The sequence below is a fragment of the Paenibacillus sp. MSJ-34 genome (assembly GCF_018918005.1).
GTDB lineage: Bacteria > Bacillota > Bacilli > Paenibacillales > Paenibacillaceae > MSJ-34.
The window spans coordinates 1-83,529 of the sequence record NZ_JAHLPR010000032.1; the positions used below are offsets into that span (position 1 = coordinate 1).

Consider the following 83,529-nt stretch of genomic DNA (forward strand, 5'->3'; position numbering starts at 1 on the left):
AAAGTAGCAGGCATCCGCCTCGCCGCTTTCTTACAGAAACAAAGGCGAAAAAAAGTTGGACGGAAAACGTACCTGTTTTCCGCCCAACTTTTTATTTTAGGGACTTATTGGACAGCCCCTTCTTATGAACAGTTGTCGCGCTTGACTGGAATACGGCCATATGTTAGTTTTGTTAATGATAATGATTATCAATATCAACGCCAACACCAAAGCCAACACCAAAGCCAACACCAAAGCCAACACCAAAGCCAACACCAACCGCAACACCAACCGCAACACCAACATGTTCATTTACATCCAAAATAAACTTCTTATCGCTCGAGAATCGAAAGGAGGTTTCCCGTGTTCACGGAAGAAGAGACGCTGACGGACAATAACTTATATGCGCCGGACCGGAATAGAAAGACGAACCTGAATGACGTCAAGGAATTTATGGACAAACATTATAACGAACCGCTTTCCATCGGATCACTGGCGCAGATGGCGAATATCAGCCCCAAATATTTTGTCGACCTTTTTAAGGAAACATATGGACAAAGCGCCATGGAGTACCTGACGGATCTACGGATGAATCGCGCCAAGCGTTATTTGGCGGAAACCGACGAGCGATTGCGGGAGATCGCTATAAAGGTGGGGTACCGGGACGAATTTTATTTCAGCCGCAAATTCAAGAAGGAAATCGGCCTGGCTCCGTCCGATTATGCAAAAAATTTCAGACGGCGCATCGCGGCCAACTCCCCTTCAATGATAGGACATTTGCTTGCGCTTCATGTGATTCCGGCGGCCGCGCCGCTTCATCCGAAGTGGACGCCTTATTACTATCATGTTTATCATACCAAAATTAAATCCCATCTGAAGCTTACATTCCCCTATACCGATCGGACATTTGAAGCGAATCTGGATCAACTGTCTCAGGATCGTCCTGACGCCATTATCGGAACCGACGGATTAAGCCCTATGGAGAGGGCCAAATTGGAGGATATTGCCTCTTGCCTCCTTGTACCGACAGATGTCGATTGGCGAGAGCAATTGCGGATGACGGCTCGTTTTTTACATAAAGAAGATCGGGCCGAACAGTGGATTGGGCAATACGACCGGAAGGTTCTTGCGGCGAGAACGCAAATCGGCGAGGCGATGGGCTACGATAACATCCTGCTCTTACGCATCTATCGACAAGACATTCATCTCTATGAGAACCGCGGGTTAGAGGAAGTATTGTATCGAGACTTGAAGCTTAAGCCGGCATGCCGTACGGATGGCGGGCCTTGCAACGCGCCGCTCGCGCCGGAGCGATTGGCGGAGCTTAATCCGGAAAGAATCTTGGTCGTCGTGTGTCCCGAGGCATCGTCCCGCAGATTCTGGCTGGCGCTGCAGCATTCCCCCGAATGGCGGCAACTCCAAGCGGTGAATAACGGACATGTCTATCCGATCTCCGCCGATCCGTGGTTCGAGTATTCGGCGACGGCGATTGCGCGAATGTTGGATGAAGCGCTGCTTCTGTTTACCGGAAAATGTCCAAATGCTTTCCCGGAAAATGTCCATGGCAAATCCTGCGACGCATAATTTATACTCAATGCAATTGAGAATTATGATCACAGGAGGAAAGTCGCTATGCTGCAAATGATTCATCCTAAGAAAACATTCCTTAAAATCAGGGTTTCGGCATGGTTATGCTGCTTCATGGCCGGAAGCCTGTTGACGGCCTGCGGTTCGAATGCGCAGAATCACACCGTTTCGCCCGAGCAACCGGTTTCGGTTGCGGCCGTGTCCGATTCTTCGGCAAACACGAAATCCAAGGAGAGCGGCGCGGTACCGTCCGGCGAACGAACGGTGATTGACGAGCTCGGCCATGAAGTGATCGTTCCTGCGGCGCCCAAGAACATTTTCGCCCCCAATATGGAGGATTCTTTGCTCAAGCTGGGCGTCAAACCGGTAGCGCAATGGTCCAACGGCAATCGAGGTCATGAGTATTTGCAAGAGGAATTGAAAGATGTTCCGAAGCTTGACCTCTCGGCCGGACTGCCGTCGCCGGAAGTGTTGATGTCTTACAATCCCGACCTGATCATTCTGCATACGGCGACTTATGATAAAGACGGCGCTTACGAAAACTATTCCAAAATCGCCCCGACTTATGTGTTTAAGAATGCTTCCGGGGATATTGAAAAATCGCTCGTTACCTTGGGGGAACTGCTCGGCAAATCGGCCGAAGCCGAACAAGCGTTGCAAGCCTATCGAGAGAAGGTGAAAGAAGCCAAGGAGAAGCTGGAGCAAGCGGCAGGAGACAAGAAGGTGGCGATTTTTCGCTTTGCCCCGAGAGGCGTAAGCCTGATGGGCGGCAATTATTTATGCGGATATGTTGTTCATAAGGATCTGGGGCTCGGAATTTCAAAATTAGTAGAAAACGAGAACAGTGCCAATGTTTCGCTGGAGATTTTGCCCGAATTGGACGCGGATTATATTTTCATGCTGAATGCTTACGACATGGGGAACGAACGGATGAAAGAGATGACGGAAAGTCCGATCTGGAAGAGCATTCCGGCGGTTAAAAAAGGGCGCGTAGTTGAGGTTGATAATACGTATTGGCTTGGCAGCGGTTTGATTGCGTACGAGAAAATTATCGACGACACAGTCCGTTTTCTGACCCGGTAAGGGTGACTAGCCGGAAGAGGAGTGGGTGAAATGGTTTTTCATAACGACAGGCAGGACGGAACCGCTGCTAATGTGGCAGCGACGGCAAGCGCGGTCAAGGAAACGCAGCGTCTCAAAGTCGAGATGCCGCGGGCGGAACAATGGGTAATGCGTTCGAACGCGGAAAACCGCGCGTACCAAATTAAGGTGGCCCAGCCACCGGGCGATCCTCCGCCCGGAGGTTACCCGGTCGTTTATTTGCTGGATGCGAATTCTGTGTTCGGAACGATGGTGGAGGCGCTCCGCTTGCAAAGCCGTCGGCCGGATAAGACCGGGGTCGTTCCGGCCATTGTTGTCGGAATCGGATATGAGACCGAAGAGCCGTTTGCTCCGGAACGATTCTACGATTTGACGCCGAAGCCGACGACCGAATATCTCCGCAGACCCGACGGAACGGCCTTGCCCGAACAAGGGGGAGCGGGGCATTTCCTGCAATTTATCGAGGAGGAATTGAAACCGCATCTCGAGCGCGAATTCAAGATCGATCGCAAACGGCAAGCGATTTTCGGCCATTCGCTCGGCGGCCTGTTCGTATTGTATGCGTTCTTGACGAAACCGGGCGCGTTTCAATATTACATAGCGGGCAGCCCCTCTATCCATTGGAACAAACAATATCTGCTCGCGCAGGAGCGGGAATTTGCTGCCCGCTTGGCCAAGGATCCGGTCGGCGTTCGTCTGCTGCTCGCATTCGGCGAACTGGAAAAGAGCCATATATCCCGCAATTGCGACAGCGCACAGGAGCTGGCGGAACGCTTGTCCGGCCTCTCCGGTCATGGCGTGAACGCCGAGTTTAAATTGTTTGAAGACGAGAACCATGTATCGGTCCTGCCCGTCTTGATTAGCCGCGCGTTGCGTTTTGCCCTGAGTCCGTAGCGTGGAGTTTCGGGAAATAGGGAGACGAAAGCAGCGAGGTTCTGAATAAAACGAGAGCATTTTGCAAAACCTTTGTTCGATAACGTAAGACGGATCGAGGAGGTTTTGTTATAAAACACATTATCGTAACAGCTATGCTTCTTGTTGCCGTTACAGGTTGTTCGAGCAATCGGGTTGAAACTCATTCCGGCCATGCCGCACCAACGTCAACCTTAACGCAAACGTCGTCCATCTCCACAGTGGATGCAGGGAAAACGCCGATGACCGCGAAACAAATACCCAACGTCCCTTCGCAACCGGCCGCGAATCCAACCGGATTTGCGCAGCAAGTGTTGGACCTGGTGAATCGGGAAAGAACGAACGCCGGGTTGAAGTCCCTGAGTATGAACGCGAGTCTCTCGAGGGTGGCCTTGGCAAAAGCGCAGGATATGTACAACAACAATTATTTCGATCATCAGTCGCCGACTTACGGATCCCCGTTTGATATGATGAAGAAATTCGGGATCTCCTATAACTCCGCAGGAGAAAATATCGCCAAAGGACAGACGAGTCCGACGGAAGTGATGAATCAATGGATGAGCAGCCCCGATCATCGAGCCAACATTTTGAACGGTAATTACACCCAAATTGGAATCGCATACTACAATGGCCAGTGGGTTCAGGAATTTACCGGTTAAAGTCAAAAGCAAAAGCCTGCGTCGATACAGCAATTTCCGTTCCCAACCCATCTTTCGCCGGAACGGAAAAAGCCGCATCCTCGCAGGCTTGCAATCAACCGCCGCTCAACATGTCCTGAAGGGTGAAGGCTTCTTTATCCCAACTTGTTCAACATAGTTGCAACAGAGAAGAGATCCTGTTTCAGGAGCTCTCTTTTATTTTCGTCGCGAAATACGGCGGACGGATGATAGGTCGGCATGATACGGATTCCGTCCTTCTCCAGCCACGTTCCGCGAATTTCCGTAATTTTGGCTTTCGGATCGACAATCGCATGTACGGCTATACTCCCCAGACAAACGATAATCGCCGGATGAATCAGCTCGATTTGCCGGAGCAGAATCGGCGCCGCTTCTTTCACCTCCGCCATTTTCGGTTTCCGATTGCCGGGCGGCCTTACTTTGATGACGTTCGTCAGATACGCTTCCTCCCTTGCGATATCCGCATTCTCCAAATATTTGTTCAGCAGTCTTCCTGAATTGCCGACAAAAGGCCTTCCCGTTTCGGCTTCTTTTTCCCCTGGGGCCTCGCCGAGCAGGAGCAGACGGGCGTGCTCGGGCCCTTCGCCGAATACAAGCCGCTCTCCCGGTTCCGGTTGAAAGACGCGTTGACTAAAGGCATGCAGGCTTTGCAGATTGCCGATAGACTGCAATTCTTGCGGAGAGATCGTTTCGGCAATCATGTTCCGGCGACCTCCAATTGCAACATCTCTTTCAGCATTCGTCCGTTGATCACGGCCTGCGCCCGATAATGGTTGTTCATGCTGACGAACGTTTTCTCCGTTTTCTCGGCTAGTTTGCGAATATTCGGGACCCAATCCGTCAGTTCCTTTTCCGTATACAAGTAGTCGTAACGTTCGTGCGTTTCTTTATGATGCCACCATTTCTTGTAATTCCGGCCGTGAAACCGGATATAACCAATCGGGCCGGTCGCTCTGACGATCGGGGGAACAAGCGTTTTAAACTGCGGCTCGTCCACGCAGACATAGCCCAATTGTTCTTCTTCCAGCAGGTCGAAGATACGATCGTCAATCCATTCTTCGTGGCGAAATTCGATAACGACAGGAATGTCGCCCATGAACTCTTTGAATTCCTTCAAATAATCCCGGTTTTCATCCCGATTCCGGAAGCTGGTTGGAAATTGGGCCAGCACGCATCCCAGTTTGTCCGCCTCTATTAACGGTTTCAGCGCTTCTTTAAAATCGTGGAAATGTTGTTCGTTATCTTCCCGTTTATGCGTCATTCCCCGATATGCTTTGATGACGAATTGGAAGTGAGCGGGCGTTTTTTCCCGCATATGGTAAAGCATAAATCGGTTAGGCATCGCGTAAAAAGACGAGTTGACCTCTGTAAACGCGAATTCCTTGGCGTAAAAAGAGAGCATTTCTTTTTTGTCCAGATCTTCCGGGTAATACACCCCGCGCCAATCCTCATAACTGTAACCGGCCGTTCCGATCAGTAGCATATTCATCCTCCAAGCGCTTTGATTTTGTCCGCTATGACGTGCACCTGCCCGTTCCGCATGCGGACGTCGCCTTCAAGTAATATGCCCTGTGGATTCAATTCGTATAAAAATGACTTGTATGTCTTGGGATAGAGCATGACTTCAATCATATCCGTATGATCCTGTAAGATAAGCATTAGAACGTATTCTCCGCTGTTTGTCGGGTAACGCCTGCTGTGGATAACTGTTCCGCATATGCGGACACGCGTATCATCGCTGAAATCCGATAACGCTTGGATAGGAACGATATTGAAGCGCTCCGCGAAATCTTTCCATTTCCCGGGTACGGATTGTTGCAGCGAGAAGCCAAGCAGCGCCTTTTCCATTTTTCTTTTTTCCGGTTCGGTAAAATCGGGAACCGTTACGTTCGCCGAATGTATGCCTGTTGCCTTGGGAAAATCGTTCAAGTACGCGATCATCTCCTTCCGATGAAGGCCGAATCGATCGCAGGCGCCCGCGGCGATCCAGGCTTCGAGCACCGTTTTTTTGATCCCGCTCGCTTTCATCCGGCGAACCCATTCGGGAAACGTCTGAAATACGCCGTCACGTTGGCGGGAACGCATCATAGCGATCACCGATTCCGGCCCCGAGCCTCGGATGGCATCGAGCCCCACGCGGATGCCTTCCTCTTCGGCACGAAACCCGAACCCGCTTCGGTTCATATCGGGACCAAGCAAAGAAAGGCCCATTTTGACGCTCTCCCTAATGTATACTTTTTTGTCGTAATAACCTCCCTCCAAGCTTAATAAAGAGGCCATGTAGTCTTTCGGGCAATGCGTTTTTAAATAAGCCGTCCAGTAGGCCAGATAGGCATAGGACACGCTATGGGCTTTATTGAAGCTATAACCGGCAAAACGGGCCAAAAAATCGAATACGGCCAGCGCTTTCCCGTTCGCCACGCCTCGTTCCGCCGCTCCACGAACAAAACGCAACCGGTGCTTGGCCAGCGCTTCGACTGATTTGGCGGAAAGCGCCCGCCGGAGAGAATCGGCTTCTCCCACGGAACATCCCGCAACCGCTTGAGCAATGGCCATCACTTGTTCCTGATACAGGATCAAGCCGTACGTCGGCAATAGAATCGGCTCCATTTCAGGCAGTATTACCTTGAATGTTTCTTCGCCTCGCTGCCGGCGCAAATAAGTCTCCACGATTCCCTCATTCCATGCTCCGGGCCGATATAGAGCGAGCAGATCGGCTAAATGGCAAATATTGCGCGGCTCCATTCTGCGCATTAACCGGCGGATCCCCATGCTTTCCAATTGGAAACATCCGAGCGTATTTCCGCTGCGGATCGTGCGGAACGTATCGGGATCGTTTAGAGGAATTTCGCCGCAATCGAGTTGTTTGCCTGTTCGTTCGCGAAGCGATGCGAGAGTATCGTGAATGATCGTCAGGTTGCGCAAACCGAGGAGATCGATCTTCAATAAGCCCATCGTTTTAATATCCTCCTTATTAAAAGGAGTCATCGGTTCCCCGTTCGGCCGCCGCAGCAGGGGGACAATACGGGTCAAATGTTCGTCTCCGAGAATAATGCCCGATGGGTGGGCGGAATGCTGGCGAGGCAGCCCTTCAAGCCGTTCGGCAAGGCGAAAGAGCGATTTGAACGGTTCTCGGTCGACCGGCAGCTTGCGCAGTTCCGGCAACGTCTCGAGACTGTGGCGGATACCGCCTTTCCCGGAAAGAGAGGGGAGCAGTTTGGCCAGCGTGTCGACTTGTTTTTTCGGCAAACGCATATAAGCACCGGCTTCCCGGACCGCCCCCCGCGTTCCAAACGTGTTCAATACGCCGACATGAGCGATCCGGTCCGCTCCGTATTTGTCTTTGACGTATTGCAGCAATTCGTGTCGCCTTCTTTGGCAGACGTCCACATCGATATCCGGCAAATCGGCGCGATCCGGACTGAGAAAACGTTCAAACGAAAGGCCGTGCAGAAGCGGATTCACCCCCGTGATGCCAAGCAAATATGCCACCAGGCTCCCGGCGGCCGAACCTCTTCCGGGTCCTACGGGAATGTTCCTGTTCCGCGCAAACCGTATCATATCCCATACAATCAGGAAATAGTCGGAGAGCCCTCTTTGCCTAATGATCTCAAGCTCCCGGTTCATTCGCTCTTTCCATGTGGGCCACTCCGAACCGTCGGGAGCCGGAACGGCCGAAGCGAGTCGACGCCGCATTCCTTCCCGGCATAACCGGGACAATGTTTCATCCGCGCTTTGCGGCGGACTCGCATAGCTCGTTTCTTCCGAATCTCTCCCGGTATCTGCGTTCCAAATTGCCGGAACGGAGAAGCTTGGAAGCCTATGCTCGCCTCGTTCCGGTTGGAATCGGCATCGCTGCGCGATCCGCACCGTATTGGCCAAAGCGTCCGGCAGATGGCCGAATTTCTCCGTCATTTCAAAGGGCGAAGGAAGATAGAACGGCCCTGTCGCCGAAGGGGCAGCCGCACCGGATTGTTTCTCGTGCCGGATCATATGAAGCAAGGGAGCGTCCTCCGGAGCGAGGTAATGCACGTCGTGAGTAGCCGCAAGCGGAATTTTCATTTCCCGGGAAAGGCGAACGGTCCGCTCCAACAATGCATCGTCGTCTTCCAATCCGTGATGCTGAACCTCCAGAAAGAAGTTTTCCTCCCCGAACCATTTTATATATTGGAGCGCTTGTTTCTCTGCCAGATCCATCCGCCCGCTCTTAATCAGACGATGAATGCTGCCGGTTCTGCCCCCGCTTAGCGCAATAATGTCCCCATGACAGGCCGGGGGACAGAAACGATCGCTGTTCAACCGCTCGACGATCTGCTCGTAGCCCCGATGGGCAACCGCCAATAAAATGAGCGTTTCTCCCGCGTCCCCGACCGGCATTTCGCATCCGACAATCGGATGAATGCCGAATTTCTCCGCAAGTTTGCAAAACGGAATCATCCCGTTGATTGCACCTTTATCCGTTATTGCCAGCGCATCCATGTTCCATGATGCGGCAGTTTGCAAGAGATCTTCCAGGCTGCACGTCGCTTCCGTCAAACTGTATTTCGTATGAACATGAAGATGTACGAAGCTTGTCCCGGGTTTTTCCATGACGGCACTCCTTTGAATAAGAACATTTGTTTCTATCATACCGGCAGGTTTGATCGTTGTCCATTGGAGGTTGTTTCCGGTTTATCCGTTATGAACCAGCCGCATTCGGAAAAACTTGCACTAATCAGTTAGTTGAAGTATGATTAGTATAACAAGTGGGAAAAGTTATACAAATTACACAAACGGTAAGGAGAAGAATCGTATGGTAAACGAAAAGAAACAATCGCCCGAAGGCAAATTTATGAGTACGGTAAAGGTCGGTGAAAAGGGGCAAATCGTGATCCCAAAAGGCGCGCGGGATTTGTTCGATATTAAACCGGGCGATACCCTGTTGTTGCTCGCCGATAAAGAACAAGGAATCGCCATCGTGAGAAACGATTTATTCAAAAATTTTGCGAACGAAATTTTGCGCGTACAGGATAAACCGGAGGAGGCAGGCGAATGACGGCAATTCAAACGATCGATCTAACCAAAGAGTTTCGTCACCGAACGGCTGTAAACTCTCTCAACCTCTCGATCGAAAAGGGAGAATTTTTCGCATTGCTCGGACAAAACGGCGCCGGAAAAACAACGACAATTAAAATGCTTACATGTCTGCTGCCGCCTACAAGCGGCGACGCTCTCTTACTGGGCGACAGCATCAATAAACATCCGGAAGCCGTAAAACGAAAAATCAACGTGTCACCGCAGGAAACGGCGGTAGCCCCAAACTTGACGGTTAAAGAAAACCTTGAACTGATGGCGCGAATATACGGAAAAACGAAGCGGGAAGCGAAGGCGACGGCGATTGACATGATGAGCGCATTCGGTCTTTCCGAACGGGCCGTCGACAAAGCCAAAACGTTGTCCGGAGGCATGCAGCGACGATTAAGCATAGCCATGGCGCTGATTTCCGATCCGGATATCGTCTTTTTGGACGAACCTACGCTGGGGCTTGACGTCCGTGCAAGACGGGAGCTTTGGAAACACATATTCGAATTGAAAGGGAAGGTTACGATCATTCTTACCACTCACTACCTCGAAGAGGCCGAAGCCCTGTCGGACAAAATCGGGATTATGCACGAAGGGAAGCTGCAAGCTCTGGGAACGGCGGAAGAGTTGCAAAGGGCTACCGGCCAGGCAACGCTTGAGGATTCCTTTCTTGCGCTGACGGAAGAGGAGGTAATGTCATGAGTTTTCTCCCTTTTGCTTCGCGTAATCGAAAGGAATTGATGCGCGATCCGCTCAGCATCATATTCGGAATCGGACTGCCTGTATTGCTGCTTTTGTTAATTGCAACCATTCAAAAAAACATGGCCGGTATGCCGGTTGAAATATTCAAAATCGAAAATTTCACACCGGGAATCGCAATGTTCAGCCTGTCCTTTATCTCTATATTTATAGGAACGCTGCTTGCCAACGACCGCAGCAGTTCGTTTTTGGCTCGGCTGTTTGCTTCGCCCTTATCCGCAAGCGATTATATTGTCGGATATTCGCTTCCGGTCATCCCTATCGCTTTATTGCAAAGTGCAATCTGCTTTGTAACTGCCATTTTTCTGGGATTGCCTATTCATGCCAATGTGCTGATCGCAATTCTTTCCCTCATCCCTGTCGCCGTATTGTTTATCGGTTTCGGGCTATTGCTTGGCAGCATCCTCTCCCATAAACAGGTCGGGCCCATTGCGTCCATCGTGGTTCAGGTGGCGGCCCTTTCGAGCGGCATGTGGTTTGATTTGGACATGATGGGCGGCGCGTTGAAAACGGTATGCTATGCTCTTCCCTTTGCCCATGCCGTGGAGTTGGCGAAGGCTGGTCTCGCCGGAGAATATGCGGCAATGCTGCCGCATCTCTGCTGGGTACTGGGGTATGCCGCGGTCATATTTTTGTTTGCCGTCATGCTGTTCAGACGAAAAATGAGAAGCTAATTTTCTCTTCTCGAAAAGTTGACATTGATATATTATTTCTCTATACTATCTTTAATCTTATATGCGATATACGTTGAAAGAGCCTAGTAGCAGCTTATTCCCTGTTCTAGAAAGTCGGAGGCGATGGAACCCGATACATAGTAAGCTGGCGAATTACACTCTGGAGTATCCCGGGTAATGCCGGGCGGCAGCGGCGAACGATAACTCGCCGAGAGCGGCACGAATGGCGCGCGTTACGTCGCGATGCTTCGTTGGTGCAAACTGGGTGGTAACGCGGTTAACAATCGTCCCTATGTCTACAATAGACTAGGGGCGTTTTTTTATTTTTCAACGGCGCAATGATGTATTGAATCGAAGGAGTGTATGGCAATGAATATTATCGACGAACTCGAATGGCGCGACGCCATCAATCAACAGACGGATGCGGAAGGTCTCCGCGAATTAACCGGTCAGAAATCGATCTCGCTCTATTGCGGCGTGGATCCGACCGGCGACAGCATGCATATCGGTCACTTGATTCCGTTTATCATGTTGAAACGTTTCCAGCTTGCAGGCCACCGGCCGGTCATTCTGATCGGCGGCGCAACCGGTACGATCGGCGATCCGAGCGGACGCCAAACCGAGCGCTCGCTGCAAACGATGGAACAAGTCCAAGCAAACGTAGAGGCGCTGACTGCGCAGATGAAAAAGCTGTTCGTGACGGAAGGCGACAATCAGATTCGCCTGGTCAACAACTACGATTGGACGCATAATATGAATATTATCGAATTTTTGCGCGATTACGGCAAAAACTTCAGCATCAATTCGATGCTTGCCAAGGACGTTGTAGCCAGCAGGCTGGACAGCGGGATTTCGTTCACGGAATTCTCCTATCAAATTTTGCAATCGATCGACTACCTGCATCTGTACAAGAATGAAGACGTGCAACTGCAAATCGGCGGGTCCGACCAATGGGGCAACATTACGAGCGGCCTCGATCTGATTCGCAAAAAAGAAGGCCCCGAGGCGAAAGCGTTCGGACTTACCATCCCGCTTATGCTGAAAGCCGACGGCACGAAATTCGGCAAAACGGCGGGAGGAGCGATCTGGCTCGATCCGAACAAAACGACGCCGTTCGAATTCTACCAATTCTGGGCGAACACCGATGACCGCGATGTCGTGAAATACTTGAAGTACTTCACGTTCCTGACCAAAGAAGAGATCGAAGATTTGGAGGAGAAGGTACGGACCGAGCCGCATAAACGCGAAGCGCAAAAAGCGCTGGCCGAGGAAATGACGAGATTCGTGCACGGCGAGGAATTGCTGGAGCAGGCGAAACGCATTACCGCTGCGTTGTTTAGCGGCGATATCAAATCGCTCACCGCCGACGAGATCGAACAAGGCTTCAAGGAAATGCCGACATACGAAGCGGCGCGGGAATCGAAAAATATCGTCGAGTGGCTGGTCGAGCTTGGCATTGAGCCGTCCAAGCGGCAAGCGCGCGAGGATATTGCGAAAGGCGCGATCTCGATCAACGGCGAGCGCATCGGCGATTTGGAGCTTGAGATTACGCCGGATCAAGCGATCGGCGGCCGCTTCATCATCGTCCGCAAAGGCAAGAAAAACTACAGCCTGGTGCGGTTGTCATAACAGAAATAAGAAGCTTCCCTTGGATCGAAGGGGAGCTTTTTCTTGTTTCCCGAATGGCGGTTGACAGGATCGGTTTACTAATGTAGACTGATCGTATGTTACATTTGTAGACCGTTGGAGGGATGAACGATGCACCTGGCCGATAAAATATCCAATTCGGAGCTTGAGGTCATGAAACTACTATGGCAGGCGGATTCGCCCGTATCGTCCACGGAGATCCGGAGCATGCTGCAAGACGAAAAAGGATGGGAAAAATCGACGATCCTGACGTTAATCCGCAGATTGCACGATAAGGGAGTTATAAACGCGGAGAAGCGGGACGTTTTTTACTACTCTCCCAATATTTCCGAAGCGGAATTTGCGGAATTTCAAATGCAGGAGATGGCGAACAAGCTGTACAAGGGCAATGTTAAAAGTTTGGTGGCGGCGCTCTGTCACGGAGGCAAGCTAAGCGAGGCGGACATTGACGATTTGAAGGCGTACTTTAAGGTGGAGGGGCAAGATGAGTGAATTTTTGCTAACCTTATTGTCGCTCTCCGTTTCAGGCGCGTTGATCGCTCTGTTGTTATTGGCGATCAAACCGATCGTCCGTTACCGGCTGTCGCAATCGTGGCAATATTATATATACCTGATCGTCATTCTGCGGCTGCTTGTTCCGATTTCTCCCGGGCCCAATTTCATCGGCGGTTGGTTCGAACGCGTCGTGCCTCCCGCGGAGCGCGTCATCAACCGCGGCGCCGATATCATCGTCTCCGGGATTGCCGGTACGCATGCTCCGACGGCTTTGCCGATGCTTGCAAAGCAAATGCAAGCGCAGACGTCCGTATGGGAGATGCTGTGGATCGTTTGGTTTATTGGGGCGGCCGCCATGTTCATTTGGAAAGGGTACGGCTACATGAGGTTCCGCGGGCAATTCAGCGCGGGGCATCGTACGGTTACCCAACCGAACGTACTGGCTATGCTGGACGATTGCCGGCGCGAATTGCAAATCGGGGCACGGGTGCCGCTATACCGCAATGCGCTGGCGCCTACGCCGATGTTGTTCGGGCTGCTGCGGCCCGCGATCGTGCTGCCGGATAACCGCAATTACGACGAGAACGAATTGCGTTATATTTTCCTGCACGAGCTTACCCATTTCAAGCGCCGCGATTTATGGTATAAATGGCTTGCGCAGCTCACGCAATGTCTGCATTGGTTCAATCCCGTCGTCTATTTGGCCGTAAGGGAAATCGACCGGGCCTGCGAACTTTCTTGCGACGAGGCGGTAATCAAGAGATTGAGCCCGAAAGAGAAGCAAGGTTACGGCAACACTTTAATCGCGATGGCGGCGTCCGGCTCTTACCGCCCTGCGGCCGGCGCGAGAGCGATGAGCGAGGAGAAGCGGCATTTAAAGGAGAGATTGACGGCGATCATGAAATCGGGAAAAAGAAGCGCGGCGATTGCGATCGTTTCGTTTGCATTGGCCACCTTGATCGGCTGCGGAGCGTTGTTTACCGGATCGTTCGTCCAAGATCGCGCCCGGCCAAGCGGCGAACCCGAATCGGGGAAAGTGTACGCCGGTTACAATCTTGAGGAAATTGCGAAGGACCGAACCAAGTATGTCGGCGACAATTCCAAAGTATTGCATCTTGTAGAACAACTGCCGGCGCCGGATCCATATTACGTGCAACGCTATATCGCCCTGCAAACGAGTCAACAGCCCTACGGCCTAACAGCCTTCTATGAGCCGGACTCCGGAGCGAATGATGTTCCGCCCCGGCCCGATCACGGGCCGAATTCCAAGTTAGCGGATATTTGCCGGCAAAATGCGCTTGTCTTGTTCGCGATGATCGATAATGTGGACGAGATTACATTCGCTTTCCGAAGCGGTCCTTCAACGGGACAGTTGGATCAGTCGGCATACGACGCTCATCTAACGTTTCTACGGTCCGATTTCGCACGGCATGTCGATTTTAACGAAATCGCCGTTAATATTGAAAAGCTTGGCCAGCTGTTGGAGAATTGGGATTCGTCCTTTCCTGATTGAGGGTACATCATTTAAGTTCATGCGGATGCAAGGCGCGGCCGAGAATGGCTGCACCGTCTTTTATCTGTTGATTCGCGCGCGTTACGGTTCGCAAAACTTGTAGGAGGGTGACTATGAATATTACAAAGGTGGAAGCAGGCGGGAAACATATTGCCGTCGCGAGCGGCAGCGAAATCGCAATCGAGGATGTTCAATCGGCAATGGATCTTATGGCAAGCGTACAATATGAAACAGGGTGCGATCGTATCGTTATCAACAAATCCTTGTTTAGCGAGAGCTTTTTCGATTTGAAAACGCGGCTTGCGGGCGAGATTCTTCAGAAGTTCGTCACTTATCGCGTGAAGGTTGCTATTGTTGGAGATTTTTCCGTGTATTCAAGCCAAAGCTTGAGAGACTTCATCTATGAATGCAACAAAGGAAGCCATATCTTTTTCTTGCCGACCGAACAACAAGCGATTGAAAAATTAAGCACGCTGCAATAGAAAAAACGGAACGTCTGCGTCGGTTCTCCATGCGGCATAGAGGGGGACCGACGGCTTCGTTTACATCACAATTTCTTTTTCCATGACATGATCGTCCATCACAAAACCGTTGCCTATATCCGCTACTTGAGTTCGTACCGTCCGAAATCCTTTTTTCTCATAAACAGCAATCGTTTTCATAACGGCCTGAACGGATTGAAATTTGCCGAGCATATAGTCGATCTGTTCTTTTGATATAATGCTAATAAAATATTCATTCCAAATTTCCGATGCCAACCGGGCTAAAAGCTCGACGTCTTCCTCTGTCGCCACTCTTGTAAAGGCAAGTTCCATTCGTGCAACTCTCCCTTCTCCATGGATTTAATTATAACTTAATGTAGGAAATGGTTTCAAAAAAACCGCCTTAATACAACGACCAATCTAAAAAAGATGTGTGTATCAAGGCGGATTTTTTTAATGCCCGGATCCTGCTCGGTCGACATGCTTCACGTGCTTCCGATTGAGGAAGATGAACAACACCGATACCATGACAAACCCTGCGCCGACGATGAACGGAACATGCGGATTGAACCATTCCGCCAATTTTCCCGCAAAAAACGGAGCGACAGCGCCGCCGAGAAAACGCAGGAAGCTGTACGCCGCAGAGGCTGTCGAGCGCTCTACAGGAGCGGCGTTCATAACGGCTGTCGTGATGAGCGTATTGTTATTCCCCAGCAAAGCTCCGGCAACAATGACTGCGGCGATGACGACCCACTGCGTCGAAGTCCAGATTCCCATCGCCAGCAGAACGAGAGCGAACAAGAACAGCATGGCGCACATGGATGCGACCGTCCCGAATCTTTGCTGCAGTTTCGGCGCCATAAACACGGACGTGAGAGCCAGCAATATGCCCCATCCCAAAAAGACATAGCCCAGCCCATGTTCATCCAGGTTCATGACGAAAGGGGCGTAAGCGAGCAAGGTGAAGAAGCCAAAATTGTACAAACAAGCGGTTATTCCGAAAACAACCAAGGAACGATGCCGCATGGCCCGGAAAGGGTCGAGCAAGGAGGTTTTTGCTTTGGCAACTTGCGGGGTCTTGGATGTCGGCATCATCAAAACCAGACCGGCAAAGGCAATCACCATCAACGTCGCGACACCCAGGAACGGACCTCGCCATGAAATAGCCCCCAGTTCGCCTCCGAGCAGCGGCCCGATGGAGATGCCAAGACCGATCGCAGCTTCGTACAGAATAATCGCTTTCGCCGTACCGGAATTGGACAGGGTTACGATTGCGGTTAAAGCCGTGGCGACAAACAGCGCGTTTCCCAACCCCCAGCCGCCTCTTAGTCCGACCAGTTCCCAAATGCCGTTGGAAAACCCTCCGAGCGCCGAAAAGACGGCAATAATGACAATGCCGGCAAGCAGAGTCCGCTTGATCCCGAGTCTCGACGAGATGGCGCCGGTGATCAGCATCGCTGCCGCCATCACGGCATTGTAGCTGGTGAACAGCAAGGTGACTTGACTTTGGGAAGCATTCAACTGTTGAGCGATCGCAGGCAATATCGGGTCGACGAGCCCAAGCCCCATAAAAGCGATAATACAGGCAAAGAAGACAGCCCACACGCTTCGCGGCTGCTTGGCCAAGCCTTCTTTTTCCCGTGCGGATGAATTTGTTTTTAATGCGGGCGATGCATGGTTTGGCGTTATTGAAGACATATTTATTAACTCCTCTTCTTATTGCTGATTTTCAAACTACTTGTATGATGAAACTACATAAATGTATTATACAACGATATCGGATGTTGTCAATTTGAATTGCCGATGGAGGGCGTGATTTGAAAAGCGCTGGCGATGTGTTACGATGATTCCATAGCAAATAAAAGATTGTAGTGTGGTGGTAAAATAATGGATGAACAGTCACTGAAAGATATCGAGCTTGAGTTGGCGATTTTGATTCGTCGGATCACGTCCATCTCATCCGAGAAAAGAGTGGGAACTCTCGATCGATCCGCATATTTGTTGCTGCAGCAATTATCTGCCCATGGTTCTGCCGGAGTTAAGGCATTGGCGGATGAATTCCGCCTGGATATATCCACGGTCAGCAGACAAGCCGCAGCTTTGGAGCAAAAAGGATATGTGTACAAAATTCCCGATCCGGTGGACGGCAGGGCTTTCTCCTTTCAAATCACCGATCTGGGCGCTAAGGAATTAGCGGAGCACAGGAAGGCGAGGTTGGCCCGAATGAAGCATTTATTAAAAGACTGGACTGATGAAGAATGCCAAAGATTCGGACAACTCTTAAGCAAGTTTAATCAATCGTACAATTGAAATATATCAGCGATGGAGGGGACAATGTTGAGTATAGATAATCGGTCTCATATCAAATTGGGTATTCTTGACCAGGTATACGTCAGCGAAGGCCGCAGCGCGGCAGAAGCGCTGCAGGAAGCGACGCGTCTCGCTCAAGAGACGGAGAAGCTCGGTTACTCCCGTTACTGGGTGTCCGAGCACCATTCCATGCCGGCCCTCGCTTTCTCAAGCCCGGAGGTGCTGGTCGCCCACTTGGCGGCTGCAACTTCCCGCATTCGCGTCGGTTCGGGCGGCATCATGCTCCCGCATTACAGCGCGTATAAGGTTGCCGAGAATTTTCGCCTGCTTGAAGCGCTTCATCCCGGCCGCATCGATCTTGGCCTCGGGCGCGCGCCCGGCGGCATGCCGCTTGCGACAAGAGCGCTGCAGCAGGACAAATACGTGGACGTCAACAAATACCCCAATCAGGTGCTTGATCTAATCGGATACCTGCATGAAGCGATGCCCGCAGGTCACCGGTTTGAGAAGCTGTTGGCTGTTCCGTCCATTCCGACCGCGCCTGAGATTTGGCTGCTGGGCTCGAGCGGCGAGAGCGCAAGAATCGCGGCGCAGCTTGGCACCTCGTACGCATTCGCAGAGTTCTTCGGCACGCCGGGAGGACAGGAGGCGACGAAGTACTATAACGAGCATTTTGAGCGAAACGGCCTTTTGGAAGAACGGCCGCGTTCGATGATTGCCGTACTCGCCATCTGTGCGGAGACGGAAGAAGAGGCGAATCGCTTGTCCAAGAGCAGCGATTTGTTGTTTCTCGGCATCCGGACCGGCATGGAAATGCCTTACCTGCCTTCCGTCCAGACGGCAATCGAGTACCCGTATACGGACATAGACTTGCTGGCGATTGAACAAATTCGCCAACGGCGCTTAATCGGCACGCCGGCTCAGGTGAAGGAGCAACTGCTTCAAATGGGGCAAGACTACAACGTCGGCGAGATATTGATCAACAGTCCGATTCACGACCCGCAAGCGCGCATTCGCTCGTATGAGCTGATCGCGGATGCGTTCGGGATGCATACGACAATCTAGGAGCTTGCGGATACCACGCCGGTCCACTTGCTACGATATGAAACGCAATCTTGAATGGTTGCTTTTTTTCGCGAATAAGGCGAGGCAAATGCCCGCCGCCGGACAACGTTGAAGAATGAGCGCTGCGAAAACACTGGCGATGCATCGAAAAAGGCTGCGGATTCGATTTCATGGAAGTTGTCATGCGTGATTGGCTGGGCCGGCAACTCACCGCGGCCAATACCAATTCCTGCGAAAAGAGTCAATTGCATAATAGCTGCGCGGCTGACGGTCCGTCGAGCGAGCTAACGAAACTTCCAAACGCTAATGCCTGCTAAATCATCTGATTGCTGGCGCAACGAAACGGAAACACGCTAATGAAGGGAAAAAGGCGTTAAGACAGCCGATTTCCGAGGAATAACGATACCTGCTTTCGTTAGGATTGGAACGTCGTCATTTTGAGCCTAATAAGGATTGTTAGTTTCGTTAGCGCCGAACAAGAAGCGTAGGGCCGCGCGGATCGCCTTCGAAATAGGGAGCTCCCCCTCCGATACGCGTAATAAAGCCAGTTGCATCAACGGTGGCGAATGATGAAATGGACTCAAAGAAAATTAGCAATATAAAAGAATTTCATTGCATTGTTCTATGATAAAGTTATGAAAATAAGGATAAGGGGGATTTTGTATGGCAAAAGCGGCGAAACGGTCCGATTCAGAGCTGGTAGCGGAGTTTATGAAGCATCTCGAACACCCGCTTAAACGGGAAATCGAGGAAGTCCGGCAAATCATTGCGAACGCCCACCCGGAGCTGAAGGAGCATATAAAATGGAATGCGCCGAGCTTCCATTATCAAGGGGAGGACCGGGTGACGTTCAATTTGCGAAGCAAAGACTACCTTCTCCTTGTCTTTCATTGCGGAGCAAAAGTGAAGAAACGGGCGGGCAAGGAACCGCTGTTCGAAGATACGACAGGGTTGCTGGAATGGGCCGCCGCCGATCGGGCGACGGCGAAGCTGTACGATATGAATGATGTAATTGCCAAAAGAGACAAACTTGTACAGGTCATCGGCAAGTGGCTGGAAGTAAACTGACCCATGCGAACTGCCCATCTACCAATGATTGACTGCATGCTCGGCGAAGGCGAATAGCCTTTCTGCGCGAGGGAACCGTCGTCGTTGAGCAAATTGCCTGACGTAACGATATGATTTTGCATACGTCTACCCCTCCATCTAATGAGTTGTTGGGTCAGTTACCCCAATTTCCCTCTTTTCCCCGCAATAGTAGAGAGCATCCCTCTTGGATCGGGATGCTCTTCATTCATATAGACTTCGTCGTTACAGATCGCCAATGTAGTATTGGAACTCGGATCGAACCTCAAACCCGACGTTGCGGTATAGATGCAAAGCACGGTCATTAACGGTAACGACGCTTAAACGGATCTGCGCGAACCCTTCCTCCAACAGAAGACTCACCGTCTGTGCCAGAACGTCACGTCCAAGCCCTTTCCCTTGGCGGGACGGCAGGATGCAAAAGTCATGTATGATCGCGGCAGTCGGCTGCAAGGCATTAACGCGAATCAGGCCGACCCCGTATGGTTCGCCAAAGCGATATAGTTCATACGGCCGGGCTTATTCGTGCGGGCCCAATATTCGCGCGTCCATGACTCCGAATCGCCGAAAGCTTGGGATAAGCATGATACGATAAACTCCAAGTCTGCAGGTTGCGCGGGGCGCAAGCCTATATCCGAATGATGGGGTTGCGCGGTTCGCAAATGGGCAATCGTCATCGAGTATTCCGATCTGTTGAAGCCTGCTCCCAGAGACTGTACGCAGCCGAAACCAGAGTCGGAACCGGAAGGGATCCGATAGCAGATCGTTTGCAGCCTTTGCAGCTTCATATCTTCCCGGGCGCGCTGCAGCATGCTGCGAAACACGCCTTGACGGCGGTAGTCCGGATGAACCGTCGCATTGACATTTGCGATGATGCCGTCGGAAGTGTACCAAACGAACACCGATGACCTCATCCTGACGGTAACATAGAATTGCGCGGTCTCCGCCTTCTTTTCCGAGATGTTCGATGCCGACGCTAACGTTTATTGGTTCAAATTGTTTACATCGTTGCTCGAGCCGAGCGATAGCGTCGATTTGTTCGTTTGAATGATCTGTCAGTTCAGTTATAGTATAATGTAACATGGATGCTTGCTCCTTCTTTGGCGAAGGAAAATACGCGGTTTATGGACCAGCAGGCGCTATCCTTCGAGAATAGGTCCGGCGATATTCGTTATCATATTATCCCCTCCAATAACTTAGCCCGATCATATCATATTTGCAATAGGAAGTGGTACAAATGTCCAAAATGACAAACAGCGCGAAGCTCGTGAGCAGATTTGAATCGGCATTGAGATGCCCGCATTGCGAAAATCCAATGAAGGTCGCCGGGCTGAAGAGTCTCGTATGTCCTAACAACCATACGTTCGATTTTACAAAACAGGGATATGTCAATTTGTTGCCCCGTCCTTCTGCCGGCAATTATAAGAAGGAACTGTTCGAAGCAAGGCATAAAATTGTTGTGGAAACCGGGTTATACGCTTCGATGCATAAGACGGTCGGGAAAGCGATCAAGGAATATGCGGATGCCGCGAATCCTTGCCTGGTTGCGGATTTGGGCTGCGGGGAAGGTTCTCATTTATACAAAATATTGGACGAATGCGACAATCCGGAAGTAACAGGCGTCGGTCTCGACATTTCAAAGGAAGGCATCATAATGGCTTCCAAAAGATACGATCGTTCGATTTGGTTTGTCGGCGATTTGGCGAAATCGCCGTTCGCGGACCAATCGTTTCCCATCGTTCTTAATATTTTGGCTCCGTCCAATTATAAGGAATTCAAGCGGATGTTGGTTCGGGACGGACTCGCCATCAAGGTTGTGCCCGGCCCCGATTATTTAAGGGAACTTCGCGAAGCGCTTTACGATGACGATGAGAAAAGGGCGTACACGAATGAAGATACGGTGTCGCTTTTTAAAACGCATTTTCATATGCAGCATCTTTTCCATCTCAACGATACGAAAAAATTGAATCAAGCCGAACGCCAACAGTTAGTTCAAATGACCCCTCTTGCCTGGTCGAGGGATCAAGCGCGCATTGATGCGTATTTAGACCGGGATGTAAGCGAGATTACGATCGACCTGCATATATTGGTTGGAAAATACACTGAATGAGCCCGGAACTCGAAACTGCAAGCTGCGAATCGCGGCTGTAGGTCCGATTTCCGCGAACAGGCGCCAAAAGCGGATAAGGTACGGCATTAAAGGCATCGCTCATTGTAAAATATACAACATTTCTCCCCTTCAATCTTGGGTTTCGGTGCTGCTGTTGTACAATATACAACATTTTTGGGTCAAAACCGGTCATTTTGCCATGGAATTGACGATTATGTTGTACATTGTACAACATGGATCACCAATTGTGGCCTTTGCCCCTCACCATGTTGTATTCCATACAACTTGTGTTACGAAAACAGATGGAGAAGGGCGCATCCGACTTGCCGGGCCGAGTCGTCTTTACTCGGAATCATGACCACCCGCCCAACGGGTGGTCATGATTTTACTGTGATCGGGGGAAGGGGCGTCGCAATCCGACCGGTAGCGTCTTTCGATTAACGGTAAATTGTGGAGTATTTTTGTCGATATCCCCCTCGTTCAGTAGCAATTTCGTTCAGGGACCGATCTTGTTCCGGATCCTGCTTGCTTCTTTCCGCAGTTGTTGTCCTCAGTAATTGCATCCGCTGCAAAAAGCAATTTTCAAACGGTAGACGAATATATCGCCACCTTCCCGGACGAGGTGCAAGACACTTTGGAACAAATGAGGAAACAATCAAAGAAGCGGTTCCCGAAGCGGAGGAGGTCATCAGCTATCAGCTTCCGGCGTTCAGGTACTTATGGCTTTTCGGCGCGAACGACGTTCATCACGGAGCAAGGAGGAGATCCGCAATTTGCTCCGGGCCGTACGTATATTTTTTCCGCACATATGGCATACGATCTCGATCGAACCGTCGTTTTCATGAGCGTTCGCCAGTTCTTCCTTACCCAACGAGTACAGCATACGGAACAAAATCTCTTTGGTGTGCATCCGCAGAAGAGCCGCAGAGGCTCTACTCCTTTCACCGAAATCGCGGGGAACTCCGCGGCTTCGCGGACCGTCGTTCCGCTGTTTGTGACAAAAAGGGGGGATTTGGGAATTTCGCGGACACAGGATACGTTATTTGACCCAAAAGAGTGCAATTTCCTACCTAAAACCTCAATTAGAGGATCCTGTGTCCGGATAGATGCCGAGAATGGAGGAATGTTCACAATTAACGTACCCAGTGTCCGGATTGCTAAAGTCCGACCGTTACGGCAAGCTCATTTCAAACCTTCAACTTATAGGTACGAATTCTCTCTCGCCCGCTTGCGACGTACAGCAATTGCATATCAACCAAGGCATGCAGGATGCGCCGGGCGTGCCGGTCGCTTATTCTTAGATGACGCGCAAGTTCCAGCGGCGCGAACGGACGCAGCAACCGACGCACCAGGCGCATCGTCTCCGCCTCCAACCAAGTTAGCTGCGAAGGCACGTCTGTGGATACGAATTTGCCGATAAAAGTGAGAATAAGCTGCTGACAAAGCTTGGGTTCATCTTGAATTGAAGGAAACGCCAACGGCAAGAAAACCCTTCCGTCGAGCGCCAACAGGCAATGTCTGTTGCATAAATCTTTAAACCGTCTTACGTCAAGATCTCTCGCATGCGGTCCGTAGCCTTGAATTTCGATTCCGCCTTTCGCTCCTCCGGGCATATAAGCAAAATCGAGGTAGCGGTATCCGTTATTAAAGTCACGCACCTCCCACTCGGGATACAGGTGTTTGAAGTTGCCTACAGCCGGGTACCAGACGGAACGGAGAAACTCAACCGACCCGTGTCCCAGTCCTTTCTCAAGCCGTTCGCGCCTTCTGGATTTTTCTTCCTTCGAAATATTTGCCTGTATCCAGTCCTCATATGTTTGTTCAAAACGCCGCATGATCGACACCACATCGCTCCTTCCTTTCTTCAACGCTCGGAAACACAAAAAAGCCGCCTTGATACGAACGACCCTAGATTCATTAAGGTCGCCAGTATTCATGCGGCATGTGCTTCATGACCGTTTATTTGAATTCAGTATATCGCGAAACCGGACCTCCGGCAATCTTTATTTCATAAGAAGTCGGGCCAGACCGCGAGTTGCGCGGTCACCCTCCGTTGCCGACGGCGGGCTGCCGCGAGGAGCCTGTCGGCTGCCGGTAGCGGTATCCCTGCGGTTGATTGCAGTAAGCCTGTTGCGGGTAAGCCTGCTGTGAGTAAGCTTGCTGCATATATGACTGTTGCGAATAAGCCTGCTGCGGGTACGCCTGCTGCACAGGAACTCCTTGGGCTTGTTGAACGCTGCACTCGCTCGGCGGGCCGATGAACACCGTCTTCGTAATGGGTGCCAACGTATCCCTTACTTTTCGCTCGTCGAGGCAATACGTATGGGCAAGCACGTTTGCCGGAGTTAAGCGCAGCAAGTCGGAACCGCCGATAAATTCCGGAATCGGCGCATCGAAGATGGCCAATAAGTGGGTATTGTCGGCGGTAGCCACTTCGTAATGCCACCAGCCTTGAGGTACATTCGCCACCTGGCTAGGCCCGATCGGATAATTGCGCAACTCTTTCGTGAACGGATTGAGTATGGAGACGACGGCCGCGCCGGAAATACAGTATACCAGTTCCGACGCGTTCTGGTGGTAATGAGGTTCGATCACGTTCCCGGCGCTCAAATAAATGTCCAACAGGGATGTATTTCCAAGCGTGTTAAGCTGCCTGATCGAAAGAGCGTTGATATAATTCCGGTCATCCTTGCGGAAAAAAGGGTTATTGCGTAAATCATACGTAAACTGCGCGTTCGGCGAAGCATAGTCCATGTAAGAAATCGCCACGGTATTCCCTGCCTTTCCAATTCGATATGGGCTTTCGTCTATGGGATACCATATGCTTTCTTTCAAATGCGTGTGCGCCCAAGTTGCGTCGGTCCTTCGCCCTTTGGCTTTGCTTCGGCACCTCAGCGCAGAGACGAAGTAGTAGCTTGTAATCGCTTGTTTCCGACCGCAAAACCGATCAAGCCCGCCCCTAATCCAAGCGCTACGATGAAGCCTGCCGCCAACGGATGATACAGGAGCGTAGATGCGGTGTCGGCCATCAAACCGCCCGTGCCGGCTCCGATGGCCAATCCTAAATGGGTTGTCGATGTGTTTAAACTTAGAACCAAATCGGATGAGCGGGGGGCTTGTTGAATGAAATAGCTTTGAATAGCCGGACCGACCGTAAACATGGAAAGCATGACGAAGCCGACCAACATCAGACCGATAAGAGGGACTTCGGTTAGCAGCGGCAGAAGCGCCAAAGCGGCAATTTGCACGATCATTCCCAGAACGATGACTTTTGCCGCTCCCCATCGATCGATGCCGTACCCCCCCGCGCGCGAGCCGATTGCGCCGACAATGCCCAACACAAGCATAACGATACTTACGTTGGCGGCATGGATGCGAAGATGGTCTTGAAGAAACGGTGTCAAATAGGTGACGAAGACGGAGCCGCCCGATTCTCTGAATAAAGTGAGCAATAAGCCGAATACGATCACGGAACTGCCCAGCACCTGGAATTGCTGCCGGAACGAAACCGGAACGCTTCCTTCGATCGTGGGGAGGAGCCGGAAAATGATCAGCGCAATGATCAAACTTAGCAAGCATAATATGATGAATATGGCTTGCCAACTCAACCAATTGGTGATCGCGATCCCCATCGGCACGCCCAAGATGAGCGCGCTGCTGAACCCGAATACGATCGTACCGATTGCGCTTCCCAATTTGTGAGGCGGCACGATTTTGGCGGCTATGCCGAACGTGACGACAAGATAAACGCCCGAAGCGATTCCCGTGATGACACGGGAAACCATAAAGAGCGCAATATTCGAACTTAGGGAAGAAATGACGCAGCCTATCATGAATAAGAGAAGTGAGGCGACGAGCACTTTTTTGCGTTCCAAACGGGAAGTGAGCGCTACCAGTATCGGCGTACCGATCGCAAACGCAAGCGAATAAGCCGTAATCAGTTGGCCGGCAAGGGCGAGAGAAATATGCAGGTCTTCGGCGATGACGTATAAGATGCCGGAGACGACCAACTCGGAAGTTGCGGTTAGAAACGCTCCAAGCGCAAGTATATAAATTGACAGTCGATTCATTGGACAAATTCCTTTCTGCTCTATGTTGCCGCGGCCAGCACATGGCTGTTTTTCGGAAAATGGATATTGCGAGATCTCTTTGTTGTATTATAATTAGGTCACGATAATTATGTAAGAAGGCAAAGGATTTGTTCATTGTCCAAATGAATTGACTAACTAACTATTGGTAATTGAGTGGTGTATACAATGGAATTAAGGAAGGAAGAAGAACAAAAACAAGGGTATTCCAACATCTGTTCCGTGCTGCAAATACTTGGCGCGAAATGGGCCTTTCTAGTGATTGCCGAGCTTTCGAAAGGGAAAAGGCGGTTCAAACAGCTTCATCGGGATTTGGCGATCGTCAGAACGCAATCTTTAACGGATGTGTTGAGGCAATTGGAACAGAACGGGGTCGTTCGCCGCGAAGTGTTTCCCACGGTGCCGGTAACGGTGGAATATTCCTTGACCGAGAAAGGAATGGATTTCAAGGCGGCTTTGAAAGAACTGGACAATTGGGCGTTGAAGTGGAGGATAAGAGAGGGTGAGGGGGAAGAACATTCATAATGCAAGCGTCAGCCGCAACTGGGGTTGCGGCCTATTCGCGCTTATCCTTGCGTTCCGTTTCGCCTGTCGTCCCGTTAGCTAAGCTTCGATTTCTTGGGCCATATAAAATTGGAGACCGCGATAATGAAATCGATGCCCAGCGCAAGCGTCCATATTCTTAACACGCCGGACAGCGCTTCGGTACGGGAAGGATCGTTAATAAAATAGATGAGACCGGCCAACAGTCCCGCACCGATGAGATAGGAGATCACATGCCTGCCCCAACTCTTCAAATAATGTTTGGCATAGTCCATGCCGAATCGTTTCGTCGGCGGGGGTCCTTGTTTTACGATATAATATCGAAAACGTTCGTCCGCCCATGCGATCATGCTCTTGCCGAATCCGATCGATACGCCGATATAAACCGCGGCAATCGCATGAGGCGTAGTCGCAACGGCCCCGCGGTATAAATCGACGCTTGTCGCAACCAACAAGATCAAATCGATAACGGGAGTCAAGGCTAACAGGAAAAGTCCCAGTTTAGGCTTCTTGAACAAGTACCGTACCATCAAGCCTAATAAAATAACGACCCAAAACCCGATTTCACTGGCAACGATCGCCCACGCGACAAAATTCATATCATCACTTCCCTTTTTCGCACATGTGTATTATATAAAATAAAAATTATTATAACATCCGATTTTAAATAGCACAACTGTATTATTTCATTCGTTTTTGTTAAAATAGGACTATGCCAAAAATAGTCGATCATGAAGAAAGAAGAAATGAAATTGCCGAAGCTACGTGGCGGGTCATCGTCAATCTGGGCATGAAAGGGGCGACAGTGCGGAATATCGCGAAGGAAGCGGGATTGTCTTTAGGCGCTTTGCGCCACTATTTTGCTACACAGGACGAACTGCTTACTTTTGCGATGAAGCTCGTAAAAGAAAAGGCGACGGCTCGAATTAACGAGATCGCCATAGGAGACCTGCCTCCGAAGGACAAAATATTGCGGATCCTGCTCGAACTTGTGCCGACGGACGAACAGAAGACGGCTGAAATGGAAGTTTGGTTCGCTTTCACCTTTCATAAAAGATACGAGGGAGAACTTTTCGACGCGAATCATGACGAGATATACAACGGTATGCGCAAGCTAATCGAAGGGTTGGATTATTACGGCTTGCTGCGCAAAGAGTTGGATAAGGCGGTGGAGACCGAAAGATTGTACGCCTTAATCGACGGAATAGCGCTGCACGCGCTATTGGAGCCGCATCGTTTGGATCGCGAGCGGATCGTCGAAGTGCTTACTTATCATCTGAATTCGATATGCGCAGATGCAACGTCCGAATAATTTTTATGTTCATTTAATATTGAAATAAGTTGTCTTTAAGGTTTCGCTACTATACTGACATTACTCACCCTTTTATATAGATTGCTTGACGGTTGGCCGGGACCGCAACGCCGGCGACAGCCTCGGGAAGACGAACCCGGGGCTTTTTTTTACCGGATCTATTTCGGCAACTAGCTTTCCACGAGCTTATTTTTAATGTAAACACTTTCAACTATATGGTATAATAAGAGTAATTTTGCGCGGATACAGTTAGGGGTGAAGGTGTTGCGGCAGCATCCAACGATAGCCAAAGATCATATTATGCTCCCTTCTTACTTGCCGATCCAGATTTCGCAGAATCACGGCGTATCTCCGCTCTTTCAACGATTGCACCGGCATCACGAACTGGAAATCAATTATATTGTCGAAGGGACGGGATACTATCTTATCAACGGGATCAAGTATTCGTTCCGCAAAGGCGATATATTGCTGATTAACTCGAACGACCTTCATCGCGCGTTTGAAACGGAAAATTTGGAGATCGAGGTGATTATGTTCGATCCGTCGTGGCTTGCTACGGAACAGCGGTACGATCCGGAATTGCTGCTGCCGTTTCATGAGATGGGCATCAGATTTACCCATTTATTGGATCGGACTCATCCGAAGCAGATCGAACTTGCCGAAATTTTGCAAGATATGCGCACTGAATTTCTCAACCAGGCTCCCTCCTTCGTCTCCGTCATTCGCTCGCATCTCATTCGGTTTTTAGCGTTAGTCAACCGGTATTTCGCTTTGAAAGAAGCGAACAAAACGCGTTTTAAACTGCAAGGATCGGATTTAATTCAAGATGTCGTTCAAATTATGGAACAGCAAATCGCGATACCATGGACGGTTCGGAGACTCGCCAATCTGGTGCATCTAAGCCCGTCGCGCTTCTGTGCGTTGTTCAGCCAGATCGTAGGCACCTCGCCGATCGACTATTTGATTCAATTGCGGCTTGCGCATGCCGTTCACTTGCTGAAAACGACGGATCGTAAAATAATCGAAATATCGATGCTTTGCGGTTTTCGCAATTTGTCCAATTTTAACCGGCTGTTTCGGCTGCATATCGGCCAATCGCCGACCGATATTCGCCAGGCGGTCCAGCACCATGAATGAAGATTACAGTAAGATTGTATCAGTTTGTAATACATTTGTAGTAGCTTAATCCGATAGGTTCTTGGTAATTTAATTATAGAATAACAACATTGAATCCCTCAGATTAGGCGGATTGTATACTTTGACAAGTTAGGGGAGTTTCTATTGAACATTTTTTTGGGCGTTGACGCCGGTGGTACGAAAACACATGCCTTAATTGTCGACGAGACCGGTCGGGTGCTGGGACAGGGGTACAGCGGCAATGGGAATCACCAAATCAATCGCGCCGAAGCCGAACGTAACGTTCATTCCGCCTGCGACCAAGCGCTCAGAGAGGCGAATATTACGAAGGACGATGTCACATTCGCGTTTTTCGGTATGGCGGGTGCGGACCGTGCAAGAGATTTGGCCATTTTAAGGCCTATTATTTCCGGCCTTGAGTTTAAGCGCTTTAATATTGTTTGCGATACGATGATCGGCATGCGCGCCGGAACGGTGCATCCATACGGTCTCGTTATCATTAGCGGAACCGGCTTTAATTGCGCCGGCCGCAACGCGCAAGGAGTACAAGCCGACTACGGCGGTTTCGGCTATATGTTCGGCGACGGGAAAGGATCGGGATCGGATTTCGCGGTTCATGCTTTCCGCTCGGCGGTTCGGGCATGGGACGGACGCGGCGAGCCGACGATGCTGCTCGACATGGTTTTGAAAAAAACGGGATACGATTCATTCGATGCCTTATATGAAGATGTGCTGTACGGGCACGAAACGTTGCCGCCCGACTTGGGCAAATTGGTATTCGAGGCGGCGGAACAAGGCGATTCGGTCGCGATTTCCATATTGGAAGAAGAAGGAGAGGAACTGGGGAATGCGGCTCGGGCGATCATACGCAAGCTTCATATGGAGAACGAGAGCTTCGATGTCGTATTGGCAGGCAGCGTCCTGCAGAAGAGCAAAGGATTGCATTTAGTCGAAGCGATTCGCAGAGTCGTCAATTCGGTTGCGCCGCAGGCCAATATCGTCAAGCTCGAAATGGAACCGGTCGTAGGGGCGGTCATGAGCGCGATGGATGAAAGCGGCCATGTCATTGATGAAGCCGCTTATGCCGCTCTCAAAAGCATAACGTTTAAAGTTTCCAATAAATAGCTAGAAATTGGAACAAAACATTGAGGAGGATGACAGATGAGTAATCAATCCGGTTTGAAAATTGCGGTGATCGGCGGTGGATCTTCTTATACGCCGGAAATTGTCGAGGGATTTATTCAGAAATATAGCGAGATGCCGATTCGCGAGCTTTGGCTTGTCGATATCGAGGAAGGACAGCATAAGCTCGAAATCGTCGGCAATTTGGCTAAACGGATGGTCAAAAAGGCGGGCCTGCCGATGGAAGTCCATTTGTCGCTAAACCGCCGCGAAGCGATCCGAGATGCGGATTTCGTCACGACCCAAATTCGCGTCGGATTGCTGGAAGCGCGCAAACGCGACGAGCATATCCCGATCAAATACGGGATGATCGGTCAAGAAACGACCGGCCCGGGCGGAATGATGAAGGCGCTGCGCACCGTTCCGGTTATTCTGGACATATGCCGGGATATTGAAGAGTTGGCGCCGAACGCATGGATGTTGAACTTTACCAATCCGGCCGGAATCGTGACGGAAGCGGTCGCCAAGCATTCCAAAGTTCGATCGATCGGATTGTGCAATTCCCCTATCAATTTCCAGAAGTATTTGGCGAAAACGTATGGGGTTAGCCAAAAGGAAGTCCTTCCGGAATTCGTCGGCATTAACCATATGCATTGGGTTACGGCCGCGTATGTGAACGGGGAGGACAAACTGGACGAATTGCTCGATCCGAATAAGCAGTATTCGGCCAAAAACGTGTCCGCGCTCGACTGGGATCCGGAATTTCTCCAATCTTTGCGCGCTATTCCTACCTATTATTTGAAATATTATTATATGACTAACGAAATGTATAAAGACATGAGCGAATCGCTGGAGAAAAGCGGCACCCGCGCCGAAGTCGTCAGCCGCGTCGAGAAAGAGCTGTTCGAATTGTACAAGGACGAAAATTTGCAGGAGAAGCCGAAGCAGTTGGAACAGCGGGGCGGGGCGTATTATTCCGAAGCGGCGGTCAACTTGATGTATTCGTTGTATAACGATGCCCGCGATATCCAAACGTTGAACGTAGCGAACGGCGGCATTTACGACTTCCTTCCCGCCGATGCCAGCATTGAAGTCAATTGCGTCGTGACGGGGCACGGGCCGCTGCCGATTCCGCCGGTAACCGTGCCGGAACATGTGAAAGGGCTGCTGCATGCCGTCAAAACATACGAACAGTTGACGATCGAAGCGGCCGTGACGGGCGATCGGGGAATCGCGCTTCAAGCGTTGGCCCATCATCCGCTCGTTCCATCCGTGAATGCAGCCAAGGAAATGTTATTCGAAATGTTGGAAGCTAACCGCAACTATTTGCCGAATTTTTTTAAGTCCTAATCGATTTGTTGGTCCGCAAACTGCCGTATCGCACGATACGGCAGTTTCTTTTGTTTGCCCTCACCCAATCTATCATTTCTTCATAGAATATGATAAACGCGGCAAAGGAGGAGGGAAATGAATCAGACCATTTTCAACACGATATGCGGATTCATCGGGGCTGCCGCGACGTTCGCTTTCGGCGAGTGGAACCAGTTGCTCACCATTTTTCTCATCACGATTGCGATCGATTATTTCAGCGGCATTGCGGCATCGGTGAAAGAAGGAAGCGGACTGAACAGCCAGGTCGGATTTTGGGGGCTTGCCAAAAAAGCGTTAATGCTATTGATCATCATGTTGGCGCATCATATGGATTTGCTGTTTCACACCGATGTCATTATGTCCGGCGCCATTTATTTTTATTTGGCGAACGAGCTCATATCGATTACCGAAAATTACGGCAGAATCGGGCTTCCGTTGCCGGATAAAGTGAAACAACTTATCTCCGCGCTGAAACAAAAAGATCGTTAATTAATTGACGAATCAGACCAAATTGCAAGCGTTTCTCGTTCTATCGAATGCCGATTCCGGTATGAGCTTGAGTCGGCTCCAATTGTTCATCGATTTGTCAAATTGCCGATAAAATCAGTGCGGATTTACATATTCCGGTTGAGATGATTCGCTACTATGAGTACAATTAAAATAATGCGTCAATATGAGGGGGATAATGAGATGATAACCCATATCGTATTTTTTAAGTTAAAGGATCGCAGCCCCGAGAGCGTGCGGAAGACAGCGGACGTTCTGAATGCCATGCGCGGACAAATCCCGGAATTGCTGGAATTGGAAGTAGGCATCGACGTGCTGCACAGCGAGCGCTCTTACGATATTGCCTTAATTACGAAATTCGAATCGCTTGCGGCGTTGGAAGCGTACCAGGTTCACCCGGAACATGTCAAAGTCATCGAGCATATGGCGACCGTTCGCGAAAGCTCGGTAAGCGTGGATTTCGAAAGCTAGGAAAGAAGGGACCAAGTTGAGCGAAGATTTAGGACAAGCGTTTTTGGTTTTATTTGTGGTTGTTATTACGTTTGCAGTAACGATCGTATGGTTAAAGCGCAAGGCGAAAAAAAATAAATGACAGTTGCGGAGGGAACTCCTTGTATTACGTAAATCAGGAACAAATTGAACTTCGGCTGCGCTGCATCCCGGGCATTGTGGAAGCGATGCAAACGATTATGGCGGAATGGGACGGCGGCAAACTGATCGGACTCGCTCAAGAACGAGCGTTGCATTTGGCAATCGAAATCGTGACGGACGTAGGCAGCTATTTGATTGACGGATTTATTATGCGGGACGCCAGCAGTTATGAAGATATTGTGGAAATTATCGGGGAGGAAGGCGTATTTCCTTCAGATTTGTTGCAACCGCTAACAGAGCTGGTGCGCTTGCGCAGGCCGCTGGTGCAGGACTATTATGCTTGGAACGGCGAAGAGCGCCATCCGCTGCTTGAGGAACTGCCGGACGTCCTGCGCAGCTTCGAAGCCTCGGTTCGCCAATATTTGGACAAAGAACTTGGAACGGTGAATAAGTAACGTTGGCGGCATGCCATATAGAGATTGCAAAACTTTGCGATCTCTATTTTTTATACTAAATAAGATATAAAAATGGCGGAGGGATGATGATACGATAGTGGTAAGATCCAGCCTTGCGGCCGGGTCTTACTTTGTTCGTACCTATACTTATGGAGATGATCAATATGGGGGCGCTTGGAAAGAGCATGCGGCATCTGAAGTCCAGCATTACCTATAAATGGATGCTGCTGCTTATTGCGATAACGTTAATCCCCTTGTTTATTTTGGGCGTGGTCTCCTATTCGATTACGAAGGACGCCATCGACAAGAAGGTCAAAGATTCTTCCAAGCAATTGATTAGGCAGACGGGGGAAAATATCGACATTCGGTTCTCGGGGTACAAAGATATGCTGATGCAGATGATTACGAACCCGGAAATTATGTCGTTGCTCCATAAAATCCAGCAGCGGGACGAGAGCGTTGTCGAGAATTTGTCGCTAACCTCCAAACTTGCTTATTTTACGTCCGTCTCCCCGGAGTTTAAGTCCGTATCGTTTATGACGGAATCCATGTACATCAAAGGGATCTTCCGTTGGGACGACCAGGCGGAGCGCAAGGTTGATTTCTTTAACCGGACGATGTCTGCGGGGAATGACTTTGTATGGTTTCCGACACGGCTCGGGCTGTATTCCGACACGGCGGATAACCATGAAGAGTTGGTCTTCTCCGTTTCCAAGCAGGTATTCAATATTCACGACGGGCGGCAGCTTGGGATGGCGGTCGTTCTGGATATTCGGGAAGAGATGTTGAGCGATATTTTGAAAAAAAACGCGGAGAGCGAACTTCATACGGAAAGCTTCATTATCGATCGGAACGGCATTATTTTATCCCATGCGGATAAATCGATGCTAATGACTTCCGTGGAGCAGTGGTTCGACGGAAACGATAGTTCGTTTCTACATAACGACGCCATGGAGGACGGATTCGTCGCCCATTATAAAGGGAAAGAAGTCATGGTCAATTACTTGCAGCTCAAGAGCAACGATTGGAGAGTCGTGCATATCATCGAAAGGTCCAGCTTGTATAAGGATTCGGACCGGGTGATCCAGGTGATCGCCGTCATTATTTTGGCATGCGTGTTGTTCGCAATCGTTGCGGCCTATGCGATGGCGAGTTCCGTCTCCAGACCGCTCAAGCGGATGGTGAGAGCGATGAAGCAGGTCCATATCGGGAACTTGTCCGCCAGAATCGACAGGGACGCGAATCGAATCGACGAGATCGCAAGCCTTCAATACCATTTCAACGATATGGTCGAGAGGATCGAGGAATTGGTGGATGCGGTCTATCGGGAACAAAACAATAAAAGAATTGCGGAAGTAAAAGCGCTGGAAGCGCAGATCAATCCGCACTTTTTATATAACACGCTCGATGCGATCAAATGGACGGCCTTGTTTCAAAAAGCGAACAATGCTGCGGAGATGGCCCGTCTACTGTCCCGCTTGCTGCATATCAGCATTGGAAAAGGAGACGATACGGTGTTCGTGCAAGAGGAAATCGAGCATGTCGAGTGTTACATGGGCATTCAAAATTTGCGGGCGGCGGGCCGGATTGAGGTAAAATACGAGATCGCCGACGAGGTCAAGCTGTTTAGAACGCCGAAAGTGATTTTGCAACCGATTGTGGAGAATGCGGTGCTGCACGGCTTCGCCGACCATACGGAAGGCGGAGTTATTACAATCCGTTGCAGGCAGGATCGGGACCGTCTCATTTTCGAGGTAACGGATAACGGACGAGGATTCGAACAAGAGATGTACGCCTCCGCAAGCCAAGCTTGGGACGAGATGCCTAAAGGCGCTTCATTCCTTGGCGTCGGTCTATCCAATGTGGAGGAGCGCATCAAGCTGATTTGCGGCGCGGATTACGGGCTCGGCATCACAAGCAGGCCGGGCGAAGGAACCGCCGTCGTCATTACGCTTCCGATTATGAAGGGGGAAAGCAACCATGTATAAAGTACTGATCGTAGATGACGAACATTTGGTTCGATACGGCATCAAAGCGATGATCGATTGGGAGGATATCGGATTTAAGGTAGCGGGGGAAGCCGGCAACGGCAAGGACGGTTTGCTTGCCTTCGAGGAATTGTCTCCCGATGTCGTCATATCCGACATTAAGATGCCGGTCATGGACGGAATGGAGTTCATCGGCCAGGTCAGGGCCCTCGACAAGCAAGTGAAGTTGATTCTGCTCACTTGCCTGGAAGATTTCGATTACGCGCAGAAGGCGCTGCGGCTAGGTACGACGGATTATTTGATCAAATCGGATATGATGCCGATAGATTTGGAACGGGTCATGCTGAACTTGAGAACATTGCTTGACGAGGAACGGAAGGGTAGCGGTCAACTTGCCGAGCAGCAAGCAAGCGAGCCGTCCGCGCCAGAAACGATCGCAGCGGATGCGCTGCTTATGGGGCTCGCGCACGGCACCTTGTCGGAGAGTCGCGTGACCGAAGCCAAGCTGTACGCTTCCGGCCTATCCGATTGGGAGGGTCGGCTTACGCTGCTCCATATCGGGATCGATTATATGCAGGAGTTGAGCCGGCGCTTAGCGGAGGGAGATCTAAGCCGGCTGCATACGGAAGCCGCGGAGGCCATTCGGGAGATTTGTGCCTCCAAGGGCTGCCGCAGCGAGCAATTTTCCGGCAGCGCGGGAGAATGGAATGTACTGCTCAAGGGCGCGGACAGCGACGCCGTAATGGAACTGGGAGCAAGCATCATCTCCCGCTTATCCGGCGATTGGGGCGTGTCGGCAACGGTAGGGGCAAGCGGCATGTTCCACTCGCTCGCTGCGCTTCGCGACGCCTATACGCAGGCGGAACGCCGTTACAAGCTAAAGTTGTTTCTCGGTTGCGGCATCGTGATCGGAACGGAGCCAAGGCATCAATCCGACCCGGGCAGCAGCCCGGCTCCGATGATGAACAAGAAGCTCAACGAATATTTGTATTCGTTGGATAAGGAAGCGATGCGGCAATATGTGATCCGAATATTCGAAGACGCGGAAGCAAGGCTCGATTACGAGAGGACCCATTTGATTTCCATTGAGCTTTTATTGAATTTGACCAATATGTATTCGGAATTAACGAACGACCATGAATGGCTGTATGAACGGAAAAAGGAGCTGTACGACCAAATCAAAGGGCTTGAAACGCTGGAGGACCTGAAACGGTGGTTCGTCGAGGTGTACGAGGAGTTGATCCGGAAGCTGCGAAGCGTTTATTCGAGCGACAAAGGCGCCATTCCGAAAGTGATTGCGTATATCGAGCAGAACTACGACCAAGCGTTGTCGCTGCAGGTGCTCAGCCAGTACGTCCATCTGAGCAAAAATTATTTGGCTCACCTGTTCAAGAAGGAGACGGGCGAGGGGATCATTGATTATATTACAAGAATCAGGTTGGAACGGGCGAAAGTGCTGCTTCGCGGTACGGATTTGAAGAGCGGGGAAATTAGCCTTATGGTGGGCATACCGGATTCCAAATATTTCTCCAAGCTGTTCAAGAAGATGGTGGGTGCGACGCCAAGCGAATATAGAGAGGGAAGCGACGGTTAAGCATCCGTACAATTGACGCCGGCATCGTGAAATATTCCACTGGCACGGATTCGTTGGATGAATTCGTGCTTTTTGATAGAGCGGTATTTTACGACAGAATGCGCGGTTCATTCCGTTTCAGTATCGCATTGCAATGATTATGATTAAAGTCAGGAACGGGGTGTAGACGCTTACATCAAATATGCCGCGTTGCGCGCCAATCCGAATTTAATAAGAAAAGGGGAAACCTCTCATGAAGAGAAACAAAAGATGGGCATCGATGTTGTTGACAGCGCTCGCAGGCGTCATGATTCTGGCAGGCTGCTCCGGGAACGGGAATACGCCGTCGAATACGGAAAAACCGGCAGATACGAACAACAGCGCAGCAGGAAACGGGACTGGCGCGCCGGTCGAAATTACGTTCTGGAATCTGTTCGGCGGCGGCGAAGGCGATTTCGTAGACCAAATCGTAAACGGATTCAATGAGTCGCAGCAGGAAGTTACGGTGAAGACGCTCAGACTCGAATCCAACGAATATTACGCGAAGCTCGGTACGGCGCTGGCGTCGGGCAAAGGACCGGACGTAGCCGTCGCCCATGCGGACCGGCTGGCTCCGTTCGTTAAGGCGGACCAATTAAGCGCGCTCGATGATCTCTCCGCCAAAGCGGATTTTCATTTCAGCGAGATTACGGATACGAACGTAGAGAGCGTGAGTTATGACGGCAAACCTTACGCCGTTCCGCTCGATACGCATTTCCATATGTTCTATTACAACAAAGATTTGCTCAGCCAGGCGGATTTGTTGAACGAAGACGGCACGCCGAAATTCGGCGACATTTCTCCGGAAGGCTTCAAGCAATTTCTGACGGAAATCAAGAACAAAGTGCCGGGCGTGACGCCGTTCGGCGTGAACACGCCATATTTCCACGAACCTTTTTACAATCTGTACTATCAAGCGGGCGGCAATATTTTGACGGAAGACCTTGGCAAGGCCGACCTGAACAACGAGAAAGCTGTAAACGTACTGAACTTTTACCTGGATTTGTACGATCAAGGACTTAGCGATATCAACGACAAAACGCCTTGGGATACGTTCCATAGCGGCAAATCCGCGACCTGGTTCGGCGGCGTATGGGAAGCGGGTTGGCATCTTGGCGAAGACGGGCTGAATGTCGGCATCGTATCCATCCCTCCGTTCTTCGGCAGCGAATCCCATTGGTCCGGCTCCCATACGCTCGTCATTCCGAAATACGTGACGGAAGAGAAGCAGGTTGCGGCCATGAAATTTATGAAGTACTTCACGTTGGAAGGCGGAAAAATATGGGCGCAAGCGGGCCATGTTCCCGCGGGCAAAGCCGTTACGGCAAGCGATGAATATTTGAACCTGCCGTACCGCGCCGAATTCATCGAGTCGCAGAAAACGGTGAAATACGCGCCTAAGACCGATCAATACAATGCGATTGATACGATCGTCAAGGAATGGCTTCAGAGCATCATTTTCAAAACCGTGACGGTCGAAGACGGATTGAAAGGCATGGAGAAGGAGATCAACGAGATCGTTCAGAACTAGTCGATCGTTGGGGAAGGGACTGCATCGAACGATGCGGTTCCGTTCCACCTTATAGAGAAAGGTTCGGTTCGCCGACCATTGGAGGAGGATGAATGTGAAAGCTCAGCATGGAGCCGGCATCGGGTGGAAGAGACGTCTTAAGCTTGAATTTTCGGCGTTCGCTTTTTTATCCCCATTTGTCATACCGCTTCTAGTCTTCTATATATGGCCGCTGCTTCGCGGAGTTTGGATCAGCTTTCATTCATGGGGAATTCTTGGTGTACAAAAGTTCGTAGGTCTCGACAACTATACGAAACTGCTGGGGAACTCCGATTTTTTCAAATATTTATGGAACAGCTTCTATTTCGTCCTGTTGGTTGTTCCGGCCATTATTGTGCTCGGTTTATTGTTGGCCTTATTAATTCAGCGGAAAATTCCGTTCCGGACGACGTTTCGGTCGATCTTCTTTCTCCCCTATGTTCTCTCCGTCTCCGTCATCAGCTTTATATGGCTGCGAATGTTCGACTCGAGGGACGGGCTTGTGAATGTGGTCCTCAATTCGTTGGGGCTGCCATCCGTCAACTGGCTGACAAACCCGGATGCGGCATGGTGGTCGATCGTTATCGCCACCGTTTGGTGGACTGTCGGTTTCGTCATGGTGTTGTTCCTGGCAGGATTGCAGGAAATCTCGCCGGATCTATACGAAGCGGCTGACATCGACGGGGCGTCCGCGGCCCAAAAGTTCCGTTATATTACGCTACCGGGATTGTCTTCCGTGATGAAGGTGCAAGTCTTCTTCCAGATCATCGCAGGATTGAAATTGTTCGGCCAAGTGCAAATCATGACGAACGGAGGCCCGGGGGACGCGACGAACACGATCATCCGCTATATCTATGTGACGGGATTCAAGAAGGATATGTTCGGCCTCGCGGCCGCGCAGTCTACGATGTTCTGCATCTTTATGCTGCTGATCGCCGCCGTTCAATACATGCTCATGAATAGAAAAGAATCGTAAATAGAGGGGGAATACAGGTGGCTCGAGCTGCAATCTATAGTCTGACCGTCTTATTGGCCGTCTTATTTGTCATTCCTCTAGTTTGGATGTTCGTCGTTTCCTTTAAACCCGAAGGCGTATCCGCCATCACGATCAAAGAATGGGTGGACTTCTCGGATTTGACGATACGAAACTACGAGAAGGTGCTTACGGAATCCCAAATTTTGAAATGGACATCGAATAGTTTGGTCATCGGCGCCATTACTACGGTGATTACGGTAGCGATTAGCTCGCTTGCCGCATTTGCGTTCTCGCGCAAATCGTTTAAGACGAAAGGTTTTTGGTTTATTCTGTGCGCTTCCGGCCTGCTCATACCGACGGAAGCGATGCTGATCCCGTTATACGAAACCGTGTTGAAACTCGAATTGCTCGATACGAAATGGGGCATTATTTTGCCTAGCTTAACGAATCCGCTCGGATTAATCTTAATCAAACAATTTATGGACGGATTGCCGAAGGACTACATGGAGGCGGCGCAAATCGACGGCTGCAAAGATTTTCGCATGTGGCGGTCGATCTATATGCCCTTGACGCGTTCGGCCATGGTTTCGATCGGCATCTTCTATTTCATCATGTCATGGAATAATTTCATCTGGCCGTACATCGCCATTAATTCGGAGGACAACATGGTACTCGCGACCGGGCTTCCGACATTCCTTGCCAATAATGTGCTGCATGTGAATACGATTATGACGGCCAGCGCGATTGCGGCCATTCCGACCATGGTTGTCTATATTTTTCTCCAGAAGCATATCGTTCAAGGCGTTTCCATGACTGGGGTGAAAGGATAATAAGAAGAAAGAGCATCCGGATGTCTGCGCCAGAGCATCGCGGGATGCTTTTTTTTGCGCGAAAACGGGTTGTCCGCTGTGTCAAGACGAGCCGCGCCTACTTATAATGTCAGTAAGAAATGGGCATTCGCCCGTAAATGTCTGGATAACGAGGTGAGACCGCCATGATCGAATGGAGCGTTGTTTGCGTCGCCGTCGCGTTCATCGCTGTGGCCGCGGCTGCCATATGGGTGCTGCGCACGGTGAATCAAACGTTTCTCAAAGCGCAAGCCGCGATCGAACAGTTGCAGGACGATTCCGAACAACTGCGGATCGAGGTCGAAGAACTGCTCGAACGTGCGAATCGGACGTTCCGCAAGCTCGATGAGCATGTCCACGCCGTCGATCCTTTGTTCGCGTCCGCACGCGGGATCGGCGAGACGATTGAGCAGGTGACTGCCGAAGTTTCCGCGGTTTCGGCGACGCTGGCCGAGTCGGCCGTCGAGCATATCCGGCTTGCCCATGCCAGAAACGAGCAGCGAATCGGCGATTTGTTCGAATGGGTCGATTGCGGGTTCGGTCTATGGAAAAGATGGCAGCAGCACCGCTCGTCTTCGTCCCGGACGGATTCGCCGAATGCCTAATAACGAGGAGAGTGTGAGCATGAACGACAAAGGGAAAACATTTATGGTAGGCGCATTGATCGGCGGCATTGTCGGTTCGGTTACGGCTTTGCTGTTTGCGCCGAAGTCCGGACGCGAACTGCGCAAAGATATTAAAGAAGGAGCGCAGCAAGTCGGGGAGAAGACGCAGCAAGTCGTGAAACAAGTCAGCGAGCAAACGACCGCCTGGATCGGCAAAGCCCGAAGCAAAGCGGAAGATCTGGCCTCGCGGCGCCGGGGCAATCAAGAGGATCGTTCCGAACTCGAGGTTGCGGAAGTTTCCGGAGTCAAGGAGGAGGCGCAAGAAAGGGAGCTTGTATTGGAGGAAGTTTTGAAATAAAGCAATCAAGTACACATAGAAGACGTGGGAGCGCGCGGCGTTTCCCCGTCTTTATTTATGTGCAGGCATGAGAAGAGGACCGGATCCCCCAGCCCTTCGAATCGATTTGATGCGAACCTATACTTTGACGAGATCGATCCCGCTTTTTTCTATTAATTGCGACCATTCCTGATCGACATTGCAATCTGAAACGATCACATCGGCGCTTTCCAATGGAGCGAACAAATGCAAGGAATGATGGCCGAATTTGGACGAATCCGCCACGATATATGTTTTTTCACACGCCTGGGTCATACTGTTCTTAATTTCCGCCTCCGCAAAGCTTGCTGTCGTATATCCTTTTAGAGTAATGCCGCCAGTAGCGATGAAGGCTTTATTGACATAGATTTGGCTGAAAAAATCGCGGGACGACTTCCCGACGAACGATTGTGAATTTTTGCGCAGTTCGCCTCCGCACATCATGAGATGAATATGCTCGACATGACTGAGTTCATGAGCGGCGTTTAAAGAATTGGTCACAACGGTGACGTTATGGATGTCCGATTTTGCCAGCGACACGGCGATTTGATAGGTTGTCGTTCCGGAATCCAGAATAATCGTGTCATTGGGTTGAATGAGCGACAAACAATAATCGGCAATTCGTTGCTTTTCCGCCCCCCGGTACGTTTCGCGCATTGGTATGGGAGGCTCATCCAAGTAGCGGATTCCGCCGTGAAAGCGGCGAAATTCGCCGGTCTTCTCCAATTTCTGCAAATCTCTGCGAACTGTCATATCGGAAACTTGAAAATAATCCATTAATTCCTGCACAGACAGGCTTCCTTTTTGCTTGATCATCTCGGAAGCCAGTTGCAAACGATGTTCCGACGACATAGTTACCCTCCGTTTAAAGCATAGCCCAAAGGCGATACATTATATTTGTTTATATAAACATATTAGATTACTGAACAATCATTGTCAATGCGAATCTGTTTGAAATAAAGCAATAAAATATAGAAATCCATCCTTTTGAGTGTAAGAAACCAAAAAATATTTTGTTCGAAATGTTTATTTTGTGTTGACTAACAAACATTTTGTTGTTAATATGAACTCGTAACTCGTGGTGGAAGCGAATACAATACGGAATATTTGTTTATATGTTTGTTTGGTTGTCGGGGTTGAATTCGTTTCCGGGAAGGGTTGCATACGTGAGCGAGGGGGGGAGCGGTATGTAGGCTGGCGTTCTTTTAAGATTCTGGTTCCGAGAAAAAAGAATGAGGAGGGTTCGTTTTGCGTAATTTTCATGTGATATCAAGTTTGATTTGTGTCGTCATGCTCGTTCTTTCCGGATGCGGCGGGCAAACGCCAAATGCCGGCCCGAGCGAAAAATCGCAAGCCGTCCAACAAAATCAGCAAGCGGAAAGTTCCGATGAGAAACTAACGATTCATTTTGCGGGAATCAAAACATTCGGCGAAGATTCCTGGACCGAATTGGTTCAGCGATTCGAACAGGAAAATCCCAATATCAAAGTAAATGTGACGCAGCTTCCCGCTCCTTCCAAGAGCACGGAGATACACCAATTTTTAGTGACCGCGCTGTCCTCAGGCCAGAACGATATTGATGTTTTCACCGGCGATGTGATCTGGGTGCCTGAATTTGCGGCGGCAGGATGGACCGAGCCGATGGACGATCATTTGACAGACAAGGACCAGTATTATCCGGGTGTGATTGAGGCGCTTACATACAATGGCGAATTGTCCGCCATTCCCTGGTACGTCGACGGAGGCATGCTCTATTACCGGAAAGACCTGTTGGACAAATATAACCTGCCCGTTCCGGCAACATGGGATGAGCTTATCGAAACGAGCCGATGGATTATGGAACGGGAAAACGATCCGAAGCTCCAAGGTTACGTATGGCAGGCCAAACAGGCGGAAGTGCTTGTATGCGATTTCATCGAATTTTTGACAAGCGCGGGCGGAGCCGTATTGGATCATAACGAACAAGCGGTCATCAATAGCCCCGAAACGGCAAAAACGCTAGAGCTGATGAAAAGGCTGCTCGCAGACGGCATAAGCCCAGCCTCCGTACTCTCGTTCGACGAAGAGCCGAGCCGGACCGTATTTACGGACGGGAATGCGATCTTCTTGCGCAACTGGTCGTATGTCTGGAACGTGACGCAGGATGAAAAAAGCTCGAAAGTGGCGGGCAAAGTAGGCGTTGCTCCGCTGCCGTCTTTCGACGGCACGAAGAGCGCATCTACGATGGGCGGTTATCAATTTATGGTGGCCAAAAATGCCAAACACAAGGAAGCGGCTATCCAATTTGCAAAATTTCTGTCGAGCGAATCTTCGCAGTTGTATTTCGCGCAAAAAGTGGCGTTTAGCCCGACCAGACCTGCCGTCTTGCAAAATGAGGAGCTTAAGAAGAACGATCCTTTTCTGGTGGAAATCGACAACGTATTTCGCGGGACGGTAGCAAGGCCGATCAGTCCGAAATATCCGCAAATCTCCTTGCAGTTGCAGGCGAATTTATCGGCTGTGCTGTCGGATAAAATGTCCGTCGACCAGGCGTTGTCGGAAATGGATAAACAAATCAAGGATATTGTGAAATGAAGAGGGAACGGAAATCAGCCGCTGTCGGATATCTGTTTGTCGCTCCGGCATTGATCGTTTTGGCGGTGGTTGGGTTTTATCCGTTGCTGCGGACATTGATTTTAAGTTTATACGACGCATCCTTTATCAATCCGGTTTCCGAGTTCGTCGGTTTCGGCAATTATATGCGATTGGGAAGCGATATTTGGTTCAAAAAGGCGTACGGAAATACATGGCTCTTTACGTTCGTTTCGGTTATGGGAGAAGCGCTGATCGGGCTCGGTATCGCCTTGTTGTTGGATCAGAAATTGCCGGGAAGAAAATGGGTTAGAGTCAGTATTTTGATTCCTTGGGCCATTCCGACGGTCATATCGGCGAGCATGTGGCAGTGGCTGTATAACGCCGATTTCGGACTAATCAATTATCTATTAACGCAAATCGGAATCGTCGACTCGTATCAGAATTGGTTAGGCGAAAGTTCAAGCGCATTATGGGCTGCGATTGCCGCCGACGTTTGGAAAACGACCCCGTTTATGGCGCTTATATTGCTTGCCGGATTGCAGACGGTGCCGGAAGAGATTTACGAGGCGGCCGATATGGACGGAATTCGTTCCTGGCAGCGTTTCTGGCATATTACTCTCCCGTTGCTTATGCCGATTCTATTAACCGCGCTGCTGCTAAGGGCGCTGGACGCCTTTCGGGTATTCGACCTGATCTATGTACTGACAGGAGGCGGTCCGGCCAATTCGACGGAAGTGCTGTCCAGTTACGCCTATAAAATTACCTTTTCGTCCACGCAGGTTGGGTACGGGGCGTCCATGGCGGCGGTAATGGCCGCTTCGGTGCTTGTCTTCGCGATCCTTATGCAGCTTTTACTTAAACGAACTTATGCCCGAATTGAAGGTGATAGCTAACATGGCATTGCGCAATAAGCCTGTCAAATTCATATTATTGCTGCTGTTTTCCATTGTCGTTATTTTGAATATCGGACCGTTCGTATGGCAAATCGTTACATCTTTCAAGCTTGATCGGGATTTGAACTCTTTGCCGCCGCTGCTGCCGCCCGAAATTACATTCGATCACTATATGAACGTATTTTCGTCCACTTTTATTCGTTTTATCGTCAACAGCGGCGTCGTTGCGATTAGCGTGACGATTGTCTGCCTTCTGCTTGGCAGCATGGCAGCGTATGCGATTGCGAGATTGCCGATCAAAGGGAAGGGATTCGTATTGGGATTGTTTCTCGCCACCTCGATGTTTCCGCAGATCGCCGTCGTCAGTCCGCTGTACGTTTTAATCAGGCAAATGGGTTTATACAACACTTATCTTGGCCTTATTTTATCGTACATGCTCTTCTGTTTGCCGCTTTGCGTGTGGCTGTTGCACGGTTTTTTCCGCGATTTGCCGCGCGGGCTGGAAGAAGCCGCAGCAGTCGACGGGTGCGGAATCATCCGCACATATTGGCAAATCGCGCTCCCGTTGGTTATGCCGGGGCTGGTTACGGCGGGCTTGCTCGTTTTCATCGCTTCTTGGAACGAATTTCTGTTTGCGCTGACACTGACCAACAACGTTCAAGTACAGACGATTCCGGTGGGAATCGCTCTGTTTCCGCAAATGTTTTACGTACCGTGGGGGGATTTGTCGGCGGCTTCGGTGGTCGTAACGTTGCCGTTAATTTTGCTCGTCGTCCTGTTTGAAGGGAAATTAACGAAAGGCTTGGTCGGAGGTGCGATTAAAGGATGAAGCGTATCGCATGCGGACTAACGGCAAATGTGGATGCCGCCGGACATTGGAACGAGGGGTTGTCCGAGCAGATCGCCGGACTGTGCAAACGAAATTCGGAGGCGGCCGTTCCGCCGAAGCCTTTTTTGCATCATTGGGACGAGGTGGCGGGCGCTATTCGTTGGCATGAGCGGGAAGGGAGCGGCGGGGAGTATATCGTTGCCGACGAACGGATCATGACGGCATTGGCCGAAATGTCGGATTGGAAATGGGCCGTCGGCGGAACGGGGCTGCAAGCTGCGGCAGCGGCTTGCCGGGCCGGATTCGGCGCGCTCGTGAATATTCCTTCGTGGTCGAACGATTATAACTTTTTGTTGGATCATAACGAAATGGAATTGGCCGTGAAACGGCGGGGCGCCGTTCCAATCCACTATATCGTGGAATACGATAACGGTTCGGCCTCCAATCGCGTTATTTTGCGCGGAATGAAAGAATTTGAAGGGGGAGTCTTCGCCCCCGGCTTTATCGAGGCGTTGGAAAATGCGAACGGTCCGTACCGTTGGTTGCTTCTGTCGGGCTATAATGCCGCCGATTCTTCGTCCGAGACGATGGAGTTGCTCGAGGAAACGAAACGGGCTTTGACGCATCTCGGCGCAAATCGCCCGCCAACGCATCTGGAACTGGCGGCTATATCTTCCAACAGCGATCAACTGCGCATTATCCGCGAGCTTGGGCCGCTCGTGCAAAGCCTCGGATTAAACGAGGACGAAATCCGCGAGCTGTACGGTTTGGAGCGCCCCCTGTTGGAACGGGACGACGATGAGCTGATCGACCTGTTGATCAAGGCGCGGCATCGTTTCGGCGTCGAGCATCTCATCGTCCACACGCATCAATTTGCGGCCTGCATCTCCGCCCAAGGGCTTGCGGGATGGGAAGAAGCGCTGCGGAACGGAGCGAGATTCGCTGCGGCGAGAGCCGCGAGCGGACGGTTTTGCAGCATGGATGAAATCGAACGTTGGGAAAAGGAGTTGCCTATGCATCCCCGCGGCATTCGATTAGCATCTTATGCCGAACGTTTAGAGACGGCGGCCGTCGTCCCGGCATTGAAAGCGGAGGCTGTAAGTACGGTTGGGTTAGGCGATACGTTCACGTCCGGACTGCTGCTTGCCGCGCCGCGGCTAACATAGAACATAAAAACAAGGGAGAGAAGTCACAATGTTAATCACAATGAAAGAAATGCTGTCCGTAGCTTATGAACGAAAATTTGCGGTGGGAGCGTTTAATATCGGGAACGGAGAGTTTTTGCGCGCGATTTTGGAAACGGCCGAGGCGAACGAGTCTCCCGTTATTCTGGCGATCCATCCGTCGGAGCTTGCCTTTTTGACGGACAGCTTTGTCGCCTATTGCCGGGAAGCGGCGCAGAAGGCGGCCGTACCCGTTGTCATTCATCTGGATCACGGCGGCGACAATGCCGATATGATCCGGGCGCTCCGTTGCGGATTTACCTCGGTCATGATCGATGCTTCCAAATACAGTTTTGACGAAAATGTTCGCATGACGCGCGAAGCGACGGCCATTGCCCACGCCGCAGGGGTATCCGTGGAGGCGGAACTTGGGACGGTAGGGCAAGCGGAAGGAAGCATTGAAGAAGGGCATGACGAGATTTTGTATACGGATCCCCGGGAAGCTGCGGAATTCGTTTCATTGACCGGAATCGACTCGCTTGCCGTAGCGATCGGAACCGCGCACGGGATGTATCCGAAATCGAAAAAACCGAAGCTGCAGTTAGACCGATTGCGGCAAATCGCCGCTGTCGTTCCGGTACCGCTCGTTTTGCACGGCGGTTCGGATAACAGCTCGGAGGAGGTGGCGCAGTCGATTCAATTGGGGATCAGCAAAGTCAATATTTCCAGCGAAATGAAAAAGGCGTTTTTCACGCAATTGCGAGCCAATCTCGAAGCGCGCCCGAACGAATACGAACCGACCGTATTGTTCCCGGCGCCGATCGACGCGGCGAAAGCGCTGATTGCGCAAAAAATGAATTTATTCGGTTCGGTAGGGAAAAGCAGCCTTTACCGGTAAGGAGTGAGATCGGATGGTGGAAGCGGATCGTAAGCAAGACGCCGTTAGGCGAGCGATCGACATGTTGGCTGAGGCAGGTTTTGTATTGACATCGGAGGAGCGCTCCCGCATCGAAGTAACCGATTTCGGATTGGGAGATTTGCAGCGGACCGGCCTGCAATTGTTCACTTACGTCAATTGCTCGAAGTATTGCGCCAAGGAACTTGTTCTTTTCCCGCGGCAAACATGCGCGGAACATTTACATCCTCCTATCGGAGAATCGTACGAGGGAAAACAGGAGACGTTTCGCTGCCGGGCCGGAACGGTGCATCTGTTCGTCGAAGGGGAGCCGTCGACGAATCCTCAGGCCGTGCCCCCGGCAGGAGACGAAGCGTATTATACGGCCAAGCATGAGATTGTGCTGCACCCGGGCGATCAATATACGATCATGCCGAATGTGAAGCATTGGTTTCAAGCCGGGGAGCAGGGAGCGATCGTAAGCGAATTTTCAACGGTAAGCATGGACGAATTCGATATCTTTACCGACCCGCGGATCGTACGGATTGAGTAGTAGAATAGAGAACCACCTGGATGTTTCCGGGTGGTTTCTTTCTATACGTGGGAATGGGACTGTCCGATTTCGGCCTTTTGTGGAAATCCCTTTCGCTCAGAAAAGCAGTTTCTTTCTGTTTTCGCAGCGGCCCATATGTTGTTTCCTCCGTCTACTGAACGAGAGGGATACCGACAAAAGGCGGGATAAGAAGAAACGAGATCAACATAGAATCAGGAAAAGGGAGCGAGTGGCTAACCGTTCTGAGGAATGATGACGGTGGGAGCAGGAGGGACGCCCAAGATGGAAGGGCACAGATGTCCATGCATCTGTGCCCTTCGTGCGTTCGCCTATTGGCTTCCTTCCCTTTGAATGACCGGCTTCGATTCGTTATCCAAATATAACCGATTGGCGGGATCGTTCTTAAGCTTGACGTTGCATAGCTTCATCACGCTCTCGTCCATTTCCTTCACCGTCCAACCTTCCGGATTCGAAACGCCGTGGGTCGTCAGTATATGCCCCAATTGCTGCAACGCGCTTTCCCGATCGTCCCAGAACGCCACGCCGTAATATTCCAGGTCGTAATGATTGACAAGCTTGCAGGTGAAAACCCGCGACGACGGCGCATGCTGTAATATAAACGGCAAGGAGAACTCCTCCCATCTTCGAGCCAATATTATAGATAAGGACTTTCGTGCTTCGCTTTCAACATGTTCCAGCGGCGCTCCACCTCGAGCTCGAACGATTGCAGCGCTTCGGCGTTTTCCGGCTTCGTTAAATGTCTCGTTTTGCCCATCGTTTTGAGCCATTCCGCCAGCGGAATCTTTTTGTTCTTTTCTTCCGGATTATAGGTAATTGTCGTTACGCCGCGTTCGACTTCGTAAAGCGGGAAGAAGCACGAATCGACGGCCGCGTCGACGATTTCCGTTCCCAATTTATCGTCGGACAGCCAGTTGAGCGGGCAAGTAATTAATATTTTGCCGTATACCAATCCTTCGTTTTGCGCATACCATTGCGCTTTGGCCGCTTTCTTGACCAAATCTTGCGGGAATGCCTCCGATCCCGTGAAGACGTATGGAATATGCGTAGCCGCCATAATTTGCGCCGTATCTTTATGATGGAACACTTTCCCCGCTTGGTCCGAACCGACGTTGGAAGTGGACGTGCGATGGCCGAGCGGCGTCGAGTACGACAGTTGCGCGCCCGTGTTCATATAACCTTCGTTATCGTATTCCAGAATAATCATTTTATGATTGCGCAGCGCCGCGCCGATGGCCGGCCCCATGCCGATGTCCATGCCGCCGTCGCCTGTAATCATGACGAACGTGAAATCGTCCGGCAAATTAAGGTGGGCCAGTTCGCCTCTACGTTTGCGCTCCCAGAACATTTCGACTACGCCGGACAACGTCGCCGCCCCGTTCTGAAACAGGTTGTGAATATAAGTCGCTTTATGCGAGGAATAAGGATATCCGGTTGTGACGACCATTGCGCATCCGGTATGGAAGAGAGCGACGATATCTCCTTCGATGCCTTTGAAGAACAGCTCCAAGCCGGAGAAAATGCCGCATCCCGGACAAGCGCCGTGCCCCGGCGCGATCCGTTTCGGTTTTTTCGTCAGCGCGCGCAGCGGCGGCATTTTGACATTGACTTTGCCCGTCGATTCGTCCGGCGTCACCGTAATGAGCCCGGTGTTCAAATCTTCGTATTTCATCGGGTTCAGGACGCGTTTCGGCGCCTTGGCCGGATCGCCCGGCGTATGGCCGTAATAATCGAACGGCACTTCGACCTTGCCTTTGTTCATGGCGTCGATGGCGAACCCGAACAGGTTATGGCCGTCTTCGGCGTAGAAATCTTTGCCTCCCAAACCGTAGATGCGGCTGATCACCATCGTCGAATGATTGCCGTGCGTGAACAGCGCGGCTTTAATCTCGTTGACCATATTGCCGCCATGCCCGCCGTACGAGTCGGCGCGGTCGCCGACCGTCACCGCTTTGACGTTCTTCAACGCTTCGGCGATTTGCTTCTGCGGGAACGGACGAATCATATTCGGCGCGATCGAGCCGGCTTTAATGCCTTTGGCCCGCAATTGGTCGACGACGTCTTTAATGATTTCCGAAGCGGAGTTCATCAGGAATACGGCCACCTCCGCGTCTTCCATCCGGTACAGGTCGAGAATCGGATAATCGCGTCCCGTCAGTTCCGCGTACTCTTGCCGGATCCGTTCATAGACGCCTTCCGCCTTATACATCGCTACCGATTGCTGATAGCAGTTGTTGATATAGTCCGGTTCGTTCATATAAGGTCCGACCGTAATCGGGTTGTTGCGGTCAAGGGTGTCCGGGAAGCCAGCCGGCGGTTGTTCTCCGACGAACTTCAAGACATCCTCGCGATGCGCGAACGTCTGGACGCGGCGTTTCTGGTGGGAAGTGAAATAGCCGTCCGATGCGACGAGCACGGGCAGCCGCACCTCTGGATCTTCGGCAAGTTTGAGGGCGATAATGTTCATGTCGTAGACCGCTTGCGGATCGCGGCACATTAATATCGGCCAGCCTGTATTGAGCGCGTAATACAGATCGGAATGGTCGCCGTGAATATCGAGCGGACCGGATACCGACCGGCATACGAGATTCATGACCATAGGGAACCGCGTCCCCGATTGGACGGGCATTTGCTCCAGCATATATAAGTATCCGTTGGCGCTCGTCGCGTTAAAGACGCGCCCACCGGCGGTCGACGCTCCGTAGCAGACGCCGGCCGAGCCGTGTTCGCCGTCGGCGGGAATGAGCTTAATGTCATGTTGTCCGTTCGCTTTCATTAAATCCAGAAATTGCGCGACTTCCGTAGAAGGGGAAATGGGAAAGTATCCCATAATATGGTAGTTGATCTGATGCGCCGCGTATGCGGCCATCTCGTTGCCGGATTCGTATACGATCCGCTGCTCCACTTTCGCTTTCCCTAATTCTTTTTTGACGTCAATGGCCAATTTGGATTCCACCTTTCAAACGACTATTTTCAATTCACGGCTAAATCGAAACGGTGAGGCACGCGATGCGCTTCCGCGTAACCGTCTTCCTCCCTTTCGTCGGTCAAAGCTTCCGTCGGGCAAGCTTTGACGCATTTCAGGCAGCCTTTGCAATATTGATAGTCTATGCCCTGCAGAAACATTTGCGGGCGGCCCCTCTTGTCCAATTGCTCTTCCCATACGAAGCAAAAATCGGGACAAACGTTGTCGCAGGCGGCGCAATGGATGCATTTGTCCTCGGCGAAATGCGGCATCATCCCGGCGCGGGAGATGCTCAGATCCTTCAAGATGCTGTTGCCCGGATTCGTAATCGTTCCGCCGATCGGCTGCGTCTCGTAACCGAGAACCGGAGTATCTTGCCGTACGAACGCCGGCATTTGCATGCCTTCGGGAAGATCGAACGTTTGAAAACGCACTTCGTTATAACCTCTTTCAAATGTGCGAAGCGCAGGTTGAACCGCCTGCGGATATTTCTTCTCGAGCGATTTGCGGATAACCGCTTTCATCGTTTCGGGATCGAGAAAATCGCAGAGACGGAACAGAGCCCCCAGCATCGCCATGTTCGTTCTGTTCTTTTCTTCAAGCGCGATGCCGATCGCGTCGACTACCGCAATCGTACCGCCTAGCAATTTCATCTTCTCTTTCAATTGTTCCGGTGTTTTCGTGGAGTTGACGAGGACAATGCTATCTTCGTATATACCACTGATCACATTGACGGTTTTCGATAACGATTCGTGGAAAATGCCGACGACATGCGGTCTTTCGACCGGCGATGCGTCGCGAATGTTGGTGTTCGTATCGCAAAACCGGATGTGAGCTTTGACGGGAGACCCTTTTTTCTCCGAACCGTAAGAGGAAAAGCTGACACCGTTGAGTCCGACACCAACTACGCCTGCTTCGGCGAGCATTTTTCCAGCTAAATTTGCACCCAGTCCGCCGATGGATTCGAGCCTGATTTCAAAAAAGCCTAGTTCGTTCAATTTGGGCAAAGTAACCATCCTATTACTCCCTTCAAAAGAATGATGAAATAGATGTATAATTCTAATTTTAGCAGTATTTCTCAGGCGAGCCAACTATTTTATTGCCTAAAAGCTGGAATTGCCCTAAAATAAATACCCTCGCACGCAAGCACTGAGGGTATTCGTACCAATATAGTATATTTCATTAACATCCGGTTTGTGTGTGAGAAAGATCACGACACTTTTCGCCGTCTTCCGGCTGCGAACGTTTATCTCTTTATTTTTTTGCCGGGATCGATTTTGCTCGGATCAAGCCCTTCCCAAATGTTAGGGACGTCGACCGCATCCGGATCGTCAAAGACGAGGAACGCCGTCGGCAAATACCGTTCGCCGTATTTGCTCGCCGGGCTGTTCACGATTTCATTGTCTTTCACCAGCACGGTCGACGATCCGCCGTCGAGGTTCGCGGCGATCACGGCGCCGTTGTCCAGCATCACTTGCTGGCAATCGTACAGGTCGGCTCCCAAACTATGGGCCTGGCGTCCGTCGATGATCAGGAACAGCATCGCGCCGTCTTCACGCTGGCCCATTACCGTTCGCGGGGCGATGCCCCAGCCGTCGCCTTTTTTCACCAGGCCTTTGCCGTTGACGATAATGCGCGGGGAGAAGCTTACCGCCTCCTTGACGCCCATTTCCTCCATCTCATCCAGCGTATAATTGCCCGCTACCATTTTCCCGTTGCGGTCGATGCCGACGATTTGTACTTTCTTCTTCGAGCCGAGGCCGTTGTAATAGATTTTCCCGTTTGCGATGACCAAACCGATCGGCTTAAATCCGTTTCCTTTCCACTCCGGATCGGCGAATCCGCCCGCATTGACTCCGGCGATCGCTCCGGTGCGGCTCACCATGCTCGATACTTTCTCGCCCGTACCGACGCGATTGGGGACGACGATCCGAATTTTGGTCGGATCGTTCACGATCATTAAATATCCTTTGAAACCTTCGCCGCTAACCGGCTTGATTTCCACCAGTTCCTTATGTTCGACTTCGGGAACCGGCGCTATTTCGTGCAGATCCTCTTCCTGTCCCATTTCTTCAAAACGATGATTGTATGCTTCCACCCGTTTTTTCAATTCTTCTTCGCCAATCACATATTTCGCCCAATGGCGATGCTGCGTCGTGATGAGCGTATCGGCAACCAAATAGCGAAACTGCGTGCCGGACGGAGTGAAGAACGCCCAGACGGCGGCGGCCGTCCCGATCAGACAAAGAGCGATGAAGAGCCGCCGGACAAAGCGAAAGAAGGCATTGCGCTTGCGCCGTTTCCTCATTCGATCTTTGCGGCTGCCCGTAACCGTCGCCGTTGCCGGCGTTGCGTTTGATTCCAGCTTCATAGTATAGTTCCTCTCGAAAATTGTAATATGGATTGATTATATGACGAAAAAATGGGGAAAAAGTTGCAATTCGGTTTCAATCCTCTCAAGCAAATCGGACAGGAGATGAAAAATCCCCCTGCCGCTGGCAAAGAAAGCGGCAGGGGGAAGAACTCAAGGGCGGCGGAACTCATTCAAACGGAACTTGTTAAGGCTGCAGCCCCCATAGCGCCGGTACATTGGGCGGTTCCCAGCCCGGCAAGGAGGTGTGCGCTTGGATGCATTTATAGGTGCTGCCGTTATAGGTTACGAGATCGTTGACGCTGTACGCTTTGTACGGCTGCCAGGGGGCGGTGCCGGGTACGCCCGAGCTGTCGGTTGTGACGCTCAGCGCGCTGCTGGCCGCCGAGACGTTGCCCGCCGCATCCCGGGCTTTGACCGTGAAGCTGTAAGTCGTACCGGGACTTAGGCCGGTCACGGTATACGAAGTGCTTGCCGCAGTTCCTGCGAGCGTTCCGCCCCGGTACACTTCATATCCGGTTACGCCGACGTTATCCGTAGACGCGTTCCAGGACAAGCTGACGCTTGTGCTCGTTTTGCCCGTTGCCGTCAAGCCTGTCGGCGCCGTCGGCGGAGTCGTATCGCCGGGATTCGGACCGCCGCCGCCGCTAATTGCCGTGTGGATGGCATTCAGCAGTTCGCCGTTCATGTTTTGTCCGTATTCCCAGAAGAAGATGCCGCCAAGGTTGTTTTGCAGCACATAATTTGCTTTTTCCGTCAAGGATTGCGTATCGTCATAGCTGATAAATCTGCCGCCATTCGTCAAGTACGGCGCTTTTGCCGTGTTGTCCCATTGGCGGGTCCAGCCGTTTTTGTTGATATAGCTTTGGACCAGCGTGTCGTATGTGCCGTCGTCCAAAGCGCCGCGGGAATAGAAGGCGCCGCCGAGCATCAACTTCGCGCTCGGAACGCCGGCGTTTTTGTACAGCTGAATCGACTTGTGGCCGCTATAATTCGGGCTCAAAGATGAAGTGTAAAGGCTGGTATGATGCGTGTTGCTGTTCTCATGCATATCGTAGGTCATGTCGTTGATAAAATCAAAGTAAGGATGAACGGCGCCCAAGTCGATTCCTTCCAAACCGTAAGGCCCCGACGGCATAGCCGCCGTGATCAAATATTTGTTCGAACCGGTACGCCCGTCCGCCGCGCTGGCCGCATCGAACACTTCCCGCAGCTTTTGAATCAGTTTCGTGTAATTTTGCCTATCGTTTGCGGTCGGGTACTCCCAATCGAGATCGAGGCCGTCCAAACGATAGGTGCGCATGAATGATACGGCGTTATTCGCGAACGCGGTCCGGTTCGCATCCGTTGAAGCGACGGTAGGGAAGCCGCCCGTATTGCCCCAACCTCCGACCGATACGAGCACTTTCAGATGAGGATAGCTTGTCTTAAGCGAGGTGAGTTGATTCATGTTGTTTACGTTGCCGGGAATAATCTGCCCGCTGTTGTTGACGCTCGAAAAAGCATGGAAAATATGCGTTAATTTGTTCGCCTGAATCGTATTGACGGCCGGAAAATGCCAGTCGGCCACATACGTGCCGATGATTTTGCCGTTGATCGCGGAAATGCCGATCCGGCCGTCCGCGCCGGCCGACGGCTCGGCGGAGGCCGGAATCATCGCTAACGTTTGCAGCATTAACGCGATGATCGCAAAAATGGATAACAATCTTTTTTTCCTGGTCATACTCTTTGAAACCCCTTTCATTTTTTGATGAAGATGGTTTCAAAACCGCTCCCGTCCGAACGCTCGGAACTTTATTTATAGGGCGATGAGCATGCTGCGCAACACGGTTTGGCGAAGGATCACATACGATTCATCTCCTTTCATTTATTCGTTGCAAGTAGAGACGACGGAGTTGTCCGTTTCACCTCCTTTCATAGAATTGAAACGCTTTAATTTTGCGGGAAAACGCGATATAAGCCAGTGTTTACTACTAATGTAAATTAAAGGATGAAATCTGTCAATCATAAAAAATAGCTAGTCTATTATTCCTGCGCTGAATGTCTCTTGAACCTTCGTATAAATTCGGTTAAGATTTAGGTACGTTTTCGAATAACAATTCATATTGTAACATGGAACGACTAACCTATTTAGAAGGAAGCGGTGTGGACGTGCAGCAGGCAATCGCAATACTAGATTCGGGAGTGGGCGGTCTCACGGTAGTGAAAGAAGTGATGAGACAGCTTCCGCGGGAAAAGATTCTGTATTTCGGAGATACGGCACGCACCCCATACGGACCGCGTTCGCCCCAAGAAGTCACTTTATTTACGCAACAAATTGTAGATTATTTGCTTCAATTTCAGCCTAAGATGGTCGTGATTGCTTGCAATACGGCAACGGCTGTTGCCTTGGAAACGATTCGCTCCCGCGTGAACGTTCCCGTCGTCGGAGTCATTCACCCCGGAGCGCGTGCGGCGATTAATGCGACGGAAACGGGATATGTCGGCGTCATCGGGACGGAAGGAACGATTCGCAGCAACGCCTACGTTCATGCTCTGAGAGAAATTTCGCCGCATATCGAAGTTGTCAGCGAGGCTTGTCCGCAGTTCGTTCCTCTCGTGGAGAAGGGGATGTTTCGCGATATGGAAACATGGAGAACAGTGCGGGAATCGTTGCAAAACCTTCGCTCGAAGCCGATCGATTGTTTAATTCTCGGCTGTACGCATTATCCCTTTCTGATGGAGCCGATCTCCGAAGTGATGGGGCCGCGCGTGAAGCTGATTAGTTCGGCGGACGAAACGGCCCGCGAGATTAGCGCCATCCTGTATCAATACGGCCAGCTTGCGAAAGCGGACGAAATTCCGGTGCACCAGTTTTTTTGCAGCGGAGATCCGAGAATGTTTCAAAAAATCGCTCAACAATGGTTAGGGGAACAGATTCAATTGACCCCTGTTGTATGGCAAGTGCCCAAAATCGTATAGCATAACGAAAAAGGAGTTGTCCCGAGTCGGCATCAGGCGGGGGCGGCTCCTTTTTCGCGGCGGAGGGACACGGCATTGTCCGACGCGCCTCGCGGGGCAGCCGCGGAAATTGACACTCATGTTCGGACAAGTCGCAGCATATGCTCCAGTAAAGCGTAGTTCTAGAAGGAGGCTTAACCGATGTCATTTCCGTATGTCGCACAGAAGGGGGATACGTGGCTGCGCATCGCATCACGATATGCCATTCACCCGCACGCATTGCTCGCGGCCAATCCGCAGGCGAGCGAAGCAAGCTACGTCATTCCCGGCCAAGTCATCTACATTCCCGTCAGGCCGTTAAACGTATATATCATTCAAGCAGGCGATACGTTCTACGATATCGCCCGGCGATTCGCGGTCCCGATCCAGGCGCTTGCGGCCGCCAATGCGACGGTTCATCCGCAGCGTCTAAAGATCGGACAAAGCATCGTCATTCCGGTTCGCAAAAACGGGGAAATCGTGAAGGTCGAAGCGGAGTACGGGTATGCCCAATTAATGGAGGACATCGACTCGCTCTGCGGCAAATACGATTTTATACAATACGAAACGATCGGGAAAAGCGTAATGGGAAAACCGATTCCTGCGCTGCGCATCGGCAACGGCGAGTATAAGGTTCATTTTAACGGCGCCGTTCACGCCAATGAGTGGATCACGACGCCGCTGCTGATGAAATTTATCGAACGTTATGCCAGGGCATACCGGTCGGGCGGACCATGGCGCGGCCTCGATCCGCAGGAACGGATGAACAAGACGACATTATGGATCGTGCCGATGGTCAATCCCGACGGCGTGGAGTTGGTGCAGGAAGGAATTACGCCGCAGCATCCGTATTACAAGCAGCTGTTGCAATGGAATAACGGTTCGTTCCAATTCGCCCGTTGGAAAGCGAATATTCGCGGAGTCGATCTGAACGACCAGTTCCCCGCACATTGGGAGGAAGAGCGCAAGCGGCGCGGCAAATCCGGGCCCGGCCCGCGCGATTATACGTCCGAGCAGCCGCTTACCGAACCGGAAGCGGTCGCGCTTGCGGAATTCACGCGGAACAAGCGGTTTGACCTCGCCGTGTCGCTGCATACGCAAGGCCAGGAAATCTATTGGAACTACCGGGATTACGAACCGGAGGAATCGGAACGGATCGCGGAGAAATTCGCGCAAGCGAGCGGTTACCGGGCCGTCAAGCTGTCCGGTAGCGACGCGGGATTCAAAGACTGGTTCATCCAACAATTCCGCAAACCGGGCTTTACCGTTGAAGCGGGCATCGGGCTGAATCCGCTGCCGCACTATCATTTCAAAGATATATACAACGAGATGGAAGGTTTGTTCATCGAAGCGCTTAAAATCCGTTAAAGGCGGCTCGCGGGTTAGACTGTCCGTTCTTGAGAATACTAACTAGAACATTTGCCATAAGGGGCGGATACGATGAAAAGAAGCTGGTGGTCGCTGCGCCGCTGGATGCATGTGCTGAAACGGGTGCCGAAACTGATTTTCTCGAAACAAGTGTCGGTTTACGATAAATTGTTATTTTCCATCCCCGTTCTGCTCTATTGGGTGCTTCCCGATGTCTTGCCGCTGCTTCCGATTGACGATATAGGCGTCACCTTGTTTGCCATGCACTGGTTCGTCGATTACGTGGAACGCAAATATGCCGGTCTCCTGTAATCCTGTTGCTTTAGCGGAAGCGTTCTTTTACAATAAGAAGAGGATAACAAGCAATCTTAACGAACTTCGATAAAATAGGAGATGGCATTCATGAAATGCAAAATAACGCGCAACGCCGCGAAAGTGATCAAGCGGGAACTGGAAAAAGAGGAGAACGCAGAGCTGAAGCTGCGCGTCGTTGTCACGCACGCTCACGGCGACCATGCGCATTACGGCCTCGATTTGGACAAACCTACGGACAACGATGTTGTCGTTTCTACCGATAAGGAAATCGACGTCATATTGGCGAAGGACGAACCGATGCTTGACGGCGTAAAAATCGATTATTTATATTTTCCGCAAGAAGGGTTTGTCATTACCAATCCGTCCAAAGGGAATCACGGCGACCATTAAGGAAGCCGAGCCGACCGCGAACCCCGCGTTCGCTTGGGAAGCGAACGCATGCAACGACAAACAAGGGAAGGATCCGTTATGGCTAACGATATTCGCATATGCGATAAATGCAAACATATTAAAATGAAATCTATCCTGCCTAAATTAAAGCAATTGGCGCCCGACGCCGAAATTAAGATCGGATGCAAGTCGTATTGCGGCCCGTGCAACAAACGGGTATTTATATTCATCAACGGCCGGTACGTTACCGCGCCGACGGAAGACGAAGCGATCGAGAAGGCGAGCCAGTACGTGAAGCAATAAAGCGATGCTGACGCCGGTCGAACTTTACGGCTGCAGCGGGATAATTGTACCTTCGTTTGCTTATCCTAATCTTGAACCATTCGAATTAGGAGATGCAAGGAGGTAGTTCAATGGCAAGAAACGAAGATTCGTCGCTGCAATCGCAAAATCCGGTCTCGCAAGCGCAAAATTCCGTCGACAGGGCGCGCAACGCGATATCCCAGGCGCTGTCCCACCCGAACGAGCAAACGGTAGCGCAAGCGCAGAACGCGCTGGAACATGCGGAGAACGCCGTTGCCCAGATCGATGCGGGCGACAACCTGCAGCCTGTCCAACTCGTTCAACAAATGCTTCAAACCGAACAAGAGAGACTCCGGTCCGTGACCGACGAGCAACAGTAACACCGATGAAGACCAGTGCAAACGAAGTTTGCATGCGGTCTTTTTTTGACAGCAACCTTTAGCGGCTACACGGCGCGTTTCTTGGGATTGCCGTGAATGATATGGTATGATATTCATAGATTTATAACAATCTACCAAACTATGGGAGGACTGATCGAAATGCCGCAACATATTTCAGATTGCACCCGCTTGAACAACGGAGTGCTGATGCCTTGGTTCGGATTGGGCGTCTGGAAGGCGAAAGATGGGGACGAAGTTCGGCAGGCTGTTAGAACCGCAATTGAACTGGGATACCGCAGCATTGATACGGCAGCGGTATACGGGAATGAAACGGGCGTCGGGGAAGCGGTCGCCGAATGCGGAATTCCGCGCGATCAATTGTTCATTACGACAAAAGTTTGGAACGAGCATCAAGGTTATGAATCCACTTTGCGGGCGTTTGAAGAAAGCAGGCAAAAACTGCGGCTCGACTACGTTGATTTGTACTTGATTCATTGGCCGGTCAAAGGCAAGTACATAGATACGTGGAAGGCATTGCAAAAGCTATATAAAGAAGGCTATGTCCGTGCGATCGGCGTAAGCAATTTTCACGAACATCATCTGCAGGCGATTATGGCGGACGGCGAAATCGTGCCTGCGGTCGATCAGGTTGAATACCATCCGCGTCTCGCTCAAACCGAACTGCTGCGCTTTTGCAACGATCACGGCATCCAGATGGAAGCTTGGAGTCCGCTGATGCAAGGCAAACTGCTCGATCATCCGCTGCTTGCAGACATTGCCGCGAAATACGGCAAATCGGTCTCGCAAGTGATATTGCGTTGGGACTTGCAGAACGGAGTCGTAACGATTCCGAAATCGGTCAATCCCGGACGGATCGCGCAAAATGCCGACATATTCGATTTTGAGCTTGCGGCGGAAGATATGGAAGCGATCAACGGGATGAATACCGGGGAACGCGTTGGCACGAATCCGAACCAATTCGACGAACAATAGGTTGGGCCAAGTCTAATATCGAGGTGTATTATGGGAAGGATTAAAATTTTTTCCGACAGCACATGCGATTTGCCGCCGCAGCTTATCGAACGGCATCAAATCGGCATCGTGCCGCTGTATGTTTCGTTCGGCGAGAAGGCTTATCGCGACGGGGTCGATCTCCATACGGATCAGCTGTACGCCGAAGTTCGCGCCAAGGGCGAGCTGCCGAAAACGTCCGCGCCTTCGCCGGGCGATTTTATCGAGGCGTTCGCCCCGTTTATCGAACAGGGCGACGATATTCTCTATATCGGCATTTCGTCGCATTTATCCTCCACCTGCCAGAATGCGCTGATCGCCGCCGGGGAATTTCCGGAAGGGCGGGTTACCGTGTTCGATTCGCTCAATTTGTCTACAGGCATCGGGCTGCAGGTCATGAAAGCCGTACACGCCGCGGAGGCCGGCCGGAGCGTGGCGGAGATCGAGCGGATGCTGCAGGATGTGCGCGGCAAGGTAGAGACCGAATTTGTGATCGATACGCTGGAATTTTTATATAAGGGAGGGCGCTGCTCGGGCTTGCAGAACTTGATTGGAAGCCTGCTGAAAATCCGCCCTGTCATTAAAGTCAGCGACGGTAAAATGACGCCGGCGAGCAAAATTCGCGGGAAACGCGACAAAGCGCTGCAGCAACTGCTGGACAATGCGCTCGCCCGGAAGGAAGAGATGGACGGCGATATTATCTTCGTCACGCATTCGATGGCGGGGGAAGACGCGGAAGCGCTGCGCCAAACGCTTATAGAAAAGACGGGCGCGCGCGAAGTGCTCGTATCCGATGCGGGCTGCGTCATTTCGAGCCATTGCGGGCCGCAGACGATCGGCATTTTGTTTACCAAAAAATAAGGCATCCGGTTTCGCTAGTAAGCGGACCTCTTCGTCGCTTGGAACTGACGGAATGAATTAGCGGGGGCATGACGCGCGATTCCGTTCGAAGCGACTCTCAATTAGCGGTAAAACATGGAGGTATTTTGCTCTCATGGGGCGAAAATCGAGATTTAGCGGTATTTCGCGGAGCTAATTTTGAACATCTTCTAGGAATCGGTTTATACCGGGAAATTAGCGGCAGGTTTTACCGCTAATGAGTCCATACAGTCGGCAACCCTTTAAATTAGCTCCAGATTTTGGAGCTATTGGCGAAAGGGAAGACTTCGAAAACCAAACCGCCGGAGCGATGCGCTCCGGCGGTTTCCTCATGCTTTGCTGCGTTCATTTCCGGCGAAATTGCGCAATAAGATTGTGCATTATCACTTGATCGGAAATGTTCAGCTCTTCTTTCGCCTTGTCGGCGATCGACCGGCAAGCGGCGACGTCCGTTTGCGTGCGGGTCGTCAGATCGTAGCAAGCTCCATGCTCGAAATTGCCGTCCGCCGCCGGTTTATAGTACCGCTCACCGTCCGTTGCGGCGCCCGAGCGCAAAATGACCGTTTTCGGATCCGAGGCAAACAGATTGTTTCCCATCATGTAATAGGACTCTCGGGGAATGCCAAGTAAGTATAAGAGCGACGGCGCCATATCCAACTGGCCGCCGACTTGCTCGTACGTTCCCGCGTGCGAGCCGTCCGGCAAATGGACGATCATCGGCACCTGATTGATGATTTGTTCGAGATCGAGCTCCGACAACGACCGGTCGAGCAACCGTTCGAGCGGTTCCGTTTCCGCAATGGAATTGTCGTGATCCCCGTAAAAGACGAAAATCGTTTGATCCCATAAGCCTCGTTCTTTCATTTGCGCGATCAGCTGTCCGACCGCGCCGTCCACATAATGCACGGCCTGCAAATAATCGCCGAACATCGTACCCTTCAGCTCCCCGACGTCCAGCAGCTGCCGTTCCGGCGGCAGGGAATACGGATGATGGCTCGATAATGTAATCAGAAACGAGTAGAAGGGCTGCCGCGATTGATCCATGAAATCCAGCGATTGGCGCATAAACGACGCGTCTGCCAGCGACCAGCCGAGCGGTTCGTCGATCTTGAAATCTTTTTTGCTGTAAAAGCGGTCGTAACCGATGTTTGCGTACATATTGTACCGATTCCAGAAGCTGGCCTCATAGGCATGATAGGCTCCGGTTTCATATCCTTGTTCCTTGAGGATGCGCGGCAGCGAATCGAACGTACCGCCGGGATACCGGGTAAATACCGATCCGGTCGGCAGCGGATGAAGCGAGGCGGCGGATGCAAATTCGGCGTCGGACGTGCGCCCTTGCCCGGTCTGATGATAATAGTTGCTGAAATACATGCTTTCCCGGATCAATGCGTTCAAATGCGGCGTAATTTCTTTCCCGCCGATTTGCCGGCCGATGACGAAATTTTGGAACGCCTCCGCCTGAATGACGATAACGTTCTTGTTGCGATAAGCGCCGAACAGCTCGTTTATCGGCTGCGGCTGTAGCTTGTTTGCCGCGAACCACCCGCGTATTTCCTCCGTCCGCTCCTCCGATATGCCTGGCTTGGACAGCCAATGTTCGTCGGCATACCGGTACAGGTCGTAACCGTGAAAGCCGATCAAGCCGGTCACATTGTACAGAGAAACGTTCCACCAATTGCCCTCGAACAGCCCTTTTGCCCATGTGGAAGTCGCTTTTGTAATCGGATAGTAGATGAACGAAACACCTAGAAGAAAAATAACGATGCTTACGCCGAATCGAAGCGCGAATTTGCCCCGCCCCGCCTTTTGGAAGAAACGGAACGTGCCGGCTTGTCTGCGGCGGCGGCCAATCGAGACGCAAGCGGCAATGAGAAGCGGCAGCAGAACCGCCAGATCGGCGAAGAAATAAAGATCTTTCCATGCCAGCAGCGATGCGATGCTGTCTCCGAGCGACCCGACCTGGCCGGCTTGCAGCAATACCGGCACGGAAATGAAATCTTTGAAATACCGGTAATAAATCAGATCGGCATATATAAGCGTCGACATAAAAACATTAAGCAGAAACAAGCTGACGAGCCTGCCGCGCTGCGGCAAAAAAACGACCCAAAATGAACAAACGAGTATGGAGCCGATCGCAACGTAATAATCGGACGATTCCATCCTCATGTAAGGAATGTTCGTATATCGGTCGAATAAAGTCAGCTTATAGCAAATGATCGCGATAAACAAAAAATATTCCATATACCGGATTCGTGCGATCCATTGCAAAGACAGGCGAATGCCCCGGTATGCGGTTTGAAGCGATGAGTACATCATGAAAAGCCCTTTCCCTTAAAAAATGTTCGCTTGCACCATATTCCCCATTATATCCAAAGTTTTCATAAAACTTAATTGGCATTACATGGGTAAGCGGAATGGCGATGAAAGGGGAGGGGGGGCTCCGGCGATGCGCTTCGGAACCCCCCGGCATATTAGGAACGGCGCGGGGGAAGCGGGCCTAAATATTGATAGTACTGGCATTCGATTCTGCCATTGTACAATTTGCGTCTCTTGTCGGCTTTGCGGCCGAAGTAGTGCTCGAACTGCTTGCCCGGGCTAAGCGCAAACACCGACCATGTCGGCAGCTGCGCGGCGGTGAAGCCAAGCTGGCGAATCACTTTCTCGGCTTGGTCGCTGTCGCCGAGCCGTTCGCCGTAAGGGGGATTCGTGATGATGCATCCGTAATCCCCCTCGGGCCGCGCTTTCGCGACCGGCAGGACGCGAAAGTCGATTTCCTTGGCGAGGCCGGCGGCCTTCGCCGCGGCGAGCGCGACATCGACGGCTGCGCTGTCGATGTCGGAAGCTGCGATTTGCAGCGGCACGTCGTCCCGCAGCAAATCGTAAGCTTCCTCCCTGGCCTGCTGCCACAGGGAGGCCGGCACCGCCGGCCACGCTTCGGCGTTGAACGCGCGCCGCAAGCCAGGCGCGATGTTCCAGCCGATCATCGCGGCCTCGATTGCGATCGTCCCCGACCCGCAGAACGGGTCGTATAGCGGACGATGCGCGTTCCAGCGGCTGAGCAGCACCATCGCCGCCGCCATCGTTTCCTTCAGCGGCGCTTCGGTGACGAGCTTCCGGTAGCCGCGTTTATGCAGCCCCGGACCGGTCGTATCCAGCGTTATCAGCGCCATATCGTTCAGCAGCGACACTTCGATCACATAACGCGGCCCGTTCTCGGGAAACCATTCCGTTTTATAGCGCTGCTTCATTTTCTCAACGACCGCTTTTTTGACGATGCCCTGACAGGCCGGCACGCTGCTGAGCTGAGATTTATGAGACTTGCCTTCCACCGGGAATTCGCCGTGCTCGGGAATCCAATCCGGCCACGGCAGCGCCTTGACCCCTTCGAACAATTCGTCGAACGTTCGCGCCGGGAACATGCCCATTTTGATTAATACGCGATCGGATGATCTGAGCCATAAGTTGGCCCGGCAAATATCGATCAGATCCCCTCGAAACATAACGCGCCCGTTTTCCGTTTGCGCATCTTCATATCCCAGTTCGCGCAACTCGCGCGCAACGACCGCTTCGAGTCCCATCGGCGCGGTTGCGATCAATTCCAATTTGCTCATGCTATCGGTTCACTCCACTTTGCGATTTCTGTTACAATGATTTCTGGTACAATCAAGTATAGGTGAATTTCAGCCAGGTTACAAACATGTAGGAGATGAGTTATATATGACGGTCGAAGAACAATATATGGATGCGCTCTATCCGGAGGATCCGGTGTTGGAACGGGTGAAGGCGAATATTCGCGAGCTTGGAATGCCGGAAATTTCGGTCGCGCCGAATTACGGCAGGCTGTTAACGCTGCTCGTTAATCTGTCGGGCGCGCGGCAAGTGCTGGAGATCGGCGCGCTTGGCGGGTATAGCGGCATATGCTTGGCCCGCGGATTAGCGGAAGGCGGATCGCTTGTTTCATTGGAGCTGGAGGAGGGGTACGCCGCCGTGGCGAAACGGCATTTGACCGAAGCGGGCTTCGGCGACCGCGTCTCTTATCGAATCGGCGAAGCCCTCGACTCGCTGGCGCAGTTGGAGCGGGAAGGGGCGAAGTTCGACTTTTTCTTTATCGACGCGGATAAGGAGAACTATCCGAATTATTTGGAATGGGCGATTCGCTTGGCCAATCCGGGCGCGGTTATTGCGGCCGACAACACATTGCTGCGCGGCCGCACTGTCAATCCGGACAAGAACGGCCCGTCCGTCTTGGCCGTGCGCCGCTTTAACGAACAAATCGCGCAGGACGAGCGGCTGCAAAGCGCCATGCTTCCGGCTTACGACGGTTTGGCCCTCGCTATGGTCAAGTAGAAGGGAGCATGGAAACGGCATCCCGCCCCGCTGGCATGCGGCGGCGGGATGCAAACATGGCGCCGGTTGCTTGAACCGAAGATGGACGCGGTTACTGTAGTTGATCCAAGGCCGAACTGCCGAACGAATGGAATGCGGACCGTACATTATTGGCAAAGGCGTAACCGCTTGTCGCGTCCCAATTGATCGACCACGTCATGACTCCGCGGAAGTTCGGATAACCGGAAGGTTTTTGCAATTGATACGTTCCTCCGTAAGACGTTCCCTGAACGATATATTTCAACGCTTTTTGAACGTCCGCCGCAGCGGTATAACCGCCGCCGGCCGCACTCGGTACCGCGGGCAAGCCGATGGCTACCTGATCCTCGCGCAGCGGCGGGAACACGTTATTCGGATTGCGGCCGATCGGGAAGCCGTGCAGCAGCATTTCCGCCATCGCGACTTGGAAGTCGGCGGTTCCTTGATTGTACACGCGTCCGTCAAGCCCTTCATTGCCTCCCGCATTGTAATGCTGGACATGAATGAAGTTCAGCTTGTCCCGCAAGGCGTGAATGACCGGCAGGTAGGCTCCCCACGGTCCGCCGTACGCGACAAGGCCGCCTTGCACGTAAGCCGTTTCCGGCGCCATTGTGAGCATAAAGTCCGGGCCGATATTGGCGCTGAGCTGGTTGACGGCGTTGATGAGGTTGACGATCTTCGGGGTGGTCGGATTGCGGAAATCGGTATCTCCGCCGGCCAAGGAAACGGAACCGCCCTCCAAATCGATATCCAGGCCGTCAAAGCCGTACGTTTGGATAATATTCGTCAGCGAAGCGACGAAATTGTGCACGTCCGCGGCACTCGCCAGTTCGACCGAACCGTTCTGGCCTCCGATCGAGATGAGCACCTTTTTGCCTTGGCTGTGCAAATAATCGATGTCGGCTTTGAATTCGTTCACCGTCGCGTTATACGGCGTAAACGTTAAGGTGGAACGGTCGGTGACCGTCTCGGCGAAGGCAACGTGAATCATATCGTAGAGCGGCGAAACGTCCCTTAGCTTCAGTGTCGTGGAACCGTTATTGAAATTATGCCAGTAGCCGATCACTAGCTTGCCCGGCAGCGGCGAAGGCCCCGGTCCGCCGCCCGGGTCGGCCGTCGTCACCGTAAGCGGAGCGCTGGGAACGGACACATTGCCCGCGGCGTCCTTCGCCCGAACGGTAAACGTATAGGACGTATTCGGCGTCAGTCCGCTTATCGTTGCGTTCGTTCCGGCCACGGTCGCGGCCGGCGTTTGATCGCGGTACACTTCATAGCCCGCGACGCCGACGTTATCCGTCGACGGGCTCCATCCGAGCGAGACGCTGTCAGGTCTTATCTCGGTAGAAACGAGATTGCCCGGAGCGGTAGGAGGCGCCGTATCCGGTTCGGGTTCCGGTCCGCCGCCGGATTGGAGTTCCCACAAAGCCGGCGTATTGGGAGGCTCCCAGCCGACCAGCGAAGTATGGGCGATTCTGCATTTATAGGACTGCTGGCCGTACGTTACCACGTCGTTCACTTGATACGAAGTGTTTGGAGCCCAGGGAGCAATTGCGAAAGCGCTTACAGGAATGAGGGGAAACAAGAGCGCAAAGATTACTGCAATACAATGAATTTTTCTGCGTATGACATTCATGTCGTCATCAACCTCCTTCATATTTTTGATATCCATTCATACGTCATTCTGCGCTGCGGATCGTTCACCTCCTTGTCATAAATTTGTTGCGTATTTCTAATAAACCACCGATATATATGGAAATACAAGGATAAATTTACATTTGAAAGGGATAAAATTATGCAAAATATGATTAAAATCACAAACAACTATTGAAATCTGCCTCAAACTTCGTTACGATATTGAAAAAATCAATATAAAACTTCATAACATGGTCGGAGAATAAGAAGAGGACCGCAAACAAATCCTTGATCGAGGCAAGGGTGTTGTTGCGGTCTTTTTGCTTTCTCCGGGAGGGGGAGTGCAGGATGAGACGAAAGTTTTCAAGTTTGGAGCGGGAAGGTCTGTTCGATTCGTTGCAGCAAGAAACGTTCGATATGCTTGTCATCGGCGGCGGAGTTACCGGAGCGGGCATCGCGCTCGATGGAGCCGTTCGCGGCTTGAAGGTGGCGCTGGTCGAGATGCAGGATTTCGCGGCGGGAACAAGCAGCCGTTCCACGAAACTGGTGCATGGCGGGCTCCGTTATTTGAAACAAGGGGAAATTAATCTCGTTAGGGAAGTAGGCCGCGAAAGGGCGATCGTTCACGGCAACGCGCAGCATGTCGTTACTCCCGAATGGATGCTGATGCCGATCGTAAAAGGTGGAACCTACGGGAAATTCGCGACTTCCATCGGTCTGTACGTTTACGATTGGCTGGCCGGAGTCAAACGGTCGGAACGGCGCAAAATGTTGAACAAAGAGCAGACGCTCTCCAAGGAGCCGCTGCTGCGCGACGATAAACTGCTCGCCGGAGGGTATTACGTGGAATACCGCACCGACGACGCGCGGCTGACGATCGAAATTATGAAAGCGGCGGCGGAACGGGGGGCCCTTGCCGTCAATTATGCGAAAGCGGAGCGCTTCGTTTACGAAGACGGCATTGTTTGCGGCGCGGTCGTGCGCGATGTATGGAGCGGCAAGGAAATACAGGTGAAAGCGGCGAAAATCGTCAATGCGGCGGGGCCGTGGGTCGATACGTTGCGCGAATTGGACCGTTCGAAACATGGGAAGCGCCTGCATCTGACCAAAGGCGTCCATATCGTGGTCGACCAGAGCCGGTTTCCGCTGCGGCAGGCGATTTATTTCGATACGCCGGACGGCCGGATGGTGTTCGCCATTCCGCGGGACGGCAAGGCGTATATCGGTACGACCGATACGAACTATGAAGGCGATCTCGTTCATCCGCGGATGACCAAGGAAGATTTGACCTATTTGCTGAATTCGGCCAACGACATGTTCCCTTCGCTTCGTTTGCGGGAGCAGGATGTCGAATCGAGTTGGGCCGGCCTGCGCCCGCTCATTCACGAAGACGGAAAGTCCCCGTCCGAATTGTCGCGCAAAGACGAGATTTTTATATCCCCCTCGGGCCTGGTCACTATTGCCGGGGGCAAATTAACGGGCTATCGGAAGATGGCCGAACGCATCGTCGATTTAATCGCCAAACAGCTGACGGAGGCGACGGGGAAGCCATTTCCCGGATGCACGACCGATCGTATAACGCTGTCCGGGGGAAACTTCCCGGAAGGATTCGACGCATTTCTGCGCCATAGTACGGAACAAGGCGTCAAACGCGGACTAAGCGAGCGGAACGCCCGCATCCTGGCGAACCGGTACGGCAGCAATACGCCGCTGGTGTTCGATCGATTCGCCAAAGTACGGGAGGCGGCGCAGCGGCTGGAAACGGATGTGGAGATGCTTGCCGCCTTGGACTACGGCATCGAAGAAGAGATGGTGGCCACGCCGGCGGATTTTCTGATTCGGCGTTCCAGCGCGGTCAATTTCGACATTCGCAGCGCGGAGCGGTGGGGCCGCGCGGTCGTCGCTTATATGGCCGAGGTTTTGCATTGGAGCGGCGAGGAGGCCGAACTGCAGTACGAGCGCTTCGTCAATGCGCTTTCTTACGCCAAAAACGCGATTTAATATTTTTTATGAATTTTTAACGAAAAATCCTTGTCAAAAATGTGACATGCATGTAGTATAATATAATAATTCGTTATTTATAACATTGGGTAGAGACGATGAGAGGCCCTTTGCATGAATAACGCTTTCGAAAGTTTGGAAGCGTTTCTATGCACGGGGGCTCTTTCTATTTTTATAAGGAAAAGGAGGATATTTCTGGAATATGTTCTCTATCCAACCGCATTTCCATTTATTATTCCGCAATATTAAGAAAACGCTTCCGCAATAGGCGGCTGCCAAGTACATATTCGGAAGCAAAGATCATTAACAATTAGGGGGAATAACGGAATGAAAAAGTTGGCTGTTCTTATGATTGCTCTTGTCATGATTCTGTCCGCATGCGGAAAAAGCAACAACGCTCAAGATTCGACAGGAGGATCGAGCGCACCTAAAGAAGGCGGCGGCAATAGCGGCAAACCGGTGGAACTTCAATTTTATTTTCCGGTAGCCGTTGGCGGACCGATTACGAAAATTATTGATAAATTGGCGGAAGATTTTCAGAAAGAAAACGAAAACATTAAAGTCAAACCGATTTACGGCGGAAGCTATCAAGATACGATGACAAAGGTTGCGACCGCGGTGCAGGGCGGAAACTCGCCGGACTTGGCCGTGCTGCTGTCGACCGATTTGTACACGCTCATTTCGATGAATGCGATCGAAGATTTGACGCCGAAGTTTTCGAAGGAATATTTGGACGGATTCTATGAAGCGTTCATGGGCAACACCAAATCGGGAGATACCGTATGGAGCATCCCGTTCCAACGCAGTACGATCGTGTTGTACTACAACAAAGAATTGTTTAAGCAAGCCGGCCTGGATCCCGAGAAAGCGCCCGCCAATTGGACGGAACTGAGAGAATTCGCGCAACAGCTGACCGTCAAGGACGCGCAAGGCAAAGTAACCCAATGGGGACTTGAAATTCCGAGCACCGGGTATCAATATTGGATGTTGCAAGCGCTGTCTTTGCAAAACGGCGACAACATTATGTCGAACGACGGCAAAGAAGTGTATTTCGATAAGCCGCATGTGGAAGAAGCGCTGCAGTTTTATGTCGATTTAGGCCGCAAAGATAAAGTGATGCCGGAAGGCGCAATCGAATGGGCGACCGTACCTTCCGATTTCATTAGCGGCAAAACCGCGATGATGTTCCATACGACAGGCAACTTGACGAAAGTGAAAAACGACGCGAATTTCGATTTCGGCGTAGCTTTCTTGCCGGCCAATAAACAATTCGGTTCGCCGACAGGCGGCGGCAACTTGTACGTGTTCAAGGACATTCCGGAAGAGAACAAAGAGGCGGCGATCAAATTCATCGAATTTTTGACAACGCCGGAACGTGTTGCGCAATGGTCGATCGATACCGGATATGTAGGCACGACGAAAGCGGCTTACGAAACGGATTTGCTCAAAAAATATGTGGAAGATTTCCCGCAAGCGAAAGTGGCGAGAGATCAATTGGAATATGCGGACAGCGAATTGTCGACTTACCAGAACGGCCAAATTACGAAACTGTTTAACGACAACATTCAAGCCGCGCTGCTAGGCACGATCAGCCCGAAAGAGGCGCTGCAGAAATCGCAGCAGCAAGCCGACCAAATTTTGAAAAACTTTAAGTAATCCCGCAACTCATAACGCAAGGGAGTGAGCAATGGAATGAATAACAGGCTCCGCCAAGTCTGCAAACCTATCGTTTTTGCGTTAATGATGTCTATGATTTCCGGGTTGCTCGGGTTTGACCGGTTTGCGGTCATTCCCGCAGCCCATGCGGAAGAGGTTCAATCCGGACAAGAAGCGGCCGAATCGGCGGCGGAGACAGGCAGCGGCTCGGATAGCGAATCTGGCAGCGAATCTGAGAGTGAAGCAGACAATGAGACGGATAACGGAACCGCGCAGGAGGAATGGAAGGAGCAGCTTGGCGAGACGGATACGCCCGACGAAGATCGGTATCGCTTCGTGTCAGTTACCGAAACGGCGTATGGGCCGGAATTATTCGTTACCGAGCTTCACCCGAACAACAAGGGAACGGACGATTACGAGTTTTTCGAAATATACAACAATTCGGATGTGCCGCTGCGCATCGGAGCGGAGTCGGCGCTGTTGGGGGAAGCCGAGTATTACATCATGTATCGCTATCCAAGCGCAGGCACGTCCGACAATACGTTCGAGCATTTTACGCCCGTAACGATCGAGCCGCAAACGGCGCATGTGTTCTGGGTGAATCCGAAGGCGAAGACGCTGGCGGAATTCAACGAGTTGCATGGCGTGGAATTGTCTTCCGAACAAGTGACGGAAGTTCGGATCAACGGTACCGAAGGTTTTTCCAATACAGCCGATCGCGCCGTAGCCGTCTTTAACAAAAAAACAGGGCTTGCCGTCTCTCAAGCTTCCTATGCTGCCGGTTCGGATATTGCCGACGGGCTTGGCGTTCATTATCAAGTTCCGCGGAACGGCGATATTCATCAACTGAAGTATTGGACCAAGGCGCCGGCCACGCCGGGGGAAGTGTTTCCTTGGCAAATCCCGCCGCAGGCGGTAACGCCACCGGAAGAGAACGGGCCTGCCGATCCGCTGCCGAAAGTGCTCATCTCCCAGTTTATGTACGATGCGCCGAGCGCCGATGACGGCAAGGAATATATCGTCATCAAGAACTATGAGGATATGCCGGTCGATATTGGCGGATACATGATCGGCGACGGCGTCAATCAGGGAAGCGGCGAAGGAATGGCCGCCTTCCCGCCGGGGACGACGATCGAGCCCGGTCAGGAAATCGTGATTGCCCAGTCGGGCAAGCTGTTTAAGCAAACGTACGGCGTCATACCGGATTTTGAATTTCCATGGATCGGGGCATACAGGCCGGAAGACGATCCCGACGTGCCGGATATGATGGCGACGGATTGGTCCAAAGGCGTCGTTCAGCTTGGCAATTCCGGGGACAAAATATTGCTGATGGACAGGGAGTATCATGCGATCGATTTTATTACATATAAAGTCGACAGAGTGTTTCGCGGCATTTTCTACAAGGCGATTACGGCAATCGCCGACGGCAATGGCAATGCGATACATCGGGTAAGCATGACGGGGGATCCGTCGGCCGATTTCGCGGCGAAGAAGCCTTCGCTTCCGGATAGGCCCTTGCCCGTCCCGGTAAGCGATACGCTGCTGATTACGGAAGTGATGTATACGCCGAATTACGACGAACCGTTGTACGAATATGTGGAAATGACGAATATTTCGGACCGTACGATGGATATAAGCGGGTACTATTTGGGGGATAAGGAAATCGAAGGATCTTCCTCCTCGGAAGGCATGTTCAACTTCCCGGACGGAACCTGGATCGAACCGTACCAAGCGCTGGTTATCGCGAAAAACGCCAAGGGCTTTGAGGAGCTCTACGGCAGGAAGGCCGATTTCGAACTGGACGGTTCCGATCCGTCCGTTCCGGATATGATTCCGAATTGCGACTGGGGTTGCGGAAACATGCAATTCGGAAATAACGGCGACGAAGTGCTGCTTCTGGATGCGGACAAAAACCTTATCGATGCCGTTGTGTATAAGGCAGGGAAGTATCTCGGCATCAAGCCGCATGCCGGCGTCATGCTGAAGGGCTTCTCCCTTGAGCGTGTCAACGCACGGGACACCAAGAGCAGCGCGGCCGATTTTACGGAACAACCGAACCCGACGCCCGGCATGCTGCTGTTCGGACCGAACGGAAGACCCGATCTGATTCCGGAGCCCGGTTTGAAAGACAGTGTGCTGAAGGCGAGCGAGCCAGCTACGGCTCTCGTGGCGGGACCGACCTTGATCGACGCGGGCAGCGAGTTGTCGAATCCGTTGCCGCAGAACGTGCCTTCGTTCCTGTTGACGGTAAGCATGGACGAAGGCGGCACCTTGTTTGCAAGGAATCGGAATACGGAGCTTTCCGCGGCGCTGGATTTCCTCGATAACAAGGCGATCCCCGTGCTGGAACTTGACGACAACCGATTGATCCAGCCGGTGCATGATCTGCTTGAACGGCGTAATGCAACCGATGTAATCATTGTTTCGCCGGACTGGAACATCGTGCGCAAGATGAGAGCGCTCCAGCCCGAATACCGGGGAGCCGTTCGGTTCGATAACCGCGAGTTGAATCGGGAGCAGTTGAAGCAGATTGTCCTGTCGGTTCGGCGCAGTACGGGAATGATTGCCTTGATCGACCACCGCGCGTTGACGCAGGAATCGATGCAATATTTGCGCAATCGGGCTATCACGGTTTGGGGGTACGGCTCCGGTACGGAATTCGACGCCCATCGCTTGATTGCGCTCGGCGCGGCCGGCATCGAAGCGCTGCATTCGTCGGATGCCGTTCAAGCGCTGCGGCAGTATGACGCCGAGAACAGCATCTCCCAGTCGCCGCTTATCGTCGCGCATCGGGGCCTAAACGCTCTGGCTCCCGAGAACACGATACCGGCCTTCGAACTGGCGGTGGAAGCGGGCATCGAGTTGATCGAGCTGGATATTCATCTAACAAAAGACGGCAAACTCGTCATTATGCATGACTTTAGCGTGGACCGTACGACCGACGGATCGGGCAAAGTCAGAGATTTGACGCTGGAACAACTGAAGCTGCTTCAGGCGAACAAGACGGATAACGCCGATTGGCAGGAAGCTTACGATCGTTATCCCGACGCGAAAGTGCCAACGCTTGACGAAGTATTGGAGTTTGCGAAAGGTAAAAATGTCGTGCTGGAATTGGAGTTGAAAGGAATCGGCATCGAGGAGCAGGTGGTGGAGCACATCTTGCGGCATGATATGGCGGCGGACGTATACGTCACCAGCTTCAGCCTCGATTTGCTGAAGAAGGTTGCGGAGCTCAGCCCCGACATCGGGCTTACGCTGATTACGTCCGACCGCGGGCCGACGGAACAAGAGACGATGATGCAATATGTGGAGAAAATGGCCGCGATGCATGTATCGCTTGGCATGTCCCAAATGTCCGGGGTGAATTCGCAGGAATGGATCAACTATGCCAAGCATCGGGGGATCCCGCTGATCGCGTCGACCTACAATACGAAAAGCAGCATCAATCAAATGGTCCGCAAAGGAGCGACCACCATACTGACCGATTACGCTCATTGGATGAAAGAAGTTCCCGTCGCGGTTCAGCCGGTTGCGGAACAATACCGAATCGCAGTAGGGGAATCGGTTACGCCGCAAACGTTCGCCGCGGGCGTAACGACCAGAACGGGAACGTCGATTCCGGTATCCGGCGGCATCCGGGTTATCGGATCCGATGACGGCGTCGTTGCCGTACAGAACGACCAAACGGCGTCCGCCCTTAAGCCGGGTACGGCTATGTTGCAAATCTATTATGATTTCCGGCCGTTTCAAACTCCGGTGGACGGGGATCCCGCTTTGCTGGACGATGTTTGGCGCATCTATTCGAATCCGATCGCTTTAACGGTGACAGATAAGGATGCTCCGCCCGAACCGCCAACGCCGGCGCCGATCATTCTTTCGCTCGGATTAACGCCGGGCACCGGGAATTCGACGACAAGAGTAACGGGATTGCAATCCGGCTCGAGCTATCGATATTTCAAAGGAAGCGCGGGATCGCGGACGCGTCCGAACGCAGGCGACGAACCTTCCGCCTATAAGGATTCGCTTACCGGCGCGACGAATATTCGCGCAGCGGCGGGGGATCGCCTGTTCATCGTCAGACTGGATGCGAACGGCAAAATCGCCGAATGGGCGGATTTGGCCGTGGAAGCGAGACATTTGCGCCGGGACGCTTCTCCGGGCACGCCGTCGCCATCGACGTCGTCGTCCGGACGGACGCCTGATTCGCCGCCGCCGGAGCAACCGAAGCCGCCTGTGGAGGAGCAAGAGCCGGAACTGAATAGTTCGCAAGGCGTGAGCAAGCTCGATCCGGCGAAGCTCCGGGAAGCGAAACGAATGATAGAGCAATTTGCGCAAGCATCGCAAGCCGAGCTTACGCCGCTTGCGGAACCGTTTCGGTTTGAGCCGCCGGGCCAAGGCGGATTAACCGTGAAGATCGAGGCGGACGCGTTACCGCAAGGCATTCCGGTCGGGTTATATCAAATTCGCAGCGACGGGAAACTGGCCTACGTCGGCGGCGTATTGGCAGGTCATACTTTGACGGCCGAATTGAAGGAAGCGGGTACGTATGCGGTGCTGGCATACAATAAAACATTCGCCGACGTACGGAGCGATCATTGGGCGTTTGCGGCGGTGCGCCAATTAAGCGCGATGCAGGTTGTCGCCGGAAGGAATGCGGCCGAGTTCGCCCCGAACGGCGCTGTGACGCGCGCCGAATTAACGGCGATGCTGGTTCGCGCCATCGGACTTCAGGCGGAAGGAAGCCCTAGCTTCTCCGATGTGCCGGCGGAAGCATGGTATGCCGGCGCGGTCGCTGTCGCGGAACAAGCGGGAATCGCGTCCGGCTACGGTGACGGTACGTTCGCCCCGGACGAATTCGTGACACGGGAACAGATGGCCGCATTGCTTGTAAAAGCCTATGTGCGCATTTCCAAAGATGCGACCGGCTCGGGGGAACCGATTCCTTATCTTGACTTGGATCAAACGAGCGCTTGGGCGCTGGACTATATTATCGCCGCGCATGCGCTCGGATTGCTGCACGGGCGGGATCGCGAACAGTTCGTACCGCTTGCGCATAGCACGCGGGCGGAAGCGGCGCAAGCGATTTACAATTTGCTCGGAACGAGAGAAAGAGCGGCGATTATCGATCAACATGATTGAACTGTGGAATTAATAACAACTTCATTTAATCGGCTAGAGACGATGAGAAGCCACAGTTGCATGTTTGATTCCTTTCCATAACAGGAAGCGTATCATAATGCACTTGGCTTCTTTGTTTTGCTGCAAAGACTTTTTGAACTCGCATTTAATATTACTACACACATCGAAATGGGGGATTGGGTTGACTCAACGAACAATTGGCAACCGAGGGAAAATCAATTGGAAACAAAACGGCTTCGCCTACGCCTTACTGCTGCCTTCCCTAATATTTTTGGCGTTATTTACGTTTTATCCGGTAGGGAAATCGATCTATTTAAGCTTCTTTTCTTCCAATTTGAACGCTCAAAACTTTGTCGGCTTCGATCAGTACGTACAAGTATTTCAGGACAATATTTTTTGGAAAGTAATCGGGAACAACCTGATCGTAGCGATCGGAACGGTTCCGGTCAGCATCTTTCTCGCGGTATATATGGCGATTTGGCTCAACAATAAAATGAAGGGGGACAGCTTCCTTCGAGCCTCTTTCTTCTACCCTACCATTATACCGATGATCGCGATCGCCAACATTTGGCTTTTTATCTATACGCCGGACTACGGATTGCTGGACAAATTTTTAGGGTTTTTCGGCATATCGGGCGCGAACTGGCTCGGCGATCCGAACTGGGTGCTTGTCGCCATGATTCTTATGATCATCTGGAAGGAAACCGGATTTTTTATGATTTTTTATTTGGCAGGCTTGCAAAATTTGCCCGGGGAAGTGTACGAGGCGGTTCGAATCGAAGGGGCGCGGCCGTTTCAAATTTTCCGCAAAATTACGTTTCCGCTATTAATGCCGACCACCTTATTCGTCATGATTATCGCAATTACAAACTCTTTCAAAATGGTGGACCATCTGTACATTATGACGAAGGGCGGTCCCGATAATGCGAGCAATTTGCTGTTATTTCATATCTATGAAACCGCATTCAGCTTCTGGGATATGGGCAGAGCGTCGGTGCTTACGGTGATTCTGCTCGTCATTCTGCTCGGCATATCGATTTTCAATTACGCATATTTAGATAAACGGATTCATTATTAGAAGGGGATGAAATAGGAATGTATCGAATCGTCAATCGCATTGTCATCATCGTGTTAGGAATTGTCTTCCTCGTCCCGCTCGTATGGACGGCATTTACTTCTTTCACTCCTTCCAGTGAAGTGATCATTAAATCGAATCCGTTCTTTTTAACGAATCCGACGTTCGACAACTACGTCGAGGCGTGGAACACGATTCCTTTTACGCAATATTATTTTAATACGCTTATTATCGTCGTCGGCATTTTGGCCGTTCAGCTGTTTACGGTGACGCTCGCGGCATACGCATTCGCCCGCCTGACGTTCATCGGGCAAGGCGTCGTGTTTATATTGTTCCTGACGCAAATTATGATACCGCCGGATATTTTGATTTTCCCGAACTATACGATTATGAAAGAACTCGGGCTCGTCGATACGAAGCTGGCGATCATGCTTCCTTACTGGGCTTCTGCATTTGGAGTATTCCAGCTTAGACAGACGTTCAAGCAAATACCGATGGATCTCGACGAAGCGTCCAGAGTCGACGGCAGCAGATGGTGGCAGACGTTATGGCATGTTTATTTGCCTGCCGCGAAACCGACGTATGTCGCCTTCGGATTGATCTCCGTCAGTACGCACTGGAGCAATTTCATGTGGCCGCTCGTCATTACCAACTCGGTGGAAACGAGACCGTTAACGGTTGGAATCGCGATCTTCGCCCAATCGTTCGAGACCGGGGCGCAATGGGGCACGGTGACGGCCGCGACGCTCATGGTTGTGCTGCCGATCTTGATCGCATTTTTGTTTTTTCAAAAACAATTCGTCGAGAGCTTCATGCACTCCGGCATAAAGTAACCGACCAAAGCAGGTGACGAAAATGGAACTGATTTTGATGGGAACGGCATGCGCGGCATGCGGCGTCGATCGCGACAACACCTATTTGCTGTTTCGGGATGCATCCGGATCGACGTTGGTCGACGTCGGCGGCAATCCGCTCGGCAAATTGAAGAAGCTCGATATGACGACGGGCGAGATCAAACGCATTATTTTCACTCATTTTCATACCGATCACGTGTATGGGCTTCCTTCGCTGCTATGGGGAATGTGGATGGACGGGCGCGCCGAGGCGCTTGACATCTATTGCGCTTCGGCGTGCGAAGCGACGCTCCGCGGATGGCTCGAGGCGCTGCAAACCGGTACGTGGCCGATCTTGTTCGACATTCGCATTCATACGTTCGATTGGGAACGGCCTGCGGAAATTTGCCGCGGGGGCGATCTCGCAATTTCCTCGTTTCCGAGCTTGCATGCCGGGCCGACCGTCGGTTTGAAAATCGCTTATAAGGATCGGACGATCGTATACTCTGCGGATACGATGTTGAATGCATCGATCAACGAAGTTCCCCGCGTCGACCTGCTCGTACACGAGGCGACGACGGCGCGGGAGCCGCTGCCTTTCCACAGCAGCCTGCAGGGAGTGGCCGGCTATTACGATATGAGCCATATCGACCGCATCGTGCTGGTGCATGTGACGGATCGGGAGCCTTACGAGGAAGTGCTGGAGGAGTTGCCGGAGGAGAAACGTGCGAAAATTTCGATCGCCTCCGATTTGCAGGTTTTTAGCTTCGATTAATATGGCATAGAGAGGTAGAGGACAAGTGGATCATTTTTCCGGATATATATTCGATTTGGATGGGACGATTTATTTGGGCGATCACGCGATTGACGGCGCGGTAGAGACGATCCGCCGTTTGCAGCAATCAGGCAAAAAATTGCTGTTTCTAACGAACAAAACGATCGATTCGCGTGAAAATTACGTAACCAAGCTGAATAAAATGGGGATTAACGTGACGCTCGACAATTTGTTGAACCCTACTGTTGTCACAATTCATTATTTACAAGACAATTATAACAATGCTAAAGTTTATGTCATAGGCGAGGACATGATTAAAGAAGAGTTCAAGCGCAACGGCATCCGTTTCGCTAGTACGCCCGAGGATACCGATATCGTCGTCCTGTCATGGGATCGCCAGTTTCATTACGATCATTTGAACTTCGCTTACCAGGCGATCAAACGAGGCGCGATTCCGATCGCCACGAATCCCGACCGGACTTGTCCGGTTCCGGAAGGAGACGTCCCGGATTGCGGCGGCATGATCGGCGCGGTGGAAGGGACGACCGGGAAAAGGGTGGAGACGATTATCGGGAAGCCGTCTGTTTTGATGGCGCTTACAGCGTTGGACATTTTGCAGTTGGAAGCGAAAGACTGCTTAATGGTGGGGGACCGTATCGAAACGGACGTATTGATGGGAAAACAAGCGGGCATGAACACCGCTCTAGTTATGACAGGGGTTACACAGCACGAAGACGTCGCATCCGCAGCGGTGAAGCCCGATTATATATTGGATACGGTCTTCGATATCGTTAAGAGGTGAAAAAATGAGAGGAAATACTGCGGGCATTCACGGTCTCGCTTACGGATTGAAGCATAAACCGGTCATTACCTCATTGGTCAATAAGGATGAATTGCCGAGCATACTGGAATCCACTTCAAATATCGTTTTTATATTAAAGGCGGATATTTTTACGATCGGTTCGATTGTGGAGCAAATACGCGACGCGGGCAAGCTGTCGTTCGTTCATTTCGATTTGCTTGAAGGCATCGGCAAGGATAAGATGGGCGTCGTTTTTATGGCAGAGCATATCGGCATCGACGGCATTGTGACGACGAAAGGCTCCATCATTTCCGAAGCGAAAAAATGCGGACTGATGACGGTTCAGCGCCTGTTCGTCTTCGACTCGGTCTCGCTGGACAACGGCATCAAAATGACGAAGAGCTCGCAGCCGGATGCGATCGAAGTGCTGCCGGGAATGGTTTGCAGCCAAATTATGGGGCGAATCCAGGAGGAACTGAACGTTCCTGTGATCGCCGGAGGATTGATGAAAGATTTGGACGATCTCAAAGCGGCCTTGAATAGCGGTGCAATCGGTATTTCCACATCAAGCAAGGAGTTATGGCGTTGGCAAGATTCGCAAATGAAGTGAATATCCTTGTCGGAAGGGAAAGAACATGGAGAAACCCCTAAGTGACGGCGCGTTGTTTCGGCACGCGTATGCACTTGGGTTTTTTTTATTTTTGCACACGGGAAAAAGGGAGGGCTGTAGATGCCGGTCATTGAGTTGGATATCGGTACGATGATTTTTAGGTTAGTGCTCGCCGCAATATTGGGCGGGATTGTCGGTTGGGAGCGGGAGCGAAGGCATAAGCAAGCGGGCTTCAAAACGCATTTGCTCGTTTCCCTCGGCTCGGCGCTCATTATGCTGACATCCATATACGGATTCAGTTCCGAATTGCTGAATCACCCGAACGCCAGATTCGACCCGGCCCGGTTGTCGGCGCAGGTCGTCAGCGGTATCGGGTTTCTCGGGGCCGGCGCGATTCTGCGCCGATCCAATCATATGATTTCGGGACTAACGACCGCAGCCACGTTATGGCTGGTTGCCGGAATCGGGCTGAGCGTCGGGTCAGGATTTTATTTGCCCGCGATCGTGACGACGGTAATTATTCTGCTTAGTATTATGGTGCTTAGCAAAATCGAATCGAAGTTTTTGTTTTCCAGCAAGTCCGGCACGCTGAAAATTACGCTATTCGATCGGCCGGTCAAGCTGCATGAATTGACGAGCATGTTGAAGGACGCGAATATGACCGTTGAGCAGATGATTGTCGTCGACGAGACGAACGATGAGAACAATAAAAAGGTGTCGCTCGAATTCCGGGTGCATTCCTCGAGGGGCAAAGTGATGCCGGACTTGCTGGAACGGATCTGGAAGGTCGACGGCGTCAAAGAAGTGAAAATGAACTGGAAAGGGTAGCTGCTTGCAGGACTGTCCAAAGTCGATTGACTTTTGGAGAGTCCTTTTTTCGCACGGCGTAGAAACCCTGATTGGTGCGGAGTGTGAAAGGCTGTCGATGAAATGCACATAACTCTGAAAATCCGCGAGAGGCCACAAAATGTATACGAAAACCAACAACGAGCGGCGCACGGATCGAATCATTCGATTTTGTTCGAAATTTCATACACCAAACGCCATCTGAGCCCAGATCCTCTAAACGAAACGGTACCCGATCGATTGCGAGTTTTATGCTAACACAGTATCGCACCCCGAGGGATTATGCGGAACGAGCCGTATATCATATTTTTGCCGATATATTTATGGTGCGCCAAAACCGTTTGGCCGTCTCGGCAGTCTAAAGATATAAGCAAAGTGTTTCAGGAGGACGATTGGAGCGATCATCTCTCCATGCAAAAATAAGGGGAAGTGGAACGAATGGCGGGAGGAAACAATGGATCGGAGTGAATGGATGCGCCGGGCGCAGCGGGGAGACGATGAAGCGTTTTACGAATTGATCAACAGCGACAGGGAACGTTTATACCGGATCGCCTATCGTTATTTGCGGAATGAGGACGATGCGCTGGAAGCGATTCAGGAGATGACTTACCGCGCTTACAAACAGTTGCGGAAACTGAAGCGGCCGGAATATGTCTCGACATGGCTCATCCGCATTTTGATCAATTATTGCATCGACGAACAGAAGAGGCGGCGGAGGGTGCTGCCGATTTTAGAACCGTTGCCGGATGAGCGCGCGTCAGCGATGGATTTGAGCGGGCTCGGGATCGAACTTGCCGTCGAGCGGTTGGAGCCGAAATACCGGCAAATTATTTTGTTAAAATATTACCATGATTTGACGATCGGAGAAATTGCCCGCATTCTAGAACGTCCCGAAGGCACGGTAAAAACTTGGCTGAGCAAGGCGTTAAGAAGCTTGCGCGGAACGATGGGAACGGAGGTGGATGGCGAACCATGTTGGAACGGAAAGAGCGAATGAACCCCGAGAGCGAAGAGCGGACAGGTGGACGGAAAACGGAAGCCCCGTTTCGGGATGAAGAGCGTTTGTTGGCGGCAGCGAGAGAGATGGAACCCGAGATTCCTGTTCCGGAACATAAATTTGAGGCCCATGTTCGCAGCGGAATCGCCCGCGCGCGGCGATCGAAGCGGAAGCGGCTGCGGGTTGTATGGGGAACGGCGGCTGCATGCCTGTTGCTGCTGCTCGTTCCGGTTACGATGAGCGTATCGCCGGCCTTCGCGGCATTGGTGAGCGAATTGCCGGGCGTGAGCACATTGATGCAATGGTTTAGCGGCGATCGCGGACTGCAAAATGCGGTGCAGAACGACTTGATTCAACCGATCGGGGTGACGGACGAACATGATGGCGTTTCGTTTACCGTTGACGGGATTCTCGCAGACGAATCGCGTCTGATCGTTTTTTATACGCTGCAAAGTCCGGAAGGTCTTGAGGAACGACTCGTTCCGTCGTTGCATACGGGGAACGGCGGGGATTTGGAGTACGTGTCAAAGTATAGCGATCCGAATAACCTGCGCGAACATCGCGGCGGTCGAACGAAGGAAAACGGGTATATCGACTTTAGTTTGCCGGTGGGACAACAGTTGCCGGAACGATTGATCGTGAAGTTTCGACCGGAGGCCCGGAAGGAGATACTGGAGCCGCCGGGGTTTAGCGGTGCGGGCCGTATGTCTGAAGCAGGATTGGAGGAGGTAGACCGGTCCATTTCCTGGGAAGTCGCGTTCACCGTTGACCGCGCCCGATTCGAGTCGATGAAGCAAACATATCTGCTGAATGAGACGGTGTCTTTGCAAGGACAAAAAATCACATTTCGTCATGCTGTCGTTTACCCGACGCGCGTGCAAATCGAGGTGGAATTCGACGAATCCAACGAGCAGCAAATATTCGGTTTCGGGGATATCGAATTGGTTGACGAGACAGGCGCCCGATTGCGGGAAATGGGAGCGGAGCTTGGAACGAATCGGCAAGTGCTCGATTTCGAGAGCCCTTATTTTACGATGCCCGAACATCTGAAAGTCCAAGGAGCGTTTGTGCGCGCTTTGGATAAATCGCAACTTGAAGCGGTTGTCGATACCGAGACGAAACAAATGATCAAAGCGCCCGACGGACGCATTCAATTGGAAAAAGTGGAGTCCATCGACGAAGATATCGTCATGCTGCAGTTTGTTATGAAAGGAGTGGAGTCCGGCGATCTGAAGGGCTATGTTCCGTTTGCGCCGGAATTTACGGACGGTTCCGGACGGCGGTTTAAAGAGCAGGAGAAATTCGGGAAAGTGTCATGGTCGGCCAGTTCCGCGGAGTTGGAGGAAGGAGTGCAGCGTTTCTATATGTATATTCCGAACGAGAAATACGTCCAGCCGCTTTCCTTCACGATTACCGAATATCCGGGTTTACTTCGCGAACCGTTTGAAGTTACAATCAGATGAGACGAATTTGATTACAGAACGACAAGGAGTGTTATCCATTGACCCGAACATATACGCTTGAAGTCGCCGGAATAACGCGGGAACTTCCGATCGTCGCCGTGAACAGGGAGCTTGCTATCGCCAGCTTCGTTATTTTGGGCGATACGGAAATGGTGTGCGCCGCCGCGCCCGCCCTCGCGGAGAAGCTGCCGCCGGTCGATTTGCTGATTACGGCGGAGGCGAAAGGGATTCCGCTAATATTCGAAATTTCGAGATTGTTAAATATGAAGAAATATATCGTTGCCCGCAAAAGCGTTAAGCCGTATATGGATGCGCCGCTCGTGGGCGAGGTCGTTTCGATCACGACGCAGAAGAAGCAAACGCTTTGTCTGGACCGGGCGGATGCGGAGGAAATGGCCGGCAAGCGGATCGCGATCATCGACGACGTGATCAGCAGCGGCGAATCGATCCGGGCGATCGAGCAACTGGTGGTCAAGGCCGGAGGAACGGTGGCGGCGAAAGCGGCTATATTGGCAGAAGGCGACGCCGCGGACAGGGACGATATTATTTACCTTTCGCATTTGCCTCTGTTTACTCCGTAAACGGATAGATAATACAAAGCTGCGGCCTTAGGGGCTGCAGCTTTATACATATAGGCCTGCGCGGACCGACGATCCGCTATTTTTGCCAAACCGCGCCGAGTTGGCCTCAAATTAGGCAATAGCGGAATGTGTGTCCCCGAACAGGCCATTAACGCCTGTTTTGGGCAAATAGAACACAAACCCGACTTTTTTGTACGAAAATAAACTATTTAACATTAAAGCGCTAAAGTCCCTTGGACCGAAAAGGTTTCCTAAGCAACATTAATATCCATAAAGTTACAGTTATGCTGGGACTATCTCACGTAGCTCTACTTCATAACCCATTTG

General features: G+C 51.6%; 79 protein-coding genes. 57 read left to right on the forward strand and 22 right to left on the reverse strand.

Going from position 1 to position 83,529, the window contains the following annotated elements:
* Positions 1–172: 172 nt before the first annotated feature.
* On the reverse strand, positions 173–301 hold the full coding sequence (locus KQI79_RS28040; RefSeq protein WP_301287935.1) for a hypothetical protein: 129 nt from the start codon (positions 299–301) through the stop codon (positions 173–175).
* A gap of 41 nt (positions 302–342) precedes the next feature.
* Here KQI79_RS28040 and KQI79_RS16590 point away from each other — a divergent pair, with 41 nt between their 5' ends.
* The 4 genes from KQI79_RS16590 to KQI79_RS16605 all read left to right on the forward strand — a co-directional run bounded on the left by KQI79_RS16590 (position 343) and on the right by KQI79_RS16605 (position 4,238).
* On the forward strand, positions 343–1,563 hold the full coding sequence (locus KQI79_RS16590) for a helix-turn-helix domain-containing protein (RefSeq protein WP_216539376.1): 1,221 nt from the start codon (positions 343–345) through the stop codon (positions 1,561–1,563).
* A 48-nt stretch (positions 1,564–1,611) separates the two neighbouring features.
* The gene (locus tag KQI79_RS16595; protein WP_216539377.1) at positions 1,612–2,649 is read left to right on the forward strand and encodes an ABC transporter substrate-binding protein; all 1,038 of its coding nucleotides are present in this window, start codon (positions 1,612–1,614) and stop codon (positions 2,647–2,649) included.
* 123 nt (positions 2,650–2,772) lie between these two features.
* A complete protein-coding gene (locus KQI79_RS16600; RefSeq protein WP_253298215.1) occupies positions 2,773–3,561 on the forward strand; it encodes an alpha/beta hydrolase in 789 nt (262 codons plus the stop codon).
* A gap of 260 nt (positions 3,562–3,821) precedes the next feature.
* Entirely contained in the window at positions 3,822–4,238 is a 417-nt protein-coding gene (locus KQI79_RS16605; protein ID WP_367398209.1) for a CAP domain-containing protein, read from the forward strand.
* A 134-nt stretch (positions 4,239–4,372) separates the two neighbouring features.
* On the opposite strand, the gene KQI79_RS16610 is transcribed toward KQI79_RS16605, so the two are convergent.
* The 3 genes from KQI79_RS16610 to KQI79_RS16620 are packed head-to-tail and all read right to left on the reverse strand — an operon-like array spanning position 4,373 to position 8,846.
* Positions 4,373–4,957, reverse strand: a complete 585-nt coding sequence (locus KQI79_RS16610) for a uracil-DNA glycosylase (protein WP_216539381.1) — start codon at positions 4,955–4,957, stop codon at positions 4,373–4,375.
* On the reverse strand, positions 4,954–5,739 hold the full coding sequence (locus tag KQI79_RS16615; protein ID WP_216539383.1) for a DUF72 domain-containing protein: 786 nt from the start codon (positions 5,737–5,739) through the stop codon (positions 4,954–4,956). The genes KQI79_RS16610 and KQI79_RS16615 overlap by 4 nt, the downstream gene beginning before the upstream one ends.
* Positions 5,740–5,741: 2 nt before the next feature.
* Entirely contained in the window at positions 5,742–8,846 is a 3,105-nt protein-coding gene (locus tag KQI79_RS16620) for a DNA polymerase III subunit alpha (protein WP_216539384.1), read from the reverse strand.
* A 202-nt stretch (positions 8,847–9,048) separates the two neighbouring features.
* Between KQI79_RS16620 and KQI79_RS16625 the strand changes: the two genes are divergently transcribed.
* From KQI79_RS16625 to KQI79_RS16655, 7 genes are all read left to right on the forward strand, one after another.
* Complete coding sequence (locus KQI79_RS16625; protein ID WP_216539388.1) at positions 9,049–9,291, forward strand: AbrB/MazE/SpoVT family DNA-binding domain-containing protein; 243 nt, start codon at positions 9,049–9,051, stop codon at positions 9,289–9,291.
* Positions 9,288–10,019: an ABC transporter ATP-binding protein gene (locus KQI79_RS16630; protein WP_216539390.1), complete on the forward strand. Its 732-nt coding sequence runs from the start codon at positions 9,288–9,290 to the stop codon at positions 10,017–10,019. The genes KQI79_RS16625 and KQI79_RS16630 overlap by 4 nt, the downstream gene beginning before the upstream one ends.
* The gene (locus KQI79_RS16635; RefSeq protein ID WP_216539392.1) at positions 10,016–10,750 is read left to right on the forward strand and encodes an ABC transporter permease; all 735 of its coding nucleotides are present in this window, start codon (positions 10,016–10,018) and stop codon (positions 10,748–10,750) included. The genes KQI79_RS16630 and KQI79_RS16635 overlap by 4 nt, the downstream gene beginning before the upstream one ends.
* 369 nt (positions 10,751–11,119) lie before the next feature.
* The gene (gene tyrS, locus KQI79_RS16640) at positions 11,120–12,379 is read left to right on the forward strand and encodes a tyrosine--tRNA ligase (protein WP_216539394.1); all 1,260 of its coding nucleotides are present in this window, start codon (positions 11,120–11,122) and stop codon (positions 12,377–12,379) included.
* A gap of 129 nt (positions 12,380–12,508) precedes the next feature.
* On the forward strand, positions 12,509–12,889 hold the full coding sequence (locus KQI79_RS16645; protein ID WP_216539395.1) for a BlaI/MecI/CopY family transcriptional regulator: 381 nt from the start codon (positions 12,509–12,511) through the stop codon (positions 12,887–12,889).
* Positions 12,882–14,405 (forward strand): M56 family metallopeptidase, encoded by a 1,524-nt coding sequence (locus KQI79_RS16650; protein ID WP_216539397.1) that lies wholly within the window; start codon positions 12,882–12,884, stop codon positions 14,403–14,405. Before KQI79_RS16645 ends, KQI79_RS16650 begins: the two co-directional genes overlap by 8 nt.
* Positions 14,406–14,518: 113 nt before the next feature.
* Positions 14,519–14,887, forward strand: a complete 369-nt coding sequence (locus KQI79_RS16655) for a DUF4180 domain-containing protein (RefSeq protein ID WP_216539399.1) — start codon at positions 14,519–14,521, stop codon at positions 14,885–14,887.
* A gap of 60 nt (positions 14,888–14,947) precedes the next feature.
* On the opposite strand, the gene KQI79_RS16660 is transcribed toward KQI79_RS16655, so the two are convergent.
* Complete coding sequence (locus tag KQI79_RS16660; protein ID WP_216539401.1) at positions 14,948–15,220, reverse strand: hypothetical protein; 273 nt, start codon at positions 15,218–15,220, stop codon at positions 14,948–14,950.
* A 120-nt stretch (positions 15,221–15,340) separates the two neighbouring features.
* A complete protein-coding gene (locus KQI79_RS16665) occupies positions 15,341–16,585 on the reverse strand; it encodes an MFS transporter (RefSeq protein ID WP_216539402.1) in 1,245 nt (414 codons plus the stop codon).
* 189 nt (positions 16,586–16,774) lie between these two features.
* Here KQI79_RS16665 and KQI79_RS16670 point away from each other — a divergent pair, with 189 nt between their 5' ends.
* The 3 genes from KQI79_RS16670 to KQI79_RS16680 all read left to right on the forward strand — a co-directional run bounded on the left by KQI79_RS16670 (position 16,775) and on the right by KQI79_RS16680 (position 19,330).
* Positions 16,775–17,197 (forward strand): MarR family winged helix-turn-helix transcriptional regulator, encoded by a 423-nt coding sequence (locus KQI79_RS16670; protein ID WP_216539407.1) that lies wholly within the window; start codon positions 16,775–16,777, stop codon positions 17,195–17,197.
* A gap of 24 nt (positions 17,198–17,221) precedes the next feature.
* Positions 17,222–18,262, forward strand: a complete 1,041-nt coding sequence (locus KQI79_RS16675) for an LLM class flavin-dependent oxidoreductase (protein ID WP_216539408.1) — start codon at positions 17,222–17,224, stop codon at positions 18,260–18,262.
* A gap of 663 nt (positions 18,263–18,925) precedes the next feature.
* Positions 18,926–19,330 (forward strand): DUF1801 domain-containing protein, encoded by a 405-nt coding sequence (locus KQI79_RS16680; RefSeq protein WP_216539409.1) that lies wholly within the window; start codon positions 18,926–18,928, stop codon positions 19,328–19,330.
* A 243-nt stretch (positions 19,331–19,573) separates the two neighbouring features.
* On the opposite strand, the gene KQI79_RS16685 is transcribed toward KQI79_RS16680, so the two are convergent.
* Together KQI79_RS16685 and KQI79_RS16690 are read right to left on the reverse strand one after the other, a co-directional pair.
* Positions 19,574–19,801, reverse strand: a complete 228-nt coding sequence (locus KQI79_RS16685) for a GNAT family N-acetyltransferase (protein ID WP_216539410.1) — start codon at positions 19,799–19,801, stop codon at positions 19,574–19,576.
* Between the two features lie 14 nt (positions 19,802–19,815).
* On the reverse strand, positions 19,816–20,250 hold the full coding sequence (locus tag KQI79_RS16690) for a GNAT family N-acetyltransferase (RefSeq protein ID WP_216539411.1): 435 nt from the start codon (positions 20,248–20,250) through the stop codon (positions 19,816–19,818).
* A 335-nt stretch (positions 20,251–20,585) separates the two neighbouring features.
* Between KQI79_RS16690 and KQI79_RS16695 the strand changes: the two genes are divergently transcribed.
* Complete coding sequence (locus tag KQI79_RS16695) at positions 20,586–21,458, forward strand: putative RNA methyltransferase (protein WP_216539413.1); 873 nt, start codon at positions 20,586–20,588, stop codon at positions 21,456–21,458.
* 709 nt (positions 21,459–22,167) lie between these two features.
* Here KQI79_RS16695 and KQI79_RS28305 read toward each other — a convergent pair.
* From KQI79_RS28305 to KQI79_RS16715, 4 genes are all read right to left on the reverse strand, one after another.
* Complete coding sequence (locus tag KQI79_RS28305; protein ID WP_367398210.1) at positions 22,168–22,368, reverse strand: Hsp33 family molecular chaperone HslO; 201 nt, start codon at positions 22,366–22,368, stop codon at positions 22,168–22,170.
* 277 nt (positions 22,369–22,645) lie between these two features.
* Positions 22,646–23,293, reverse strand: a complete 648-nt coding sequence (locus KQI79_RS16705) for a transcriptional regulator (protein WP_216539481.1) — start codon at positions 23,291–23,293, stop codon at positions 22,646–22,648.
* Between the two features lie 208 nt (positions 23,294–23,501).
* Positions 23,502–24,227 (reverse strand): cupin domain-containing protein, encoded by a 726-nt coding sequence (locus KQI79_RS16710; RefSeq protein WP_216539415.1) that lies wholly within the window; start codon positions 24,225–24,227, stop codon positions 23,502–23,504.
* 122 nt (positions 24,228–24,349) lie between these two features.
* Positions 24,350–25,528 carry an MFS transporter gene (locus tag KQI79_RS16715; protein ID WP_216539416.1) on the reverse strand — a complete coding sequence of 393 codons (1,179 nt, stop codon included), beginning with the start codon at positions 25,526–25,528 and terminating at the stop codon, positions 24,350–24,352.
* A gap of 186 nt (positions 25,529–25,714) precedes the next feature.
* Here KQI79_RS16715 and KQI79_RS16720 point away from each other — a divergent pair, with 186 nt between their 5' ends.
* Positions 25,715–26,071: a winged helix-turn-helix transcriptional regulator gene (locus tag KQI79_RS16720; protein WP_216539417.1), complete on the forward strand. Its 357-nt coding sequence runs from the start codon at positions 25,715–25,717 to the stop codon at positions 26,069–26,071.
* 74 nt (positions 26,072–26,145) lie between these two features.
* Here the strand turns inward: KQI79_RS16720 and KQI79_RS16725 are convergent, their stop codons facing one another.
* On the reverse strand, positions 26,146–26,688 hold the full coding sequence (locus tag KQI79_RS16725) for a hypothetical protein (RefSeq protein WP_216539418.1): 543 nt from the start codon (positions 26,686–26,688) through the stop codon (positions 26,146–26,148).
* Between the two features lie 113 nt (positions 26,689–26,801).
* Between KQI79_RS16725 and KQI79_RS16730 the strand changes: the two genes are divergently transcribed.
* The 14 genes from KQI79_RS16730 (at position 26,802) to KQI79_RS16795 (ending at position 40,520) form a co-directional block, all read left to right on the forward strand.
* Complete coding sequence (locus tag KQI79_RS16730; protein ID WP_216539419.1) at positions 26,802–27,401, forward strand: TetR/AcrR family transcriptional regulator; 600 nt, start codon at positions 26,802–26,804, stop codon at positions 27,399–27,401.
* Between the two features lie 261 nt (positions 27,402–27,662).
* The gene (locus KQI79_RS16735; RefSeq protein ID WP_216539482.1) at positions 27,663–28,538 is read left to right on the forward strand and encodes an AraC family transcriptional regulator; all 876 of its coding nucleotides are present in this window, start codon (positions 27,663–27,665) and stop codon (positions 28,536–28,538) included.
* Between the two features lie 144 nt (positions 28,539–28,682).
* Entirely contained in the window at positions 28,683–29,663 is a 981-nt protein-coding gene (locus tag KQI79_RS16740; protein ID WP_216539421.1) for an N-acetylglucosamine kinase, read from the forward strand.
* A 36-nt stretch (positions 29,664–29,699) separates the two neighbouring features.
* Positions 29,700–31,010, forward strand: a complete 1,311-nt coding sequence (locus tag KQI79_RS16745; RefSeq protein WP_216539422.1) for a 6-phospho-beta-glucosidase — start codon at positions 29,700–29,702, stop codon at positions 31,008–31,010.
* 117 nt (positions 31,011–31,127) lie between these two features.
* Positions 31,128–31,520: a phage holin family protein gene (locus KQI79_RS16750; protein WP_216539423.1), complete on the forward strand. Its 393-nt coding sequence runs from the start codon at positions 31,128–31,130 to the stop codon at positions 31,518–31,520.
* 201 nt (positions 31,521–31,721) lie between these two features.
* Positions 31,722–32,009 (forward strand): Dabb family protein, encoded by a 288-nt coding sequence (locus KQI79_RS16755; protein WP_216539424.1) that lies wholly within the window; start codon positions 31,722–31,724, stop codon positions 32,007–32,009.
* Positions 32,010–32,149: 140 nt separating this feature from the next.
* On the forward strand, positions 32,150–32,584 hold the full coding sequence (locus KQI79_RS16760) for a DUF86 domain-containing protein (protein ID WP_216539425.1): 435 nt from the start codon (positions 32,150–32,152) through the stop codon (positions 32,582–32,584).
* Positions 32,585–32,748: 164 nt separating this feature from the next.
* On the forward strand, positions 32,749–34,572 hold the full coding sequence (locus KQI79_RS16765) for a cache domain-containing sensor histidine kinase (RefSeq protein WP_216539426.1): 1,824 nt from the start codon (positions 32,749–32,751) through the stop codon (positions 34,570–34,572).
* A complete protein-coding gene (locus KQI79_RS16770; protein WP_216539427.1) occupies positions 34,565–36,166 on the forward strand; it encodes a response regulator transcription factor in 1,602 nt (533 codons plus the stop codon). The genes KQI79_RS16765 and KQI79_RS16770 overlap by 8 nt, the downstream gene beginning before the upstream one ends.
* Before the next feature lie 232 nt (positions 36,167–36,398).
* On the forward strand, positions 36,399–37,715 hold the full coding sequence (locus tag KQI79_RS16775; protein ID WP_216539428.1) for an ABC transporter substrate-binding protein: 1,317 nt from the start codon (positions 36,399–36,401) through the stop codon (positions 37,713–37,715).
* Positions 37,716–37,809: 94 nt separating this feature from the next.
* Positions 37,810–38,709 (forward strand): carbohydrate ABC transporter permease, encoded by a 900-nt coding sequence (locus KQI79_RS16780; protein ID WP_216539430.1) that lies wholly within the window; start codon positions 37,810–37,812, stop codon positions 38,707–38,709.
* Positions 38,710–38,726: 17 nt separating this feature from the next.
* Complete coding sequence (locus KQI79_RS16785) at positions 38,727–39,539, forward strand: carbohydrate ABC transporter permease (protein ID WP_230190680.1); 813 nt, start codon at positions 38,727–38,729, stop codon at positions 39,537–39,539.
* 164 nt (positions 39,540–39,703) lie between these two features.
* Positions 39,704–40,162: a DUF948 domain-containing protein gene (locus KQI79_RS16790; RefSeq protein ID WP_216539431.1), complete on the forward strand. Its 459-nt coding sequence runs from the start codon at positions 39,704–39,706 to the stop codon at positions 40,160–40,162.
* Positions 40,163–40,181: 19 nt separating this feature from the next.
* Complete coding sequence (locus KQI79_RS16795; RefSeq protein WP_230190678.1) at positions 40,182–40,520, forward strand: YtxH domain-containing protein; 339 nt, start codon at positions 40,182–40,184, stop codon at positions 40,518–40,520.
* A gap of 117 nt (positions 40,521–40,637) precedes the next feature.
* Here the strand turns inward: KQI79_RS16795 and KQI79_RS16800 are convergent, their stop codons facing one another.
* Complete coding sequence (locus KQI79_RS16800; protein WP_216539433.1) at positions 40,638–41,390, reverse strand: DeoR/GlpR family DNA-binding transcription regulator; 753 nt, start codon at positions 41,388–41,390, stop codon at positions 40,638–40,640.
* 396 nt (positions 41,391–41,786) lie between these two features.
* On the opposite strand from KQI79_RS16800, the gene KQI79_RS16805 reads away from it, so the two are divergent.
* From KQI79_RS16805 to KQI79_RS16830, 6 genes are read left to right on the forward strand one after another with little or no spacing between them, the layout of a single operon-like run.
* Positions 41,787–43,112 (forward strand): ABC transporter substrate-binding protein, encoded by a 1,326-nt coding sequence (locus KQI79_RS16805; protein WP_216539434.1) that lies wholly within the window; start codon positions 41,787–41,789, stop codon positions 43,110–43,112.
* Positions 43,109–44,005, forward strand: coding sequence for a carbohydrate ABC transporter permease (locus tag KQI79_RS16810; RefSeq protein ID WP_216539435.1), 897 nt, complete (start codon positions 43,109–43,111; stop codon positions 44,003–44,005). Before KQI79_RS16805 ends, KQI79_RS16810 begins: the two co-directional genes overlap by 4 nt.
* A gap of 1 nt (position 44,006) precedes the next feature.
* Positions 44,007–44,834 carry a carbohydrate ABC transporter permease gene (locus KQI79_RS16815; RefSeq protein WP_216539436.1) on the forward strand — a complete coding sequence of 276 codons (828 nt, stop codon included), beginning with the start codon at positions 44,007–44,009 and terminating at the stop codon, positions 44,832–44,834.
* A complete protein-coding gene (locus KQI79_RS16820; protein WP_216539438.1) occupies positions 44,831–46,000 on the forward strand; it encodes an ADP-dependent glucokinase/phosphofructokinase in 1,170 nt (389 codons plus the stop codon). The genes KQI79_RS16815 and KQI79_RS16820 overlap by 4 nt, the downstream gene beginning before the upstream one ends.
* Positions 46,001–46,028: 28 nt before the next feature.
* Entirely contained in the window at positions 46,029–46,895 is an 867-nt protein-coding gene (locus KQI79_RS16825) for a ketose-bisphosphate aldolase (RefSeq protein WP_216539439.1), read from the forward strand.
* Positions 46,896–46,908: 13 nt separating this feature from the next.
* Positions 46,909–47,445: a D-lyxose/D-mannose family sugar isomerase gene (locus tag KQI79_RS16830; protein ID WP_216539441.1), complete on the forward strand. Its 537-nt coding sequence runs from the start codon at positions 46,909–46,911 to the stop codon at positions 47,443–47,445.
* A gap of 329 nt (positions 47,446–47,774) precedes the next feature.
* Here KQI79_RS16830 and KQI79_RS16835 read toward each other — a convergent pair whose 3' ends face one another.
* The 5 genes from KQI79_RS16835 to KQI79_RS16855 form a co-directional block, all read right to left on the reverse strand.
* Positions 47,775–48,071 carry a hypothetical protein gene (locus tag KQI79_RS16835; RefSeq protein WP_216539442.1) on the reverse strand — a complete coding sequence of 99 codons (297 nt, stop codon included), beginning with the start codon at positions 48,069–48,071 and terminating at the stop codon, positions 47,775–47,777.
* 29 nt (positions 48,072–48,100) lie between these two features.
* Positions 48,101–50,407 carry a thiamine pyrophosphate-dependent enzyme gene (locus KQI79_RS16840; RefSeq protein ID WP_216539443.1) on the reverse strand — a complete coding sequence of 769 codons (2,307 nt, stop codon included), beginning with the start codon at positions 50,405–50,407 and terminating at the stop codon, positions 48,101–48,103.
* A 29-nt stretch (positions 50,408–50,436) separates the two neighbouring features.
* The gene (locus tag KQI79_RS16845; protein WP_216539444.1) at positions 50,437–51,444 is read right to left on the reverse strand and encodes a 2-oxoacid:acceptor oxidoreductase family protein; all 1,008 of its coding nucleotides are present in this window, start codon (positions 51,442–51,444) and stop codon (positions 50,437–50,439) included.
* Positions 51,445–51,674: 230 nt separating this feature from the next.
* Positions 51,675–52,799, reverse strand: coding sequence for a phosphodiester glycosidase family protein (locus KQI79_RS16850; RefSeq protein WP_216539445.1), 1,125 nt, complete (start codon positions 52,797–52,799; stop codon positions 51,675–51,677).
* Positions 52,800–52,986: 187 nt separating this feature from the next.
* A complete protein-coding gene (locus KQI79_RS16855; RefSeq protein ID WP_253298212.1) occupies positions 52,987–54,522 on the reverse strand; it encodes a glycosyl hydrolase family 18 protein in 1,536 nt (511 codons plus the stop codon).
* 428 nt (positions 54,523–54,950) lie between these two features.
* Here KQI79_RS16855 and racE point away from each other — a divergent pair, with 428 nt between their 5' ends.
* From racE to KQI79_RS16895, 8 genes are all read left to right on the forward strand, one after another.
* Positions 54,951–55,760 carry a glutamate racemase gene (gene racE, locus KQI79_RS16860; RefSeq protein ID WP_290370001.1) on the forward strand — a complete coding sequence of 270 codons (810 nt, stop codon included), beginning with the start codon at positions 54,951–54,953 and terminating at the stop codon, positions 55,758–55,760.
* A gap of 180 nt (positions 55,761–55,940) precedes the next feature.
* Positions 55,941–57,146 (forward strand): M14 family zinc carboxypeptidase, encoded by a 1,206-nt coding sequence (locus tag KQI79_RS16865; RefSeq protein ID WP_216539447.1) that lies wholly within the window; start codon positions 55,941–55,943, stop codon positions 57,144–57,146.
* A 72-nt stretch (positions 57,147–57,218) separates the two neighbouring features.
* Complete coding sequence (locus tag KQI79_RS16870) at positions 57,219–57,458, forward strand: hypothetical protein (protein WP_216539449.1); 240 nt, start codon at positions 57,219–57,221, stop codon at positions 57,456–57,458.
* Between the two features lie 90 nt (positions 57,459–57,548).
* A complete protein-coding gene (locus KQI79_RS16875) occupies positions 57,549–57,851 on the forward strand; it encodes a HesB/IscA family protein (protein ID WP_216539451.1) in 303 nt (100 codons plus the stop codon).
* Positions 57,852–57,929: 78 nt separating this feature from the next.
* Positions 57,930–58,154: a YuzB family protein gene (locus KQI79_RS16880; protein WP_216539484.1), complete on the forward strand. Its 225-nt coding sequence runs from the start codon at positions 57,930–57,932 to the stop codon at positions 58,152–58,154.
* A 110-nt stretch (positions 58,155–58,264) separates the two neighbouring features.
* Positions 58,265–58,534, forward strand: coding sequence for a hypothetical protein (locus KQI79_RS16885; protein ID WP_216539453.1), 270 nt, complete (start codon positions 58,265–58,267; stop codon positions 58,532–58,534).
* A gap of 159 nt (positions 58,535–58,693) precedes the next feature.
* Positions 58,694–59,527, forward strand: coding sequence for an aldo/keto reductase (locus KQI79_RS16890; RefSeq protein WP_216539455.1), 834 nt, complete (start codon positions 58,694–58,696; stop codon positions 59,525–59,527).
* Between the two features lie 30 nt (positions 59,528–59,557).
* Entirely contained in the window at positions 59,558–60,406 is an 849-nt protein-coding gene (locus tag KQI79_RS16895) for a DegV family protein (RefSeq protein ID WP_216539457.1), read from the forward strand.
* Between the two features lie 363 nt (positions 60,407–60,769).
* On the opposite strand, the gene KQI79_RS16900 is transcribed toward KQI79_RS16895, so the two are convergent.
* Together KQI79_RS16900 and KQI79_RS16905 are read right to left on the reverse strand one after the other, a co-directional pair.
* Entirely contained in the window at positions 60,770–62,743 is a 1,974-nt protein-coding gene (locus KQI79_RS16900; RefSeq protein WP_356709101.1) for an LTA synthase family protein, read from the reverse strand.
* 155 nt (positions 62,744–62,898) lie between these two features.
* Complete coding sequence (locus tag KQI79_RS16905) at positions 62,899–64,038, reverse strand: THUMP domain-containing class I SAM-dependent RNA methyltransferase (protein ID WP_216539459.1); 1,140 nt, start codon at positions 64,036–64,038, stop codon at positions 62,899–62,901.
* Positions 64,039–64,144: 106 nt separating this feature from the next.
* Between KQI79_RS16905 and KQI79_RS16910 the strand changes: the two genes are divergently transcribed.
* On the forward strand, positions 64,145–64,774 hold the full coding sequence (locus tag KQI79_RS16910) for an O-methyltransferase (RefSeq protein WP_216539460.1): 630 nt from the start codon (positions 64,145–64,147) through the stop codon (positions 64,772–64,774).
* 91 nt (positions 64,775–64,865) lie between these two features.
* On the opposite strand, the gene KQI79_RS16915 is transcribed toward KQI79_RS16910, so the two are convergent.
* On the reverse strand, positions 64,866–66,425 hold the full coding sequence (locus KQI79_RS16915; RefSeq protein ID WP_216539461.1) for a chitinase: 1,560 nt from the start codon (positions 66,423–66,425) through the stop codon (positions 64,866–64,868).
* Positions 66,426–66,772: 347 nt separating this feature from the next.
* On the opposite strand from KQI79_RS16915, the gene KQI79_RS16920 reads away from it, so the two are divergent.
* The 12 genes from KQI79_RS16920 (at position 66,773) to KQI79_RS16975 (ending at position 83,202) form a co-directional block, all read left to right on the forward strand.
* The gene (locus KQI79_RS16920; RefSeq protein ID WP_216539462.1) at positions 66,773–68,425 is read left to right on the forward strand and encodes a glycerol-3-phosphate dehydrogenase/oxidase; all 1,653 of its coding nucleotides are present in this window, start codon (positions 66,773–66,775) and stop codon (positions 68,423–68,425) included.
* Positions 68,426–68,752: 327 nt separating this feature from the next.
* A complete protein-coding gene (locus KQI79_RS16925) occupies positions 68,753–70,081 on the forward strand; it encodes an ABC transporter substrate-binding protein (protein ID WP_216539463.1) in 1,329 nt (442 codons plus the stop codon).
* Positions 70,082–70,117: 36 nt separating this feature from the next.
* Positions 70,118–75,220, forward strand: coding sequence for a glycerophosphodiester phosphodiesterase family protein (locus tag KQI79_RS16930; RefSeq protein ID WP_216539465.1), 5,103 nt, complete (start codon positions 70,118–70,120; stop codon positions 75,218–75,220).
* Positions 75,221–75,401: 181 nt separating this feature from the next.
* Positions 75,402–76,298, forward strand: a complete 897-nt coding sequence (locus KQI79_RS16935) for a carbohydrate ABC transporter permease (RefSeq protein WP_230190670.1) — start codon at positions 75,402–75,404, stop codon at positions 76,296–76,298.
* Positions 76,299–76,315: 17 nt separating this feature from the next.
* A complete protein-coding gene (locus KQI79_RS16940; RefSeq protein WP_216539469.1) occupies positions 76,316–77,128 on the forward strand; it encodes a carbohydrate ABC transporter permease in 813 nt (270 codons plus the stop codon).
* Between the two features lie 22 nt (positions 77,129–77,150).
* On the forward strand, positions 77,151–77,903 hold the full coding sequence (locus tag KQI79_RS16945) for an MBL fold metallo-hydrolase (protein WP_216539471.1): 753 nt from the start codon (positions 77,151–77,153) through the stop codon (positions 77,901–77,903).
* A 25-nt stretch (positions 77,904–77,928) separates the two neighbouring features.
* Complete coding sequence (locus tag KQI79_RS16950; RefSeq protein ID WP_216539473.1) at positions 77,929–78,705, forward strand: HAD-IIA family hydrolase; 777 nt, start codon at positions 77,929–77,931, stop codon at positions 78,703–78,705.
* 4 nt (positions 78,706–78,709) lie between these two features.
* Entirely contained in the window at positions 78,710–79,315 is a 606-nt protein-coding gene (locus KQI79_RS16955) for a glycerol-3-phosphate responsive antiterminator (RefSeq protein ID WP_216539474.1), read from the forward strand.
* Positions 79,316–79,435: 120 nt separating this feature from the next.
* Positions 79,436–80,143: an MgtC/SapB family protein gene (locus KQI79_RS16960; RefSeq protein WP_216539476.1), complete on the forward strand. Its 708-nt coding sequence runs from the start codon at positions 79,436–79,438 to the stop codon at positions 80,141–80,143.
* A gap of 472 nt (positions 80,144–80,615) precedes the next feature.
* Positions 80,616–81,158, forward strand: coding sequence for a sigma-70 family RNA polymerase sigma factor (locus KQI79_RS16965; protein ID WP_216539478.1), 543 nt, complete (start codon positions 80,616–80,618; stop codon positions 81,156–81,158).
* Positions 81,134–82,621, forward strand: a complete 1,488-nt coding sequence (locus KQI79_RS16970) for a DUF4179 domain-containing protein (RefSeq protein WP_216539479.1) — start codon at positions 81,134–81,136, stop codon at positions 82,619–82,621. Before KQI79_RS16965 ends, KQI79_RS16970 begins: the two co-directional genes overlap by 25 nt.
* A 38-nt stretch (positions 82,622–82,659) precedes the next feature.
* Positions 82,660–83,202: a phosphoribosyltransferase family protein gene (locus tag KQI79_RS16975; protein ID WP_216539480.1), complete on the forward strand. Its 543-nt coding sequence runs from the start codon at positions 82,660–82,662 to the stop codon at positions 83,200–83,202.
* Positions 83,203–83,529: the final 327 nt, after the last annotated feature.

Excerpts from the sequence above, each read along its gene's own strand:
- KQI79_RS16600 (WP_253298215.1), top strand. The coding sequence starts at position 2,773 with ATGCCGCGGGCGGAACAATGGGTAATGCGTTCGAACGCGGAAAACCGC.
- KQI79_RS16850 (WP_216539445.1), bottom strand. The coding sequence starts at position 52,799 with ATGAAGCTGGAATCAAACGCAACGCCGGCAACGGCGACGGTTACGGGC.
- KQI79_RS16615 (WP_216539383.1), bottom strand. The coding sequence starts at position 5,739 with ATGCTACTGATCGGAACGGCCGGTTACAGTTATGAGGATTGGCGCGGG.
- KQI79_RS16605 (WP_367398209.1), top strand. The coding sequence starts at position 3,822 with ATGACCGCGAAACAAATACCCAACGTCCCTTCGCAACCGGCCGCGAAT.
- KQI79_RS16920 (WP_216539462.1), top strand. The coding sequence starts at position 66,773 with ATGAGACGAAAGTTTTCAAGTTTGGAGCGGGAAGGTCTGTTCGATTCG.
- KQI79_RS16940 (WP_216539469.1), top strand. The coding sequence starts at position 76,316 with ATGTATCGAATCGTCAATCGCATTGTCATCATCGTGTTAGGAATTGTC.
- KQI79_RS16815 (WP_216539436.1), top strand. The coding sequence starts at position 44,007 with ATGGCATTGCGCAATAAGCCTGTCAAATTCATATTATTGCTGCTGTTT.
- KQI79_RS16825 (WP_216539439.1), top strand. The coding sequence starts at position 46,029 with ATGTTAATCACAATGAAAGAAATGCTGTCCGTAGCTTATGAACGAAAA.
- KQI79_RS16765 (WP_216539426.1), top strand. The coding sequence starts at position 32,749 with ATGGGGGCGCTTGGAAAGAGCATGCGGCATCTGAAGTCCAGCATTACC.
- KQI79_RS16915 (WP_216539461.1), bottom strand. The coding sequence starts at position 66,425 with ATGAATGTCATACGCAGAAAAATTCATTGTATTGCAGTAATCTTTGCG.
- KQI79_RS16945 (WP_216539471.1), top strand. The coding sequence starts at position 77,151 with ATGGAACTGATTTTGATGGGAACGGCATGCGCGGCATGCGGCGTCGAT.
- KQI79_RS16930 (WP_216539465.1), top strand. The coding sequence starts at position 70,118 with ATGAATAACAGGCTCCGCCAAGTCTGCAAACCTATCGTTTTTGCGTTA.
- KQI79_RS16820 (WP_216539438.1), top strand. The coding sequence starts at position 44,831 with ATGAAGCGTATCGCATGCGGACTAACGGCAAATGTGGATGCCGCCGGA.
- KQI79_RS16790 (WP_216539431.1), top strand. The coding sequence starts at position 39,704 with ATGATCGAATGGAGCGTTGTTTGCGTCGCCGTCGCGTTCATCGCTGTG.
- KQI79_RS16910 (WP_216539460.1), top strand. The coding sequence starts at position 64,145 with ATGACGGTCGAAGAACAATATATGGATGCGCTCTATCCGGAGGATCCG.
- KQI79_RS16680 (WP_216539409.1), top strand. The coding sequence starts at position 18,926 with ATGGCAAAAGCGGCGAAACGGTCCGATTCAGAGCTGGTAGCGGAGTTT.
- KQI79_RS16650 (WP_216539397.1), top strand. The coding sequence starts at position 12,882 with ATGAGTGAATTTTTGCTAACCTTATTGTCGCTCTCCGTTTCAGGCGCG.
- KQI79_RS16925 (WP_216539463.1), top strand. The coding sequence starts at position 68,753 with ATGAAAAAGTTGGCTGTTCTTATGATTGCTCTTGTCATGATTCTGTCC.
- KQI79_RS16755 (WP_216539424.1), top strand. The coding sequence starts at position 31,722 with ATGATAACCCATATCGTATTTTTTAAGTTAAAGGATCGCAGCCCCGAG.
- KQI79_RS16705 (WP_216539481.1), bottom strand. The coding sequence starts at position 23,293 with ATGCGGCGTTTTGAACAAACATATGAGGACTGGATACAGGCAAATATT.
- KQI79_RS16865 (WP_216539447.1), top strand. The coding sequence starts at position 55,941 with ATGTCATTTCCGTATGTCGCACAGAAGGGGGATACGTGGCTGCGCATC.
- KQI79_RS16670 (WP_216539407.1), top strand. The coding sequence starts at position 16,775 with ATGGATGAACAGTCACTGAAAGATATCGAGCTTGAGTTGGCGATTTTG.
- KQI79_RS16890 (WP_216539455.1), top strand. The coding sequence starts at position 58,694 with ATGCCGCAACATATTTCAGATTGCACCCGCTTGAACAACGGAGTGCTG.
- KQI79_RS16725 (WP_216539418.1), bottom strand. The coding sequence starts at position 26,688 with ATGAATTTTGTCGCGTGGGCGATCGTTGCCAGTGAAATCGGGTTTTGG.
- tyrS (WP_216539394.1), top strand. The coding sequence starts at position 11,120 with ATGAATATTATCGACGAACTCGAATGGCGCGACGCCATCAATCAACAG.
- KQI79_RS16830 (WP_216539441.1), top strand. The coding sequence starts at position 46,909 with ATGGTGGAAGCGGATCGTAAGCAAGACGCCGTTAGGCGAGCGATCGAC.
- KQI79_RS28305 (WP_367398210.1), bottom strand. The coding sequence starts at position 22,368 with ATGCACACCAAAGAGATTTTGTTCCGTATGCTGTACTCGTTGGGTAAG.
- KQI79_RS16595 (WP_216539377.1), top strand. The coding sequence starts at position 1,612 with ATGCTGCAAATGATTCATCCTAAGAAAACATTCCTTAAAATCAGGGTT.
- KQI79_RS16610 (WP_216539381.1), bottom strand. The coding sequence starts at position 4,957 with ATGATTGCCGAAACGATCTCTCCGCAAGAATTGCAGTCTATCGGCAAT.
- KQI79_RS16770 (WP_216539427.1), top strand. The coding sequence starts at position 34,565 with ATGTATAAAGTACTGATCGTAGATGACGAACATTTGGTTCGATACGGC.
- KQI79_RS16845 (WP_216539444.1), bottom strand. The coding sequence starts at position 51,444 with ATGGTTACTTTGCCCAAATTGAACGAACTAGGCTTTTTTGAAATCAGG.
- KQI79_RS16955 (WP_216539474.1), top strand. The coding sequence starts at position 78,710 with ATGAGAGGAAATACTGCGGGCATTCACGGTCTCGCTTACGGATTGAAG.
- KQI79_RS16630 (WP_216539390.1), top strand. The coding sequence starts at position 9,288 with ATGACGGCAATTCAAACGATCGATCTAACCAAAGAGTTTCGTCACCGA.
- KQI79_RS16660 (WP_216539401.1), bottom strand. The coding sequence starts at position 15,220 with ATGGAACTTGCCTTTACAAGAGTGGCGACAGAGGAAGACGTCGAGCTT.
- KQI79_RS16750 (WP_216539423.1), top strand. The coding sequence starts at position 31,128 with ATGAATCAGACCATTTTCAACACGATATGCGGATTCATCGGGGCTGCC.
- KQI79_RS16810 (WP_216539435.1), top strand. The coding sequence starts at position 43,109 with ATGAAGAGGGAACGGAAATCAGCCGCTGTCGGATATCTGTTTGTCGCT.
- KQI79_RS16620 (WP_216539384.1), bottom strand. The coding sequence starts at position 8,846 with ATGGAAAAACCCGGGACAAGCTTCGTACATCTTCATGTTCATACGAAA.
- KQI79_RS16715 (WP_216539416.1), bottom strand. The coding sequence starts at position 25,528 with ATGAATCGACTGTCAATTTATATACTTGCGCTTGGAGCGTTTCTAACC.
- KQI79_RS16795 (WP_230190678.1), top strand. The coding sequence starts at position 40,182 with ATGAACGACAAAGGGAAAACATTTATGGTAGGCGCATTGATCGGCGGC.
- KQI79_RS16720 (WP_216539417.1), top strand. The coding sequence starts at position 25,715 with ATGGAATTAAGGAAGGAAGAAGAACAAAAACAAGGGTATTCCAACATC.
- KQI79_RS16635 (WP_216539392.1), top strand. The coding sequence starts at position 10,016 with ATGAGTTTTCTCCCTTTTGCTTCGCGTAATCGAAAGGAATTGATGCGC.
- KQI79_RS16970 (WP_216539479.1), top strand. The coding sequence starts at position 81,134 with ATGTTGGAACGGAAAGAGCGAATGAACCCCGAGAGCGAAGAGCGGACA.
- KQI79_RS16745 (WP_216539422.1), top strand. The coding sequence starts at position 29,700 with ATGAGTAATCAATCCGGTTTGAAAATTGCGGTGATCGGCGGTGGATCT.
- KQI79_RS16905 (WP_216539459.1), bottom strand. The coding sequence starts at position 64,038 with ATGAGCAAATTGGAATTGATCGCAACCGCGCCGATGGGACTCGAAGCG.
- KQI79_RS16885 (WP_216539453.1), top strand. The coding sequence starts at position 58,265 with ATGGCAAGAAACGAAGATTCGTCGCTGCAATCGCAAAATCCGGTCTCG.
- KQI79_RS16870 (WP_216539449.1), top strand. The coding sequence starts at position 57,219 with ATGAAAAGAAGCTGGTGGTCGCTGCGCCGCTGGATGCATGTGCTGAAA.
- KQI79_RS16645 (WP_216539395.1), top strand. The coding sequence starts at position 12,509 with ATGCACCTGGCCGATAAAATATCCAATTCGGAGCTTGAGGTCATGAAA.
- KQI79_RS16655 (WP_216539399.1), top strand. The coding sequence starts at position 14,519 with ATGAATATTACAAAGGTGGAAGCAGGCGGGAAACATATTGCCGTCGCG.
- KQI79_RS16960 (WP_216539476.1), top strand. The coding sequence starts at position 79,436 with ATGCCGGTCATTGAGTTGGATATCGGTACGATGATTTTTAGGTTAGTG.
- KQI79_RS16665 (WP_216539402.1), bottom strand. The coding sequence starts at position 16,585 with ATGTCTTCAATAACGCCAAACCATGCATCGCCCGCATTAAAAACAAAT.
- KQI79_RS16800 (WP_216539433.1), bottom strand. The coding sequence starts at position 41,390 with ATGTCGTCGGAACATCGTTTGCAACTGGCTTCCGAGATGATCAAGCAA.
- KQI79_RS16775 (WP_216539428.1), top strand. The coding sequence starts at position 36,399 with ATGAAGAGAAACAAAAGATGGGCATCGATGTTGTTGACAGCGCTCGCA.
- KQI79_RS16675 (WP_216539408.1), top strand. The coding sequence starts at position 17,222 with ATGTTGAGTATAGATAATCGGTCTCATATCAAATTGGGTATTCTTGAC.
- KQI79_RS16695 (WP_216539413.1), top strand. The coding sequence starts at position 20,586 with ATGTCCAAAATGACAAACAGCGCGAAGCTCGTGAGCAGATTTGAATCG.
- KQI79_RS16855 (WP_253298212.1), bottom strand. The coding sequence starts at position 54,522 with ATGACCAGGAAAAAAAGATTGTTATCCATTTTTGCGATCATCGCGTTA.
- KQI79_RS16730 (WP_216539419.1), top strand. The coding sequence starts at position 26,802 with ATGCCAAAAATAGTCGATCATGAAGAAAGAAGAAATGAAATTGCCGAA.
- KQI79_RS16875 (WP_216539451.1), top strand. The coding sequence starts at position 57,549 with ATGAAATGCAAAATAACGCGCAACGCCGCGAAAGTGATCAAGCGGGAA.
- KQI79_RS16900 (WP_356709101.1), bottom strand. The coding sequence starts at position 62,743 with ATGATGTACTCATCGCTTCAAACCGCATACCGGGGCATTCGCCTGTCT.
- KQI79_RS16880 (WP_216539484.1), top strand. The coding sequence starts at position 57,930 with ATGGCTAACGATATTCGCATATGCGATAAATGCAAACATATTAAAATG.
- KQI79_RS16895 (WP_216539457.1), top strand. The coding sequence starts at position 59,558 with ATGGGAAGGATTAAAATTTTTTCCGACAGCACATGCGATTTGCCGCCG.
- KQI79_RS16625 (WP_216539388.1), top strand. The coding sequence starts at position 9,049 with ATGGTAAACGAAAAGAAACAATCGCCCGAAGGCAAATTTATGAGTACG.
- KQI79_RS16965 (WP_216539478.1), top strand. The coding sequence starts at position 80,616 with ATGGATCGGAGTGAATGGATGCGCCGGGCGCAGCGGGGAGACGATGAA.